A 115,343-nucleotide genomic window follows, 5' to 3' on the forward strand; every position below is an offset into this window, starting at 1 on the left:
GCTCTGGCGGGCGGCGCGCTTCTTGAACCAGATGACGATGCCGGTGATGGACAGCAGCGCCACAACTAGCCCCATGAACGACAGGAACACACGCCCCGGAATCCCGGCGATGCGGCCCGAGTGTAATGGGAACTGCAGCTGCATGAAGATGTCGGCGGCTGTACCCTCCCACGGGATGCGGCCGCCCTTGAAGGATCCGTCTGAGGCGTCGACAAACAGCATCTTCATCGCCATCGTGTTGTGGTCGTCTTCTGGGCGGTAAAAGCTCACCGCGTAAAGCCCGTGCTGGGTGCCGTAGAACACGCTGCCGGGGGGCTCGTTCCAGCCTTGGCGTTGCATTTCGCGCCCAGCTGCTTTGATGGCTTCTGCGAAGTTCAGCTTAGGCTCGATCGGCTTGTTCAACGGAGTTCCCGCCACGTCGTCGAAGGCATCGGGCGTGAGTGTCGAAACGGTGCTGAGGATCGGCCGTACGACTTCATCGTTGAGATTCATTGAGATCGACGTGAAGGCGAGGATGAATAGCATCAGCCACAACCACAGCCCGAAGGCGCGGTGCAGGTCGAGGTTGAGCCGGTAGGTGCTGGCTCCCCGCTTGATTTTCCACGCTGGTTTCCAGCGTTGCCACCAAGATTGGCTAGTACCGGCCTGAGGACCTTCGGCATGCTTGGCTCCGGTCGCTACGGCTGCGGCGGCACTGCCGCGACGCCGACGTGGCAGCGTGAGATAGAAGCCGACGAAACAATCAAACAGCCAGACGATGCCGACCAGTCCCATGAACCACATGCCGATCTCGATGTTCCACATATCCGGGATGTGCATCGAGTAATGCAGCTTGTAGAGGAACGGCAGGATGTTCTCTGAGTCGAGCGAGATTGCGCCCCAGAAGCGTTTGCCCGCGACCTCGCCGGTTACGGGATCCAGGAATACCTGGTTGTAGTCTACTGAATAAAGCTCACCCGTTTTGGGATCGACGCGCGGCTGCACAAAGGCCTCGAAGTTGTGACCTTCCTCGATCGCAAGGGGGAAGAAGGTGGCTCTTACCCTCGGATCGGCTTCTTCGATTTTTTTGGCGAGGGCTAGCGGATCAATTGATGGGCCACCGGTGCTCTTGGCGTGGAAGAGATGCGGGTTGAGCGCCTCGTCAAGCTCATGGTCCCATGAAATCAGCGCGCCGGTGAGCCCCGCGATCAACAGGAACACCGCGATAAAGAGCCCTGCCCACCGGTGAATGATGACGAATGCGTTGCGCATATTTTTCTTTTAAAAAACCTTAGTGATCAGAACTTGTAGGTTAGTCCGGTGGTGATGGTGCGCGCGTTGCCGTACCAGCAATCACCGCGATTAAGGCACGTCGAAACGTATTCCTTATCCTCGAGGTTCTTGGCATTGATGGACCAGCGCCAGTGGTCTTCTTCGTAGGCGATCATCGCGTCGAACAGCGCAACGTCAGGGACCTCTATCGTGGCGTGATCATCCCAGGACTTGCCGATGTACCGGACGCCAGCGCCGACCGACCAGCCTTTGAGGTAGGGTTGATCGAACTCCCAAATGCCCCACAGCGAAGCCAGATGCTTGGGGATGGACTCGATCTGGTTGCCATCGACCTCAGTACCGTCGTCGTACTGCGCGTCCGTGTAGGAGTAGCCGGTGACGATTTTCAAGTTATCGGTGACTTTGCCGGTAAACTCGATTTCAAAGCCTTTGATCGCAACGGCGCCAATCTGCCTGCCGTAGAGAGCCGGATTAGTGGAGTGGTAAACGACGCGGTTGCTCTCGGCGATGTCGTAAATCGCGCTGTTGATCATCCACTGTGCGCCGAGTGGCTGATATTTGAAGCCGAGCTCGTACATGCGGCCTTCCTGGGGGGCGAATGGATTACTGGGGGGACCACCCGCGACAGGAAGGAACGATTCTCCGTAGCTGAAGTAAGGCGTGAAGCCTGACGCAAACTCGTACATGAGCCCGGCGCGGTAGGTAACGGCGTCGTCTTTCTTTACGGTCGTCCCGGATTCGTTCTCGGCCCAATCCTTACGCATGCCAACTATACCGATCCAGTTGCCCAGACGCATCTGATCCTGAATGTAAAGACCGGTCTGGGTGATTTTCTGATCGCCATAGGAGCAGACCTCCAGGTTGGGCGTAGTAGCGCCGCTATAGGCGCCACTGCAATCCGTTCCTGCCCAGCTCCCCTGACCATAGACCGGGTTGTAGACGTTGAACCCGCCAGTATCATAAGCGCTAGCAGTGCCTTGGCTCGCCCTGAAGTTCGTGTAGTCGATGCCACCCAAGACTTTGTGCGTTAGAAAGCCGGTCGCGAACTTGGCTTCGAGATTGGTATCCTGATTGAAGACCTGCGTGTCGGTGATCGCTCTCCATCCGTAGCGATTGACCGTTTCTTGGTCCGCGTCCGTATAGCCAGTGTAAAAATCGGAGTAGGTGCTGGTGTAGTCGTTATGGATGTCGGCATAGCGCGACGCATGGCTTAGTTTGAACACCGAGTTGAACTTGTGCTCAAAGAGAAGCGTCCCTGAAGCGACGTCCGTGTCGTAGTGGTCTCCCAGTTCGCCCGCGAAGTTTTCGCGCGGGATGGTGCGGCCATTGACGTTGGGAAATAGAGTGCCGGCGAATGGGTAAAACTGCGAGCTGGAGCCGGTCTCGTCCTTCTGGAAATGGCCGAGGAGCGTAATGCTGGTGTCGGTTGTTGGACGATAGGTGATCGAGGGTGCGATGGCGTAACGATCGTCCTCGACGTAGTTCACCTGCGTATCGGCATCACGCGCAAGACCGGTCAGGCGGTAGGACCATTTGCCGTCCGAGGTCACGGGCCCCGTCATATCGAACTTCACTTGCTTGAAGTCGAATGTACCGTACTCGGCTGTGATCTCACCGCCTTGCTCGTTCTGCGGGCGCTTGGTGACGCCGTTTATGATACCGCCAACCGGGGCTTGACCATAAAGCACCGACGCGGGTCCGCGCAGGACTTCGACGCGTTCCATGAAGTATGGATCGATGCGGTAGTTAAAGGTGTAGTAGCTAAATGTCCGGCGAAGGCCATCAAGGTATTCCGCAGCCTCCGTTCCACGAATTAACGCACTGTCTGTGCGGCTGTCGAAACCGTAGGCGTCGGCTACGACGCCTGGAACATAGCGCAGCGTGTCTTGGATTGACTGTGCGCCCTGGTCGCGGATCTGCTCGGCACCGACCACGGAGATTGACTGAGGGACTTCACGTAGCGGCGTGTCCGTTTTGGTGCCCGTAGCTGTCTGCGTGGCGACATAGCCCTGGACCGGGCTCGTGGCCGTTTCAGCCTGAATTGTCCCTTCCGCAGGACCCGTTGGTGCCGTTGCCGCGACGGGCTGTGGGGGCGCTTGCGCCGGGGCCGTTGATTTCTGTGCTGTCTTCTTTGTCTGTTTAGGCGTCGGTTCCGGCGAGGTGATGACCTCCACTTCGGGCAACGTCATTGCTGGCGAAGTTGGCTGCTCATCGCTATTTTGTTCAGTCGTCGATAAAGGGGGATCGGCTTGTTGGGCCAGGACCGGTGCTTGTTGGGCCAGAACGACTACGACCATTGCGCCTGCTATTGATGTCGCCTCTAAAATTCTCGCCATTGCTTGTGCTAACCGCCCTGGTTTTCAAAACTCTGAAAATCGCGTACGACTTCTACTGCGCACGTGATTGGCGGAGGCAGAGTTCCTGGGCCGCGCGCAGAGTTCGCATTGGTGGGCGTGATTCTTAACTCAATAAGTATAGAATCGGCAATGCAAAGCTGCTAATTTTTTTGTTATTGAGTTCTCCGTGATCATGTTGTCAAACGGGCACATGGTATTTTTCAATCGATGCTCGTGCCTTTGAAAATTCCGCTCGCTCAGCTGTCGGCGGATACTCTGTAGGCGGACAATTACCCCTCCTAACGGTGACTGAGTTTTTATCCGCTTGCTGCTGCGGCGCGGGAGGTGCAATGTCCGCTGCCTTGCTGCGAGGGGAAGATGACACAAGAGTTGATCGCTGCCGTTGGGATTGCTGTGGCGGCAGGTTTATTGCGTGGGTTTGCTGGCGTCGGTTCCGGCATGTTTATGGCGCCGTTCTTTGTCCATCTGTTTGGACCGGTCCAAACAGTTGGCATCATCATCCTCATCGAGATTGTTGCGACAGCTCAGTTGTTGCCCTCGGTACGCAACGACATTCAGTGGCGTATGATCTCGCCGATGGGATTAGCAGCCGCGGCGCTCATGCCGTTGGGAGGATGGTTTCTCGTTAGTCTCGACCGAGCTAGTATCCAGTTTGGCGTTGCGCTTCTGGTCTCGTTGTCGGCGCTGCTCTTAATGAGTGGTTGGCGCTATGAAGGGCGCCGTCCCACGATGCTGAGTGTTGCCGTGGGGGGGCTCTCTGGATTTTTGATGGCGGTGACGAGCCTCGGAAATCCTCCGGTCATGGTCTATCTTCTGTCGAGTGACGCGCCAGCTCGGGTCAATCGTGCGAACTTCACTGGATACTTTGCGCTTACGCTTGTGGCTCTTATAGCCCTGATGAGTTTGCGCGGGTTGATTACGCGAGATGTTCTCTTCACGGCCGTGGCGTTGATGCCCGGCTTTTTGCTTGCCACCTGGCTCGGCAGTCGCATGTTCCGGTCTTCCAACGAACTCACCTATCGGCGCGTGGCGCTGGGTATTCTGCTGCTCGCGGGACTCTATGGGATATATCTGTCGATGTGACAGGTGTAGCTGACCCGTCAGCTAGACGTCATCCTTGTCCGCGTCGTCGGTGGGCAGCGTGTCTTCCAAATCTGCAGCGGCGTTTCTCAACGACGGGAGGAATGAGAGGATTTGGTCGAGCGTCAGCCGCGCTGTCGGGCCGTGACACGCTATGCCGGCGACAACGCGTCCCTGCTTGTTGCGCACCGGGACAGCCAGCGCGACGAGCCCTTCAAGAAACTCCTCGTCGTCGATGCTGTAGCCGCGTTTGCGGATCAATTCGATCTCTCGCTCCATCGCGTCCAGGTCCGTTATGGTGCGCGGTGTGTGCGTGGGCAGCTGTGTAACCGAGAGCAATTTCTGCCGTCGGGCCCGGTTCATATCGGAGAGGAAAAGTTTGCCGCTGGCTGTGCAATGGAGCGGCACCATCGAACCTGGCTCTAGATGCATGCGAAGCGGCCAGCGTGATTCGACACGGTCAATGTAGATGGATTGATCGTGGATGCGCATGGAGAGATTGCAGGTTTCGCCGATCTCGTTGACGAGCTTCTGAAGGATGGCGCGGCGTTCCGGTTTCATGCCGGCGTTTACGACTTCAAGGCCGAGGTGCCAAAGGCGATGGCCCACACCGTAGTGCCGGCTGTCGATATCTCTCAGCAAATAGCCCGCTGCTTCGAGCTGCTGGCACATGCGGTGTACAGTTGGCTTGGGTAAGCCGATCTTGGCTGCGATCTCTGCGACCGAGAGAGTTCCTTCGTTTTCTGCGACAGCCGATATGACGCTCATGGCGCGCAGCATTACCGAGCTCGTTTCCCGTTCCTCAGCCTTTGGCCGTGTGCGCGAGGGTCCAAGTTTTGCTTTTGCTAGGGGCATTTCCGCTGATTTTCTTTCAAAGTTTTTTTGATGCTCGCGCCTAGGAGCGCACGTCCATTGATTTGCTTTTCTCTGCCTACATCAAGGTCTGGATGTCTACATCACTTGTTTCCTAGTCCGTTTAATTCCTGCGCCCTTAGTCGTAGGCCGTTCCATTTTCCGCGAATTTGAATGTGGGATGCTGCGATGCAGCACGGAATTTGTATTGCGTCGACACTATAAAGCAGCTCAAATGATATGTATCGTCTCAAATGACGATAATTGGTTCTGGTGAAGATGATGTCTACGGCTGTGGCTGAGTCCACCTGCCGGAACATAAAAAACGGTATTTTGGGAGAACGCACATGGAGCTTAAGGCAAAGGGATTGAGCCGACGGGACCTCGGCCGCATAGCGTTCCAATACGGATGGACCTCAACGCTCTTTGCTCTGGCAGGGATGTCGGGTGTCGTCACTGCCAGCAGCTTGGCGCGGGCAGCGGAAGAAACTGCTAAGAAGCGGAAACCGGCGAAGCACACGCTGAAATTCGGTGCGTCGGGCTTTAACGAGAACAACCTGAATATTCAAAAATCGGGGCAGTTATTTTTTGCAAAGGATCTCGAGGATCGCACCGACGGTGAAATTCGTGTCGAGTTCCTGGGTTCCAACCAGATCTGCGGTCAGCTCGATTGCGTGCAGAAGACGCAGCAGGACATTGTACAGATCTTTTCGGCGTCGACTCAGAACTCCGCAGGCAACGCGCCGTACTACAACGTTCTCGACTTTGCCTACATGTTCCCTACACGGGCTTCGCAGTATCACTTCTTTTACAGCCCGAAGAGCAACAAGGTCTTTCGTGAGCCGCTAGAAGCTCGCCACAAGATCAAGTTCCTTTTTACGCACTGCGAACTTCGTGGCCTGATGCTCGGCAAGAAGTGGGCTGATAAGCCTGTCGTTACCAAGATTGAAGATCTCGCTGGCACGAAGAACCGCGTTACCGGCACACAGCTTGGCCGTATCGCGATGCAGCTTTTGAACCTCAATCCCGTTCCGATCGCTTGGGAAGAAACGCTCGATGGTTTGCGCCAGGGGCTGATCGACGGCGCGGAAACTTGGATGGGTGCTGCGGCCTATGCCAACATGACGCCAGTTCTCGGGCAGGCGGTTGATCTCCGCTTCTTCTGCGGGACGGAACACACGGCCATGAGCGCTCCCGTCTTCAACAAGCTCGAGCCGCATCTGCAGGATGCCATCATGGAATCGTCTTACACCGCGCAGGTGCACGTCCAAGGCTGTCACGAAGCGGCCCTGGTCGACATCGTGGGTGCAACGAACCCGCCGCGTCCGGGAACGTTGTTCAATGAGTACGGCGTCAAGGTCGCCGTGCTTTCGAAGGAAGAGCTGAAGAGGGCCGAGCAGATGTGCTCGCCTGAGTTCAAGCCGGAGCCTTGGGAGCAATGGCGTGAACGGTTGAACGGCTGGTCCGGCGGACAGGACGTCTACAAGACGATCTACGACATCGCTCGCGAAATCCCAGAGGATACGAGCCCGGTGAACGTGCCTCCGCAGCGCTGGTGGAAGGCATAAGCCCTCAAAGTCGCAATGGCACAGCACATTGGTAGCCACTGTTGTGCTGTGCCGACTTTATCCTACCTAACCCAGCGGAATAAGACGCCATGTCCGTGATTGTGAAGCCGTTCAAGTGGCTTGACGCCAATCTTGAGCGATATCTCATCATTCTCGCCTACGGCACCATGACTTCGATCATTTTCGTCGAAGTAATTCAGCGCTTTGCCTTCAATCAGCAGGCGCCATGGTCGACAACGATTCCCGTTTATCTGTTCGTTTGGATCACGTGGATCGGGGCGGCTTATAACGTTCGGCGGCGCAGCCATCTCGCTTTTACCGAGCTGCGGGCTTCAATGCCTTACGTGCTTCAATTTCTATGCACGTTGCTCGATCACATTCTCTGGATCGGCTTTGGCACGATGGTGATCTACTATTCGATCGATCTTGTTCAGCTGCTTCGCGACAACTACGCGATCGTTCCGGGCACCGACGATGTGATGCAGTGGTGGTTCTATCTCGCCATTCCGGTGGGTTGGGGGATGCTCGTTCTGAGATCACTCCAAAATATCATCGAGGATATCGGACGTTTTTGGCGTAGTGAGCCGTTCACGTTTACCGCCTCCATTGGCAGCAACTAAGGGCGGGGAAACGATGGATACGACAACACTTGTAATCCTTGCCTCGATCGGGGGAACTGTACTGTTCCTGATCGGCGTTCCGGTCTTTCTGGTGCTTGGGCTGTGGATCGTGATGGCAAGCAATGCCATTGGTTTCACACTTTCAAATATCCCGACGACACTGTTCGAAGGCATCAACTTCTTCGGCTTGTTGGCTTTGCCGCTGTTTATCCTGACGGGTGACATGATCAGTGCTGCGGGTATCGCCCGTCGGCTAACGGATTTTTCGCGCGCAGCACTAAGCTGGCTGTCAGGCGGTATGGCTATTTCTACGCTTGGCGCTTGCGGCCTCTTTGCTGCTATCTCCGGCTCCAACGCTGCGACGACCGCGACGATCGGCAAGATCATGTATCCGCAGCTGGTTGATGAGAACTACGACAAGCGTTTTGCAGCCGCGACGATCGCGGCAGGAGGCGTGGTCGGCATCATCATTCCACCAAGTGTTATCTTCATCGTTTACGGGTTCATTATGAACCTGCCCATCGGCACGTTGTTTATCGCGGGCCTGTTGCCGGGCATCCTGATGGTCATCGCGATGCAGCTGGTTGCGCTCTACATGGCGTGGCGAAACGGATGGGGAATGACATTTGCCTTTTCGCTGAAGAAAACGCTCATAGCGGGCGCTAAAGCCTATCTTGGCTTCTTGGCGATCTTCATCGTTCTGTTCGGAATTTACTCCGGCATTTTCTCGCCAACGGAAGCTGCTGCGATGACGGTGGGATACTGCTTCGTGGCCGGTACGTTCGTAACGCGGGAAATCAAGCTACGTCAGGTGCCTTCGATCCTGATGAGTTCAGGCCAGATTACCGGTCTGCTCGCTCCCTTAATCGCGATTTCAATCGTGATGCAGCAGATGTTCTCGCTTATGGGCGCAGAGCAGGCGATCCGTGATTTCGTCATGAGTTTCGGTGGTGGTTACGCAGTGACGCTGGCAGTCTGCATGGCCATCGTGTTGATTACCGGTACGATCCTAGAGAGCCTTCCGGTTACCGTCATTCTGGCACCAGTGCTCGCGCCGCTTGCGGCGCACGTCGGCGTGGATCCCGTGCATTTCGCGGTGATCTTCCTCGTCGGCGCGTCTATCGGTTTCATCACGCCACCGTACGGACTCAATCTCTATGTTGCGTCTAGCGTGACGTCTCTGCCGTACCTGCAACTTGTCCGGTTCGTGGTGCCCTACTTCGTCGCCCTGGTTCTTGTCTGGGCGCTCGTAGCGGCATTTCCTGTGCTCTCGCTGTGGCTTACGCAATTCATGTAAGGGCGGGCGCAGCGAGACGGCACTGACGAAGTATCAATTGAATATGGTCCGAACCCCGGCGAGAGCCGGGGCAGGGAGAGAGCATGCCTAAGTCTTGGGGTGAATTCGATTATGTGATCGTCGGCGCTGGGTCGGCGGGCTGCGTTATCGCCAATCGGCTCAGCAGCAATCCATCGGTAAGCGTTGCGATCCTCGAAGCGGGCGGTCGCGATTGGAACCCCTGGATCCACGTGCCGGTCGGCTATTTCAAGACAATGCATAACCCGAGTGTCGATTGGTGCTACCAGACCGAGCCGGACAAGGGACTGAACGGCCGTCGGCTGGAGTGGCCGCGCGGAAAAGTGCTCGGCGGTTCAAGCTCACTGAATGGCTTGCTCTATGTGCGTGGCCAGAAAGAAGACTACGACGGCTGGCGTCAGATGGGGAACGTCGGTTGGGGTTGGGATGACGTGTTGCCCTACTTCAAGCGCGCAGAGGATCAAGAACGTGGTGAGGACGATTTCCACGGTGTCGGTGGTCCGCTTGCTGTCTCGAATATGCGGTTGAGCCGTCCTATCTGTGATGCATGGGTGGCTGCTGCGCAGAGCGCGGGATATCCGTTCAATCCTGACTACAACGGAGCTTCGCAAGAGGGTGTTGGCTATTTTCAGCTAACAGCTCGGAAGGGACGTCGCTGCAGTACGGCTGTCGGCTATCTGCATCCGATCAAGCACCGTAAGAACCTGCAGATCTTTACGCACGCGCAGACAAAGCGCCTTCTGATCGAAGAGGGACGTGCAGCTGGGGTCGTGCTTTCTCATCATGGTTCTGAATGCTTGGTGCGCGCCAAGCGAGAGGTGATCCTTAGCGCAGGTGCGATCGGTTCTCCGCAGATTCTTATGTACTCCGGAATCGGGCCAGGAAAGGAACTTGCGGAGCATGGCATCTCACCAGTGGTCGATCAGCCTGAAGTGGGCAAGAATCTGCAAGATCACTTGCAGGCACGATTGGTTTACAAGTGCAACGAACCGACCTTGAATGATGAGGTGCGTAGTCTGTTCAACCAGGCGCGGATTGGGCTCAAGTACATCATGTTCCGGGCTGGTCCGATGACGATGGCGGCAAGCCTTGCGACCGGGTTCATGCGGACAAACGACGCTGTTGCAACGCCTGATATCCAGTTTCACATTCAGCCGTGGTCTGCAGATAGTCCCGGCGAAGGCGTGCATCCGTTTTCAGCATTTACGGCATCGGTTTGCCAACTGCGCCCCGAGAGCAAGGGCGAGATTCGGATCGGCGGTCCAGATCCGCTGCAATATCCGAAGATCTATCCGAACTACCTTGCCACAGGTACGGATCAGCGGACGATTGTCGACGGCATCCGTATTGCGATGCGGATTGCAGAGGAGCAACCGCTCGCCGGAAAGATTGCATCGCGGTTCCGTCCGGGGCCGGATGTGGCGAGCGACGAGGACATCCTTGAATGGGCGCGCAATACTGCAACGACGATTTATCACCCCACGGGAACCTGCCGCATGGGGCCTGATGATCGTGCGGTTGTTGATCCGCGGCTGCGGGTGCGTGGCGTACGCGGTCTCAGGATCGCAGATTGCTCGATCATGCCGCGGATCGTGTCCGGCAATACCAACGCTCCTGCGATCATGATCGGTGAAAAGGCAAGCGACATGATTGCCGAGGATGCCGCGGCCTAGGTTTTCCTTTGAGTGTTCGGGGATGCATGACGGTCGTGCGGCGAAAGCTGCGCGGCCGTTTATGTGTTTGCCTTTTGGGCCGACCCTAAGACCGTCATCTCGCCTATGCGAATTAATAGGCTTGGGCATCTTGATTTTAATGTGCAGCCCGTGACGCGCCCTAACAGGGCGTGCGGGTGTTGAAGTGTACGCGCTAAAGTTCTGAGAAGCCACATCCGTCGGTGTTGATAGCCGCGCTTTATTATTCTTCTTGCGTGTGAGAGTTTTCCGTTTCGACGATCCAGCGCCGACTTCCTCTTTAATCGACGTTTGTGCATCCTCTCCATCAATTGATGCGATCAATCGAACCTATGGTTTCGTCAAACACACGGCGAAATTATTTTCCATTTCTGTGGGTTGATTTTTTAATTGAAGACTTCCGCATTTTGCTCGTTGGAACTCTCAAACTCGACTTGTTGAATTTTTGTTGCAGATGAATCTGTGCATTTTTTTAGTGCGATTTTCGATCCTTTGTTTGATTTAGGTGCGGCAACATTTTTTTCAAAATCGGTCGCCGAGTAATAAATGATTTAATATTTTTTCGGCATTACTACTGAGTAATGACGTCACCATCGATGTAATTTTAGACAGCTTTCGATGTGGGGCGTTGCGCACAAAGTTTTTGGTTTGAAGCTTTGTGTATTAGCGGGCGTGGGGGCGTCCGGATATCGGTTCAGAATTTGTGGCCGGTGATAAATGGGGGGCAGGATATGGCTCGGAAACGGCGCGCCAAAATCGCGCTTGCTGGTGGTCTTGGCTTACAGGACGCCAAAGACACTTGTGCGAAACTCGTTCAGGCGCTTGAGAAGTTTGACACAGTGGAAGTCGACCTCAGCGAATTGACAAGTGTCGATGTCAGTATTGTCCAACTTCTGATTGCCGCTCGCAAAAGCGCGAGCGCTAGAGGCAAAGCGCTGACGATTTCATCGAATAGTTCTGAAAATTTTCGCGGAACGCTTGCTGAAATCGGGCTGAGTGGAACGCAGGGCGGGGGCTGCAATCTGGATGCGGCCTTTTGGTTTGGTGGCAAAGGCCTGGAGGGGCAGACGCTATGAGTAAGACGATACTTACAATCGACGATTCCGCTTCTGTAAGGCAGATGGTGGCTATGACTTTGACTGGTGCGGGTTACACCGTCATTGAAGCCGCCGATGGCGCAGAGGGTTTCGCCAAGGCGACCTCCAATAAGGTCAATGCGATTATTACCGATCTCAATATGCCGGTCATGACGGGTATTGAGTTTATTCGCAAGTATCGTGCGCATCCTTCCAGCGCCGGCGTTCCGATCGTTTTTCTGACGACGGAATCCGACGAAGAGCTCAAGAGTCAAGCTAAAGCGGCTGGCGCAACCGGGTGGATCGTAAAGCCCTTCAAACAGGACCAGTTGTTGGCCGTAGTCAAAAAGATTGCAGGGTCATGACAGCAACAGATCCAAACGAAACTTTTCGCCAGGAGGCGCGTGAACTTCTGGAAAGCCTTGAGCAGTCACTTCTTGATCTCGACCAAAATCCGGAGGATCGCGATCTCGTTGACACCGCATTTCGGGCGTTGCACACGCTCAAAGGCTCTGGGGCCATGTTCGGCTTCGATGAAGTTGCAGACTTCGTGCATGACTTTGAGACGGCCTTTGATCAGGTGCGCAAGGGCAAGGCCGATATTGGCCCGAAGCTCATTAGCATTGCGCTCGCTGCAAAGGACCATGTCACTAAGCTTATTGCAGAGCCAGGTGTTGGAAGAACGCCGCACCAAAGGATGTCGCTGCTGTAGCCGAACCGACGCCTTTAGCCGAGGGTATGCAAAGCTGGCGGATCAGATTCCGGTTGCCGGACGATGCGCTCATGCTCGGGACAAATCCCGCGTTGTTGCTTGCCGAGTTGAGAGAGCTGGGCGACTGCATCGTTACGGCGTTGAGTGATGACGTTCCCTTGCTTGAGGAGATTGACGTCGAAGTTTGTTATCTGCACTGGGACGTGGTGCTCAACACGACGCGCGGGCAGGACGCAATTGAAGACGTTTTCATCTTCCTTCGCGAGGGCATGGACCTCAATATCGAGTTGATAGAGGCTCCTCCTGTAGGCGTGAACGGTGATGCCGTCGCCCCGGCTTTGTCTGCCGACGCGCCATCTGGAGCATCGAAGATCAAGCAAGGCGGACGCAAGCCAGGTTCATCCGAGCAGGCGAGCTCATCTTTGCGTGTTCCAGCGGAACGCCTCGATGAGCTTATGGACCGCGTGGGTGAATTGGTCATTGCACAGGCGCGTCTCTTGCAAATCGCGTCGGTGAGCGATGACGGCAGCCTCAAGGCGGTTGCCGAGGAGATTGAGCGGCTTGCTTCGGGGTTGCGCGATACCACCATGGGTATTCGCATGGTGCCTATCGGTACGCTGTTTGGTCGTTTCCGTCGCTTGGTTCACGACCTATCTAGCGAGCTTGGCAAGGATATCGAATTCCTCACATCCGGCGAAGAGACCGAACTCGACAAGACCGTCATTGAACGGCTGGCCGATCCGCTGGTTCACGTGATCCGGAACTCCGTTGATCATGGTCTAGAGAATCCCGTGCGTCGTGCGGCGGCTGGGAAGCCTATTCGAGGCCGTGTCAAGCTTGCCGCGGTCCATAAGGGGGCCGAGGTTGCAATCTCAATCACCGACGATGGCGCAGGGCTTGATGTCGAACGCATTCGGGCCAAGGCGGAAGAGGTTGGGTTGGTCGCACCTGATGCGAAGGTCGCCGATCATGATCTCTTCCAACTCATTTTCCATCCAGGGTTTTCGACGGCGAAGGAAGTTACTTCCGTCTCGGGTCGCGGCGTCGGCATGGATGTGGTCAAGCGTACAATCGATGCGCTGCGTGGCAGCATTGACGTTGTCTCGACGCGTGGCGAAGGAACGACTGTCACCCTGCGGTTGCCCCTTACGCTGGCAATCATCGACGGCATGTTGGTGCGGGTTGGGAACAGTCGATACACCATCCCGCTTTCGGCGGTTGAAGAATGTGTAGAGCTGCCGAACGCCGTATCCTCAGGTGGCAAAGGCCGCAACTTCCTGAATATCCGAGGTTCCCTGATCCCGTTCCTGCGTTTGCGGGAGCTTTTCAAGACGCAGGCGCCGGCTGATCTCCACCAGAAGGTGGTCATTGTTTCGGCCGGTGAGCATCGGGTCGGACTCGTCGTCGATCAGATCCTTGGCAACAACCAGACTGTCATCAAGTCACTCTCGAAACTGCACTCAGATGTCGAGACCTTTTCCGGGGCGACCATCCTTGGGGATGGCACGGTCGCGCTCATTCTCGATGTCGTGCACCTCGTTCGCTTTGGGCAAAATTTCGAGGAGCGCCTGAGGAACATGCACAGCGGGAGGGCGGCATGAGCAACGCAGCTATAAAGACCGAAACCGACTTAGCGGCGACTGGCCCAATGATGCGGGCGCTGACCCTGGGACTTCAGGATGAAGTCTTCGCCATAGAAGCGGAAAGCGTGCGTGAGATTCTCGATGTCGTTCCAATTACCGAAGTTCCCAACGCACGTCCTTTCGTGGGCGGGCTCATCAATGTGCGGGGGCGGGTCGTTCCGCTGGCCGATCTTAGGGTGATGTTCGGCATGGATCGTCCTCCGCCAGGACGCGACACCCGCATTGTCGTGATCGAAATTGAACTGGATGGCGAACCGACAATCGCGGCGATTCTCGCTGACCGGGTTCATGACGTCACCGACATCGAGTTGGCGAACATCGAAGAGGCGCCGAAGGTCGGCATGCGCTGGCGGTCTGAATATGTGCGCGGGATCGGTAAGCACGCGGAGAATTTTATCATCATCCCCGATCTGGGGCGAATCTTTGGAGTGGACGGGGGCGGAGACGCCTTGGCATCGGAGGGAAGGGTAGACCAATGAGACTTACATTGAAATTCAAACTGGGGATGGCATTTGCTGCTGTCGTCCTCTTGTCTGCCGGGGGGATGTTCCTCGGAATTACCAGCATGGCGCAGCTCAATGAGAACTTCGACGCCGTATTGGACGGTCAGGTTGAGCGTATCCGCATGGCGAACCGGATCAATGCTCGTACACTGCGCGTGACACGCGATGAAAAGAATATGATCCTTGCAACCTCGGTCGAGGAGATGGATCAGTTCGCGAAGCAGATGGCGGATGAAGACAAGAAGATCCAAGAAGAATTGGCTAATCTGCGGGCTTCCTCCAGCGATGAAGGAAAACGTCGTGCTGACGCTTTCCTTTCAGCTTGGGAGAATTACATTTCTCTCAATGAAAAGATTCAGGATTTCGCGCGGCTTCAGTCGAGCCTCAGGGCACGCCGTCTGTCTCAGAACGAGGAACGGCAGGGCTTTGATGCCGCGAATGCAGAATTGTTGCGTCTAGCAGATCGAATGAGGGGTGAGGTTGAGGCTGGACAGGCTTCGCTCGCTGTCTTCCGAGATATCGAAAGAGTCATTCCCGAGATGATGAATCTTCAGCGCATCTCAAAGAATATCATTCTTTCGCTGGACAACCGTAGCACTGTGGAGCGCTATTCAAAGGCTATGGATGAAGCCCTGGCAGGGCTTCAGACAAGGCTCGAGGCGGTCCACTCGCGTCTCAGTGACGGCGATCGTGTCATCTTGGATTCTTTCAATGCACGCTATGCCGAATGGGTCAAAGTTCTGCATCAGGTCCGTGATGTTGCCGTGGAAAACGGTAATCAGAAAGCATTTGAACTCGCGAACGGCTCCGCTGCGGAGGCCCGCAGCAAAGCTGTCGCCACATTCCAATCCATCCTTGAGCTGAATGCCAGCCAGTTGGATGAAGCGAAGGTCGCGTCTGATGCAACCTATGAGTCCAGCCGGATGATGTTGCTTGCCTTTCTTGCCGCGGCCGCTCTGATCGGAACAGGTATGGCAGTATGGATCGTTCGTGATGTTATGCGTCAGCTCGGTGGTGAGCCGGCGTATGCTCAGGAAATGGTGCGCGAAGTTGCGTCTGGAAATCTGGGTGTTGAGATTGCCACGCGCAAAGGCGACACGACGAGCCTTTTGGCTTCCGTCAATGACATGACTCTCAAGCTTCGCGAGATTATTGGTGAAGTGACCTCGGCCACGCGTAACGTTGCCTCTGGTAGTCAGGAGATGTCTGCGGCTGCCGAGCAGCTCAGCCAGGGTGCTGTCGAGCAATCATCCTCCACCGAAGAAGCGTCGTCATCGGTTGAGCAGATGGCTGCCAATATCAAGCAGAACGCTGATAACGCCGGCCAGACCGAAACCATTGCCCGTAAGGCTGCGGTTGATGCAGAGGCTTCAGGGTTGGCTGTCGGTGACGCCGTCAAGGCCATGGAGGCGATCGCAGAGAAGATTATGATCGTCCAAGAGATTGCTCGTCAGACCGATCTCTTGGCGCTCAACGCTGCGGTAGAGGCCGCTCGCGCTGGTGAGCATGGTCGTGGTTTTGCCGTGGTGGCGTCGGAAGTGCGTAAGCTTGCGGAGCGCAGCCAGGCGGCGGCTCAGGAAATCTCCGGACTATCTGGTGACACTGTGAAATCGGCGCAGTCGGCTGGCGAAATGCTCTCCAAGCTGGTGCCGGACATCAAGAGAACGGCGGAACTTGTTTCCGAAATCTCTGCGGCGTCCAACGAGCAGAATGCTGGGGCAAGTCAGATCAACGCTGCCATACAGCAGCTTGATAAGGTCACCCAGCAGAATACCTCGGCCGCTGAGGAAATGTCTTCGACCGCGGAGGAACTCGCTACTCAGGCAGAGCAGCTGCAGAATTCAATCAGCTACTTCAAGCTGGATGAAACCTCGGTTGTGTCCGCGAAAGTTCGCACAGCCAGCAAGACGCAGGGCGCACGTCGTATGACACCTTCCGCTAAGTCGGGAGTCGCGGCTCTGCAGGATGCGGTTAAAGCTGCAGCTCCACAGATTGCAGCCAAACGTCCGGCGAAAGCAAATGGTGGCTTCTCGTTCGACATGGGTGAGGGTTCCGACGAACTCGACGCTGAGTTCAAACGCCAGGGTGCGGCGTAAAGGGGGACACTCATGGCTGACATGGCCCAATATGTCACCCTTGGCATCGCGAGCGAATTGCTCGCGGTGCCAGTCGAGCGGGTGCAAGAGATTTTGGAAGTACAACTCGTATCCCGTCTGCCGCATGCACCCGACTATCTTCTCGGAATGATCGATGTGAGAGGGCAGGGCGTACCGGTGGTTGATCTCTGCCGGAAGCTGGGCTTCGACGCGAGCGAGGACACTGAGAACACGCGTATCATCGTGCTCAATGTCACGGTCTCAGGGCGTGAGCTTACGTTTGGTCTCAAAACTGACCGCGTATTTGAGGTTACGGTGCTCGATGAGCCCGACCTCGAACCGCCGCCGGAGATTGGGGTCAAATGGCGGTCTGAGTTCATCGCGGGAATCGGCCGGCGGCACCGTGCGTTTGTTACAGTTCTCGATTTAAACCGGCTCTTTGAGGCTAGCGAAATCTCCGTCATCGCTCCGTCTAATCAGGCTGATGGACGGGCGGCCTAGAAATACTTCGCGGAGTGCATCGATGTGCTCCGCGATCCTTCCCTTTCTCATTCTCCATATGTGTCTCTGATGGAGCTCTTAGCGAGTTCCAGACTTTCGGGGGTTGTCGTGTCACAGGCTTTGCTTCTTGAAGACCCAGCGGAGGAAGCGCTGGGCTATGACCGCTTGAGCGAGGCGAATTTTCGTCGCATCGCGTCGCTTATCAGCGGCAAGGTGGGCATCAAGTTGCCGAATGCCAAGCGGCTTATGGTTGAGGGGCGCTTGCGTAAGCGCATGCGTACATTGGGTCACCCAAGCCTTACGGCCTATTGCCGATTTCTCTTTGACCAGAACGGGCTCGCCACGGAACTTGTCCACGTCATTGATGCCGTGACAACAAACAAGACGGATTTCTTCCGTGAGCCTGAGCATTTTAAAGTTCTGGAAAATAAACTCTTACCATCACTTCTTGCGCGGCGTCCGAGGGGTGGAAGGCCGAGGCTCAAGTTCTGGAGTGCCGCCAGTTCGAACGGCGCTGAAGCGTATACCATTGCGATGGTGATGGCGAACTTGGCCGAGCAAACGAAGGCGTTTGATTTTGCCGTTCTTGGGACGGATATCTCTACGCGCATTTTGGCTGCGGCTGATCTAGCTGTCTATCCCGCCGAGATGGTGGTGCCGGTGCCGCCGGAATTTCAGGAGCGCTATCTTATGCGTGGGCGCTCTCCTTCCCACACGAGGGACGTTCGAATGGTTCCGGAGCTACGCCGCCGGGTACAGTTCCGTAAACTCAACCTTATGGATGACCGCTATTCCATCGATCGGGATGTGGACGTCATCTTCCTGCGCAATGTGCTCATCTATTTTGAAAAGGCGACACAGGAAGCTGTGGTGCGCCGGCTCATGGGGCATTTACGTCCAGGCGGCTTCATTATTCTCGGTCATTCCGAATCAATGATTGGCACTAATATGTCCCTGCGTCAGTGGGCGCCAGGCGTATTCCAATATGATGCGTGAGCGGGGGAGGGGTTGATGCTCGACAGATTGGCCAAGTCGGCGTCATCGGAGAAAATTCGGGTTCTTATTGTCGATGACTCCGCCACCGTGCGGCGTGCTCTTTCCGACATCATATCGAGCGCACCGGATCTCGAAGTTATGGCAACGGCGTCGGATCCCTATAAGGCGGCCGAGCGCATGCGCGATGAGATTCCCGATGTCATGTTCCTGGACATTGAAATGCCGCGCATGGATGGCCTCACATTCCTGCGCCGAATTATGGCTCAGCGACCTATTCCGGTCGTGATCTGCTCAACGCTGACGGCTGAGGGTTCGACGGCGTTCATGCAGGCACTCGAAGCCGGTGCCGTCGATGTCATTACAAAGCCGCGCGTTGATACGGCGCAGGCGCTTTCTGATTCACGGATGCGTATCTGTGACGTGGCCCGCGCCGCCGCTCATGCCCGGATTGGTGTCCGGCGGCGTGTTGTTCAGCCGGTCAAGATCGAGAAGAAGCTTACAGCGGATGCGATCATTCCCCACGTTACCCTGCGCAAACGGCCCGGTTTGATCACCGATAGGATCATTGCTATCGGGGCTTCTACCGGCGGGACGGAAGCTTTGCGGGCGGTTCTGACGGCTCTGCCTCTGGATTGTCCTGGCATCGTCATCGTTCAGCACATGCCGGAGCGGTTTACGGCATCTTTCGCCGAGCGGCTTGATGGACTTTGCCGGATTGCGGTCAAAGAAGCCGAAACGGGGGATCCCGTCATTCCCGGTCGCGCTCTTATCGCACCTGGCAATCATCATATGTTGCTGGAGCGGCTTGGGAAGCAATACCGGGTCGTCATCAAAGATGGTCCGCACGTGTCACGGCATCGGCCATCTGTAGACGTCCTGTTCCGGTCTGCGGCCCAGGCCGCGGGGGCGAACGCGATGGGCATTTTGCTCACGGGGATGGGTGATGATGGTGCGCATGGACTTCTGGAAATGCGCTCTGCCGGTGCGCGCACAGTCGCGCAGGATGAGGCGACCTGCGTCGTATTCGGAATGCCGAAAGAAGCGATCGCGTTGGGCGCGGCCGAAAAGATTTTACCCCTAGATCGTATAGCCCGTCAGATTACAGAGGACGTCCGGCGTAGCCCGGAGGCGTGTGCATCGTGAGTAAGTCTGAGAATCTAGCTGTGTCAGCCTCGTCGTTCGACCCGCGAGCGGTCTCATTTGCTGGGAAGAGGAAACAGCTTGCGGAGCCGCGCGATACGATTGAGCAGACCTTTACCGAGATGGGTGGGAGGCTGATTGGCTGCACAAGTCAGCTGCGCCAAATCGCTGACGCCCATGAGAATATGCCTGCGGAACTGCAGAGCGCAGAGTTTGAGTCCGCCATCGAGATGCTGGAGGCAATTCGCGAGCAGTTGGCAGAGTTGGTGGTGGCGCACTCTGCCGAGCAGGACGATATTGTTCAGCTGACGAGCACTGCCGGACGCGTGAAAAAGCCTCTCACCGATTTGCGGGAGGCGGTGCGTGCCATCCGCTTTATTGCGGTCAACGCGCGTGTCGTCGCTGCGGGGATCAAGGGCGCACATGGGACGTTTGACGCTTCCACAACGGATATGGCCGAATTAGGCCGCAGCGTCGAAGGTGCCGTTTCCGCATTTTCCCGTTCATTCGAGGGACTAGGAGCTGGTCTTGCAGTCGCTCGTTCGGCGAATGCTGCTTTTGCTGTTCGGCACGAAGCGACGCTCAATCATGTCTCGGGCAAATTGAGCGAACATCTTTCTATCCTTACACAGCACCGTTCGAGAGCCGCGGATAAGGCCGGAGATCATGCCGCCTCTCTCAGCCGTCTCACGGCACGAGTAGGAGAGGCTGTCGCAGCTCTTCAGATCGGGGATATTACGCGCCAACGCGTGGAGCATATTGAAGAAGCGCTGGGTATGCTTGACGACTATTCCAACGACACGGAGAAGTCGGCTATCGATCCGACACTTGGTTCCAATACCATTTCCGTAGTTCTCGGTATTCAAGCTGAGCAACTGGATGAAGCTATTTCGGACTTTGATGAACAAGTCGCGGGACTCGCACAGATACTCGGCCAGCTTGCAGAAGATACGGCCGCGGTTTTGAGGGAGAACAGCGAAGAAGCAGAGCAGCTGTTTTCAAAGAGTGGTACGGCCTTGGCGGCGTTGATCGACGACCTTCGCGAAATCTGCGTTTTGTTCGACGATTTTGAGAAGACGCATGCTGGCTTACAGAAAATTACCGGAGAAGTTGCGAAATCGGTTGGTGCGATGGTGGCGGCAATGGCTGAACACGTCGAGACTATCCGCGATATCGAGCTGCGCATCCGTATGCTCAGCCTCAACACTGTTATTCAGTGCAGTCAGTTGGGGGATCAGGGTGATGCATTGATGGTTGTGGCACAGAACCTGCGTTCTCTGGCGGAAGCGACGGTGGAAGCGGCGGAGTCGATTATGACCGAGTTGGCTGAGGTTGATATGCTCGCGCAGCGACTCGTTGAACGACGTTCGGCAGCGGCGGCTGATAACGCCTCGGCTCTCGGCCAAGGCGCACGGGACGCTATCGCCTTGTTTGAAACGGCCGTTGGCCGCATGCGGGCATGCGTAGAGACGATGTCGTCCGCCGGGCCTCGGACGATTTCTCTTTTGGATGAAACAATTCGAAGCGTTTCCGGACGTCGTGAGTTTGCGGACACCTGGCCGGCGGTTCTGCGCGAATTCCAGGTGATTGCTCCGACAAATGTTCAGAAGACGGCAGCTTCCGGGTTCGATCAGGCCTTCATGGGTAAGTTGCGCGCCCGTTATACGATGGACAGTGAGCGTCGCTTGCATGATCTATTGTTGGGTGCGGCTCCGGATAGTCAGGCCGTCACCGCACCGTTGGAGCTGGAAACGAGCCTCGACGACATTTTCTTTTAACAGGCGGGAACACCCTCGCACCACGCTGACGGTGCCTGCTCAGATCGCCCGCATGTCGCTGGGGTGAGTAAATCGAGGCCCCGGGGTCCCTTCCGTATTTTCTGTTGTCCTAAGCGTGGATTTACACGCTCCGTATCCGTTGCACAATTCATCGTGATGATGCGTGCAACGGATTTTGCCGGGCTTTCTCGTTGTGCTGTTTGAATTGACGGTTGGTCGTGTCTCGGCGACTAGTACCGCGCAATAGGGCACACCTTGAGGGTCACCGGATGATTGGGATTTTTCCTGGTTCTACTCGTGGTTACGGGCAGAACGTGATTTATACGGCCGCCGTCTTCTTGTTGGCGGCCTCGTTTTTCGCTCCGCCTGCCGAAGCGCAACGCCGTCGCGGCGGGGATGAACCTCCGGCAATCACGTTTGTCGACGTGTCTATGCGGCCACGCAATGACCGTGTTGCCGCAGTCGGGTCAAGCCGCGCACGTCAGGAAGTGACGCTTACGGCTCGAGTGGCTGGTGTGGTGTCGGATGTACTTTTTGAAGGTGGGTCCAAGGTCTCAGAGGACGAGCCTCTATTAAAGCTCTTATCGGAGCCGGAGGCTATTGCCGTTGAAACCGCTGAGGCTCAGCGCGCCCAGGCATTTGATACCGTCGAAAGATACAATCAGCTCAGTTCCGGTTCCATTACCCGCGTGGCGAAGTCGGAGGCTGAAACCGCGCTCAAAGTCGCCGATGCTGCGCTACGCGCGGCGCGTTACCAGCTCGATCAGATGACCATCCGGGCTCCTTTTGCAGGTGTCATGGGACTGACGAATTTGCAACCTGGTGATTACGTTGCTGTTGGTGATGCGATCGCCACGATCGACGATCGATCTACCTTGATCATCGAATTCACGGTGCCGGAAGCGGTCGCGTCCTCGGTCAAGATTGGGCTGCCGGTTCGGGCCAACCCGATCGCGCGAACAGGTGATGTTTCCAATGGCAAAGTACAGGCTGTGGGTACGCGCATCGACCCAGTTTCACGGACATTGCGGGTCCGCGCCGAAATCCCGAATACAGATCTTTCCCTCATCCCGGGTTCAACCTTTTCTGTCAGCATTCGCCTCCCTGGCGAAGAAGCTCCAGAGCTTCCTGGTCTCGCGATTCAATGGGATCGCGCGGGTGCATTCGTCTGGCGCTTGACTGAGGAGAACACCGTCGAACGCGTCGATGCCGTAATCCTTGCCCGTAACGGCGACCGTGTGCTTGTCGAGGCCGATCTCGAGGCCGGCGATAAAGTTGTGCATGAAGGCGGTGGCTTTCTGCGCGCGGGACAAACCGTCAATCCGCAAAACTCCTAACGAGCGCCTTCCTGGTGTCGTGAACGTTTCCCTCGGAACAACTTTGGAATTCAGACGATGACCGCTGCGCCCGAAGGCTCGCAATCAAGCTCGAAACCGGATGATGGGGGATGGGTTGGCGTCTTTATTCGCCGGCCGATTCTCGCCTTGGTGGTCAATCTGTTGATCATCATTGCCGGTGTCGCGGCTCTGCAATCTATCGAAATTCGCGAGCTTCCTGACGTTGACCGTCCCGTCGTTACGGTGCGCGCGAGTTATCCCGGGGCAACACCGGAAAGTATGGATGCTCAAATCACGGCGATCATCGAAAGTGCTGTGTCTCGGGTGCAGGGGATTACCGGCATATCGTCAACGTCCTCGTACGGCTCGAGCCGCGTTTCCATCGAGTTCTCCAGTGAGACGAACATGGAAACTGCGGCGATGGACGTGCGTGATGCCGTTGCCGGGATCACCAATCAACTGCCCGACGATATGGATGAAGAACCCCGCGTGATTAAAGCTGACTCGGATGCTTCGCCGATCATTCGGATAGCCGTTTCTTCGACGACGCTTTCCGAAAGTGAGCTTACGGACTACGTCGAAAACATCATCGAGGATCGTCTCGCTGCCGTTGAGGGCGTCGCGGCTGCCAACTCCTACGGCTTACGTGCCAAGACCATCGAGGTGAGGGCGTCGCTCGTCGCTCTGGCGGGACGTGGCTTAAGCCTTCAGGATCTCATCGCCGCGATCAACAAAGCTTCTGTGGTCACGCCATCAGGTGCTCTTGAAAACGAGACGCAGCAGCTTCTCGTTCGTGCGGAAGCGCCCGTTATGTCTCCAACAGATGTGAGCGCCTTAGAGATCAATTCACACACGAAGGTTGGCGACGTTGCCTTTGTCCGGTGGGCGTTTCAAGAGGCGACCGCCGTGACCCGTCTCAATGGGGAAACCGCCATCGGAATGGAGATCATCCGTCAGGCGCAAGCGAACACGATCCGAATCTCCGATGGTGTGCGCGCCGCGGTCGAAGAGCTTCGCAAATCATTGCCCGAAGGCGTGACCATCGCGATCACGTCTGATGACGCGACGTTCATACGTGAGTCCATCTCGGAAGTTTTCATCAGCCTTTTGTTGGCGACGGCAATTGTGATCTTGATCATTTTTGCCTTTCTGCAGTCGGTGCGTGCGACGGTGGCGCCAGCGTTGGCGATCCCTGTATCGCTTATCGGAACGTTAGCCGCGATATGGATGGCAGGGTTTTCGATAAACCTACTGACGCTTTTGGCGCTCGTAGTCGCGACGGGCCTCGTTGTCGACGACGCTATTGTGGTTCTTGAAAACATAGCCAGACGGCGAGCGATGGGCGCAGGTCCTCGCGCGGCCGCGGTTCTTGGAACGAAGGAGATCGTCTTCGCCGTGCTTTCCACCACGGCGACGCTCGCGGCTGTGTTTGTGCCCATTTCGTTCATGCCGGGCATCGTGGGCAACCTGTTCTCCGAGTTCGGATTTGTGCTGGCCTTCGCGGTGACGATTTCGTCTGCGGTGGCGTTGATCCTTTGCCCGATGTTGGCATCGAAGCTTGGAACCGGGGTCTCGATCTCTGATGGAGAAACACGCAAAGGCCTGTTGGGAGGCGTGGGAGCGCTGGGGGCCGCCGCTTACGGTGCAATTCTCAATCTATGTTTGAAGTTGCGTTATCTCTTCATTGCACTTTGCCTCGGCTTTGCTGCGCTGGGCTGGCTTGCGTACGAGAACTTGCCTAAGGAGATCACGCCGACGGAGGATCGTGGCGTTGTGCTTATCCGTCTTGGGACGCAGCAAGGCAGCAATCTCCAGTATTCAGCGCAGAAGACAGAGCGCGTCGAGGCCGTTCTTCACGAACTCAAGGATCGTGGAGAAGTGACCGATGTGTTGGCGATGATCGGTCGCGGTGGGGTGAATCGGGCTTTTGTGATTGCCCCGCTCGCGCCTTGGTCGGAGAGATCACGTAGCCAGCAGGAGATACAAGCTGAGCTTCAACGCCGCTTCGCATCCATACCGGGTATAACGGTTTCACTGTTGTCACCAAACAGTCTTGGTATTCGTGGTGGCGGGCAAGGCCTGAGGTTTGCGGTTGCAGGGCCGAACTATGACCGGCTTGCCGACGTCGCTCTTAAGATTGCAAACAAACTTTCTGAGACGCCCGGCTTTCGTAACGCGCGGACTGATTACGACACCACGCAACCGCAGCTTTCCGTTCGCATCAACCGCGAGGCGGCGACGACGCTCGGCGTGTCGATCGACACCATCACAAGCCTGATCAACACGATGGTGGACTATGGCAAGGCGGCGGATCTCTTCATTGACGATGAGATCGTTGAAGTGCAGGTCAAGGCGGGTGGGCGCCCGATCAATGATCCTTCGGACCTTGAAAATCTTTTCGTCAAAGCATCGGATGGTAGCTTCATCACCTTGTCCTCCCTTGTAACAATGGAGGAGGTGGCTATTGCTCCAAGCTTAAGCCGTGAGGATCGACAACGGTCCGTGCCGATCACCGCGTCGTTGAATCAGGATGTCGTGCTCGGTGACGCGGTGACAACGATGCGAACGGTGGCTGCCCCGCTTATGGATCCGAACATGTCAATTATCCTGCTCGGTGAAGCACGGACACTATCGGAAACTAGCGAAAACACGGCACTGGTTTTCTCAATAGCGCTTATCATTGTCTTCCTAGTTCTGGCGGCTCAGTTTGAGAGCATTGTCAGCGCGCTCGTCATCCTCCTGACCGTTCCATTTGGCTTGGCGGCTGCGGTCTTCGCTATCCAGCTCACGGGTGGGACGCTCAATGTTTATAGCCAGATTGGGCTCGTTCTCCTCGTGGGTGTGATGGCGAAGAATGGTATTCTGATTGTTGAATTCGCAAACCAGCGCCGGGATGAAGGCGCGGACGTCGATACTGCGATCCGTGATGCGGCGACGACCCGGTTGCGTCCCGTGATGATGACGATGGCGTCGACCGTCTTGGGTGCGCTCCCCCTGATATTCGCGACGGGTGCCGGTGCGGAGTCGCGTTTGGCTTTGGGCTGGGTGATTATCGGCGGCTTGGGGTTTGCGACGATCTTCACGCTCTTCCTGACGCCGATTACATTTCGGATACTGGCGCCGTTTTCAAAACCGCGGGCTGATGAAACGCGCTTGCTGGTGGAGGAGTTGAAATCGGCGCCGCAGTAGCGTTAGAGGACGCATCAAGCATTTTCAAAACCATTGCGGCCTCTAACGATCTGTTCGCTAGAGGCCGCGATCTTATGGTTATGGTATCGGACGTCACGTGAAGACGGGGGAAAGGTCCTTCAGGTGTTTTAAGGCGCGTGCACGTTCGCTGTTTGCGGAAAGCGGTTCCGACAACCGGACACCCACCGTTTTATAGGCACGGCGGACGACGGTGGCTTCGCGAAGTGACAACTCAGCTCTTCTGAACAGAAAAAATTGGTCAGGAAGCTCCTCATTGCTTTCCATAAGAAGGCGCGCGCCGCCTTCTGACGTGTCGAGTATGATGCAATTCACGGGAGTGCGGCCGTCGTCAAAGACAATCTTGGCCAGCTTCTTAGTGTGGGTTCTACGGGATTTTCGGTGTTCGTTCATGGGGCGATACACCAGCCTTTTCGGGACAATTGCTCTAGATGACAGAAATCCCTCATACTTTAGCTGTCACTCATTTAAAATCGGATAATCGAATTGCAGATTTCTAGTTTTATTAATTTGTGCGCAGATGTCCCTTTTCTAGGCAGCGATTTATCTCTTTGCGCCGCGCTATCGGCATCTTCTTCCGTCAGCGCGGCGCATGATCATTGTGTTCTTTCTAGGTGTGCACGGGATCAGCAGAGATTGATCCTTGGCTTTGATTTGTTGCTTGTCTGCGGGTGAGCAGACGGCGCACCGTCACGTAGAAGACCGGCGTAAAGAACAGGCCGAATACGGTGACGCCGAGCATCCCAAAGAATACCGCTGTACCAATGGCGTGGCGTAGTTCTGCGCCGGCACCTTCAGCGATCATCAGTGGCACAACGCCGAGAATGAACGCCAGCGATGTCATCAAGATCGGACGCAACCGCAAGCGGCCAGCCTGCACGACGGCATCGTCAATGGATTGGCCATGAGCTTCGAGGTCACGTGCAAACTCGACGATCAGGATTGCGTTCTTTGCGGCCAAGCCAACGAGAACAACGAGGCCCACCTGCGTCAGAATGTTGTTGTCCTGGCCCATCCACATCACGCCGCCGATTGCTGAGAGTAAGCACATTGGAACGATCAGGATGACGGCAAGTGGCAACGACCAGCTTTCGTATTGTGAGGCCAGGACGAGGTAGACGAAGACCACGCTCAGGAGGAAGATCACAATACCGCCTCCGGCCAAACGCTGCTGATAGGACAGCTCGGTCCATTCGATGGCGTAATCGCTCGATAAGGTCTTTGCTGCGATTTCCTCCACCAGATCGAGTGCGGCGCCAGAACTTACATTCGGGACTGCGGACCCAATGACTTCAGCGGTTGGGAACAAGTTATAGCGTGGCACGCGATCGGGTGCGGCTTGGGTCTTGAAGGTCGCAATCGACCCCAGCGGAACCATCGCACCGGAGTCGCCCTTCGTTTTGAGCCTGCTAATTTGCTCGATATCGAGACGGTTCCGGCCCTCCGCCTGGGCGATTACCTGATACGTGCGTCCGGAGAGGTTAAAGTCATTGACGTAGCTGCTGCCGAGATAGGTTTCGAGGGTTTCGTGGACGCTTGCTACGGCGACGCCGAGCATCTCAGCTTGCGTGCGGTCGATGTCGAAGAAGTACTCCGGCGCCGACGCGTTGAACGGCGTGAACGTAAACGCAATTCGAGGATCCGCCCTGAGCGCAGCCAACAGTTTCTGGGTGGCATCTTCGAGCGCTACAGAGCCGTGGTTGTTGAGATCCTGCACCCGCAATGAGAAGCCGCCGGATGCGCCAATGCCACGGATCGTCGGAGGTGCGATGATTGTAATCTGGGCACCTGCGATATCGGCGAAACGCTTGTTCAGCTCGGCTTGGATTGCCGTTGCGGATTTTGATTTGTCATGGCGTTTTTTAAAATCCTCCAGCTGGACGAAGACCACGCCAGCGCTGCTGCTCTGTGTTCCGGTTGCCAGATTTTGGCCTGGGAACATGTGTGCCCACTCCACTCCTGGAATTTGGCGGGAGCGGGCTCCCACTTCGCGAACGATGTCGTCTGTCCGCTGCAAGGATGCGCCTGGCGGCAACTGAACCAAGGCAATGAGATAGCCCTGGTCCGCAGCGGGGACGAAGCCGCGCGGAACCTGGACGAACGCCCAGACAGCCGCCGCGATCAATCCCGCGTAGAGCACCAACATGAAACCCGTCCTGCGGATCGCTTGTCGCGTTAGTGCGGCGTATCCGGAAGCCAACTTGTCGAAGAAAGTATTGAAGCCGTTGATGAGGGGCTGAAGCAGTCTGGCCAAGATACTCGGACGGCGCGTATGGGTGTCGTGCTTTTTGAGAAGCAACCCAGCTAGGGCAGGACTCAAGGTCAGCGAGTTGAACGCCGAGATCAACGTCGCGACTGCGATCACTACGGCAAACTGCCGGAAGAACTCACCAGAGATGCCATCGAGGAACATGGTTGGAACGAACACCGACGTCAGCACGAGTGCGATTGAAATCAGTGCCCCGCCCACTTCGTCCATGGTCTTGCGCGCAGCTTCCTTGGGTGACAATCCCTCGCGTAGATAGCGTTCGACGTTTTCGACGACGACGATGGCGTCGTCGACAACGATGCCAACGGCCAGCACCAATGCGAACAGTGTCAGGGTATTGATGGTGTAACCGAGCGCCGCCATGACGGCGAACGTTCCAACAAGAGATACTGGAATAGCCAGAAGCGGAATGATCGTGGCTCTTCCGCTTTGCAAGAAGAGGATGACCACGAAGACGACGAGGGCGATGGCCTCGTAGATGGTGTGTTCCAACGCTTCGATGGATGTCCGGACGAAGAATTCGGTTGGATTATAGGTCATCCGATAATCGACACCGGATGGAAAACCTTCCGCCAATTTCGCCATCGTCGATTGAATAGACGTCGAGGCATCGAGCGCGTTGGTGCCGGGTCGCTGGAAGACGAGCAGCGCGACCACGGGAGTGTCGTTGATGTAGGCATTAGTGCCGTAGTTGCGGGCACCGAGTTCGGTCCGTGCGATATCGCGCAGACGCACGACACGGCCGTCGTCGGTGCGCTTGACAATGATTTGCTCGAACTCTTGGGGTTCGATGAAGCGGCCTTGGACAGTCAAAGACGGTTGAAAGGCGCGATCCGTCGGAACTGGCGGCTGGCCGAGAACGCCGCCTGCAACCTGTACGTTCTGGGCGCGCAAAGCTTCTACAACTTCCGATGCCGACAAGCCCATTTCAGCGACTTTGTCAGGGTCCAACCACACGCGCATTGCGTAGTCGCGTGCACCCAGTATCTGGACGCTGCCGATGCCGGACAACCGGCTGAGAACCGGGACAATTCGTTGGGTCGCGTAGTTGGATAGATAGAGCTGGTCGCGGCTATTGTCGGGAGAAATGAGCTGGGCAACAAGAAGGAAATCGGGTGAGTTTTTCTCTACCGTGACGCCGATGCGCCGAACGACCTCGGGAAGGCGAGGTTCGGCGAGTGCAACGCGGTTCTGAACCAGCATCTGCGCTTTGTCCAAATCGGTTCCGATGCGGAATGTCACAGTGAGACTGAGGCGACCGTCCTGAGTTGATTGAGACTGCATGTAGAGCATGTCGTCGACGCCGTTCACTTCTTGCTCAATTGGCGTCGCGACCGTGTCGGCAATCGTTTTAGCGTTGGCGCCGGGGTATTGAGCTGACACCGTCACTGTTGGCGGAATAACTTCTGGGTACTGGGAAATTGGGAGCCGGCTTGCGGCGACGGCTCCGATGATCAGGGTAGCGATCGACAAGGCGATCGCGAATACCGGCCGATCAATGAAGTAGCGACCGAGTGTCATCGGGCGATCTCCTCAGAGGTAATGCGAGCAGTTTTGATATCGGGCTCGGAGGGGGTAGAGCTGATGGCGACTTCCTGGCCGGCTCGAATGCGCTGCAGGCCGGAGGTCACCACAATATCGCTGGGCGTAATGCCGGTGCGAATGACGCGTAGGCCGTCGACGATGGGCCCTAGCGTGACATTGCGCAGTTCGGCCTTGCCATTTTTAACGACGTAGACGACGCGGGAAGCTTGGTCGGTGGCGATGGCTTCGTCTGGGATCAACACGGCATCGTAAGCACCGCTCGCGATAAGCTTAACGCGTGCGAACAGTCCAGGAGTGAAGACGAGATCCTGGTTACTCACGATGGCGCGCGCCCGAACCGTTGCGCTTGCCCGATCCACCTGATTGGACAGAAAGTCCATGGTTCCGGAATGGGGAAATCCCTTATCGTCTGGCAGTGCAATTTGAACTGGGTTGGGGGCTTCGCGTGAACTTGGCCGCGTGCCATTCCGCGCGGCGCGGACGTATTTCAGGTATGCGTTCTGATCGACGTCGAAAACCACGTGGATGGGGTCCAGAGACACGATGTCAGTGAGAACCGTGGCGTCAATTCCGCCGCCGCCGATCAAGTTGCCGACGTCGACCTTATGACTGTCGATGCGCCCAGAAACGGGTGCACGGATTTCCGTGAACTCCAGGTCGAGCAGCGCGCGGTCCAACGCAGCTTTCGCGGTGAGGACGCGTGCTTCGGCCTGCCGGACGCCTGACGCGCGCTCGTCATAAAGCCGCTCAGGTACGGTCTGCGACGGACGCAACGCTGCCGCGCGAGACAGTTCCTGGCGAGCGAATTCCAGTGCGGCTTCCGCAGCCCCGACATCGGCTTGCGTGGATGCGACTGCCAGTTTGAAGGGTCGCTGATCGATCGTGAACAGCAAGTCACCCTCTTTTACGAGCTGGCCATCCTTGAAGTGAATGGCGGTGAGGTAGCCGCTTACACGCGCTCGGACCTGGACGCTTTCAACGGCGGTGAACCGTCCTGTGTATTCGTCCCACTCGGTGATTTTTTTGACTGTCGGCGCTACAGCGACGACCTGCGGTGGCGCAGGGGATGCGGCGGCGGTTTTGGTCTCGTTGAGGTCGCAGCCAGCAAGCACCATCGCGATGGCCACGAGGAAGGCAAGCCCTAGGGCTATAAAGGCGGGGGATCGGATCATCTCTTATGGGCTCCGTTTGGGACCGTTTGTTGTTGTGGCAGCGAGCGTTCTGTTTCAGCTGCTGCCTAGGATGAGGACGCTGAACAAGACGATGAGAACGGCTTCGCCGGCGAAGACGCGGAGCAGGAATTGATTGCGGCTCATGACTGCCTCCTGTGACTTTTTGATTGGCTGCTGTCGGGCAACAGTTCCCCGTTCGGTGTGTCGAGCGTCAGCGGAGGTCGCTGTCGTTCGGCACGCCGGGACATGGGTGAAAGTGATGTGAGAGGCGGTAGATCAGGACACTTGGCTGAGTGCCGGATCCTCCAGAAGTGGTTGGGGGCGGCTTAGGGAATTAGGCTGTGTAACCCCCGTCGATTGTCAGGACGGTGCCGGTTACATACGAAGCCGCTGGGCTTGCGAGGAATGCTACGCCTGCTGCGATTTCTTCCGGGCGACCGTACCGACCGAGGGCCGTCACGGCATTAAGGTGACTGGCAAAATCACCGTCCGCCGGGTTCATGTCCGTATCAACAGCGCCGGGTTGCACCACGTTGACTGTGATGTTGCGCGATGCGAGGTCGCGCGCGATGCCCTTTGTGTAACCAACGATAGCGCCCTTCGTCGCCGCGTAGTCGGCGAGATTTGGAAAGCCGACGCGCGTTGCAATGGCGGACCCGATTGTGATGATCCGGCCGTTATCGCTTAGGACTTTGGATGCTTCGCGAATGGCCGCAACAACGCCGTTCACGTTGATGGCCTGCTGGCGATCAAGTGCGTTGTAGTCATTGTTCGCGTCGTCGCCGACCGCACCGGTCACGAACACACCGGCGTTGTTGACGAGGATGTCCAGGCGACCAAATTTGTCGACGACAGCCTTTACGAGACCAGCCGCCTCTGTGGGATTGGCTTGGTCAGCCTTGAAAGCTGCGGCCTTGACACCTTTCTTTTCAAGTTCGCGAACGACGGCCTCAGCCTTGTCTGCTGAGGCTGCGTAACTGATTGCGACGTGGGCGCCTTCGTTGGCGAGTGCGTATGCCGCTGCTGCGCCGATTCCGCGAGATGCTCCTGTGACAAGAGCAACCTTACCTTTGAGGGAATGTGACATTGTATGCCTCGTGCTCTATATTTGTACTGTACGGTACACATATAGGTCTGGCATCCGGGCTGTCAATCACTATTTGTATCGATGAGTATGTTAATGGTATAGGGGGTTCGTTCAAGAAAGGAGAAGAGCGGTGCAGAAAGGCCGTCCGAGAGAATTCGATACTGACAAAGCGCTAGATAAGGCCCTCCACGTTTTCTGGAGTCGGGGCTATGAAGGAACGTCTTTGTCCGATCTAACCGAGGCCATGGGCATCAATCGCCCGAGCCTCTATGCCGCGTTCGGCAACAAGGAGGAGTTATTCCGCCTCGCCTTGGACCGTTATGTCGAGACCGGGCCGGGTGCACTCCAACGTGCCGCATTGGAAGAGCCCACCGCCCGCGCCGTGGTTGAGCGACTCCTTACAAGCGCAGCCAAGAGCTTGACGGATCCCTGTAACCCACGTGGTTGTCTTGCCGTCCAGGGCGCTTTGTCGTGTGGTGAAGCCGCACAGTCCATCAAGGATGAGCTGTGCTCACGCCGGTCCGCCAGTGAAACAGCGCTTCGCGCACGACTTGAACGGGCCAAAGTGGAGGGTGACTTGTCGCCTGACAGCGATCCGGCTTCTCTTGCACGCTATGTGGAGACGGTTGTTCAGGGCATGTCGGTTCAAGCGTCAGGTGGCGCGTCGCACGCGGATCTCCTGAACGTGGTGGAGATGTCATTGAAGGCGTGGCCTGACTGATCGGCTAGCTGGTACAAGTCTGACAACTCCTCAATCTCAAGCCATCGCGAAATTCGCTTGCGACGCTTTTAAGCGGGCAACGTCTCGCACCGGCGGTGCGCCGATAGTCATCAGGCTTTGGAGGTCTCCGCGCCGCTCGCAGTAGACGGCGAGCGGATGTACTGAAACACAAGAGCTGTGAGCGACGGCAGGAACGTCAAGGTGACGATCGTGCTGCCGAGAATCCCGAACAGAACGATCGCTCCAACGCCGCGATAAAGCTCGGTTCCGGCGCCGGGGATGAAGACGAGTGGCGCCAAGGCGATGATCGTCGTCAGGGTTGTCATTGTGATGGGGCGTATACGGGATTGAACCGCTTCAGTGACGGCTTGCCGCGCGTCCATGCCCATCTCCCGAACGTTATATGACGTACGGTCCACGACAAGAATTGGGTTGTTTACCACTGTTCCCATCAGGATCAGGAAGCCCAGCATCGAGATCATGTCGAAGGGCTGATGGAAGCCCGTCAGTCCAATTGAAGGCAAGGCCGCGCCAGCCAAGTTCATGAGCGCCAGCCCGACAATGCCGCTTGCGATGCCGAGAGGTATCGTCGTCATAATCAGTATCGGATAGCCCCAGTGGCTGAAGACTGCGACCAGCAACAAATAGATGATGATGATGGCCACCACGTAGTTGCCGGAGAGCGCATCACGCGTGCGTTCCAGTTGGTCGCTTGCCCCTGAGATGTCGAGAGCAATGTTCTGCGGAATTTGGCCGGTCCGCCGTAAATGCTCGACGACTTCCCGCTCGACGATTTCAACGCCGGTTTCAAGCGCAATGGACGGCGGGGGGATGATGTTGAGTGTCACCGTTCGTCTTCCGTTTATGCGCCGGATGGTGCTCGTATCGACAGTTTCGCGTACGTCCGCGAGTGCGGACAGCGGCACCATCGTTCCTTGCGGTGTGTAAACGGGCAGCTTCTCGATATTTTCGACGGCGACGTTGGAGGGATCGTGCGCGTAGAAGTAGAGATCGATCTTCTCGTCGTCTTGATAGAAATATCCGGCAAAGGCGCCGTCCGTCAGTGCTGCGACGGTAAAGCCGAGATCATTGGCGTTCATGCCAAGCTCTGCAGCACGTTGCCAATTGGGCCGTATTTCCACGAGGGGCTGCGAGAGGGTTAGCGTAGGCGGATCGGCTTGAATCCGTGGGTTGTTGAAGACTTCCCCCGCTCGGCGGTATGCGGCTGCGGCGACCGCAAAAATGTCTTCAAGCCTCGGGCCGGAAATATCGAGGCTGACGCTCCGCGTCCCCCCATCATTGCTGGTAATGATTGAGCCTCGCGAGGCGAAGGCCTGCATACCGGCGTAGGTCTGATACTTGGCCGATATAGCCGTCATAAACGGTTCTATATCAGCGGGATCGACTGTTTCACCGATGATGCGAAGACCTTCGGCATTCACTCTCAAAAAAACGTATTTGAGAGCTGGGAAGGGGACTTCGCCGCGCTTGAAACGCTCAGGGTCGTCGTTGACGTACTGCAGGAGTTCAGTCTGCAATCCCAAGCCGAGTCGGTGCATCGTTTCGAGATTGTAGCCGGGCGGTGCGTTCATTCGGGCGAAGACCTTTGGCTCTTCGCCCTCGGGCAAATATTCTGCGGACGGAGTCAAATACGTGATGACGGCGGTGCCCAATCCAGTGATCACCGCAATACACATCACGGCGCGTACGCGGCTTTTCACGAGCCAGCCGACGAGCGTGGTTGAACCCGCTTCGAGCATGCTCCCGGTCTGCTTGTTCTTTCCTGCAATGTCGATGCGTGCGCAGGCTGTCGGGATCACCGTGATGGCTACGAGCATCGAAGCCAATACGGACGCAGCGACCGCAATCGCAATGTCAGAGTAAAGCTGCCCTGCTTCTTCCTCGATGAAGACGATGGGGACGAACACCAGCACGGTTGTCATCGTGGATGCGATCACAGCGGGCCAAACCTTGCGTACCCCCTCGATCGCGGCCTGCATTCGGTCAAGGCCCCGCCGCCGCTCGTATTCGATGCTTTCGAGCACGACAATGGAATTGTCGACTGTCATGCCGATGGCAAACGCAACGCCTGCGAGCGAGATGACGTTGATGGTGCGCCCGAATAGCAAAAGGCCGAGGAAGGCTGCGATCGTACAGATCGGAATGCCGATGACGCCGATTAGTGTTCCCGACAAGGTGCGCAGGAACAGAAACATTACGAGGGTTGCGAGAACCGCGCCGATGGCGAGGTTCGTCCAGACATTCGTGATTGAGGCTTCAACGTACACAACGTCGTCGGCGGTGAGTTCCAGGGCCATACCGGCGGGTTTCAGCACATTCCGGTTTATCGCTTCCATTTCTTCGAGCACCAGCTTTTTGATGTCGATGACGTTGGAGCCGGCTTCCCGTTGGATGGAAAGGAATATGATCGGTTTGCCGTTGACGTAAGCGTGCTGTCGTATCTCGAAGTGATCGAGTCTCACATCGGCCACATCACGGAGTCTGGTGACCGTGTCGCCGCGGCGAACGATGATCAGGTCTTTGAGTGACTCCAAGTCGTCGAAGCGACCTATGGTGCGTAACAAGTACCGGCGCTTGCCGCTTTCGATTTCGCCGCCGGATGTGTCGCGGTTTCTTGAGGCTAGCGCATTGCGAACATCGGAGAGGGTGAGCCCGCGTTCTGCCAGAGCTGGGGCGTTGACGAGAATCTGAACCTGTTTTTCTGCGCCACCACCAATATTGACGCGCGAAACGTTTGGCACCCCTTCGAGACGAACCCGCACGTGGTCGTCGACGAAGTCGCGCATCATGTCCATGTCGAGCTGGTTTGGATTCCCGTCCAGCGGCGAGACGCGCAAGTACATGAATGAGTTTGCGCTGAAGGAACTTGCGAAGATGCGCGGCTGGTCAACGTTCTCAGGGTAGGATGGGACTTGGCTTAGCGCGTTGTTGATACGTATCAGCGTTTCGTTGAGGTCGATGTCGTAGGGAAATTCAAGTTCAATTTCCGCACTGCCGCTCGATGAACGCGAGATGATCCGTTCGAGGCTTGGAATCGAGCGGAGGTATTCCTCTTGCTCGATGAGAATTTCCTTCTCGATATCTTGCGGTGTCGCGCCAGACCAAGTGGTTTCGACGGTGACGGTCCTTACGTCGAGGTCCGGAATCATCTGCACGGGAATGCGCATCGTTGCTACGATGCCTATAACGCAAACGATCAGTGTGATCACTGCCGTTAGCGTGCCTCTCTTGATCAAGGCCTCGAACACGATGGCAATCCTTTCGTGGCGCTGATCACGGTTCAGCTCGAGAGCCGAACGGCTTGTCCCTCATTTAATGATTCATTGCCGCGGACAACGACCTGATCATCGAGTTTGAGGCCGGAGCGAATCTCCGTCAGCCCATCAAATGAAATACCGATTTCGACACGCCGTTCGCGAACCAGATTTGCCTTGCCATTCGGTTCGACGACCCAAACCGTGATGCGGCCATCAGGTTGGCGTAGCAGAGCGTCGCGGCTGACAACGAGACCCTTCCTATTCGTTTGCAGGCTTATGCTTGCGCGCGCCGACATCCCCGGCGTGATGTCGCTGCGCTCGGTCTTAGGAATGACCCGCAGGGTAAATGTACGTGCGGTCGGATCGCTCACTGGGATGATTGCTTCGACGCGGGCTGGAACATTGGTATTTGGGACGGCGTCGAAGTTCAGATTGATGTCGATGTCATCGTCAATTTTCGCGAAATGCTGTTGGGGGACGGGCAGCTCGATCCGCAGGCCCGACATTTCGACCAGTTCGAAAACGGCTGTTCCAGGTACGACCCATTGACCTGCTTCAGCCAGTTTGCGTGAGATGGTTCCGGCGAATGGCGCCTTTACAACGTGTCGAACAAGGCGCTCATCGGATGCATTGCGCTGGGCGTGGAGCCGTTCCAACGTGGCTTTGCGAATTGCGATCTCTGTCTTGATCGTGTCGACAGCATTCTGCGGCCCATGCGACCTGGTAGCCAGGTCTTCCGCGATTTTTAGGCGTCTATGGGCATCCGCCAGCTGTGCTTCAGCCTCGGCGATATTAGCCAGCGTCTGTTCCTGCGTAATCTGTTCGAGTTTGGGATCCAGCTCCAGTAGGACTTCTCCGGCTTTAACCTGTGCGCCGGCGTCATAGTGAACCGTCGTGATCAAGCCTGGGACGGCGGTTGAAAGTTGCGAGACACGTCGTGAGGTCACGGTTCCGGAAAGCTCAAGCTTACTGATGAGTGGAACTTCTCGAACCCTTTCTACGATCACCGGGGCAGCATCTGCTGCATGCAGCCCTTTCGTGGGAAGTGTGAAGACCGCCGTGACAAACAGGCAAGCTAGAACTCTATAGCTCTGTCCAGCGACAATACCTGCAAGCGTCCTCAGCAACTGGTCTCTCCCAAGACTACTATGACTAAAATTTTATCATAGCATTTAGCTCAATACTCCGTAATTGAAGCCAACTTACGGAGTACATCGGGCGGGTCAACCCAGTAAATATCTTTGTTGGTCTGATATATTTTGCGCTTAGCTAAGATGTTCGCGAACTTGGAAGTTGAACGTGCAAAGCGTTCATCGCGCACATTCAGAGTATTTAACCTTTAAATGATTGCTCGAGAGAAAATGTCACCGCCGCGGAGGGGGTAAGGGGTCGGCTTTGTCTTTACTCCGCAGCCATCTGTCTGCCATGCGGTTGTTAAGGCGAAGGCTTGTTAAATCTGGTTTTGTTTGATCTGCAGTAGCTAGGGATGATGAGTGTTCAAGTAAGAATAATCCAATGAATTGCGAGAATGTCACTTTCGCTAGGTGTTTGCTTGGGTCGATGGGTTATCCCCTGCCCTCTCGCTTTCTTGAGCTCACTCGATCTGGTACCCGCACGGTCCTCGCTATACCCATGGGCATAGCGGGTTGATCCTGGTCCGAGCGCTTCTGCCTCGCCAGCGACCTTAGAAAATAATAGATATACAACCGAGCCTCAATGCGCAGGGGCTTTGTTGGGTTGGCGTGAGCAGGAGGGGGCGATGCGTCTCCAGCGCGGCATAACAATCGTTATAACAGCGCTTGCTGCGACGGTTATCGCCTTTCAGATCAACCTCACAACGGTGGTGGAAACCCTTGGTCGCGGGTTTGGGGTTCCGACTGCAGTTGCGTTTTCGTGCATCCTTGCCAATCTGCTTCTGTCGTTCCTGCGGTTCCACTACTCGTTCCGGATTCTCGGGCTTCAAGTGCCCATGTCCGACACGTTCAGGTCGTTTCTTGTCGGACACTTGGGCAGTCTTCTCATATTCAGTGTGGTCGGTCAGGCGGTCGGTCGCGCTGCGATCCTGACGAACGCCGGTGTGTCTGCTTCGGCTGTTACATTTCTTAGTCTCGTTGAGCGCATGATAGCGCTTGGATCGTTGCTAATCTTTGCGCTCATCGGCGGGGGCTACACTCTCGGATCTCTTGGCTTCGATATGGAGCATGGCGGTCTTTACCTGCTGAATCTCTTGGTCTCTCTCCCTCTGATCTTTTTGCTTTACGCGTTCTTCAATCGACGTCGTATCCGCATCCTGTTTGCTCAGCTGGCGGATCGCTTGTCGTGGCCTGCGATTGCGGGTTGCTTTCTCCTGTCAGTGGTTGCCCATTGCGCGATGCTCGGTGCGTTTTATGCGCAGTTTTCCGCGTATGATCAGCCTGTGCCGGTCGCTTCGGCGCTCGGTGCCCTGGCGGTCGTCATGTTTCTTGCTGCTTTGCCGATCAGCTTTGCCGGGTGGGGTATTCGAGAACTCAGCGCTGCGCACGTCTTGGGGCAATTGGGGGTACCGGCTGCCATCGGCGTTGCTGTCGGCGCTGCGATCGGGATTTTGTCGTTGCTGCTTGTCGCGGTTTGTTTTGTCGCGACCATTTTCCTTTCAGTACGCTCTCGCTCGCACCCCCGTTTCGCTGTTGACCGTCTAGGCGCAGAAGCCGCCAAGCATGACATCGATCGGTTGTTTGCGGCGATCATTTCTGTTCTGTTGCCTTTCGCGATTATGTTTCAGGTGCGTGTTCCAATGCCGGAGCATTCCCTGAACGTGAATCTGGCAGACATTCTTGCAATCTCGGCCTCTGCCGTTCTGGCACTTACGTGGGGTTCTACCCGGAGCACCGTACGGCGGGCCCAGTGGCTTTTTGCACCGCTGGGTGCGATCACCGCGGCGATCGTCATTTCCTTGATCGTAGGGGTCGTTTCTCACGGCTTTCTGTCGTGGGCTTTCGTTAACCGCACACTCGGTTGGTTTGTTATTCTTTCCTACGTGAGTGTTGGTCTTTTGCTGTGGGGACACGGTGGGCGTAGCCGCATTGTGCAAACGCTACGTCTCCTGGTTTCGGCCGTTGCGATCGTGGCTGCGTTACAAATTGTTTTGTTTGTGATCGACAGCATGATCGTCAAGTTGCCACGCGATATTCTTGGGAAGGAGCTTGAGGGGTTCCTCGCCGATAGGAATGCCTTTGCATTCCAGTGCGTCATTGCCTTCATTGGATACTTTTTCTTGCGGTCCTATGTGATCTGTCGCGATGCGTGGGGTTTCAGGTTGATCCCGGCGGTGCTTGCGCTTGCGGTTGTACTCGCGCAATCGCGTACCGGATGGATTATGCTTGGTGCTTCATCCCTTTTGATCTTCGTTTTGTATCCGTCCTGCCGACGCGAACTCAGCGCTGGTGTGGTGATTGGGCTGGTCTTGGCCGTCGCGATCTCAAATGTTCCGCTTCTGTGGCAAGGCGACGGTATACAGTTGGCGCAGATCAGCAAAACCGTCGTTCGCAAGGGGTCCGATCAGGAGCGTATGGAGTCAATCGTGCAGGGTCTTGAGCTCTGGCGTCAGGCTCCATTGTTGGGGCACGGGCTTGGCGGGTTTATTCATGACCGCATTGCACATGGGCAAAAGGCGCTGGTTATTCACAACGTACCTGTTTGGATCTTGGCTGAGATGGGGCTCGTCGGTTTTGCGCTCATCGCCACGGGGTTTGTGATGTTCGTTGGTGGCTTAATGAGCTATCGGCTGTTGCCCAACGCCAAAATTGTGGCGAATGCAGCCTTCATCTGTCTTGTCGCGTTTTGTCTTGGGGGGCTCACTCAGGATTTCTTTTACCAGCGTATTTTCTGGTTCATTGTGGGGCTGCTGGTTGCTCTTGCCAGTAGCGCGCCGCGCTATACGGGGCATGTCTCGTTTGTGAATGAAAGTGCGGACGCCGATCACGCTGTTGACGGACGCAGCGTGGAAAGATTGTATCCTAGCGGATAGAGGTCCTTGCGTTGTTCGGGAGATGCCGCCGTGAAAATGCCGATTGCCAGAGCAGTGCTATCGGCGTTGTTCTTCCTTTTCATTTTGCCGGTTCAAGCTGAGCCTATTCAGGTCACCTTAGCTACGGCGACACGAGGTGGTGGTTTTACACTGTTTGGGGACGTCGCCGCGGCTGCGATCAACGCCGCGGATGGCTCGATCTCTGTCAGCACCCACAACACCAAGGGCAGTGTTGAGAACATCGGTCTCCTCGAAGAGGGGAAATTCGATATCGGACTTGTTCAGGGCGTTGCGGCCTATGAAGCATTCACTGGTATCGGGCGCCAACCGGCGGACCTCAAAGTTATTGCGGCGATTTATTCAAGCCCAGGCATGTTCGCGGTGCGCGGCGACAGTTCCGCGAGGTCGGTGGGCGACTTGGTTGGAAAACCCATAGCATGGGGGACGCGTACGTCTGGTCTAACGCTCATGGCCAAGTACGTGATGGATGGGCTTGGTCTCAAGCGTGATGCCGACTTTGAGCCGCACTTTCTCGAGAAGGCCGGCGATGGGCCGGGCATGGTGCGGGAGGGGCGCGTCGCGGCACTTTGGGGCGCAGGGATCGGCTGGCCGGGGTTCACCAAGGTCATGGCGTCCGGCGGTCGGCTGATGGGCTTTTCTGCGGACGAGATCAAGGCAGTCACGGCGAAGTATTCTTTTCTTAAATCCATGACGGTCCCCGCCGGAGCCTATGAGGGGCAAAGGGAACCGGTCAACACCGTTGGGGTATGGAGCTACATCCTCGCGCGACCAGATCTTCCTGACGATACAGGCTACCGGTTGGCGAAGGCGCTGCATATGGGCCAAAGCGCAATGGTGTCTCGTCTAGATCAGGCGCGTGAGACCACGCCTGCGAACACACGGGGCGCCGCTGATGCGGACAAGATTCATCCAGGTGTCGAGAGATACTTGCGCGATCTAGGTTTGTAGTGGTGCGGCTTTTTATGGGAGCGGACGGCGCATGAAAATCGTGCCTGCAATCGGCGTGTCGTAGTAAGGCTCCGTCACCTCGAAACCGGCTTTGCCATATAGCGCAATCGCTTCTGATAATTTCGGAAGTGTGTCCAATCGTATCTCTCGATATCCGAGTTTGGTTGCTCCCTTCAGGATCCGGTTAACCAAGTGATGGCCCAATCCGCTACGGCGGGCGTCAGGCGCGACGTACAGGCGTTTCATCTCGCAGCAGGCGGGAAATTCTAACGGCCGCAAGGCGACGCATCCGATAGCGTTTCCGTTTAAAGATCGTGCGAGAAGTAGACACCCGGCGGGTGGGCCATATTCGCCAGGGAGGCTCGCCAGTTCAGCTTCGAAATTCTGATACGATAGGTCGATATTGAGGGCTGCGGCGTACGCTCGAAATAGTGTGGCCACGGCTTCAAGGTCCATCGCCGTTTGGGCCGTCTTGATATGAAAAGAGTTTTGTGTGTGCATGCGTGAAAATGTAGGGCGTGTCAGGTGGTGCTACGGATTACGTGGCCATCACCACCGTGCCGCGTCCGCTTCTCTTGCCTTCGTACATTGCGAGATCTGCGGCGTGGATCAAGTCTTCTGCGCGGCGTCCATTGGCGGGACCGATGGCGATGCCGATCGTGGCGCTGATGGCTATATTGTGCCCATTTATGCCAATCGGCTCTTCAAGTTCACGCAGGATGCCTTGCGCTAAACTCATTGCCGCCGTGCCGCCGAGAGGAGCTTCACAAAGTACGGCGAACTCGTCGCCACCCAACCGTGCGACCATGCCGCTTTTCGGAGAGCAAGACTTTAGGCGTTCCGCCACCTCGAGGAGGGCTGCGTCACCCGAGGCATGTCCCCATGTGTCGTTGATCGGTTTGAACCCATCCAAATCGATAAGGAGCACTGCGCAATCCGTGCCACGGTTCCATGAATTGCTAAGCGCCTCTCCAGCGCGTTCGGCAAAGAGTTTACGATTTGGCAGGCCTGTAAGCGTGTCATGACGCGCGGACTGGTGGGCATCTTGTTCTGCAGCCATTCTGCGCATGAGTTCGTCCGCGCGGTCGCGCATGCGCCGCCAGGCAAAAATGAGCAGTTCGGCTATCAGGATTGACGCAAGAACGAAGATTTCTTCAACTTGCAGCTTTTTTTGTTCGCTGGGCTTTAAATCCCAGTTGCGAATGAGGTCGTATTCCAGTGCCATCAAAAGGGCCGCGAAAAATATAGCAGTCGAGAAGAAGAGATAATGGACCGGCGGCGTATGCATGACACGTTTCCAAGCGGCACAGTCGTGGCTCGAAGAAGAACTATCGACCGTGGAACTCTCCGCCCGCTCGTCGACTATATTGACCGATTTATCAGCGAACATCGTATCATAATGCAGTTGACTAGCCGTTAACTTACGATACGAGGACGGCTTTCTGCGCGGGCCCCTACCCTTCTGAAAAGGATCGTGCCGTAGTAGTTGTGGGGACCGTAGCCTGTTTAAAACAACGAGAGATCTGTAACCCCAGTGCAGTTTAAGCCGCATAGATTTTGCATTGCGCCCATGATGGATTGGACTGATCGGCATTGCCGGTTTTTCCATCGGTTACTGACGCGCAAAGCACTGCTCTATACAGAGATGGTGACGGCGCCTGCGGTATTGCATGGTGCGCGCGAGCGGCTGTTGGGTTTTGCACCTGGCGAGCATCCGTTGGCACTTCAACTCGGTGGTAGTGATCCGGCGCAACTTGCTGACGCTGCGGAAATCGGAGAAGCCTTCGGATATGACGAGATCAACCTCAATGTTGGTTGTCCTTCAGATCGCGTGCAGGAGGGACGGTTTGGCGCCTGTCTGATGGCCGAGCCAGAGTTGGTCGCAAAATGCATAGCCGTTATGCGGGCACGAGTTCGCGTTCCCGTAACTGTGAAGTGTCGCATTGGAATCGACGATCAGGACAGCGAAGTGCATTTCCAGCGCTTTATCGACACGGTCGCGGATGCAGGTGCGGAGGTGTTCATTGTGCATGCGCGTAAGGCTTGGCTCAGGGGGCTGTCTCCCAAGGAAAACCGGGAGGTTCCACCGCTTGATTATGCGCGTGTCTATCGGCTTAAGTCGGCGCGGCCCGACCTCACCATCGTTATTAATGGCGGCATCGCAGACGTCGATGAAAGCGAGCGGCATCTGCAGCATGTTGATGGGGTGATGCTGGGGCGTGCTGCTTATCAGACGCCTTACCTACTTGCAGACGTGGATCAAAGGTTGTTCATATCCGACTCGGCTGTGCCGTCGCGGGGTGACGTCCTGAGACAACTCGTTCCTTACGTGGAACGGCATCTCGATGCTGGCGGCAGGCTCAATAACGTGACCCGTCATATTTTGGGGCTTTATCACGGTCGACCGCGTGCACGCGCTTTCCGGCGTCACCTGAGTGAGAACGCAGTTCGTGATGGAGCCCGCAGCGATGTCCTGTTACAGGCGATAGCTATCGCCGAGGGTGTTGCCGGCCAAGCAAGAACCGGCGCGGTCGTATAAAGGGGAGCTGCTCTTGTGCCTCAATGGGCCGGGAGAGCGTCGGAGACGTCGGGTTTATGGACATCGGTATGACTTGGGCCGGCTTCAGCATGCTGGCTTTCGCGCTTCTGGCCGCGGGCGTAATCGTAGGTTTTCTCTCTGGATTGCTTGGTATCGGTGGCGGCGGCATTTTGGTGCCGGTCCTTTACGAAACCTTCGCTGCGCTCGGCGTAGATCCGGCTATCCGGATGCACATGGCTATTGGGACATCTCTCGCTGTTATTATTCCGACGTCCCTGCGTGCGCTCATGGCTCACAGTGCTAAGGGCGTCGTGGATTGGGTTGCGGTTCGACGCATCGGCCCCTGGATCGTCATTGGCGTTGTTCTCGGCATTATGTTCGCGGATCAAGTGACCGGTACGACGCTGAAATGGGTCTGGGTGGTGTTTGGGACGCTATTTGCAGCCAAGATGGCGTTTGGACGGGATACGTGGCGCCTGGGGCATGATCTTCCTGCGTTGCCGAAGCTTGAGATCTTCAGTGTTTTAGTCGGAATCATTTCTGTTTTGATGAGCATTGGCGGTGCCGCGTTTATTGTGACCTTCCTCACGCTTTACGGACGACCAATCCTGACGGCGGTGGCAACATCGTCGGCAATCGGCCCCCTGATTGCGATACCTGGAGCTATCGGGATGATGTGGGCCGGCTGGGGGCACCCCGGCTTGCCGCCACTGTCGCTTGGATTTGTGAGTTTGCTCGGTGCGGCATTGATCGTTCCTTCGAGTGTTTTGGTGGCCCCAGTGGGGGTACGGCTCGCACACGGCGTCTCACGGCGTAAACTCGAACTGGCGTTTGCTGTGTTTCTGGTGGTCATTGTTTTGCGGTTCCTCAGCAGCCTTATCTTGGAATAGGATGATGGCGTTGCTTGCGGTTCCTGGCGAAGGCTACGGCATGCCGCTCTCGGCTCCTGGAGGAAAGGTCCATAAAATGCTTTTGCGACGGCTACGGATTGGCGTGACCTTGGGTGTTTTGGTGCTGGGTGCAGGCATCCCGGCAACGGCAAGCGATTTGCCGCCACCTATTGGTGTGGAAGAGCCGGCCGCAGCGCCGATCAAGGGCGAAGATGGGATCTATCATCAGCCTTGGTTCAACACCGCGTCGTTTCTCGATCTGCGCGAGGACTTTGAAGAGGCGCGAAAGGCAGGCAAGCGATTTGCCGTGATCTTCGAGCAGCGCGGTTGCGTGTATTGCGTGAAGATGCACACGGAAGTTCTCTCCAAGCGATATATCAATGATTATGTCCGGGAGAACTTCACCATCCTCCAATTTGATATGTGGGGCGCGCGTGAGGTTACCGACTTTGATGGCACGGCGATGCCTGAGAAGAAGCTTGCCGAGCGTTGGGGCGTGATGTTCACGCCGACCATCGTCTTCTTCAAAGACGATCTCTCCGGGCTCGATGGCAAATGGGGCCAGCCACTAGAAGTTACGCGCATGAACTTGGGTATTGGTGCGGGAACCTTCTACGATATGTTCGTTTGGATTGATCACAAGATCTACGAGCAGGACCGCAACTTCCAGCGGTTCCATCTCGCGCGGTATAATGAGCGTGAAGCATTGGCTGAAGCCAAGAAAAAGGATGCGGCCAGCAGGCCAAGCAACTGAGCTGCGGATCTGTTCGGGCTAGCTGGGTTAGCTGTTGTTGGCCTTGAGCCCAGCGGTCTCCAGGACGAACGCGCAGCGGTCTGCGACAGATGCTTTGGGAAGCTCGACGAGGACGTATCCAAGTCTCTGATAGGTGTCCGTCATCGCGTCGTATGTTCGTTGAGCTTCGTCGAAGTTCTGCTTGCGTTCGTTGTCCTGCTCGAAAATCTCTCGCCAGGGCGGAGCTATGAAGACGCGGCCATAGCGGAAGAGCTGCGCTGCGGTTTGTACGTGGGTTGGTGTCGGTACGTTTGATAGCGTCAGATAGCCGAGAACGTCGGGAATGCCGCGATCGAAGAAGACAGGGCCCTTGAGCTCGCGTGCCCGCTCGTAAGATCGCATATCCCAAGAGAGCATCAATTCGGCGAATGCCGTTGGGTCCGTCCAGGGTAGTGCTTTGCCGCCAATGGCGGCCTGTGCCTGGATGATCGCGCGACCCGCTTCTGGCGCATGCGCGTAGCCAGATTTTGCGAGCTCGGCGATGAGCGTGCTTTTGCCGGATCCGGGACCTCCGGTGAGGATGATGAAGCGGTCTATATCGTCCATATGTTCTCCATGATGCGTGGGCGTTCGAGAGGCACACATTGCCTTACGACGAACACGGGGGGCGAGGTGAGGGTGTGGGGCTTTGGGCCGGAAGTGACCGACTGTGCCAAGAGCCGTCAGCTCAGCAACGGCAGATTGTTTTGCGGAGCAGGCTCACGCGTCAGTTTTGTAATTTTTTCGAATATCGGCCAGCACTTCGTATCGATCAGGTTTGCTGGATGTCTTGGGACGGAGGATAGCTGATGCAAGCTATAGCAACGCCCAGCTCCTTAATCGATGTTTGGTGATCGTAGACTGAAATGTGGAGGTGGCGGCTGTTCCCGTCAGCCGTAGCCGCCACCTAAGTCTCGTACCGGTTTGATTTGCGGTTGGCCGTTGGCCAGAAAATCAAATCTTCTGATTGTACGCGCCGACTTCCGGTTCCTTCTGCAGTTCGGAGTCGATGTCCGCGAAGATGGCGCGCATATTCGCTTCTGACGTCGGGCTCTCCACGACGATGACGAGTTCGGGTTTGTTCGATGAGGCGCGCACCAGGCCCCATGTACCGTCTTCCAGGACGATACGCACGCCGTTGACGGTGATGAGTTCGCGAACGGACTGTCCGGCGATCTTTTCTCCCGCATCGGCTTTTGCCTGATAGTGCGCGACCATGCGGTCGACGACGCCGTACTTCACTTCGTCTCCGCATTTCGGAGACATCGTGGGTGATTGCCACGTTCGCGGGAGATCGTTCTTTAAGTCGGCCATGGACTTATCCGGATTGCGATCAAGCATGTCGCAAACGGCCAGGGCCGCGATAATGCCGTCATCATAGCCGCGGCCGAGTGGCGGATTGAAGAAGAAGTGGCCGGACTTTTCGAAGCCCACAAGCGCTTTGGTTTCATGGCTGAACCGCTTGATGTAGGAGTGCCCCGTCTTCCAATAGGTGGTCGTGGCGCCGTTCGCGTTCAGTACGGGATCAGTCATGAAAAGACCCGTCGACTTCACGTCGGCGACGAACTTGGCATCCTTGTGCAGGTTAGAGATGTCGCGTGCCAGCATGACGCCGACCTTATCGGCAAAGATTTCATGCCCCTCGTTATCGACGACCCCGCAGCGGTCGCCATCGCCGTCGAAGGCCAAACCAACGTCCGCGCCGGTTCGCTTCACCTCGTCGGCGATGGCGTGGAGCATGGCCAAATCTTCGGGATTGGGATTGTGGTTGGGGAATGCGTAATCAAGGTCGGCGTTCAGTGGAACGACCTCGCAGCCGACGGCCTCCAGGACTTGGGGGGCGAAGGCGCCTGCCGTGCCGTTCCCGCACGCGGCGACGACCTTGAGCGGGCGGGTTAGCTTCGGACGGTCGGTAAGCATGGTCAAATAGCGCCGGGCCATGTCCTCAACGAAAATATATTTGCCGCCGCCGGGAGCATCGTAGGTGCCGTCCAGTACGATGGCTTTAAGTTCGGACATTTCATCCGGGCCGAACGTCAGGGGGCGATCAAGGCCCATCTTGATGCCCGTCCAGCCGTTGTCGTTATGGCTTGCCGTGACCATGGCCACGCCTTCGACATCGAGCGCAAACTGCGCGTAATACGCCATGGGCGAGAGTGCCAGACCGATGTCATGGACCTCAAAGCCGCCAGCCAGCAGGCCCGTCATGAGCGCCTGTTTTACGGCTCCGGAGTAAGAGCGATAATCGTGTCCGACGACGATGCGCTTTTTGACGCCGCGGCGGTCGAACAGGGTTGCCATGCCGAGTCCTACGGCATTCAGCCCCATGAGGTTGATTTCCTCGGGGAATAGCCAGCGTGCGTCGTACTCGCGGAAGCCGGTGGGTTTGACGAGTGGAAAGCGCTCGAAGTCGGCGGTATTGGGCTTCAGATCTGCGCGCGGCTTGGGGAGCATTTGGTCGTCCTTATGAGAAGTCCGCCTGCAACGGCGGCAAGATCCAGCTTGTATTCAGCCTAGGAACTCCGTCTTGCGCTGGGAGCACAAGGTGAGATTCCGGCATTCCGCATATGTCTTTCGGAGAATTCGATGACAAACCGATGGCATGGCGTCAACGATGGATGATTAATCCTGAAGTACTAGAACGCCGTCGCGCATCTCAAGCCGGGAGATGCGGCCAAGAAACGACATTCCCAGGAGTGTGCCGTTTAGCCGCCCCCGTTCGGCGACGGCGGCGCGTACGTCGCGCACCTCTATGGATCCGAGACGTACGCGATCGAGCGTTACGGGAGCGACACGGGCGACGCCATTCGCAGTGTTGACGCGATGGGTGAAGTTGGACGGAGAAAGGAAAATACCGGCGTGTTCGGCATCTTCGTAGCTCATAGCTACCATCGTTGCGCCGGTGTCTACCATGGCATGGACGGTGCGTCCGTTGATCTCGATGTCGCTATTGTAGTGACCCTGGGTGTCGGCGCGAAGTTCGACGTACCCATACGGGCTGGAGCCGGGGACGGACCGGGCGTCTGTGATCTGCGTAACGTTATTCTGAGAGGAGCTGAGAGTTTGCAAAGCGAAATCGCGGATCTCAGTATAGTGCGCCGCTACAACGGCGATCATGGCTGTCGCTGCTGTCCAACTCAGGGCTTCGCTCAGAAGTGCGCGCGTTCCAGTTGATAGCGCCATATCACGAAACAACCGTGCGTTTTTGATCTGCAATTTGTGGCGACACGCCAGAGGCACCGATTGCAGGGAGCTGCGACGGTTAACTGCGGAGTGTCAAAAACTCACCCGAGAACTCATAGGACCGGAGACGTCTTAAAAAACTCATACCGAGCAGGCTTTCGTTGAGCGCTCCCGGCTTGGCAACCAAGGCCTCGACATTGTCCAGGGCAATGGGGCCGATCGAGACAGAACGCAGGCGCACGGGCGCTGCGAAGCCGGTGCCGTTTGCTGTCCGCACAGGAATTGTGAACGAGAGCGTACTTGTATCAATTCCAGCCCGTTCCGCGTCTGCGGGTTTCAGAACGACGGTTGATGCTCCGGTATCCACAAGCATGAATAGGTGAGCGCCATTGACCTTTGCGCGGGCGGTAAAGTGGCCATCATTGCGCTGACGGATGCGGACCGATGCCGGGCCGTCGCCGTTTCGGGTGACCGTCATGGTTTCGCCGGGGGGCAGCAATTCACCAGCCACGCGGTTGGCGACCATCGAAACGTCGTTGCGGTAGGTATATCCCACGATCAGCAGCAGCCCTATGACAAGCCAAATGCCGAGATGGCGAACGGCCTGCATGAAGCGGCCGCCATGGCCCATGAGCAGCACGCCTGCATAGAGGCAAATGAGGGCTGCAGAGATGACAAGAAGCCAACGTTCTAGGCCGCCCATTTCCGCAATCACAGCGGTGTTGCCGGACAGGAAATAGAATACACCGATCAAGACAGCGAGGATTGCGACGAGCCAGCCGAGCATTCGTTATACCCTCGCTTTCGCCTTGCGTTCGGGCAGAAGCGCCATGATTCGCTTGCGTTCTTCAGCGGTTAACCGGCTCCAGGATGCAATCTCGTCAATGGTTCGGTAGCAGCCTTCACACATCTCGGTTTCGTCGCTAATGGCGCAAATATTGATGCAGGGTGACTCCATAGGCGCGATCATTCCTTTGCCGGTTGCGCATCGCAATGCGGGCGACCTGCGTTTGCACGTGTGCCGTATGGATGTAAGCCGACATCCGTGTGAGTACAATCGTCAGACGGCTCAATGATGAACCACTGTGGCTGTCTTGTGCACGGTGAAGGTTGGCGTAGCGGCCTGATCGCGGACCAGCCGTGGTGGCCTGCTGGCGCGCTGTGTGACGCCGGCGTTTTGGCGGTGCCGTTCGCTTCCAAGGGGTTGCAACGGAGCGATGGCGCGCAGCACCCGTTGCCGTGGAAGGTAGACGATGGCTTCGGTACCTTTGCGCAGTTCGGACCTAAGTTCGAAGCGTCCGCCGTGGAGCTCGATCAGTTTCTTGACGATAGGCAAGCCGAGGCCGGTTCCGCCTTCCGCTGTGTGCAGGGCCAACGATCCTTGGCCAAATGCCTGCATTACTTTCGGAATTTCTTCACGCGGGATGCCTGGCCCTGTGTCCCGGACCGAAATGAAGTGTGCACCGTCAGCCGTATGGCCTACTGTCAGCTTCACGGTTCCGCCCTGCGGTGTGAATTTGAAGGCATTCGACATGAGGTTCAGCACGATCTGGCGCATAGCGCGCGGATCGGCCCAAACGGGCGGGAGTTCGGCGTCGAAATCCTCTAAGACCCGCAGATTTTTGTTATTTGCGCGCAGTTTTAACAGACGATGGCCATCTTCGACGACCTCCGTCAGGCGCAGAGGTTCTTCGTTGAGATCGTAGCGTCCCGCCTCAATGCGTGACAGGTCAAGGATCTCGTTGATCAGGTTCAGCAGATGGCTGCCGCTGTCGTGGATATTGGACGCGTACTCCCGGTATGTGGGATTGGACAGCGGTCCAAGAATTTCCGCTTTCATGACCTCCGAAAAGCCCATGATGGCGTTCAGCGGCGTGCGTAATTCATGGCTCATCGTTGCGAGGAACTGCGACTTTGCCTTGTTGGCGGCTTCGGCGCGACGGCGGGCTTCATCCGATCGAGCTTTTTCCTCTTCGAGCTCAGCGATTAACGCGTCCTTCTGGTCGCGGAACTCGAGCATTGCTTGAGCCGTCGATTTGAGGCCGATCGCTAGGAAGATGAAATAGAGGTGGACACCAACCGCCATTGTCGCGAGTGCGAAATAGAGCGGATCATTCATTTCCACGCCGAGATATGCGAGGCGCCCGACAACGGCTACCGTTACCGGAATTGTTCCGGCGTGCATGATCGGTAGAATGGAAGATGAAAACGTCATGCGGATCGCCAAAATGACAATCAGCATAGCGAAAATAAATACGTGAGCGGAAAACAGAGCTGCGGGACTCGACAGCGTATGCGCGCCGATGCCAACTAAAGCAAAGCCGGCCCATGTCATGCCGTTGATCAATTCGGCAATTACAAAACGCCGGCGCCAAACGCGCACGTCAACTTCGGCGCGGGGCAGGGCTAGGAAACGACGGCACAGCTCGAGGAGGAGCACCTTGGCGGAGATGACGAGGATCATCCACAGCGCTGCTTCCAAGGGAGTTGCCCATAACATGGAAGCGATCGAGATGATGATGGACAGCGCTGGCATGGTCGCGGCCGCTGCCATTTCGTTGCGCACGAACATCGTCAGAAGATCGTATTCGTTTTCGGGACGGAGCTCGCCGCCGTTGGTCAGGCGTTCGCGCACGGCCTTGACGTTGTCGAAGGCGCGATTGCGAGTTTCTCGACGGCCTTGGAGAGGCGCGAACTCATCTGATGTGGGAGACCAGGTCATATGTCCCGAACTTCTAATCAAGGTGAAGGAACCGCGTGGTTACGTCTGATTCCGATACAACTACATGGCCCTAGTAGGGCAGAGCTACAGTCTACACGATGTGTTAATATCTACTAAACTCATTAACTTAGTGTTTATCGGTGAGTTCAATTTGTTAAGGTCTGCGGCATGGTGAGCATGGTCTTCAGAGGCCGGACTTGGCGCAATCGATGGGTGTCAATCGCCCTGTTGGCGGGGCTTATCGCAGCTGCCTTCCTTGTGCGTCAGCTAGAACAGACCGACGTCGGCGATGTCGAAGGACATGCAACTGCGATCGACGGAGACAGCCTTTATGTGGCCGGCCGGGAGGTGCGCCTACAAGGCATTGATGCTCCGGAAGGTCAGCAGGTTTGCCGCCGCGGCGGTGCGAAATGGGAATGTGGCGAAGCTGCAACTCAAGAGCTTACTGCGCTGATCGGTGGGCAGACGGTGCGCTGCGAGGGGCTTGAGATCGACAAGCATGGGCGGCTTCTCGCTTTATGTTTTGTCGGAAATTTGAATGTCAATCAAGAAATGGTGATTCGCGGATTTGCAGTCGCCTATGGTCGATATGGCTCTGAAGAGCGAGAGGCGGCAAATTCCAATAGAGGTCTTTGGGCTGGAGAATTTGAAAGGCCACGCGATTGGCGCCGTGAGCGCGGCATCGGCAACTAATGAATTGACGTTGAGATTTGGCTTCGCGGGCCAAAACGGGGAGCACCATATGAAAATTCTAGATACGACTACGGCGCCAAATCCGAGACGTGTCCGTATTTTTTTGGCTGAAAAAGGATTGAGCGTTCCATTTGAGCCTTTCGAAATGAATATGACAAACCTGCGTTCTGAGGAATTCACAGCAATGAATCCGATGCAACGCGTTCCGATTCTCGTGCTCGATGATGGGACGTGTATCAGCGAGAGCGTCGCGATCTGCCGGTATTTTGAAGAGTCGCACCCGGAGCCCCCGCTCTTCGGCACAGGAGCGTTGGGCAAGGCGCTCGTCGAAATGTGGAACCGGCGTATGGAGCTCAATTTCTTTACGGCTGTCGGTCAAGCTTTCCGGCATCTACATCCCAACATGCGCGAGCGGGAAGTGCCTCAGGTCGCTGAGTGGGGTGAGGCGAACAAAGCAAAGTGCTTGGGCGCTCTGAAGATTCTTGATGATCAACTTGCGAACACCCAATACGTCGCGGGCGAAAACTATTCGATTGCGGACATCACAGGCCTCGTTGCTGTGGACTTTATGAAGGTTGCCCGCATCGACATGCCCGATACTCTTTCCAATGTTCAGCGCTGGTATAATGAGGTTAGTGCGAGACCGAGCGCGAAAGCCTAATTCCCATTATCATGTCCGTTTTCTGTTGCCGCGGGCATGTTCCCTAGGTAACAGCCCGTAATTTATCCCTATGGCAATCTGGGAGATCGCGGGATAGATGCGGGCAACATCGCCATGAAACTGACCATTGTGGGTTCAGGTGACGCGTTTGGTTCGGGCGGTCGATTGCAGACGAGTTTCCACGTCGCAATCGGCGAATGGAACTGTCTTATAGATTGCGGCGCGACAACCCTGATGGGGATGTCGCGTCTCGGACTCGACCCGAACGGTGTCTCCGCTATTTTTATTTCTCACCTGCACGGGGATCATTTTTCGGGGCTTGTCTGGTGGCTGCTTCACGCACGGCATGTTGCAAAGCGACAGACGCCGCTGACTATTGTCGGGCCGAGCACGATCGCGGAACGTTATCGCGCGGCAACGGAAGCTTTGTTTCCAGGCTCTTCAGATAAGAGCTTGGCCTTCGATCTGAATTTTATCGAGTTTGACGAAGCCGTGCCTTGTGAGGTCGGGCCTGTGGTGGTGACGGTCGTTCCTGTCAGCCATCCATCTGGTGCGCCTTCCTATGCGGTTCGTCTCGCCGCGGAAGGTAAGGTTGTTAGTTATTCTGGAGATACCGAATGGGTTGATGCCTTGCTTGATGTCGCTAGCGGGGCTGATGTCTACATCACGGAGTGCTTCAGTTTCGACCAAGACATTCCGCATCACATGAATTGGCAGAAGATTTCAAGCCATCTTGATGAGTTCAATGCGCGCCGTGTAGTTGTAACGCATATGGGCGATGATATGCTGTCGCGAGTGGCAGCTGGTCTTGATGTTGGTGACGTAATCCTTGCAAAAGATGGACTCAGTCTCGACGTTTGATGTTTGGTCATTTGAGTAAAGGTGAGTTCCATTCCTCCTGCCTCCGCACATCGCCAGGCAAAGAACGCGGCTAGCGGGCTGGGGCGTTTGTTGCGTGAGATCTCTGGGTGCCGTGTGTGCGTTGACACACCGACCGGCCAGCCTTTGCCGCATGAGCCTCGTCCCGTTCTGCGCGTACGATCGAGCGCGCGCGTTGGGGTTTTTGGGCAAGCACCGGGGCTGCGCGCCCATGATGCCGGGCTTCCATTCAAAGATCCCTCCGGCGTTCGTTTGCGTGAATGGATGGGCGTCGATGAACAAGAATTCTACGATGAGGACCGTATTGCCTTCGTTCCGATGGGCTTTTGCTTTCCTGGCTACAATGAGAAGGGTAGCGACCTGCCGCCGCGCCGGGAATGTGCGCGGACCTGGCGTGCCCGGCTCATCAAGGAGCTCCCCAACCTCGAACTCGTCTTGTTGGTTGGCTCTTATGCGCAGCGCTGGCATTTGCCGGAGGCTCGTAGGCAGTCCCTGACGGATGTCGTGCGCGCTTGGAGAGAGACTTACGAGCAGAGTGATTTTCCTCGTTTTATTCCCTTACCGCATCCGTCTTGGCGCAATTCAGCTTGGTTGAAAGCGAACCCATGGTTTGAGGTGGACGTTTTGCCGGTGGTACGATCTGAAGTGCGCAGACTTATTGCGACGGCGTCGGACCCTGTTGCGCACGACGGTGGACGTTAGAAACCGCCATCCGCGACCGGTGTCTGCTCAGTTCGCATGGAGGGCATTCCGGTGCATTCAAGCTTCTCGACGCACGAGATTACGAACCAAAGCCCGTCGTTTTGCGACATCAATCTTTTCTTGAGTGATGCGGCTCTTCAAAGCGCGATCGCAGCAGAAGGTGCGGCTCACGAGGCGGAAGAACTGGCAAGGTTTGGGCAAAAGGCGGGAAGTGCGCAAGCGTTCGAAGCCGGGCGCTTGGCGAATGAAAACCCACCGAAGCTCCGACGCTTTGACGAGAAGGGATTTCCGCTCGACACGGTCGAATTTCACCCCGCCTATCATGGCTGTATGGCGATGAGTTTTGCCGCGGGGCTGCATTGCAGCCCGTGGGACTATCTCGGCGCTGCCGAGTCCGGTCCACGTCCACGTCCGGGTGCGCACGTGGTGCGTGCCGCCACACTCTACATGATGACGCAAGTGGAGCCGGGCCATGTTTGTCCGGTGACTATGACGAACGCAGCCGTTCCTACACTGCTGCTACAGCCTGATCTGGCTACGTCACTTCTGCCGAAGATCCTTTCGCGAACTTATGACAAAGCCTTTCGGCCATGGCCTCAGAAAGAGAGCGTCAGCATCGGAATGGGGCTCACGGAAAAGCAAGGCGGAACAGATGTCCGTGCGAATGCCAGCACGGCCATTGCCGCCGTGAATGCCGGGGCCGGGCAGGAGTATATTCTCACTGGCCACAAGTGGTTTATGTCAGCGCCGATGAGCGACGCATTTCTGATGCTTGCGCAGGCCCCCGGCGGCCTTTCCTGCTTCTTGGTTCCGCGGTTTCTTCCTGACGGCTCGATCAACGCTTTGCGTCTGCAGCGGCTCAAGAACAAGCTCGGGAATCACTCCAATGCCTCATCGGAAGTTGAGCTCCAGGGCGCGTCCGGTTGGCTTATTGGGGAAGAAGGGCGCGGCATTGCCAACATCATCGAGATGGTGACGATGACGCGGCTCGATTGTGCCGTCGCGTCAGCAGGTCAGATGCGTCTTGCGCTGGCGGTGGCCCTTCATCATTGCCACTATCGCTACGTGTTTCAGAAGCGACTTGTGGATCAGCCAATGATGGCCGCTGTTCTTGCTGATATGGCGATCGACGTTGAGGCCGCGACGGTGCTTGCTGTGCGGTTGGCCGGTGCATTTGAGCGCGCTTGGATGGATCCGCATGAGGCTGCGTGGCGTCGGGTTATGACGCCGGTCACGAAGTATTGGGTGTGCAAGATGGCGCCAGCGCTGGGCTTTGAAGCGATGGAGTGCCTCGGCGGGAATGGATACGTCGAGGATGGGCTCGCCGCCCGGCTTTATCGTGAGTTGCCGCTCAACGCCATTTGGGAAGGGTCGGGCAACGTTATGTGCCTTGACCTCCTGCGGGTATTGCAACGCACTCCTGAGGCCGTATGGACGGTTATGGCTGTGTTGAAAGAGAGCAGCGCAGGGGATGCCGTACTTTCAGCTTCGGTCGCACGGCTTGAGACGTTGATGCGTGGCAGCGCGCAGGAGGGCGATGCACGCACACTTGTCGAAACGTTGGCGCGGACGGCGGCTGGATGTTTGCTGCGCCAATCTTCGCCCGATTTTATGGCCGATGCGTTTATCGCGAGCCGCTTAGGGGGAGAGTTTCGCCACACCTACGGCACGGGCGTTGGGAAGGCAGGCCATCGCGAAATTCTCGAGCGGGCGCGGCCTCTCCAATGATTGGTGTCATGTAAGTCTTAGGCCGTTTCCGTACCGGCGGCATGTGCGGCTTGCTGCTCCAGTTCATCGTGCAGGAAGCTCAGGTCGAAGGGGCCCTGACTGAGGATTTTCTCGACTTCCGCGACTGGTCGGGTTCTTGCGCTGGCTGCTGCCCAGACTATTGCCGAGCGCATCCCCGATTTGCAGTGTGCGAGTATCGGGCCGTCCAGCTTGGCAAGGGTATCTGCCATGGCGCCGACGACGCTGTCGCTGAAGATGTTCGCCTGATTTACAGGGATGTGGACGTACTGGAGGCCATGCTTTTCTGCAATTGCCTTTTGGGATGCCGCCGTTGGTTGGCCAGGTGCTTCGCCGTCGGGACGATTGTTGATGATGGCTTTGAAGCCGCTTGCGGCCGCTTCTTCAAAATCCGCGTCGCTCAATTCTCCGGCGACCGCGAAGTTTGGCGTCAGGTGGGTAACGGTTTGCATGGGCCTCGCTCGTTTCAATTCGTTTGCCGCGTCGCAGGTTTAGGTGTTGCGCGCGTGTTGGTCGACGCGACAATTCGATCTCAGTCACGGATTTTACGCGACGCGGTGTAGTCCCACTTGAAATCATATGCTAATAAATTTGCGTTTCGTCATGGATATTGAAATTTTTTTCTAGTGACGACATGTCCCAATTTTTAATAGCCGGTGGAGATGTGCTGTGCTCGATGAGATGGACGTCAAGATCCTCAAGGTGCTGCAGCAGGATACGACGCGTGCGGTCGCTGATATCGGCAAAGAGGTTGGATTGTCGACCACGCCCTGCTGGCGGCGCATTCAGAAGCTTGAGGAGGCTGGCGTGATTCAACGCCGTGTTGCCTTGCTTGAGCCAACCAAGGTGAATGCAGGCGTTACCGTGTTTGTGCAGATCAAGACGGATCAGCACAGCCTGGAATGGTTAGAGAAGTTTCATGCGGCTGTCGTCGATTTCGAGGAGGTCGTCGAGTTCTACCGCATGTCTGGTGATATTGACTATTTGCTGCGCGTGGTTGTGCCGGATATTGCCGCCTACGACGCATTTTACAAAAAGCTGATCGGCCGCATCGAAATCGCCAAGGTCTCTTCAACGTTTGCGATGGAGCAGATCAAGTACACCACGGCGTTGCCGTTAGATTTCGTTCTCGAAGATGCGCAGCACTCCAAACGAACCTAGGCAAAGCCAGCTTAGGAGTTGGCTTCCGGGTCCGTGATGACCGGTCCGCCAAGAATACGCATTCGTCCGCGCGCAATCGCCGTTGTCGTTCCATCCTCCAAATGCAGGCGCACATCGTAGTAGACATTTCGCCCTTTAATGGCAGCTTCGGTCACATCTGCATAAAGATAAGCGCCGAGGGGGATCGGTGCGAGATATTCGATGCTCGCTCCCGCCGTCATGGACCGTTCGCCCCTGGCGTTACACGTGAAACCAAAAGCCAAATCGGCCAGGGCGAAAGTGACACCGCCGTGGCAGACGCCGAACGTGTTGGTGTGTTGAGGCTTCACGCGCATCGCGAAGCGGCTGCGCTGGGCACCCGCTTCGATGATTTCGACACCGAGTTCTCTAAAAGCCGGATTATTGGCGGCCATTGCTTCCATGAGTTGCCGCGGATCAGGCTGGTCCACTGCAGAGGTGGTGTCCGTGCTCATAATTGTCCTTATTTTCGGTCGCTAGCGTTCAGGCGCGCAATCAAGCTCGACGTATCCCAGCGATTGCCGCCCATCTTCTGGACCTCGCTATAGAATTGGTCGACGACGGCTGCAACCGGAAGGCTGGCGCCATTACGCCGTGCCTCATCGATGCAGATGGAGAGGTCCTTGCGCATCCAATCCACGGCAAACCCGAAATCGAACTTGCCGGCGTTCATGGCTTCCCAGCGGTTTTCCATTTGCCAGGATTGGGCTGCACCCTTGGAAATTGTATCGATTACGGTCGGGATATCCAGGTCAGCCTTCTGAGCGAAATGGATAGCTTCTGCCAAGCCCTGGACCAATCCTGCAATCGCGATTTGGTTCACCATTTTGGTGAGCTGGCCTGCGCCTGGCGCGCCGATGTGTTTGATCATCCGGGCGTAGTGCGTGATCACCGGTTCTGCACGCGCGAAGACATCTGCGTCGCCACCGCACATGACGGTCAGCACACCGTTTTCTGCACCGGCCTGCCCGCCGGAGACCGGGGCGTCGATGAAACCGATGCCCTTTTCTTTGGCAGCAGCGTAAAGTTCGCGTGCGACGTTGGCGGAAGCCGTTGTGTTGTCGATCAGGATGGATCCGGGTTTCATCGCGGCGAGCGCGCCATCGGGCCCAATGATGACGGAGCGCAGGTCGTCGTCGTTGCCAACGCAGCAGAAGACAAAGTCGGCATCCCTGGCAGCTTCAGCGGGCGTCGCTGCCGTTTGTCCTGAGCCGTGCTGCTCAACCCACTCCTTGGCTTTGGCGGCGGTGCGATTATAGACAACGAGGTCGTGTCCGCCTTTCTTAAGGATGTGGCCCGCCATCGGGAAGCCCATAACGCCGAGCCCAATCCACGCAACTTTTGCCATGCCCCTGCTCCTTCCCAGAATTATCGATGGTTCGTATTTGTTGATCCGGCACTTTTAGCCAATGGGTGATGACGGAAGCAAAGAAAAAGGGGCTAGCTGGGACTATGGTTCAGTGACAACACTGAAGAAAGGACACCTCAGTGAATTCGAAGCAGCTTGATGACGGCGGTTCTCTGGCTTCGGGATCTGGTGCGCGTGCGTTGGCTGTGACGCTGGCGGATGTCAAACGCGCTGCTGAGACCATAGCGGGAGCGGTGGTCGATACGGATTGCGACCGCAGTCGTACGCTGTCGGAAATGTTCGGCGCGGACATCTGGCTCAAGTTTGAGAATCTACAGTTTACCGGGGCCTTTAAGGAGCGTGGCGCTCTTAATCGCCTGATGGCGCTGAGTGCTGAAGAACGCCGCAAAGGCGTTATCGCGATGTCGGCGGGCAATCACGCGCAAGGCGTAGCTTATCATGCGAACCGGCTTGGTGTTCCGACGGTTATTGTCATGCCTGAAGCGACGCCGACTGTAAAAGTCGAGAACACGCGGGGGCATGGCGCTCAGGTCATTCTCAAAGGCCCGACCTTGGAAGAGGCGTCTGCTTTCGCGCACGACTATGGGCGTGAGCACGGGCTCACGTTTGTGCATCCCTATGATGATCCGCTCGTAATTGCGGGGCAGGGGACGATCGCTTTGGAGATGCTGCGTGATGTGCCCGATCTCGATTTTCTCGTGGTGCCGATCGGTGGAGGCGGCTTGATTTCTGGCATTGCCGCCGCTGCGAAGGCTTTGAAGCCGGAAATTTGCGTCGTCGGCGTTCAGGCAAAGCTTTATCCATCCATGTACAACGCAACGCGTGGCATGAGCTTGCCGATGCGCGGGGATACATTGGCGGAAGGGATCGCGGTCAAAGCGCCGGGCAAGTTGACGAGCCCCATGGTGAAAGAGCTCGTCGACGACATTGTGCTTGTCTCCGAGCCGGAACTTGAGCGGGCCGTCAGTTTGTTGCTCGCAATCGAAAAGACGGTGGTCGAGGGTGCGGGCGCGGCGGGCTTGGCGGCTCTTATCGCGGAGCCGGGACGGTTTGCCGGACAGAAGGTCGGCTTGGTCTTGTGCGGAGGCAATATCGATACGCGTCTGTTGGCCAGTGTGTTGACGCGGGAACTCGCGCGCGAGGGCAGGCTGTCTCAGCTCACCATCGATATCCCCGATCGGCCAGGCCAGCTGGCTGCGGTGTCAGCCATTATCGCGGAGGCTGACGCCAATGTTGTTGAGGTTTATCACCAGCGCGTGTTTACGGACCTGCCGGCCAAAGGTACCGAGCTGCACATTGTCATCGAGACGCGCGATAGGGATCATCTCGGTAGAGTTTTGCGACAGCTTGAAGAGGCTGGCTTTGCCGTTGAGGTGAAGGGCGCCCGTTGAGCTTTCGGACTTTGCGGGCGCACTCACTCATGGAGCGTCACTGCTTAATCGGCGTTTCCGGATAGGCTAGCTGTTCCCGGGCACGCCATTCGTTTGTGACGTAATTGATGATCACTGACTTACGAACGCCTTCAATGGGGCGCGACTCGAAGCCGTGATAGGTGTTGTCGGACGGAACGAAGATCATGGCGGAGTTTGATTGGAATGGTGAACGTCCAAGATGCTTCTTGTCGTTGTCGTAGATGTCGGTGCCGAGGTTGGCGTGTGAGGGTTCACGCGACATGTAGAGCAACATCGTGAAGACCTTCACGCCGAGATCCGTGTGTGGCTCCAGCCAAAACCCGTCGATGTCTTGCGCATATTCTACGCGGAGATAGCTACCATTCAGGTTGGTGCCGAAATGGTCTGCGAGCGCGTGCGTGAGTTGGTCAGCCTGGAAGGCTTCATTGAACGCCTTGCAGACGGGGAACTTCGCCATGTTCTCAGCATCGAAGTAGGTGCGCGTTGCGTTGTGCAATTCACGCTTTCCGGAAACACCGTCCAGAGCCGGAGCCGGGAAGGGAAGATGGACAATGTCTTCAGCGGCGGCGGCGGGGAGGCAGTCCGTCAGATACCAGTGTCGATAAGGTTCGTCGGTCCGTTTCGACGACTCAATGCTCGCCAGCATGCTGTCGATGATCGCTTGCGAAGAGATGGTCATTTTGTGGACGTCCCCGATTGAGATCAACTGGCGGAATGTGGCCGCCTCGTGGGTTAGGCACGGTGCTAGGGCCGTCTGTCAAGGGGCAAGTGCGTGAGGAGTTTGGTGAGCGGGAGCTGTGACGGTTACGGACTTTTGCGGGTGGACAGCGACGAGCTTGAACGGTTTTGGCCGTAGCTGTCCATAACGCCTTGCCTGCAGGTTGGCTGGCATTTGTGGAAAAGTTGGGGAAAGAAAGGCTCGGATCGGCTGAGGCCGCGTGCCGTCGGCCTTATGGCAGTAAAGCCCTCAGGTAAGAGCTTGATCTGTAATTTAAAAAAGTTGACCCCGTTCGGTGAGGAACGGGGTCATAGAGTTGGAAGGAGCAGTATCGGGTTGGGTCGGAGGTAATCTCGATTTCGGCTTGTCTTAGTCTAAGCGTGTTTTCGCGAAAAATTGCGGGGACGGCTCGTTAAGGGCGACATCGTCTTTGAGCATAGGGTTCGACGACAGCGATACCCTAACGAGAATGAGGGCGGCCAGTAGAAGGCATCCGAGCGCGGCGATCATCGTGTAGCGACAGATGTTGCCGCTGAGTAACTTGGCTGCCTCGAGATCCATGGTTTCCTCACAGGCTATTCAGAGAAATGCCGTTAGGATTTTTATAACCGATAACTTCTTGTTAGTCGAAGAAGTAGAATGGACATGGATAACGACCATTTCTTGAAATTAACTTCACGCTAACCTAAGTTAATGAGTAATTACTTTTATTTTTATGTAATTCAATTTTGGTAGTCGCGCGCGGATGGTTGGCGATGCCCCAGAAGCAGTTTGTGGTATTTATTTGAAAGCTTGAGTCGAATTTGCGGGAAGGTGGCGGCTCGTTGGTTCCGGGAGCTCAACGGCGGAAATGGCTGGCGGTGGCCGTCCTCGTGGCGCTCGGCTGTCTTGTCGTTCCGTGTCAGGCACAAGATCAAGATCCCCCTGCAGTGCTTGCACCTTCCGCGGCCAGCGATGCGGTGCGCGCGTACAAGGTTCTGGATCAGCACTGCGCGCGATGCCACCAGACGGGTCGTCTCAAGCGGAGTGTCTCGGCGGGGGATCTGGGAAATGTCCTAGATCTTGATGCTCTTGCACGGCGCGCGGACTTAGTGCGCCCTGGCTATCCGGATGCTTCTCCACTTTTTACCGTAATGCAGACGCGGCATATGCCGAATGACGTTACGAACGGCTTTGGCGACCTCAAGGAGCCCAGCGTCGAGGAAATTGCGGCGGTTAGGACTTGGATTGCCGGTTTGCGTGCCGTTTCCCGTTGTGTATGGGGAGTCACGGACACCGAGGACGTGGATGCGCTGATCCGGGCCGATCAGCAAGGGGCCGACCCTGAGACCGCAAGGTTTCGCCGGTACGTGCAACTTTCGCATCTTGGCACATCATGTGGCGGAAAGAGCCAACTGGATGCTTACAGGCAGGCTCTCGTCAAACTCCTCAATAGTGTTTCGCGCGCGCCGAAGCCGTTGCGTCCGGATAACGTCGATATCCGAGGAAGTTTCATTGCTTTTGATGTGCGCAATCTGGGATGGTCTCCCGACGAATGGGAAGCCATTGCCAAGCAAACGCCTGAAGCAACACGGCCTGATTTAGGTTCGGATATTTTAGAGGGTTCCGGGAGCCGTCAGCCGCTTTTACGGGCTGACTGGTTGGCGTACGCCCTCTCTGAGCCTGGAAACTACTACGCGCGTTTGCGGATCCCTGTCCGAGAGAGGAATTTTGATGCGTGGTTAGGTTTCACGGGAAACATTGATCTTGCGCAGACACGTGTTGCTGGCGTTGCGCAAAGTGCCGTTACGGGTGCCGCGCGCACTTTTTTGCGCCGCGCGGATAAGGATGGGCGGGTACTTTGGGAGGCTTTTGATTTCGTGCCTGGGACTGGGGAGCAGTCGGACGCACTCACAAATTTGTCGAACCGACTAAGCCGCGGGGCGGGAGATGACGTGGCGGCGGGTGCTGAACAGTCTCGCTTGCTGTTTCAGCTTCCGAACGGCTTTTTTGGCTCGGCCGTGTTTTCTGCGGATGGTACCCGGCGGGACGAGGCAAAGGAGATAGGGACTGAAAGCCATGTCTCTGAATTGGCTGGGCGCGCGACAGGTGGAGGGCTTGGGTGTTTTGTCTGTCATCAGCCGGTCCTGTTGCCCTTTCAGGATGATTTGCGTGGCATTGCCATGGAAGAGGTCAGCCAGAGCGGAGGCGGTGCAAACCACCTGGTTTCTCAGGCGGAGCTTGATGCGCTCTTGGCGAACGATGCCAACGCACAGACGATCGTCCTCCGTTCGGCGGGCATTGGACCTGATCTGACAATCGATGGGTTGGAGCCGATTCACGCGTTGGTTCTGAACTATCTGCGCGCGCTTGATATTCGCCGCGTGGCCCGCGAAATGGGTCGAAGCGTCCAGCAGATTTCTCAAACGCTTGAGAAGCTTGACGGCGATTTGGCGCCTGCCGCCCGGCGCTTGCGTCAGGGGGTGATCACACGGGCGGAGTTTGACTGGCTCGCTTCTGAGCTTGTTGAGGATACGGATCAAAGGCAGTCAATTCGGCCCCATGCGGATGACTTGCGCCTTTCGTTATGGAGCGACAAGCCAAGCTACAAAGCGGGTGAAGCGGCCTACTTCTTTGCTTCTAGCACACAGGATTGTCATCTGACATTGATTTCGGTTGATGCCAAGGGGCTGGCTACCGTCTTGTTTCCCAACGACTTTAATCCCGATAACCTTCTCAAGGCCCGCCAACGTTTACGCGTGCCGGGACCGGCTGATGAGTTCAGGTTCCGATTGCGGACTGTTGGTGAGGAAATGATCGTTGGGATTTGCATGGCGGGCGGACGTACCTCGCCGCCCGGTGTTTTCCACGACTTCGAGCGTCAACGCTTTACCAGTCTGGGGGATTGGGAAGCCTTTCTCCGCGATGAGCTGGCAGCGGATAGCAAGGAGCGTGCCGGCGGAGGGACGGTGCAGCGGGCGAAATTAGTGTCCGGCCGCAAGCGCCGGGACACAGTGCCCGCCCGCAGCGACCCGACACCGCTGCCGCAAGCCCGCGACGCGATCGTCATCAAGATAGACTGAGCTTTATTGCGGATCAGGCCAAGCGCTCTAGGGCTTTCAAGCCGAGAATGCCACCGAGAACGATCGCGACAAATGTCAGGTATGAGCCCAAAGCCAGCGTCGAGATGCCTGTCAGGCCCTGGCCGATCGTGCACCCGAGCGCCATCACACCCCCGAAGCCCATGAGTGCGGCGCCTGATAAGGTCCGCACGGTGTCACCGGCATCGGAAAAGGACGCCACGCGGAAACGTCCCATAGACATGGCGGCAAGGAAGGCGCCGAATAATGCCCCGAAGACGCTTGCGGCTCCAAAGCCCGGATAGCCTAGTGCGGTGTAGCGCTGGATCCATTCTAGGCTGTCGCCCGCGGGGCGGACGTAGGTCAACGAGATTGGAGGAACGGGCGCTTCGGTGAACTCATCGAAGGCGAGGCCAGTGGCCGCCCAGCCTGCGATCACGCACAACCCGACTGCAATACCGGCGATGATATGGACGGGGCTTGCGCGCATTTCGCGGCTTGCGAAGCAATAGAGCATCATTAGACCCGCGATGATCGCACCGACGGCGAGGCCCGCGATGTCGCCCGGAACGATTTGGTGGGCTGAAGCCATGTCGGCAAGGCTTGTCGATGGCGCGCCGAGGCCGCTCATTGGGAGTGCTGTCGCGTCCGCAATTGCAGCTCGCAGAGGGCCTAGGACGCCGCCGATTGTGGCGTATGCAAAGATCCCGACGACGACGAGAGTGAGCAAAGCCCGCAAGTCGCCGCCACCGGCGCGCGCCAGGTTGCGGCTCGGGCAGCCGCCGGAAAAGACCATGCCGAAGCCGAAGATCAGTCCGCCGAGGATATGGCCTGACCAATTCAACGAGGGGCCGAGATACATCGACTTCTCGACCGACACGATGCCAGTGTAGGCGAGCGCCTGGGTGCCGAGGATTGCGACCGCGCCTGCCAGGATCCATGAGCGGAAGCGGCGGTAGTCGCCAAAGTTAAAAGCGTCGGAGATCCCGCCCATCGTGCAGAAGTTTGTGGCGTAGACGATGCAGCCAAACGCGAAGCCGACCACCAATCCTGAGATCATCAGGTAAAGTGGTGCGTTTTCGATAAAGGCTTGGCGTAGTTCTTCCATCGTCAGTGGTCTCCGAGACTGTCCGTTGTCGGCGGCAGCGTTATCATAGTCAAACTTGAGAATGTTAACTGAATTCCACTGTTCTAAACGCCCCTGGAACAAGATGGCGCGGTGACAGCGGGCCTGGAACAACAAATTTGCTTCACGCTAGTGTCCGGTTTCCAAAGTTCGCTGCAGGGGATGCTTGTTTGGGAGCAAACTTCGGAATCAAAAGGGACACTAGAATCATGGGGTTGCTCGTGTGTTTCAGAGCGAGTAATTCGCTGACGGCCATTCCGCGATAACCGGCGAATTTCTCGATCATCACACGAGGGGTTTACGTGGGGGGCAAATGACCATATATCCGCGCTTCTTTGCGATAAGGCGGTCTCTGCTGGTATGAGCAGCGCCCTCGGATTTTTAAACCCGACTGGTGGAGGTCCCATGAAATGGAAAAGCTCGCTTCCGCGGCAGCTCTGATCCAATCCCGACGCCCTGAAAAGCCCGTACTTGGACTTCGTCCGCAGGCGGCTGGCCGGGCGGCGCGTTGGTTTATAGACAACTTTGATGGCGATGTGGCCTATGCCTACAAGGCCAACAGCTCGGTCTTTCTGGTCGGGGCGCTGTATGGTGCCGGAATCCGACATTTCGACGTTGCCTCGCTCCCTGAGCTTGAGGACGCCGCCACGATTCCTGGGGCAGAGCTTCATTTCATGCATCCGGTCAAATCGCGCAGCGCAATTCGTCGCGCGTATGATTTGGGTGTCCGTAGTTTTTCCCTCGATGGGCTCGATGAGCTTACTAAAATTGTCGAGGAGACGACTGGGGCGGATGGCCGCCCGGCGCGGGATTTGAAGCTGTTTGTGCGCGTGGCGGTACCTGCGATCAACAGCCTCATCCCACTTGAGCACAAATTTGGGATCGCTGGTGCTGCAGCCGCGGATCTTCTCGTTAAGACGCGTCAGGTGGCGGCCGAATTGGGCATCACGTTCCATGTCGGTTCGCAAACAACGACACCAGACGCGTTCGTCGCCGCATTGCAGGCGGTGCGCGAATTGATCGGCGTTGCTGGCGTTGTCGTCGACCGTATCGATGTCGGCGGCGGCTATCCTTCGCGGTATCCGAACAGTGAGCCTTCACCGCTCGTCGATTTTATCGACGCGATTGATGCTGGCCTCGAAGAGATGCCCGTGCGTGAAGATGTCCGCGTGATGTGTGAGCCAGGCCGTGCGCTGGTCGCAGAGGCTGAAAGCCTAATCGTGCGGGTGGATGCGCGCCGCGGTAGCCATCTTTATATTAATGACGGCTCTTACGGGACGCTGTTCGACGCCGCGCATCTTGGCTTCGTATTTCCGGCACGCATGGTTTCGCGTGAGCCGGAAGCTGGTGAACCGCTCACGGGGTTTGAACTGTGGGGGCCGACCTGCGATTCAATTGATCACATGCCAGGCCCCTTCATGTTGCCGGCGTCCATTCGGCCAGGAGATTACATTGAGATTGGCAACATCGGCGCTTATGGCCGGGCGATGGCTGGCAAGTTCAATGGTTATGGCGATTACGAGGAGGTCATCCTGCTCGATGAGCCTCAGGTGACCATGTACTCGGAAGATGCCGCTGTGCCGGCGCGGTTTGCGCGCGGCTAAAATTTCGCTGCCGGCTTCGTCTGGCGGAACACAATTGATAAACAACGAGGCTCGGGGGTAGACGCTTTCGAGCCTCGTTTTGTGACTAGTGCCAGGGACCAAAAGATATGGGCCAACAACCGAGCGACCCCTTCACTTACCTACATGCGGACGAGGCCTTTCTCGATCCAGATCGGTCCGACGTGCTTTGTCCGCATTTGGCCCGTGCTCTCGTTATTCCGTTTGGGCTCGAGGCGACGGTGAGCTACGGCTCCGGTACGGCGCGGGGTCCTGCGGCCATCCTTGCGGCCAGTCATCAGCTTGAGTTGTACGACGACGAACTCATGCGTCAGCCTTGTGATGATTTCGGTATCGCGACGTTGAAACCGCCGGTGATTGATCTCGAAAAGGGTCCTGAACCTGCTTTGGATAAGCTCGCACGCATCGTCGAGCAAACATTGGAAGCTGGCCGATTTCCGTTCGTGCTTGGTGGCGAGCATTCGTTGACTGCAGGTGCCATCCGGCCTTTTGCGGCACACTATGACAACCTCGTTGTTTTGCAGTTCGATGCTCATGCCGATTTGCGGGATGGTTATCTGGGTGAGCGCTTTTCGCATGCGGCAGCGATGCGGCGTGTGCTTGACTATCAGCACGTCAGTTTAGTTTCGGTTGGTATCCGTGCGGTATCGGCTCCAGAGGTTGGTTTTGCCGAAGCGAACAAGCATCGTGTTCACATCCATTGGGGCAAAGACCAAGCACATTGGTCGATCGAAGATATCGTTGCGCCGCTGAAGGGGCGTCCGATCTACGTCACTTTCGATATCGACGGTCTGGACGGGTCAATCATGCCTGCGACGGGTACGCCTACGCCCGGCGGTATGAATTATCCGCAGGCGCTTGCGATCCTGCGCCGCGCGGCGCAGGTTGGCACGATCGTAGGTGCGGATCTCGTAGAGCTGGCGCCGATACCGGGCTTCCATGCGTATGATTTTCTTGCGGCGCAACTTGCCTACAAGATGATGGCGTATGCTTTGTCCGGGACGGGGCCTGGCGTGCGCCGTTCGCGCGTCTTGTCCTGATAATCTTAGGACTGGTGGGCGGTACTGGGATTGAACCAGTGACCCCACGCGTGTGAAGCGTGTGCTCTACCGCTGAGCTAACCGCCCGGTTCCAGGGAAGCCAGCTTATGCTGACATTCTTCACCTGCTGTCAAGGTCCGTGGTGACCGAACTTCGCACCCTTCACTTACCGTCGCGCATCAGTCAGCTCGAAGCTTTGGGCGATGCGTCGGAACTCCGGGATAAGCGTTTGTGATGTTGGTGTGATGCCAAGCAATCGATAGTATCCACCACCGGGTGCCGGAAGCAAAATCTGTAGCAGGTTGACCGGATTTTCGTCTGTTGCGTCTACGGCGGTTGCCTCTATCGATATGCCTTCCAGGCCGCCGATAGTCACTTCTGTGGGCGTGCTCAGCTTAAGCTGGCGATAGCCCGTGAGTGAGGTCAGCAGCTTTGTTGCAAACGCTTGGGGCTCCTTGACCGGTCGCTTGTCGAGGGAGGGGGCAATCATGAAAACGGGGCGACTTTGTCCTTTGCGCTCAGGTTCAAATCGGCCGTCCCGGGTATAGACCGTGCTTGTGCCGATAACGGTGCCCGCTCGTTTGAATTCTCCGAGATATCCAAGACGGTAAAGCTCCCGCACCGTGAGATGAGCGGCGGTTTTCGCCGAACTGAGAACGCGCTCAATATCCTCTGCCGTTATCGTGCGATTACGCATGATCTCGACCGGCACATTCGCGGAAACCAATACCGACTGATCGGCCGTACGGAACACAACGAAGAACTTTTCGTACGTACCGGTTGGCGAGGTTTGTTGGGCGCGAATGTAAATGTGATCATCCGTCCGGGGCAGTGTCCCACGTTCGACGGATGTAATTCCGCGCTTGGCAAGCCCTTCCGCCGTAAAACCTGAAATCAATTCGTCATAGGCTTCGTGAGGCGTTTCGAAGATCACGTAGCTCACACCGAGATTTTCGTTTGTAAAACCGGAGAATAGCGGGGACGGTTCGAAGCCTTCCGGGAGGTCGAGCACGACCCGACTGTTGAGAGCCTGTTGGGGCAGGGCGGAGGCTTGAAGTGCGCCGAACATGAAAGAGGCCGCGAGGACCACGAAAAGCGCCACCGTTCGAACGACGCTTGCTCTTCGATCAGCGCTCAGATCGATGGTGTGGCACTCAGCTGTCGGAAGGCGCATTGGTTATCTCGCTCGCCTGAAACGGTACCCAGTCGCCGTTCTGGCCCCAGAATTAGTTTCTTCATAGCGAGAGGAGAGGGGGTGGATGCGGCTGAATTGCGGCGCCTGAGCTGACTGCTACAGGGCGTCGCGAATGAGGCACTTTGCGCGAAAAAGGGGCGCCGCGTGGACCTACGGCGCTCCGGTATGAGTCAGGCGGAATGTTGGATCAGGAAGCGATATACGCCGCCGCTTTCTTCGTGTTCCAACAAGGTGTTTCCGGTTGTTTTGCAGAACGCTTGGAAGTCGGCGACAGATCCGGGATCGGTGGCCAGGACCTCAAGGGTGCCGCCGCGGGGAACGTCCTTGATGATTTTTTTGGTTTTCAAGATTGGCAGCGGACAATTCAAACCCTTTGTATCCAGTGTCATATCGGCCATGGTCGTCGCAGTCTCCGGACAGATTTTTGTTTTTATCGGCGCCTAATTCTCAGCCGCTCACGAGAGGTTGATAGCAGAGGTAGAAGGCGCGCGACGATATCAAAACGTGCAAATTGGCGATAGGTTTGGCGGCCTGACGCCCGAATCGCACGGTGTGAGTGGGTATATCGCGGCAATTAGGCATTGCCGGATTGGTTGTCATCAGGCATCAGCGGGTGTCACCATTATACGGTTTGCGTCGGGTTTGGCTTACCTAGGGGCTGTCGGCTTTTTTCGGCATGGGAACGCGAGGGGAATCATGAACGTGTCTGAACCCAAACCCAGGACGTTCCGGTTTTCATTCGGTCTGGAAAAACTTGGGCTGATTGCGCTTCGCGCCCCTCTTCTCTCGGCTTTGTTGATCGTCGTTCTTTCGGGCTTGGCGGCGCTTGGCGTTTCGCGGCTCAAGGTGGACGATTCGCTTTCGGAGCTCTTTCGCACCGATACACCAGAGTTTCATCAGTACGAAACTATCGATCGGTTGTTCCCATCAAGTGAATATGACGTTTTGATTGTTGCTTCGGGGCCTGATCTTCTGAGCCGCGAGGTTTTGACGGCGTTTCGCGAAACGACGATTGATCTGCAACTAGCAGATGGCGTCAACGGTCTCGTTTCCATGATGTCGGCGCGTGATAAACCGGACGAGACCGGCTATGCGCCCCCGATTGTTCCAGACGATCTCCCGGAGGATGACGCTGGCCTGTCGGCCATGGCTGAGCGGCTCAAGACAAATGACATTGTGAAAGGGAAATTCCTGTCAGATGACGGGAAGCTGGCTTTGATCGTTATTTCTCTGGATCGCGCTGCGGTTGCCAGAGACGGTTCCAAGGCTGTCATCGAGGGACTGAGAAAGACCGCAGAGGATGGCTTCGCGGGAACAGGCGTCACCATCAAGCTGACCGGTGCGCCAGTCATGCAGCTTGAGATCCGCAATGCGGTGGAGCAAGACCGTCTTGTCTATAACGGGTTGGGCTTCCTCGCAGGGCTCGTTGTTGCATTCATTTTCTTCAAGCGTCTATCCTTGACGATCATTGCGGTGGCGGGGCCGGGGATTGCCATTCTCTGGACGTTGGGCGTCCTGGGTGCGCTCGACTTTCGGCTCAATCTCTTCATCAACGTTATTACGCCCTTGATTCTGGTGCAGGGTTTTTCAGATTCCATGCACTTGGTCCTTGCGGTTCGTCGCGGCATCATGGCTGGCGTGGACCGGGTCGCTGCAGCGCGCGCGGCTGTTATAGACGTGGCGCCTGCGTGTCTTCTGACGGCTATGAACGCGGGGATTGCGATCTTGTCGTTGTCGCTGGCTGAATCCGCTCTTATTCGAACATTCGGTGTCGCGGCTTTGTTGGCTGTCGGGATTTCTTATCTTGCGGTGGCCGTGGTCGTGCCGACGCTTGCTGCAATTTTCGTAAAGCGCGAAACCCACGTGCTTGCCGATCCTGATGAAGAAAGCGGTGGCGTCGGACTGCTGCAGCGGGTGACCGACCGCGTGATGGGGACGGCAGCCCGAAATCCGGCGTTGTTCACTACGCTTGGCGTCGTTGCTGTGGTGCTGACCGGCATCGCCTACGCCCAGCTTGAACCGAAGTATCGGCTCGCCGATCAAGTGCCGGATCAGGAGCAGGCCTTGGCGGGTTCAGCGCAATTGGATCAGAAACTAACGGGCGCCAACCCGATCCATGTCATGATCCTTTTACCTGACGATAAAGACGCGTCAGGCGCCCCTAAAAATACTCTTTTCGATGAAGAAACGCTGGATACGATCCGGACGGCTCATGACGTTCTCGAAAAGCGCGCTGGGCTCGGCAACGTTTGGTCGCTCGACAGTTTGAGGCGCTGGCTGGCAGAAGCCGGGGAAGACAATGTCGAGACCGTTCAACGCTACGTATCAATTTTGCCGGAACATCTAGTGCGACGGTTCATTTCAGGCGATGAGCGGGCTGTCTTGGTGACGGCTCGCATGCCGGACCTTGACGCCAGTGAAATCCTGCCTGTTGTCGAGCAGATTGACGCTGCGTTGGCGCCAGTGCGCGCGGCGCATCCCGGGTATGAAATCAACGTTACGGGCCTGCCGGCCATCGCGGCGCGCAACTCGGCGACGTTGATCACAGAGCTCAATTGGGGCCTCGTCGGCGATATTTTCGTGATCTTTATCTTCCTAGGGTTGGCATTACGATCGGTTCTGGTGGGTGTAGCAAGTATTCTGCCATCCCTGTTCCCGATCTTTGCGACAGGTGCTCTTCTCTGGGCTTCTGGTGAAGGGCTGCAGTTTGCGTCGATCATCGCGATTACCGTGGCATTTTCGTTAGCTATCGACTCTACAATTCACTTCCTGAACAGGTTCCGGCTGGAGGAAGACCGTCTCGGTGGCGGCTCGGGCATGCACTTCGAGGCGTTAAGGCGCACCGCCCATCACATTGGTCCCGCGGTCGTTTTAACGACGATCGTTCTGGCGATGGGGCTTGGCGTTACGGTGCTTTCGGACCTGCCGTCGCTGAGGCTCTTTGGGCAGCTTTCGGCAGTGTGTCTGTTTGCTTCTCTGATCGCGCAACTTGTTATCCTGCCGGCGACAATTTCCCTTTATCGCGGATGGATACCGCGCAATCCGTAACCCTAACGATTTGCGACGGGGCGGGGGGCGACAGGGAGGCTTGCGCTCTTGTTGCTCAGATGCTTATGGACTGGGGTTCATACGTGGCGTTCGGCGGGGCCGACAATGAGAACACGCGAATTCTTGTGTGCGACCGGTACTTTGCGGTTTGGAGGAGACCCCTTATGGCTCGTATTTTGACGTTTGTTCGGTCTTTCGGTGTGCTTGTGGCTTTGGTGGGGTTCGGCGCCTCCGTCACGTTGGCCGATGATAAGCCAGAGTTCAGTGAACAAGGCTTTCTCAGCGCGGCGTATGATAACTGCGCCACCGTCGAAAATCGTAATCCCAAGTCTTGCGAATGCGAGCAGAAGCTTATGAGCGATCCGGATCGGATGAGCCTCGAAGACAAGCAAATGGCATTTTACTATTGGCGCGATAAGGAACGCTATATCAAAGAGTTCGAGGCAAAGCGCACGGCGGATCCTAAGTGGCAGGAGGCGTTTGCGCTGCGGATGGCGCAGGTTCAGGCGCTTATAATCGCTGCCTGCGGGGTTTGAGGGAAAAATACTCGGTTTCTACTATTGGGGCTTCTCTAAGGTCGGTCGTTGCCTGTAACATGACTGACATGAAGTGAGAGTGGAGACGTTGGGGATGGGACCGTTCTGTATCTTCCCGATTTCCGTCTCTAGTGAACCCTAATTGTGCCGAGGCCGCGTGACCGACGCATCCTCACCTAAGAGCACCAAATCAGCCACCCGCCACCATCGTGGCTGGAGGGAATGGCTTCGTAATGTATTCCTTGGGCCTCTCGCGTTTCTGATCGTTATCAACGATACGATTTATCGGCGTATTTTAGGCGCTCGCTTTAGCCGGGAACGATCTGAAGTCATCGGACTTAAGGCTCGTCCTCGTTCGATGCTTCGCGGCAATGCCGTGAGTGTGGTCCCGTCGTCGGGCGGCACGGAGAGGCAGGCTCATCGGGTTGGCGGACGGCTTGTTCTCGTTGGTACTAAAGATGTGCGCCGGCGTGCGCCTGCTACGCGCATTATACGGGCGACATCCATTGAGGTTTCACAGGAAGCGCACGACGCGTTGATTAGTAACCTCAGGCGGTGTCTCAGCCCTGCCGCCGTTGGTGCTGTGATCGAGGAGATCAGCGAAAGGGGCTTATGCGGATATCAGCAGTTTGTGGCCATTCTTGATCGGCTGGTTGATCTTGAGGCCACCGAAGAGGAAGTGAAGGCCGCACTAGCCTGTGCGGGACTGATGGGCACTTGCGAAGTCGATATGATCCGCCGCGTCATCAAGCTGAAATTCGATCCCATCAGCGGGCACATGGATTGGCACCACCGCGCTGTGCGAAGCATTGGCTTCAGCCGAAAGGGCCGGGCGTTGTTGCCTGCAGCCCGACGCGACATGTCGCGGTTAAGAGCCGTGGTTCATCTCGACGCGATGGACCGCATGGTCGGCTGGGATCTGCCGCCAGAGGATACTCTTCTCGGGAACGGATAAGGGCGGCCAAAGACATTGGCGATTGCAGGCCAGCACGGGATGCTGCGGCCGTTGTTCCGTTGGGTTATCGCCACATTGCGCCAAACGGCTACGGCGTTTCAATTTCGGTCTTGATTTGGCCGGCGACAGTGGCGGCTTCGTCAAATTTGTTAGAGTCGCAGTGCCCCTCCATGGTGGTCAAGAGCTCTTCAAGCTTATCGAGCTTGGCATCAGGGAGGTTCTTTTCCTCGGCCGATTGAGCCAGGTCAAAGGCCTGTTTCAGACAATCGTCAACGTTAGCGGCCACATCCTGTGCGAAAGCGGGACTGGAGACGAGGAGGCCTGCAGCGACGGCGAGGACGATACGTTTGATCATGTCTTAGGTTTCCTCTTTTGAGAGCCGTTACGGCCGAGCGTATCTTGCGGTTGAATATGGCTCTTCAAGGACAGGTGCAATGGTGCTTTGGAGTGTGGCTTGAGGCCTACACATTGTGTCAGTCGGAGCCCAACAATTCCTGTAGAGCCTGTTCCAGCTGACCGTAGTGGTGGATCAGGATATCAGCTCCCAGATCTTCCGGAGGCACTTCAGTATAACCAAAAGAAACGGCGATGACTTTAATTCCGGCGGCGCGGGCGGTGGCCACATCGGTTGGGCTGTCACCAACCATTATCGCGCGCGTGAGTTCTCCGCCCGCAAGTTTAACGGCGCCGAACAAGTGATCGGGGTGGGGTTTGCAGACTGGAAAAGTATCGCGTCCAGCCAATGCATCAAAGCTGTCGAGCCAAGCCAGTTCGGTAAGGAGTTGTCGCGATAATGTTTCGCGTTTGTTGGTACAAATGGCCAATCGGCTGCCCGCGATGCGGAGACGGCCTATAACGTCGCGGGCTCCTTCGAAAGGACGGCTGGTTGCGGCGATGTTTTCGCTGTAGTGGCTCAAGAAGCTGGCAAGGAGTTGATCGACGTCTTCGTCGGTTTTTTCCATACCAGACTGCCGCAGGCCTTCGATAATCATCCGCCGCGCGCCAAAGCTGATCCAGGGTCGCAGATCTGCTGGCGCGACTGCGGGAATGCCGCACAGTTCAAGAACGTGGTTGGCAGCGTGGATGAGATCGGGTGCCGTGTCGACCAGAGTGCCATCGAGATCAAAGACGACCGTCGCATCGCGCATGCTGGCGTTCCTTAGGTTTGGTTGGTTGTGATGGGGTGGTGAAATTGCGACTACCAGTCGGGTGTAGGTTGAATGACGACTATTGCGCGCTTACACAAAACCTACAGGCGGGTCCAGGCGCTAGGGCCGATTTTAAATAGTGCGCGCATAAATCAGCGGGCCAGAAAGGCTAGGTTATGGATAAAAAGGTCATGACGCTTCTTAAGACGCAAGCTCTCATCGATGGGGCTTGGGTTGGCACTCCTGCGATGCCTGTTACCGACAAAGCGACCGGTGAAGAGATTGCGCGCGTCCCCGATCTCGGCGTGGCTGAAGCGAAAGCAGCGATTGAGGCTGCTCACAACGCATTTCCGGCCTGGTCGAAGCTTCTTGCCAAGGAGCGCACCGCCATCCTACGCCGTTGGTACGAGCTGATCATCGAACATGCGGATGAGCTGGCGCTTCTTCTTTCCAAAGAGCAAGGAAAGCCACTGAGTGAGGCGCGCGGTGAGATAATGTACGGTGCGGGCTTTGTCGAATTCTTCGCCGAGCAGGCCAAGCGCGTTTACGGCGAGACGCTGCCGACCTTCAAGGCAGGGGCGCGTACGGTTATTTTGAAACAGCCAGTCGGTGTCGTTACGGCGATCACGCCGTGGAATTTTCCCAATGCGATGATTACACGGAAAGTCAGTCCCGCGCTCGCGGTGGGATGCACTGCTGTTGTGAAGCCTGCGGAGGATACGCCTCTCTCTGCGCTCGCTCTTGCAGAACTTGCCGTTCGTGCTGGTGTTCCCAAAGGTGTTTTGAATGTCATCACCACTGCGGATGCGGCGACGGTCGGCAAAGAACTGTCGACGAATCCGCTGGTACGTGTCGTCACATTCACGGGCTCGACGGAAGTGGGCCGCATTCTCATGGGGCAAGCGGCTAGTACGATCAAGAAAGTGTCGCTGGAGTTGGGCGGGAATGCGCCGTTCATCGTGTTCGACGATGCGGATATCGATCAGGCCGTTGCAGGGGCGTTGGCTTCGAAGTTCCGGAATGCGGGTCAAACGTGCGTCTGTGCCAATCGGATCTATGTACAAGACAAGGTCTATGATGCTTTCGCGGAGAAGCTGTCAGCAGGGGCGGCGAAGCTCAAGGTTGGGGCAGGTACGGAATCTGGCGTTGAGATTGGCCCACTGATCAACGAAGCAGGCATTGCCAAGGTGGAAGATCATGTCGCCGATGCTGTGAACAAGGGCGCACGTGTTCTCATCGGCGGAAGCCGGCATGATCGCGGCGGCACGTTTTTCCAGCCTACGGTTCTAGCGAATGTCGATTCCAGCATGAAGGTGACGCGGGAAGAGACATTCGGTCCTGTTGCGCCTCTGTTCCGGTTCACTGACGAAGCCGACGTTGTCGCACAAGCCAACGATACGCAGTTTGGGCTTGCGGCTTACTTCTATGCGCGCGATATCGGTCGCGTTTGGCGTGTCGCCGAGGCTCTCGAATACGGAATGGTTGGTGTCAACGAAGGTGTGATGTCGACCGAACTGGCCCCCTTCGGTGGTGTTAAGCAATCGGGCCTGGGGCGTGAAGGCTCTCATCACGGTATCGAGGAATTTCTCGATACGAAGTATGTGCTGATGGGTGGTCTTTAGTCCTCGCCATAATTTTCGGGCGCGCAGCCCTCGAGTGGTTGCGCGCATTATCGAACTCTTCTGGCCGAATTAGCTGAGCGGCCGCAAGCCAAGGATGGTCAGAATGTCGGATGAGCTGAAGCGTCAAGCGGCGGCGAAAGCTGTCGAATTCGTTGAGGCGGGGATGCGGGTTGGTCTCGGGACGGGATCGACAGCCGCGCATTTTGTGGATCTTTTGGCGGCGCGTGTGCGCGAAGGCCTTTCCGACATCGTTGGAGTCCCGACGTCTGAGGCGACACGGGCGCAGGCGGAGAAGCTCGGCATTAAGCTCGCGACACTCGATGAATTCCCAGTGCTTGATTTGACCGTCGATGGGGCCGATGAAATCGACGCTGAATTGCGCATGATCAAGGGCGGTGGCGGCGCGCTTTTGCGCGAGAAGATCGTCGCCACTGCTTCGGAGCAGGTCGTGATCATTGCGGATAAGAGCAAGCTTGTCGAAACCCTGGGTGCATTTCCTCTGCCGTTAGAGATCGTGCCGTTTGGGCTCGGCGCGACGCGCAATCTCGTTGAGCTTCTCGCCGCGGACGCGGGATGTGAGGGGGAGATCTCTCTCAGAATGGGAGCCGACGGCAAGCCGTTCATGACGGACAGCGGCAACGTGATCCTCGATTGCGCCTTTGGCCGCATCGAAGATCCGGAAGGGCTTGATGACGCATTGAAGTTGGTGCCGGGCGTGGTTGAAACGGGGCTGTTTCTCGGGATCGCGGATGTCGCAATCCTGTCTGCTGCCGACGGGATCGAGGTTCTGGAAACAGATTACAGCGGCGAGATCTAAATTAAGCGTCGTTAGTGAGAAACTTCTGTCTCGGTTCTGAGTCTTTCTACTTCCGGTGAAGTTATGAGCAATTACGATTACGACCTGTTTGTCATCGGTGGTGGTTCGGGTGGCGTTCGCGCTGCGCGCATTGCAGCCGGATATGGCGCACGAGTGGGCCTAGCTGAGGAATATCGGCTTGGCGGCACGTGTGTGATCCGGGGCTGCGTGCCGAAGAAGCTTTTCGTCTACGCGTCGCGCTATGCCGATGAGTTTGAAGATGCCGCGGGTTACGGCTGGTCTGTTGGTTCGACTAAGTTTGATTGGCCGAGCCTTGTCGCCGCAAAGGACAAAGAGATCAGCCGCCTCGAGGGTCTGTATGGTGGTACGCTTGAAAGAGCGGGTGTCACCGTGTTCGGTGAGCGGGCAGAGTTTGTCGATGCGCACACCTTGCGGCTTAAGCCTTCCGGCCGGACGGTGACTGCGGACAAAGTGCTCATTGCGACGGGCGGCACGCCATTTGTCGACTCAAAGCTTGAAGGCTATGAATTGGGGATCACGTCGAATGAGGCGTTTCACCTAAAGCGCTTACCGGAGCGTATTGTCATTTATGGCGGTGGTTACATAGCCATCGAGTTCGCGGGCATCTTCGCCGGGCTCGGTGTCGACACGACGATCGTTTATCGCGGTGACAAAATATTACGTGGCTTTGACGATGATTTACGCGATGGGCTAACAACTGCTTACACCAAGCGCGGAATCAAGCTCGTCTTAGGGCGGGTGTTCACCAAGCTTGAAAAGGTCAACGGTCGGCTCGTTGGTCATCTTGACGACGGCTCCACCTTGGAAGCGGACGAGATCATGTTGGCGATCGGCCGCAATCCGAACGTTGTGGGGCTCGGGCTCGATGCCATTAGCGTTGAGCGCGGATGGAACGGAAGCATCGTTGTTGATGACGAGCAACGGACGAATGTTGAGAACATCTTCGCGGTTGGTGATGTCTGTGACCGGTTTAATCTTACGCCGGTCGCCATTGCTGAGGGGCATGCATTTGCGGATGCCCAGTTTGGGAACAACGCGCGATTGGTTTCTTACGAGATGATCCCGACGGCGGTGTTCTCGACACCGGAGATTGGGACGGTGGGGCTTGGCGAGTGCGATGCCCGTGAACGGTGCGCGAAGCTCGACGTCTACAAATCCGAATTCCGTCCGATGAAGGCCACGTTATCCGGCCGCGATGAGAAAATGCTCATGAAGCTGCTGGTTGACGGGGAATCCGGGCGCGTTGTTGGGTGTCACGTCATCGGAGAGGGTGCCGCTGAAATCGTTCAGATGGCGGCCATTGCTTTGCGCATCGGCGTGACGAAAGCACAGTTCGATCAAACGATGGCGCTGCATCCGAGTGCTGCGGAAGAATTCGTGACCATGCGGCAAAAGTGGCAACCCGTAGCAGCCGCTGCCGAATGAGTCCCTCGGAGACATGTCTGTTAGGGACGTTACGGCTTGGCTGATTGCACGTGGCATCGCGCGCGGCTATGAGTGCCGTCAAATCCATTTTGTGAGGGATCATGCGACGGCTCGATGGCAAAATCATCGTGGTGACCGGTGCGGCTTCCGGCATTGGCCGGGGTATCGCGCATGTCTTTGCCGCTGAAGGTGGACATGTGCATGTCACAGACGTTGACGGCGACGGCGCGGAGCGGGTCGCTGGCGAAATCACGTCCAATTGGGGACAGGCGACGCCTTTCACCGTTGATGTGTCGCGGGGACAGGATGTCCAGGCTCTTTTTCGCGCGGTCGAAAGTGCCCATGGCCGTGCGGACGTCATCGTTAACAACGCCGGCTTAAATGTCCGTGCCGATTTCCGGCATTTGGCGGACGCGGAGTGGGAGCGCATTCGCGAAGTCAACCTGGACGGCGTCGTCCGCATCGCGCGCGATGGCTTTGGGCTCTTGAAGGCAGCCGGGAGCGGCTCGCTGATCAATATTGCCTCGATCATGGGGCATCGCGGGATGCGGCAGCTCGCGGCTTATTCAGCCTCGAAGGGTGCCGTTGCGGCGCTGACGCGCGCACTCGCTGTCGAATACGCGCCGTTTGGCATCCGCGTAAACGCTTTGGCACCGGGCTTTATTGAGACGGCGCTGACGGAGCGTGTGCTTCGCAACCCTATGGTAAACAGGGCTCTTCTCGACCGAACACCCATGCGGCGGTTTGGAACCAGCGAGGAGGTGGCCAAGGCGGCATTGTTTTTTGCCAGCGACGATTCCGCCTTCGTTACGGGGGCCGAATTGGCCGTTGATGGCGGGATGTCGGCCTCGCTTTGAGGCTTGGATCTGCTTTATGGGAGGCCGGGTGAAGCAAATTCGCGCGTCAATGTGCCGAAACCATTGAAAAGCTCTGGCCTTGGGTAGTAGGTTCGCGCGTTCTTAAGCGGCTGGTTGCCTTATGTGCCCTCGCCGCCCAATCTCTCGCAAGTCTAATCGACGAACAACAACAACCGAAAGGGGCAACCCATGCGCGTGTTCTATGATCGCGACGCCGACCTCAATCTCATTAAATCCAAGAAGGTAGCGGTCATTGGCTACGGTTCGCAGGGCCGTGCGCATGCACTGAACCTGCGCGACTCTGGCGTCAAAGATATTGTTATTGCACTGCGCCTCAGTTCGTCGACGGTCAAAAAGGCGGAAGCCGACGGCTTCAAGGTGATGTCGGTGGAAGAAGCCGCTGGCTGGGCCGATATGATGATGATGGCGACGCCTGACGAATTGCAGGCCGACATCTATCGGGACAATATCGCCGACAACATTAGGGACGGTGCAGCGATCGCATTCGCGCATGGTCTCAACGTTCACTTCAATCTCATTGAGCCGAAGAATACGGTCGACGTCGTCATGATCGCGCCGAAGGGTCCGGGACACACGGTGCGTGGCGAATATGAGAAGGGCGGCGGTGTGCCCTGCCTCATTGCAATCCATCAGGATGCGTCCGGCAATGCGCATGAACTGGCGCTGTCCTATGCGTGCGGCGTCGGTGGTGGCCGATCCGGCGTAATCGAGACGACCTTCAAGGAAGAATGCGAAACCGACCTGTTCGGTGAGCAGGTCGTGCTTTGCGGTGGCCTCGTTGAGTTGATCCGCGCTGGTTTCGAGACGCTGGTTGAAGCCGGTTACGCTCCGGAAATGGCGTACTTCGAGTGCTTGCACGAAGTGAAGCTGATCGTCGACCTGATCTACGAAGGCGGCATTGCAAACATGAACTACTCCATCTCCAACACCGCGGAGTGGGGCGAGTATGTTTCTGGACCGCGCATCATCACACCTGAGACGAAGGAAGAGATGCGCCGCGTTCTGCGCGAAATCCAGACGGGTCAGTTTACGTCGCAGTGGATGCAGGAATGCAAGGCTGGCCAGGCCCGCTTCAAGGGCATTCGTCGTCTCAACGACGCGCATCAGATCGAGGAAGTCGGCGGCAAGCTGCGCGGCATGATGCCCTGGATCAAAGACAAGGCTTTGGTGGATAAGTCTCGCAACTGATGCCTTGGCGCTCTAGCGCCGCGACGAAAGCAGACGCAAACTGCGCGCGCGAAAGCTATCCTTGAAGGAGTGTGATTTCATGCGCGTGGTGTCTGCTGTTGTTGCTGCCGCCGTGTTTATGGCTCTTATGCCGACTTCGGCGGTAATGGGTGCTGAAGGCGAGGCTCGGTCGATGAAGTCGTGGCCAAGCCCGACGCGCTCTGCCGGCAAAGACGAAAAAGTCTGTAAATATAAGTTCCCGAACGGCGAAAAGACCGTTTGGGTCTGCGATAAGTCGGTTCCGTGCTGTGCTTGGGATGAAATTCAATACGTGAAGTGCGGCACGACCTTCACCGGATGCCTCTAACCATCCTGCGATATCTCTAGAGTCTTACATGGCGCGTTTTCCCTATATAGTGGGAAACGCGCCAGCGGACTTTGTTGGCTGCCTTCGCTGCTGTGATGTAACGGTCGTCTGCTTATGTGCTGATGAGAATTGGCACAAAGTCTGAGTGGGACGCATTCTGATTTTTAGGGTGCTACCGGAAGACTCGCGCCACCGCGTCGGGGAGGGAGGTGTGTGGCGGTGCAGCAGCACGAGCCTTCCAGCAGCTACTCGTCCGCCCGTTGTCGCAGTCGCGACTTGGGCGGACGAGCATCCTAACAGGCGACGAAGAAGCGGGGACCTTCATCTCCTGTCATACGAGCGGTTCCCCGGTAAGGTCTCCACTCGAGCCCGGCGTGATCGGGCCTTGATGCGGCGCGCGCTCGCGCGCCGTCTATCTCGACAGCACAAACATCGGAAACTGCGGTCCGGCTCGGGCACAGGTGTGCCAAGGGGCCGAACGGCTATCTTGCAAATTCAGTGATGTTGGGTGTGATTGTCCCAAAAACCCCCTGAAAAGAATCCCGGAAGCGCAGCATTGCTTCAGGCCTTCTCTAGCGGCGCGTCAAGAACCCCCTGTCAGCGTCCGCTTGGTTAAGGATTTCAAGCTTCACCGGCGGCGGAAAATTGTTTCAATCGTGATAAAAAAGTGACGTGCAGTAAGATCTTTGAAATGTGCTGAAACAATGTTCACAAAAACACTTTTGCCGAATTTTTATACTCGAAATTGACGAATTCACTGGGCCAATTTCGGGTGCGAGGGCCGACCGGTCAATGTGGTGTGCTGTGTTTTTGTGATTCTGATGTGAGTGTGTTGCCCATCGGCCAATTCAGGCATCAGAGGGCACGGCTTATCGTGTCTTGTATTCTTTTCGAGGGGCGCAGTTTGATTGGCAAAGTGCCGTTTGGCGCGACGCGTGAGGTTCTGCGCGTTCGCAATTGTTGCTTATGTCTTGAGAGGTGTTCGTGGGACTTTGCGACGAACAGAGAGGCGGAAATTTCCGCGCACTGGGGGCGCCGAAAAGCTGAAAATCCCGACTTCTTCAATGGCGGTATTCTCGTAATGCAATCGCCGCGCATCGAGAGCGGCACGTTTTTCGCTGAGCTCATCCAGACGGATTTCAAGTCTTATCTGTTCTGGCGCGAGAGCGGATTTCCCGAGGCGGGTGTCTTTGACGGTTTTGGCGCTGCGCTCATCAGGTCGGCTGATGGGGCTGTTCTGCTGGGCCGGCAAGGGGCGGGCAACATCAATTCTGGATTGGCTTATCTTCCTGGCGGGTTCATCGATCCGCGTGATGTTCGGGAGGATGGTTCTGTCAGTATTGATGAGAGCATAGCTCGCGAGCTGGTGGAGGAAACCGGTCTTAATGCCGAGGAACTTCGACGTCGCCCGGGGTATTATGTGACGGTCTTCGGCGCCAAGATTTCGATTGCGGTTGAATACTGTTCCGCGCTTCCAGCGGATGCGTTGCGGCGCACGATGTTAAACAGGATCGCGACGCAGGACGATCCCGAGCTTGAGGATATTGTTGCGGTGAGCGAGAGGGATCTCATGTCGTCGAGCGCTATGGCAGACTATGTGCAGATGCTGCTACCGGCAGTCTTTTCCGCGCCCGGTGACTAATGCCGCTATAGGTCGGCCTATTCGTCGTATATGCCTTTAAAATCGCGACCGAATAAGGCAAAGTCCGCGCGATTTCCGGACCAGGGGCCGGAACTAAGCCAACGTTAGTAGCTACCCGGAGCCCTCGATACGGATGTCGCTGGAATTTCACACGATCGATGTTTTCACTGATAAGCGCTTCGGTGGAAATCCCTTAGGCGTTGTGCTTGGCGCGGATAGGCTCGATGCGCCGACGATGCACGCCATCGCGCGTGAAATCAATCTGTCGGAAACCGTCTTTGTAACGGCGGCTCAGAACCCAGCTCATACGGCACGTGTGCGCATCTTCACACCGGGGCAGGAGTTGCAATTCGCAGGGCATCCGACCATTGGCACGGCGATCTTGCTTGCGGATCTCAAGGAGCTCGCCGGTGCAAACGGCTGTGGCGATGCTATTGTGACTCTCGAATTGCCGATCGGGACAGTTCGCGTTGGCGTTCGGCATAAGGCGGGCGAAGCGACGTTCGCTGAATTTGAAGCTCCTAAGCTTCCGCAAGATGCGGGGGTGTTGCCGCCCCTCGAAAAGTTGGCGGCGGGGCTTGGTCTCATTCCCAGTGAGATCGGATTTGAAAATCATCGCCCCCGCTGCTTTGCGGCGGGAAACGCGTTTGCCTGCATTCCGGTCGCGTCGCTTGAGGCGATGGAAAAGGCTTACGTGAATACCTTGCATTGGTCCGCGGCGTTCGAAGAGCAGGGGCTTGCTGGTGCATACCTCTATACGCGCCAATGCGTGCATACGACGGCTGCGTTCCATACGCGTATGTTTGCCCCTGCGGCAGGTGTGCCAGAAGACCCAGCAACAGGATCCGCGGCGATCTGCCTAGCGGGGGTTATTACGGCGTTTGATGGTTTGCCTGACGGAACTCACAAACGCGTATTGGAGCAGGGCTTCGAAATGAACCGGCCCAGTCGGATCGTGATGAACCTCGTGGTGAAAGGCGGAAAGCTCAGCGTCGTCCGGATTGGGGGGCACGCTGTTCGTGTTATCTCTGGCCAGATTGAAGTTTGAATTGATCCCGCTTTGTCGGCCTTAGGCCTATGTCAAACGTAAAACCATTGCTCCGCAGGCGACGGCACTCACTGCGGCGACCCGACCGAGGGTGATGCGCTCGCTGAGGGTTATCCCGGCGATGGCTGTTCCAAACAGGATTGAGGTTTCCCGTAGCGCGGCGATGATGGCGACGGGGGCAAGGGTCATGGCCCAGAGCACCAATCCATATGATGCGAGTGTCCCAAAGCCGCCAATGAGGCCCAGGTGCCAATGGCGCGCAACATAGCGGGTGAATTTTTTGCGTTTTGCCACAAGCGCCCAGAGTGCGAAAAGGAAGCCGGTGAGCAGAAACATCCACATGTTGTAGGCTAAGGGCGCGCCGGATAGGCGCGCGCCGATCCCATCCAACAGTGTGTAGCCCGCTATGACTAGGGCATTGAGCATCGCGAGCGCTATACCACGGGTATTTGTTCCTCGGCTTCCGAAGGCCAGACTTAAGATCCCCAGGCAGATCGTTGAAACGCCGATCCAACCGGCGAGCGAGAGGTGTTCTCCGATCCAGTAGCCACTCGTCAGGGCAACAAGCAGCGGCGCGGTGCCTCTCATCAAGGGATAGGCCTGGCTCATGTCGGCGAAGTGGTAGGCCCAAGCGACCAGAGCGAAATAAGCGATATGTACAGCGACGGAGACGGCGATAAATGACCAGCTTTCCGGGGCGGGTTGGGTCACAAAAGGGAGCGCGAGAGCAGCTAAAAAGGCCGCCGAGCCGGTTACCATAGCCGTTGTTAGAAGTGTGTCCTCGGTGCCTTTAACGATGGCGTTCCAGGTGGCATGGAGTGCTGCTGCGAACAGGACGACTACAAAAACCGTTGCTGACATCACCCTGTTCCATTGGATTCCCGCGTACTATCTATCATGTGCTGATGGAAGAAATCTCGTTTACTATGAGACTTCCTCTTGCATTTTGTTAATTGCTTTGCCTTATTGCGGGGAGAGTTGGAATCCTTCCCGAAATCGGGACGCGGGAGCGCTGATCTCAATGCCGATGCATTGGACAATCGCTGAATGTGACCGTTCGCACGCCATTTTGGCGTGGCGGGATCCGCGGACGTGTGCGCTCGCTCTAGACCTGCTGCTTAGCAGCCCCTGAGCCTTAACGGGTCCCGGCCAATGGCTAATGTGGGATCAGTGCTCAGGGGTGATCGAATTGATCGAAGCCAGGCAACAATCTTGTGCAGGCTGACGCAGAATGTCGGGCCGGCCAGAGACGAGAGACATGAAATCAGATGACCAACGATAGCCAATCAGCTCAAAGCGATGCCGATCGCGTCGTAATTTTTGATACAACTTTGCGTGACGGCGAGCAGTGCCCCGGCGCTACGATGACCTTCGAAGAAAAGCTCGAGGTTGCCGAATTGCTCGACACCATGGGCGTCGACATCATCGAAGCTGGGTTTCCGATAGCTTCAGAAGGTGATTTCGAGGCTGTCGCCACGGTTGCAAACCGCGCCAAAAACGCAGTGATCGCTGGTTTGGCGCGCGCTATTCCGGCGGATATCGATCGCTGCGGGCAAGCGGTGAAGGGTGCGCGCCGCGGTCGTATCCATACTTTTGTTTCGACGTCCCCCATCCACTTGGCGCACCAGATGCGCAAGTCACAGGACGAAGTGCTCGAAATCATCACTGCGACCGTTACTCAGGCGCGCAACCTCGTCGAGGACGTTGAATGGTCGGCGATGGATGCGACCCGCACGCCGATCGAGTATTTGTGCCGATGTGTCGATGCCGCGATCGTTGCGGGTGCTACAACGATCAATCTGCCCGACACGGTCGGTTATGCGACGCCGCAGGAATATCGTGACATGTTCCTCGCGGTCCGCGAGCGCGTACCTAATTCCGATAAGGCTGTGTTTTCCGTGCACTGCCATAACGACTTGGGCTTGGCGGTCGCGAACTCTTTGGCTGGCGTGGCGGGCGGTGCGCGGCAAGTCGAATGCACGATCAACGGCATCGGTGAACGTGCGGGTAACGCGGCGCTTGAAGAGGTCGTTATGGCCATTCAGACGCGCGCCGACGTTCTCCCCTATCACACGAATATCGATACGACGTGGTTGTCGCGTGCGTCGCGGCTTGTGTCAGCGGTCACCAATTTCCCGGTGCAGTACAACAAGGCGATCGTTGGCCGTAATGCGTTTGCGCATGAAAGCGGTATCCATCAGGACGGCATGCTGAAGCATACGCAAACGTATGAGATCATGACGCCTGAATCGGTTGGGGTGTCCAAGACATCTCTTGTCATGGGCAAGCACTCCGGCCGTAACGCTTTCCGCTCGAAATTGAAGGAATTGGGATACGAACTGGGTGACAACCAGTTCGAGGATGCGTTCACCCGGTTCAAGGCGTTGGCCGACCGTAAGAAGCATGTGTACGACGAAGACATCGAAGCGTTGGTCGATGAAGAAATCGCGCACATGCACGATCGGACGAAGGTGGTGGCTTTGACTGTGATTGCGGGCACGATGGGCCCACAGACGGCGACTTTGACGCTGGACGTGGAAGGCGAGCATCGCACCGTTCAATCAATCGGCAATGGTCCTGTTGATGCAACTTTCAATGCCATTAAGGAGATCATGCCGCATCAGGGTTCGCTGCAGCTCTACCAGGTGCATGCCGTCACGCAGGGTACGGACGCTCAGGCGGAAGTATCTGTGCGATTGGAAGAAGATGGCCGCACCGTCACGGGACGTGGTGCGGACACCGATACATTGGTTGCGTCGGCCCGCGCCTATGTTGCGGCTGTGAACAAGCTGAAATTGACGCGAGAAAAAACGGCGCGTGCGCAAGCGCTCGGCTAAGCCGCAGCCTGTTCGTTAGGCTGCAATCAGTGTAAATTGCTGCATTGAGATTCGCGAGTAGTGGTTCGGGTTACGGCGCGTCGTATCCCGAACCGTTCGCTGTTCAGCTATGTGTCCTATTGGGTGCACTCTTGCTCGCATGTGCCGGCATTCGCGGTGATGTGCGTTTTTATAGATTTTAGATCAACGAGGCGGAACGCGTGGCGAGTGTCTTTTCCGATGACATCGCAATCGATCTCGGCACAGTGAACACGCTCGTGCACGTGATCGGGCGCGGCATCATCCTGGATGAACCCTCGGCGGTTGCGGTCAGCAATAGTGGTGGGCGGCGCGAGGTTTTGGCCGTCGGGCTCAAGGCCAAGGGCACGCCTGGGCGGGCGCCAGAGAATATTGAGGTAATCCGGCCGTTGCGCGATGGCGTCATCGCCGACTTCGTCGCGACTGAAGAAATGCTACGTCAGTTCATCAAGCGCACGAAGACGATGCTCGGGTTTCGCCGGCCGCGCATTCTCGTGTGCGTTCCTGCCGGTGCCACGCCTGTCGAACGGCGCGCCGTTTATGAATCAGCGTTGTCGGCAGGGTCGCGCAGAGTCTATCTCTTGGATGAGCCTGTGGCGGCCGCCATCGGTGCAGGGATGCCCGTTGACGAGCCTATCGGTTCAATGGTGATCGACATCGGCGGCGGGACGACAGACATCGGTGTGCTTTCGCTTGGAGGCGTGTTGCAGGCGCGGTCTCTCAGATGTGCTGGTAATGCCATGGATGAGGCGATTATCCGCTACGTTCGCCGACAGCATCAGCTGCTGATCGGAGAGTTGAATGCCGAGCGGATCAAGATTGAAGCTGGGTCGGCCCTTGTGAGCAGCGACGGCCGTGATCTCGACATCCACATTCGTGGCCGCGATCTGAGGCAGGGGCGCGCGAAGAGTATCGTGTTGGGCCCGGCGGACATTGCGGAAGCGCTCGATGGACCTATAGAGCTGATTGCAGAGTTTATTCAGAGGTCCCTCGAGGACCTCCCCCCGGAAGTTTCAGCAGATATCTGTAGCCGTGGCATATGCCTTACAGGCGGTGGCTCGCTACTCGATGGGCTTGATCAAGAGCTTGAGGCGCGCGTGGGCGTTGAATTCTTCCGGCCCGATAACCCGATGCACTGCGTTATTCGTGGTGCTGCAAAGGTCATGGAGCACTTGGGTGACCGTAGCCATTTACTGCTAACACCCTAGTGTATTTATACTTGCCGAAGGGCTGCGGGTCGCCTATATCCAGCACTTCGCATGGACATTCAAAGCGTCTGGACAGCGATTTCTCTCGGTGCTAACAAGCGCCGACGGGGGCCTGAAGGCCCCGCTTTCATTTGGTGTGGACCGGTAGCTCAGTTGGTAGAGCATCCGACTCTTAATCGGATTGTCGGGAGTTCGAACCTCCCCCGGTCTACCAAAGCGCTTTTTTCAAAACCTCGGAAAAGTTTGGGCCTTTAGCTTTGCGGGAGACGCGAAGGCATGTTGTTGGAGAACTGGCTGGCTTTTTCGGCGGCTTCAGCGCTTATGCTTGCGATTCCAGGACCGACAGTGCTGCTCGTCGTTACCTACGCTCTCACGCATGGGCGAAAGCCGGCGGCTGCGATTGTGGCAGGTGTTGCTCTTGGCGATCTCACGGCCATGACGGCTTCGATGCTGGGCCTTGGTGTGATGCTGGCCACGTCCGCCACGCTCTTCACCATTTTACGCTGGGTCGGTGGGCTGTACCTCATTTATCTCGGCATCAAGCTGTGGCGTTCTCCGGTTTATGTGTCAGAGGAGGTTGAGGCGCCGAAGATCAGTCTTGGCCGGATGTTCATCCACTCCTATACGGTGACAGCGCTCAATCCGAAGAGCATTGTTTTCTTTGTGGCGTTTGTCCCGCAGTTCATCGTTGCGAGCGATCCTTTCCTCCCGCAGTTGCTGATTATGGAGGCTACGTTTGTCACGTTGGCTGCGCTGAACGCTGCTTTGTTTGCGCTGTTGGCAGCGTCTGCCCGTACAACCTTACGAAGCCCTACAGTAAAGCGGACAGTCAATCGCATGGGGGGTGGGCTCTTGGTGGGTGCCGGGATTATGGCCGCGGGTTACCGCAAGGCCGCTTAGGATCCACCGCCCCGGGAACGGTTTGCGAAAATAATTGATTTGGGTGGCCCCGCTACCTCAAAGGGAAACGAAAGCGATAGCGGGGCCGAGGCGCACGACTAGGATGCGCTGGGAGCGTCAATCGGCTGGCTGCAGCCGATCGACTCGCCGTAGCTTAGGAAATTGGCTGGGGCTGGGTCCAATTCATCAGTTCTAATACTATGTAGCCAATATCCATTGCGCTGCGTTGTCCGACCCGAATGTCCCGACTTTGTGGTTTTTCGCGTAAGGGAGTTGAAACATGGTGTCCGCAGCTGACCGCGCAAAAATCATTCGTCCTGGCCAAACATATGTCGGTCAGCAAGGTTTTACCTATCAGGCTGGCGTGTCGCGGGGCACGGTGGGTGAGACGAGTGTTTGTATGAATGTGCTTCCCATGCCGCCAGGTGCGAAGGCCAAGGCGCATTATCACAAAGACATAGATACGATCGCGTATCTGTTGGAAGGGCGCTGTTCCGTCTTTTACGGCGATCAATTTGAACATCGCGTGGAGATGGTGCAGGGCGAGCAAATGTTTATGCCGCGGGATGTTCCGCACGCTCCCGTTAACGACAGTGGCGCGCCGTGCACTTGGATCGTTGTCCACTCTTCCGGAGATGATCAGGACGACATCATCATGACACCGCATCTTGATGCGCTGTTGCCAAAATTTTGAGATGCGCATCATTTGCCGATGTTCACTCGGAGCTGTCTGACTTCGGTGTGTTGTTCAAAGTGTCTTTCACGTAAAGCTCTGTGACTAAGAAATACGCGATGAGACCGAGGGGGCCGGCGACGAGAACGCCGACGGGGCCAAATAGCAGGCCGAGGGCAAGTATGCCAAAGAGGACCACAAAAGGCGGGATGTTCGCGACCTGCTGTTGAACCAGCGGTGTGATGATGAAGGACTCGAGTTGCTGAACGGCAAGAAACAGAACCGCAGTCCAAACCGCCATTTCCCAACTGACGCTTAAGGCGATGAGAAGTGCCGGGACGGCGCCAATCCAGGGACCAATGATTGGGATGAATTCCGTCAGTCCGGCAAAAAAGCCAACAGCTAGCGGGGCGGGGAGTCCGATTGCCCAGGCCCCCACCCCTGACAATAGCCCGACGAGCCCCATCGAAATAAGCTGTGCGCGCAGCCAAAGCTGCAGGACGCGTCCGCATTCACGCAACGCCGAATCTGCCTGACTTTGGCGATCCTTGGGGACTAGCAGCACGATACCGCGCCGATATGTTGTGGGATCGAAAGCTAAAAACATTCCTCCGACAATTACCAAAGCCAAGCTGACCAATCCGTTGAGGAGAAGGCTTCCGGCGGACATTATCTTGTCGGTTACGGAACGGACCGCCCCCATCACATCAGGGATTCCGTTTCTTAGCCCACTTGGGCGGGAGGCGGCGTTCGTCGATCCGCCCTCATTGGGAAGAAGTTGTTCGGCCTTTACGCCGAGCCGCTCTTCGACTTGTTCTAATGCGGCGGGCAGCTTCTGTCGTAATTCCCCGAATTGATTGTACAGTTGCGTACCGATCAAGACGGAGAAAAGTCCGATAAATGTGAGAAGCACCAAGCCGCTTATCGGTACCGACCATCGGCGGCTAAGAGATGTGAATTTTTCAATCGGGTGAGCTATCGCCAACAGTACGACTGCAAATACGACCGATGCGAAAGCAAGAAGGAGAGCTGCACGGATCTGCCAAAGAGCGAGAGCTGCCGCTACGACCAGTGCGCCAACAGAAAACACGATCAGAGCCCAGCGGGCGGTGCCCATGGCTGAGTCGTGATTATTTCGTGTCATGTGGTATCGGACTTTCGAGAATGTCTTTCATTGCTATGACGATGTGCGGCGAGGTTCTTACGTAACAGCTCAATCGGGTTTTAGGTGAGAACGTGTCTGCCGAACACGAACTAAGCGCGTCAGAAGCGAGTGACTTGGTGCGTTGGCTTGACCGGCTCGAACAGCCGTTCCGTAGGGGAACCGATTTAATCGGCCAAGGTTCCATGCTTGTTTAGGGCCTTGCTCGATTTGCTTGTTTCAACCCAGGCTGATGTCAATTTTTTTGTACTGGCCCTTTTTCCGTCGTGTTCAGCTGGCAGCGGTTTTCCAGCCGGACACGGATGGCCGGTGATGGGTGCTGGGGCACCAGTTTTTGTTGGGGGATTTTTGAAGTGGTATGGAAGGGTGGTAGGCGTACGGCGCACCGCGCGCAGGAGGATTCACTCGAGCAGGCGACACGGGGACGTTTGAGTGATGGAGGGTTATGGGCAACGCTGATTTCAGCGTTCGCGTTGGCCTTTTCCGGTTATAGTTTTTATGAATCCGTGCTGCGTTCGCCCGAACTGAGCGTGTATGTCCCGCCCCGGATCGAATATACGGATCCAGATTCTCCCGACAGTCCGTTTGAAGTTTTTGTGCTGCCGTTGACGGTCCTAAACGACGGGGCGCGAACCGGAACCGTCCTTTCAATAGATCTCGAAGTGACGAACCCTCGGCGGAATGAGGTTAAGCGTTTTTATGCCGCGCGAACGGGAACCTGGGGAACTCAACCGTTTCAGCCTTTTGCACCCGTGTCCCTGGAAGGCAAGGGTTCGTCTTCGCAAGCGCTGCAGTTTTTTCCGCGCTCGGGCGAACGGGTGGCGCGCATTCTGGATCTAGAGGCTGGCACCTATTCTTTTCGGTTGGTTCTCAATACGGCGACAACGTCGTCGTATCGTTTTCTTGAGCCAAAGACCAACCCGCTCGAGTTCGAGATGCAGATTGATCAACTCGACTACCGGAATTTTTCCGGTGCCGGGACAATGGCAATGTGGGCTGCAGATTACCGTCCTATCTCGTCGGGGAATTAGACTTCGCAACGATTTGCGATCAGTTATTTAAAAGTTTAAACCGCTCGGGTTCATACAATATGCGAAAGTGTTGCGTGTTTCCGCGCGCTTTACTGTTTTCGTCGCCGTCTCGTTTTTTGATGGGATTCGTCGCGCGTTCATAATGATCTTTACTGCCCGTTAAAGGCTCTCGTTTAACCAAAGCATCATGGTGGATTGGGGAGCTGATTAAATGTCCTCAAAGGTATGATGCCGCTCCACTATGCCGTGAAAGCCGGTATGTCCCAGTCGTTTTTTCCTCTCGAGTTTTAGGGGCAGTAAGTAAATGAACAGCATCAATACCAACTTCGCGGCAATGACCGCTCTGCAATCCCTCAATCAGACCAACAAGAGCATGATCGAGACGCAGTCGCGCATCTCGACAGGCTTTCGCGTTGGCCAAGCTTCTGACAACGCTGCATACTGGTCCATGGCCACCACCATGCGTTCCGACAACAAGTCGCTGTCAGCTGTCTCCGACGCGCTCGGTCTTGGCGCAGCGACGGTCGACGTCGCTTATGTCGCCATGGAAAAATCCATCGACGTCATGACGGACCTGCAGAAGAAGCTGGTTCTTGCCCGTCAGCCAGGTGCTGATCGCGCGAAGATCCAGACGGAAATCGATGAGCTGCAGAACCAGCTCCGGTCGATTGCAAGCTCAGCTTCATTCACGGGTGAGAATTGGCTGGACGTTGATACCACGGCAGGCTCCGGCTACACGGCAAGTGAGGAGGTCGTTGCGTCCTTCTCGCGGAGCGGCGGTAGTGTCTCGGTCAGCACGATCTCTATCGACGTTTCATCGACTTTCCTGTTCAACCAGAACGGAGCTGCAACCGCCGACGCACGTGGCATCCTCGCTTCGAACCGCGTTGCTGCGACGGGGGCGATTGGTGCTGCCGGCACGATCGTTATCGCCAGCACAGACGGCACGGCCGAGATGGATATCTCGGGTGCTGCAGTCACGGATGCAAACATCGACGAGTTCATCACGGCCGTCGATCAGGCCATGCAGGAAATGACGGATGCTGCAACGAACCTTGGTGCCGCCAAGAGTCGTATCGATCTGCAGTCTGAGTTCGTCTCGGCTCTGAGCGATGCCATCGATCGTGGTATCTCGACGCTTGTTGACGCTGACATGAACGAAGAGTCCACGCGTATGCAGGCACTGCAGGTTCAGCAGCAGCTTGGCATCCAGGCTCTGTCGCTGGCCAACCAGAACAGCCAGAACATTCTGTCGCTGTTCCGCTAAGCCTAGTTAGCGTACTCTCTTCCTGTACGCGCATGACGGCCGTGCTCATCCGAGCGCGGCCGTTATTGTTTTGTTGAAGGGGATCATTTGCTCCGCACGCTATATTGAAGATGTGAGTCCTGTAACGTCCGCGCTGGTGAGAAACGCAAAGAGCATGGTGCCTAGGTTCATATTGCACGCCGACGATATCGGCCTCAGCCGGGGGATTACCCGGTCTATCGTTGCGGCGATCGACGAGGGAGGTGTGCGTTCCGTCAGTCTCATTTGCAATGGGCTCGCGTTTGATGAGGCGATTGACGCTTTGGCCGTCCGGCCGCACGTTCGGGTGAGCCTGCATCTTAATCTTCTCGAAGGTCAGCCTTTAAGTGCGGCCGGGGAGGTTCCATTGCTCGTCGACGGCGAAGGTGCGTTATCGACAACGTTTCAGGATCTCGTTCGTCAGTGGATTGCGGGGGATCTGGTCAAGAAGCAGGCGCTCAGCGAACAGATAAAACGAGAATTTACGGCTCAGCTTGTTCGAGGGGGCGCGGCTTTAGCGGCTCTCCACCGGCCGGTGGATCAACTTCGCATCGACAGCCATACCCACATCCATGCTTTGGGGTTTGTTCTCGATGCCGTTCTCGCCTCTCGCTCGGCGGTGGACGTTGGTTATGTGCGCGTTCCGCGGGAGCCGTGGCATCTGTCCCCTGGTGTCGACAATCTGAAGACGGCGCTGGGTCTCAATACCGTCAAGTGGGGCGTGCTCAATCGCTTGGCGGGTTCTATGACTGGAAAATTGCAGGCTGCGGATATCCGATTTAACCCAGCCTTCCTTGGAGTGTTGCATACTGGAGCGATGACGGTTCCCGCAATTGAAGCGGGTGTTGCTGCAAGCCTCAGGTCATTGCAGCGGGCTGCTGGCGATCACGGTGAAGAGGCGGTGGAAGTTTTGCTTCATCCCGGTAAGGCTACCGCCGCAGAAGAGGATAAGTGGCGTCGGCGTCCCGAGTTGCGGGCCTATTACCGGTCTCCGCACCGAGATCTGGAGGCGCAAACGGCACGCGAACTCGTACGCTCCGAGGTGTTTGCAGCTTACTTCGAGGGCTCCTGAGTGAGGGGTAACGCCCTTACCAGTAATTTTTTCCAACACGATTTGCGGGTTTCCTGAGGAACAGCGCCTGCCTCACGCGCTGCCTAGGTTTGAGCCATCGGGTTCAAACAGGGCGGAAGGCGTCATGATCGTTCAGCAGGATACCTACAAAATAAAAGGTGGCCGGATCGGTGTGCTCCTCGTCCATGGTCTGTGTGGCAGCCCGACCGAGATGCGGTATGTCGCCAATGGAATGGCACGTCAGGGTTACACGGTCCATTGCCCGCGACTGGCGGGGCATGGCGGCAGTGTTGAGGATCTGAAGGCAACCAGCTGGCAGGATTGGTACAAGAGCGTAGAAGACGCGCTTTTCGAACTTTCCCAGAATTGCGACAGAGTATTTGTCGGAGGCCTTTCGACGGGTGCTGTTCTCGGTCTTCTGCTGGCAGCCCGCCACCCTGATAAGGTTCACGGATTGACGCTGTTTTCACCGACGCTCTGGGTGAATGGCTGGCTCATCCCTTGGTATATGCGCTTGTTTAAGCTTGTCCGATCCAAGCGCATCGCAAACCTCATCAAGTTTCCAGACCTTCACCCGCACGGGATCAAAGACGACCGTATCCGGCAGTTCGTAGTTCGTGCGCTGGTAGACGGCGAAACGGGGACATCAGGCTTGCGCAACACACCTGGCTGCGCGGTTCTGGAGCATCGCCGCCTTGTTTCGGCAGTGAAACGCGAAGTCCGCAAAATTCAACAACCCGCTCTTATTCTTCATCCGCGTGAAGACGACTACGCGCATCTAAACAATGCCTGGTATCTCCAGAGCAAGCTTGCGGGACCGGTCGAAGTGACCGTGCTGGAGGATAGCTACCACATCGTTACGGTCGATCGGCAGCGCGACGTTGTTGTTGAAAGATCTACGGTATTCATCGCTCGTCTCGTGGGAGACGCCGCTGAGGAGCGGGAGAGTACGGTGACACGCTTCAAGGTTTCTGTCGCAGCGTGAAGTCTTTGTCAGCTTTCAAGAAATAATTCGATTTCTGTATCTGTCGGAACAGCGGGTTCGACTGGTCAAGGGCACATTGCTTGGCAGGACATGAAGTTTTGCAGCGTTGGAACGCAGTGAAAAATTGATAGGGCGCTGGGCCGTCAGAAGGAGCTCGTCATGAATAAAGTTTTGACCGGGATTATAGGGGGCGCGTTTGCCGTCTTGGCCATCACTTCGAGTATTTCGCCGGTGCACGCCGGAGGTGGTGTGCGTCTCAATTTTAGTGGTCCGCTTGGTGTATTCAACGCGCATTCAAATGGTGCTCATTACAAATCAAGCTCTTCTCATCACACGCGCAACTTCAGTCACAAGCGCAAGAATGACATTGCGGCGCGTAAGGCGGCTGCGCGGCATGCGCAGATTACCGAGGCTAAAGAACGTGAGGCGAAACGCCGGAGGGCGGCACGGCTAAAGGCTGAAGAGCGTGCACGGAAGCTCGTCGCCGCACAGCGGGAAGACCAGAAGGTTGAGGTCGTTAGAGCTGAAGTTGCAACTGTGAAGGCGGCAGAGGTGCAAAAGGCCGTTCCCGTCAAAGCTTCAGCTGTTACCGGGGCTACTGCGCTTATTCCTGTCGTTGCGATCGACAACAATAGCCAAAGCGACACCGTACACCTGAAGACTATTGATGTTCGAACGGAGTCCCCAAAAGCGGAGATTGCGGACACACAGGTCGCGCATGTTCCTCCTCCTGAGCAAAGCATCAATAAAGAGCTGACGTGCAAGAAATTTGTGCCGAGTGCTGGCCTAACAATCAATGTGCCTTGCGGAAATCCATAAAACTTGTGGTGGTTGGCGCTGCGTTATCGGAACAACGGACGAAGCTGCCATTTTCATTAATCAAGATAGTGCGCGCGGAAATAAAAGCCCGTATTGATTAGGCGCGGCTGGTCTGCGGAGACGGGGAAGGACCGACTAACATGACAGCGAGCAAGGATATAAGTGAGACGGGTGGTGGGATGATTGCCCCGGCCGGAAATAGCAAACGTCTCCGGATGGCCCCGAAGCTGGCTTACCGAAACCTTTTCCATGATCGTTTGAGCTTGTTTGTTACGCTTGTCGGCATCGTCTTTTCTGTCGTCCTGCTCGCATTCCAATCAGGGATTTATCTCGGGATCGAACGTACGATTGCTGCTGTTATCGATCAGACGGAAGGAGAGCTCTGGGTCGTACCGATTGGGACGAAGAGCGTCGATGATCCATCGCTGCTGCCGGGCCGTGAAAGTTATGCGGTACTCTCAGTTCCGGGCGTAGCAAGTGTTGAAACATTGGTTATGGGTTTCTCCCGCTGGCGAAAGCGTAACGGCGGAGCGACGACGGTTTTGCTTGTCGGGTCGGATTGGACGCAGGGGGGATTTCGGCCCTGGAATGTCATTGAGGGGAGCGTGGAAGAACTAGCCGCTCCGAAGGCTGTTGCGGTCGACAAGACCTATTTTAAAGACCTCGATGTCACAGGGCTCGGCGATCCGGCAGAAATAAATGGTCAGACCGTCACCGTCGGCGCTGTGACAAAAGGCATCCGCTCCTTCACGACCATGCCTTATGTGTTTACAACCCTGGGCCGGGCCCAATCGATGCTGCGGGCCAATCAAGAACAGGGCGCCTACACGTTGGTGAAAGTTGAGCCGGATGCTGACATCGCGACGGTGCAGGCCCGGATACAGGAGCGTCTTCCTGATGTTGAGGTTCTCACGCGTGGAGAGTTTCGTTCGCGGAGTATCAATTATTGGCTGTTTCACACGGCCGCGGGGTCTGGGCTTATTGCAGGTACGGCGCTGGCATTGATCGTGGGCATCGTTATTGTCGCACAAACGCTTTATTCCAGCACCAAGGATCACATCAACGAATTTGCTACGTTGCGGGCACTTGGAGCTTCATCGCGTTATATCATTCAGGTCATTCTCCTGCAGGCCTTGTTCAGCGCTGTTGTGGGGTATGCCTTGGGCATGAGCCTGACGCTTGCAATATTTGCTGCGGCAAAGGGGACGACCCTCAATGTGGTAATGACACCGGGCCTCGCGCTGTTGTTGTTCCTCGTCACAATCGGCATGTGCACGATTGCTGCTGTTTCAGCGATCTTCAAGGTCACACGCATTGATCCGGCGGGGGTTTTCAGCCGCTAGGCTTCTTTTCCCCAGTGCGGCATCGTCGTCGCTTTGGTGTTGCGCTGGGAACTGCAGAAATTGCGGCATATCGAGATACTGACGTCGATTGCTACGAAATAAAAAGTATCCATCAGGAAGGACGATATGAACGATTTCAGTACGAGCGCTTCGGTTGCCGAACCGCTGCTCGTTGCCCGTCAAATTAAAAAGGTTTTTGGTACCGGTGCGGGTGAAGTGCAGGTTCTCAAAGGGATCGATCTCGACTTGAAGCCTGGAGAGCTGACATTGCTCATGGGGCCTTCGGGTAGTGGTAAAACGACATTGCTGTCGATCCTCGGATGTATTCTGACGCAAAACTCTGGAGAGTTAGAGATTGCCGGGCGTAACACGACCGGCATGTCTCCCGAGGAGATGGCTGACTTGCGGCGTCACCACATCGGCTTTGTATTTCAATCCTATAATCTTTTTCCGACGCTTACGGCATTGGAAAACGTGATGCTGGCCCTCGACGTGCGCGATCAGCTTCCGGCCGACGCACCACACAGAGCTGCGTCAGCGCTTAATGCCGTCGGGTTATCACATCGCATCAATACTTATCCGAGCAAACTGTCGGGTGGTGAGAAGCAACGCGTCGCGATAGCCCGTGCGCTTGCCGGTTCGCCCTCCGTGATTTTAGCCGATGAGCCCACCGCCGCGTTGGATTCTGAGAACGGACAAGCGGTTATGGCGTTACTCGCGGAAGTTTCCCGGGATACGAGCCGCGCTGTACTTGCCGTTACGCACGACCACCGGACGCTGAAATATGCCGATCGCATTATTCGTATCGAGGATGGTTTCATCGTTGGCGATGAACGGCCTTCGCAGGGTGAAATTGTAAATCATAACTCTGTAGGGGAGCACGCTGCTGCTGCGGCGAATGGGAGCCATGACCATGTTTAAGATCATAGGTGGAATCGCGGCGTTGGGCCTGGCAGCTTTCGCCGGCTATTGGGCGAGCAATCAGTATGGCGGTGTGAAGGCTTCTCCCGCTCCTGTCGCGGCTTCGGCAAAAGTTGCGTGGGTCGCAGCTGCTCCCGGACGCGTCGAACCTAAAGGTGGCGAGGTTGGAGTTGGCACGGCCATCATCGGCCGGGTTACAGAAGTGTCCATCAAGGTCAACGACGATGTGGAAGAAGGCCAGCTTCTCATCAAATTGGATGATGCGGAGGCCCGGGCACGCCTTGCTGCTGCGGAAACACAGGCGGATGTCCGCGAAAAAGCACGTGACGACCAGCAACTCAATTCCAACCGCAGAGATGTGCGGGATGCCGAGGATGAGGTCTACCGTGCGGAACGGGCTGTAACGGGTGCCAGGATCGAACTCGATTATGCGTTGAACGGGAAGCGTGACGGCAGCGTGAATGATCAGACGCTGGAGAATGCGCGGCGCCGTCTGCGTGAGGCGGAAGATCGCGTCCAGCGTGCTCGCGTTAAGGTCGCTCAGGCGCAGGCGGATTCGAAACTCCCTGCACCCAGCCAAGCGGAAGCTGCCGTCAGTGAGGCTCGTGCGCAAGTCGCTATCGCGGAAGCTTTACTCGATAAAACTCGTATTCGTGCCCCTCAATCTGGACGCGTACTTCAGTTGAAGGCGAAAACCGGTGAGATGGTGGCGCCCTCGCCAAGTGTGCCTCTAATTGTGATTGGCGACATGTCGGTCCTTCAGGTCACCGCTGAAGTTGACGAAGCGGATGTCTCTAAGATCTCGGTCGGTCAGGATGCCTACGTGAAGAGTGTCAGCTATCCCGGTCAGGAGTTTTCCGGAAAGGTCGTGAAGCTTGCCCCGGCGCTGTCCAACCCAGGTATTACGCAGCGTGGCCCACGGCGTCCGACGGATGTTGAGGTGTTGGAAGTTACGCTCGAATTCGCAGGGGACGTGCCGTTGTTGCCTGGCATGCGGGTAGATGCCTTTTTTCGTGAAAAATAAAACGGAAGGAACACCGGTCAGGGTGTTTCGTACGCGGATTGCATCTTTGGAATAATGCGTTTCTAGATAAAACGAAGTTACACTATGCCCACCAAACCCGCCCTTCGTGGCGGGTTTTTTGTTTATTTGTTTTTCGTTGTCGAGCAAGGAACAGCGCACCTCCACAAAAACCCGCACCTTTACAGACATACCGAGCGATGTCGCGACGGTGCGCGGCGCACGGACGTTTTCTTAAGTAGGAAGTTGCAGACATGTACGGTCACATCACGAAGTTTGATGAAAGATTGCAGGTCGGGGTTATCGCGACCAACGACGGACGGAAATTCCGTTTCAACAAGGATCAGGTCGTCAATCAAAACGGTCGCCTCGTCGGTCATGAAGTTGATTTCCTGGTTTATGGCGTGTGCCCTCTCGACATCATTCTGCTGACGGGGTCTCCGTGGCAGGTCTTTCAGCACGCATAGTCACATTCCAACTGGCTCTTTATTGGACAATCAGGAGAGGCATTCATGACGGCCGCGCCCACGTCGAACATGGATTTGAGTGATGTGCCACGGGCCGCGTCTGCCGATCTTTGGCTGCTGATCCAGATCATGGTTGAGTGTGAACATGGATTACTGTTCCTGCGCGGCGTGACCGACGTGGATCGCGCGAAAATTGAAGATCGCTTCTGGAATGATTTTGAGGGCGGCACTGAGCGTGGTGTTGTGGCGCTGATGCGTTTTTGGTGTCTCGTAGATATCTTTCAATCGCGTCGGTTGCGAGCGCTTCTAATGGCGCGCGGCTATGACATTTTTTATCCTGCAGTGGTGGCCGCAGCTCGGCTGCGGCTCAACCTTCATTGGGGCTTTAATCCGCAGCGCTTGATTTGGGCGCTAGCAACGGAGCGTCCCGCTTATTCAAGTGCCCTGCGTTTAGGAATTGAAGCTTCGCAGATGGGAATGGCGGCTTGAGTCATTCATTGCTCTGTTGTTTTTAGTGCTTGTTAAAACTGTGATTTTTCCGCTGTCGAAATAGATGGTAGATTAGGGCTCCCCCCTTTTTGTGGGGACGTTGTGTGGCGGTTGGGAAAGTCCCCAAATTGGATTTGATGATCAGCGGTTGATTGGAGAAAATCTTGCCCGCGTTACGGCGGGAACAGCGCGCAAGAGGTTGGGAGTATAATTTGGAAATCATCAAGGGCTCGACGGGCAAACCCCGTTGGATGACTAGGAGAGCAGGACGATGACGATTTCCAGATCAACTTCGATGGGTCTTTTTGCGGTCGCGACGATGATTGCTGTTGCTTCGTTGATTTCTGCAACGCCTGCGGATGCGCGCGGCCGTACCTTCTATTCGCAGGATTATAAGTTCAATAAGCCGATGCATGGCTTCGATGGTCGAGCGGCTGGTGGGTACTACTGTTCCTATCAACGGTTGCCGAACCGTGTTTGCTCCATCGTGAACGGCGAAGAGAAATGCAAGGTCAAAGGCTGGACGTTGCGCCAGTATTGTTACTGAGGTCCGTTTATTGAATAAGGCGCGGGAGTGGTCAGTTATATTGGGCCAAATTTACTTCGCGTACGCGGACCAAAGTAGGACCCCGAGGTAATGCCTCGGGGTCTTTATTTTGGCGGCTAGGACGGTGTTAGTCCGAACTCAATGTGTTTAGAAATGCGATAAGCGCCCGGCGTTCGGTCGCGGTCAGGTTCAGGTCCTGAACGATGTTTCGCGAGAGAGAAGGCCTTTCGGTGAAGCCCCCGTTGTAATGCTTGATGACGTCTTCCAGTGTGGTCTTTGATCCGTCGTGCATGTAAGGCGCGGAGTAACGCAATTCGCGAAGGCTTGGCGTCTTAAAGGATGTCTGGCTCGCGGTGTCGTCGGACTGATGGTCGGTGCTGCCAGCGGATGCGGGTAGTCCTATATCGTGGAGCCGGTCGTCGGTGAATCTCCAGCTGCCATGGCAGGCTACGCATCCTGCACGTCCGACAAATAGCGCAAAGCCTTGCTGTTCGTAGGTGCTCAGGGCGTTGGCTTCACCTGCGATAAATCGGTCAAAGCGAGTCACAGGCGAGATTAACGTGCGCTCATAGGCTGCGAGCGCTTCGACAATATGGTCCGGCGTTACTGGATCGGTTGTGGTCGTTTGAGGAAAAGCCCTTTCAAACAGCTCAGTGATTGCTGAATCAGCTTTGAGCCGCGCGGTGATCTCCGGCCAGTTGCCCGCCATTTCAAGCGCATTGAGGATAGGGCCGGAGGCCTGCTCTTCAAGGGATTGCGCACGGCCGTCCCAGAAAAACCGCTTGGCCCAAGCCAGGTTTTGCAGACTGGGGACGTTGCGCGTGAGGTCCTTGCCATCGCGTCCAGGGCCGCGCGCTTTTCCGTTGCTGTAGCCGAGGTCGGCTTGGTGGCACGTGGCACAATTGCGATCTTGGGGGCCGGAGAGGCGGGTGTCATGGAAGAGCAATTTTCCCAATTCCACCTTCGCCGAGGTTGAGGGGGTATTCGGCGGCGTGGGAATTGTTTTGGGTCTTGTGAAGATATTTCGCCAAGCGTCCATCAGAACCGGCTTGTCTGCCGGAGCGGCCTGAATTGGGGCGAGACTGTATGACGCCGACCCGACGACGAGCAGGGCCAGGATGCAGCGGACTTTTGCAGAGTGTATGGACATGCCGGTGCGTATCAAGCGCGCTCGCATTGCGTTCAGTCGTCCTCCGGTGCGGCGCAGCAGTCGCGATACTGATGTGTCCTGCCCTTGCGGTCGGTGATTTCGTAGCTTTGGTCTTGTCCGTTCCCGCGAATGTAACCGGGACCGATCGGGACTTTGCCGTATCCGCCTGGGATGTCGAGAATGTAGGTCGGCATCGCGAGGCCCGACAAACGCTGACGCAGTTCCCCGACGATCTCTTGTCCTCGCGCGATAGGCAGGCGGAAGTGTGTGGTGCCAGGGGCCAAATCCGGATGATGCAGATAGTAGGGCTTGATCCGCATTTCGACAAAGGTCCGCATCAATGTCTCGAGCGTATCTGCGTCGTCGTTGACGCCTTTCAGCAAGACGCTCTGGCTAATCATGACGACGCCGGCGTCGATGAGACTCGCACATGCAGCGCGTGCGGTATTGGTTAGTTCTCTGGGATGATTGGCATGGAGTGCGATGTAGACGGATTTCTCCGGCGAACGTAGTGCCTGAACCATTGCGGTATCTATGCGGTCCGGATCGACGACGGGCACGCGTGAGTGCCAGCGGATGACGCGTACGTGGGGAATGCCAGTGAGTCGTTGCGTGATTTCCCGGACGCGTCGTGGCGGCAGAACTAACGGGTCGCCGCCTGTCAGGATGACTTCCCAGATCTCGGGATGCTGCGCGATGTACCCGATTGCCTTTTCGAGTTCGCTGCTCGTGAGTTGGCCGTTATGACCGGGGCCGATGGTTTCGCGTCGAAAGCAAAAGCGGCAATAGACTGGGCAGACGCTTACCGGTTTCAGTAGGCAGCGGTCGGCGTAGCGATGCACGATGCCCTTGATTGGGGCATAGGTGTCGTCGCCAATGGGGTCGTCTTGCTCCTCGGGATGCCGATCGAGTTCCGCCATGCTCGGTACGAATTGTGCGGCGATCGGGTCCTTATGCCCGGCAGTAGGATCGATCAACGTTGCGATCGTTGGAGTAATGGCGAGCGCATAGTGTTGCGTCAGCCGTTCAAGGTCATCGTGCTGATCTGGAGGTGTAAGACCGGCAACGATCAACTGGCCCACTGTCTTGATCGGTTGGTCGGTCGTGCTCATTGTGGGAGGGGTGTCCAGATAACCTGATCGATGCGTTGTGCACCGGTTGCCAGCATCACTACACGGTCGAAGCCCAGCGCGCAGCCGGATGCTGGTGGCATGGTTTCGAGGGCTGCCAGAAAATCTTCGTCGATTGGGTAGCGTTCATTGTAGATGCGCTCTTTGTCATCCATAGCCGCACGGAAACGCGCGTGTTGTTCAGCAGGGTTGGTGAGTTCGCCAAAGCCATTCGCAAGTTCGACGCCGCAAACATAGAGCTCGAAACGCTCCGCTAGCCTCTCGTCGTCGGGTTTGCGTTGTGCCAGTGCGGCTTCGCACGCGGGATAGTCCGTCAGCAGTACGGGGTGGTCCATTCCCAATTGCGGTTCCACCTTAGCCGTCAGCACGCGGGAAAATATATCGGACCAAGTGTCGTCCTCCGCGCAAGCGATCCCAATGGCGGTTGCGGCGCGATAGAGCGCGTCACGGTCGGTCGTCGTGGCATCAAATGTCGTTTGCAGGTTGATGCCAGCGTGTCGCAAGAAAGCCTCGCAGACGCTGAGGTTCTCTGGTTCGGCTAACGGATTACATGTGCGTCCGCGCCATTGAATCGTCTCTAGACCGGTTGTTTTGGCCGCGATTCGGAGGATTTCGATGCAATCGGCCATAACGCGTTTGAAGGGTTCGTCCGCCCGATACCATTCCAACATCGTGAATTCAGGGTGGTGCAGGGAGCCCCGCTCGCGATTTCGGAACACGGGTGCGAAGGTAAATATGTTGCGTTCTCCCGCAGCGAGCAGTTTTTTGCAGGCAAACTCGGGGCTTGTGTGTAGATAGTAGTCGCCAATACCGAGATCGGTACCAATAAGCTCGGTCCGGAATGCGTGCAGATGGGTCTCGTTGCCGGGGGAAATCTGCAGGCAGGCGGTGTCCACCTCAACGAAATCCTGCTCGTGGAACCAGTTGCGTACTAAGCGCTTGATCTTGTTGCGCGCGAGAAGGATTGGGCGTCGATCGGTGTGGTAGGCGGGACGCCACCAGGGTGTTGAGGGGGACATGGGCAGGTTCTTTGAGGTGCGAAGATCGCGCTTAGGGTCGGCGCACTTGGCCTGGGGCGTGTGAACAGGTAGAAACCGGCGATCCGGTATCAATTCAAGCGGCCTGACCGCTGCGGAGCCCGTAAGCCCGCGCGTCCAGGGGCGAACAACAATGGAGACTGATGTGCCTAAGATTATCGCAAGCTCGGTGCGCAAAGGCAACGTGCTCGATCTCGACGGGAAGCTTGCTGTCGTGATGAACGCGGAAAATATTCATCCGGGCAAGGGAACTCCCGTTACGCATCTCGAAATGCGCCGCATCGCGGATGGCGTCAAAATTGTTGAGCGGTACCGGACGACGGACCAGGTTGAGCGCGCTTTTGTTGAGGAGATCGACTACAACTACCTCTTCGAAGACGAGAGTGGGTATACGTTCATGCACCCTGAAACCTACGATCAAATCGTAGTGCCGAAGGATGTCATCGGAGATCAGGCCGTCTGGCTTGACGAGAACATGACCTGCACGATCTCGCTGCATGAAGGTAATCCGATTGCCATCGAACTGCCGCAGCGCGTCACGTTTGAAATTGTTGAGGCCGATCCTGTCGTAAAAGGTCAGACAGCATCTTCGTCATATAAGCCGGCCGTACTTTCTAACGGTGCCCGCATTATGGTTCCGCCACACATTGGAAGCGGTACGCGCGTCGTTGTCATGACGGCGGACGGCTCCTACGTCGAGCGTGCCAAGGACTGATCTCAAGATAATAGCGATGAAGCGCGGAGTTTTCGATCTTGCGCTTAAGTAACTTCTAGCGGCGCACAGATTCGCCGCTGGACTTACCTGCCTTCATTTGTGGTTACCCACGGTTTGAGTAGGTGCATCGCTGGGTCAGGCGGGCCGCCGGCACCTTTAGCCAAACGCTTTTCGACGTCGATCACGCGAGAGCATGTCCAAACCGCCATCCAAAGGGTGATCAAGACGATCGGCGCGGCGAGGACTTCGGTCACGACCAATGGAAGCCCGAAGGATGCGGAAAATCCGATCAGAAGGCCCATCGTGAGCATGATGAAGGTGGTGACCACGAGGAGGCTTACCGATAACCCTGTGACCCAGAGACCAAGAGTTGACACTGAGCCGCGTTGGGTGACGGTTCCAGACTGGCGAACGGCGGAATCGGTGCTCATGGGGCGAAATTGTCCAGTTCAGGGGCTCGGGTGGTGGCACAGTGGCCGACGGGCGGCAAGATGGTCTGCCGTTAGGATTGCGTCAAGTGGCCTGTCTGGCGACTTGCGCGCAGCCCTGGGAGGGGTTCGAGCATATTCCAGCTTTATAAATTCTACGTTCTTATGTGGCTCCCGATGGATGGTGCGTAGGGGCCGTTCGGGCTGCTTTAGAACGTTTTAGAGCTTTGCGTTGGTTCTAGAAACTCGTTGCATGCTTGATCTGATAGATCTCCATGATACGGCTGCCCCGATGGGGGCCGTCGCAAACGAATTTCCATTGCCCGTCTGTGAATGTATCGCAGATCTTGACCCCCTTGATCAAAATCCAGTGACCCTCTTTGCCGCGATTTATGGCGAGAAGGTAATGCACCCAGGCGTTCCGTGGCTTTTGCATCCATTGCCACAGAGTTGGCCGCTCCTTCCGCGGCAAGTGCTCGAACGAATGGCCCAACTTCATCTCGTAGCCGAGCGCTGAAGCAGCTGCTGCAACCTCAGCCGCGTCTGTGCCTTTTATAGGGGCATCAGGCGGCAGCCCCCTGAACCGATTGACCTCTTCTTCCACGCGGCTAATCGGGAAGCCTGTGAGCGCGGAAAGAACGAAGGGACCGCAATATGCCGTGCGACCTGTGTCGTTCTTGACGTTGTTGAGGCTGGAGGTCATACGAGCACTGAGCGCGTCTCCTGCCATTTGCGGGGCCTCCTCGGGCCGATTGGATAGTTAAGCTGATCGAATGGTTAAGCAAATCTTGACGCGCGATGGTTGATGATTGGTTAATGTTCAGAGATCTGGCTGAGATAAGCCGTTGCAGTTAGCCTTGTGACAACGGATCGAGACTGACGATAGGAGAGGTCAGCCCATGAATGTTTCGTTTTTGCAGGAACTGCTCAACACGGTCGCCGAGCAAGGCCGCTCTCTCTTGCCTAAATCTCTCTTCCGGGAGGATCCCGACCGTGGCCTGCAAGCGCTCGTGCAAGCGTTGGTGTCCGAACGTGGTGAAGCTTCAGGCGTCGCCATCGCACGCCAGCTTCTGCACCATTATAAACTTCTGAAAGCAGAGGAGCGCGAAGCGTTTTTCCGCTATATCGCGCATACGTTGACCCCAGAAAGTTCGCGCGTTGCCGACGCTGCCCGCGCTTACCTGGATAAACCGTCCCCAGGTTCTCTTCTGAATCTGCAGAAAGCGGTCGAGAGTCCACGACAGGAATTCTTCCGGCGGCTCAATCTGGCGCCCGGAGCTACCGCTGACCTTGTCGCCATGCGGCGCGACCTGTTGGGTTTTCTGAAAAAGTATCCCGAACTGACGGTCGTCGATTCCGATCTGCGCCATCTTCTCTATTCCTGGTTTAATCGCGGATTTTTGGTGCTCCGCCGTATCGATTGGCAGACGTCGGCTTCAATCCTTGAGAAGATTATCGCTTACGAAGCGGTGCATGAGATCAAGGGCTGGGAGGATTTGCGACGTCGGCTTGATCCGGCGGATCGGCGTTGTTTTGCGTTCTTCCATCCATCGCTGATCGATGATCCGTTGATCTTTGTGGAAGTGGCGCTGATGCAGGACATCCCAGGCGCCATTGCTCCTGTCTTGCATGAGCCGGCAAAGTCCGAACCGATCGAAAATCCCACGACCGCAGTCTTCTATTCGATTTCGAACTGCCAAGAAGGCCTCAAGGGCGTTTCGTTTGGTAACTTCCTGATCAAGCAGGTGGTTGAAGAGCTGGTGCGGGAAGTGCCCAGTTTGAAAACGTTCGTGACGTTGTCACCGGTGCCGACTTTCGCGCGCTGGCTCGAGAAAGAGAGCCTGGATGCGGCTAGCGAAGTCGTCACGGAGGAGGATCGCGAGGTGCTTACCTCTCTCAAGCCTGCTTCCTGGGCTTCCTCCGAGCAGGAAAATGCAGAGCTGAAGGCTTCAGTCCTGGCGTTGGCCGCGGACTATTTTCTGCGGGCGAAGTCCGCTGACAACAAGCCGGTCGACCCGGTGGCGCGTTTCCATCTCGGTAACGGTGCCCGCCTGGAACGCATCAATTGGCTGGGCGATACCTCCGAAAAGGGTCTACGAGAGGCGCATGGGCTGATGGTCAATTACCGTTATGAACTCAAGGAAATTGAAAAGAATCATGAGGCTTATGCGAACGACGGCCCGGTAGCTTGTTCTCGTGCGGTAAAGGCTCTTCTGCGTTCGCCCTCAAAGACGAAGTCGTTTGTTAAAACCGTGGTTCAGCCTGAGCCTCCAAAGGCTTTGGCTCCACCTAAAAAGTCCCCTGAGGAAGACAAGATCGAAGCGCCTGCGATGCCGAAGGCCGAGTGACAGTCTTTTCGTTGCGAATATGAATATTGAGTCGACCTCGGCGCCATGCACTATGGGCTCAGCCAGCGTCGATAGAAAGGTCGGAGAAACAGATGCGCTACGATGAGCAGGACCGTCAGAGTTCCAACGTCGAAGACAGGCGCGGACGCGGTGGCGGCGGATTTCGTATGCCTGGTGGTAGACGTGGGATCCGCATCCCGATCGGTGGCCGTGGTGGTTTCAGCATCACGACGCTTTTGATCATCGGCGCGATCATGCTGCTCTTCGGTATCAATCCGCTGGAGCTGCTCACAGGGGGTGGCGGCAACGGGCGCATTAATTTCCCGGATATTCCGCAAATGCCGCAGACGCAGGACGTCAACCGACGGACCGCGGACCGCTCACCGTTAGATATTCCGGGACTGCCGGGCACTGAGCCCAAATCCGAAAGCAACGATGAAATGAAGGTTTTCATTTCACGGGTGCTGGCTGATACCGAAGATGTTTGGGCGCGGGTGTTCAAGTCTTTCGGCCGTCAATATCAAGATCCGCAGCTCGTCCTATTCAGTGGGGGCACGCAGACGGCTTGCGGAATGGGTATGTCCGCTATGGGGCCATTTTATTGCCCGTTGGATCAGAAGATCTACGTGGATCTGGCGTTTTATGACCAGCTCAAGCGCCGCTTCAATGCGCCGGGCGATTTTGCTCAGGCTTATGTGATCGCTCACGAAGTTGGACACCATGTGCAAACGCTCCTGGGGATCGCCGAAAAGGTTCAGCAGGCCAAGCGCGGCATGGGCGAGCGTGAATCCAATGCCCTACAAGTGCGGATGGAGCTTCAGGCGGACTGTCTCGCTGGCGTCTGGGCCAATCTCAACGATCAGTTGAAGAACCGTCTTGAGGCCGGCGATATCGAGGAAGGCTTGAATGCTGCGAGTCAGATCGGCGATGACATGATTCAGCGTCGGCAGCAGGGCTATGTTGTGCCCGATGCGTTTACGCATGGTTCCGCAGCGCAGCGCGTCCGCTGGTTCAAGACCGGCTTTAGCTCGGGCAAGATGCAAGCTTGCGATACGTTTGGCGCCTCTTCCGACAGTCTTTAATAAAGCTATCGGAAGCAGATGGGCGTGTAAGGATTAAAGGATGGATCTCTTTTTTGAGGTCCATCTCATCCCTTTAAAGCGACCTGCCTTCGAACGTGGCGAGGGCGCATTCGCGAACCTCGCCGCCTAGCCCGGCGCAGATTTCGAGCACGTCCGTGGATTTGGCTACGGGGCCGGCCACCAAGGCATAAGGCCCAGTGCTCGAAACGCTTTCTTTTACGTAGCGCGGAGATAACCCTTTTAACGCGTCGCCGTGACGTTCCCGCATAGCGTTCCATGTCAAACGCAGGGCATCAAGCGTCGGCGCCGTAGCCAAGCGAACACCGATTTTGGGTGTCTCCACCGTTTTTGGGGCCCGTGTGACCGTTGCGGGGCCAAAGGCGACGACCTGTGATGTCGGTCCTGTTGGTGGGGCCGCAGCCTTTGTTGGCGCAGCCTGCGGCTGTGCTGCGGGTTTAGGTTTGGAGATTGCTACGACGGCAACCGGCTTTGGCTTCGGGCGCACACCTGGAGCCGGGGGCGGTACGACTGGGAGCGCGCCGGTTTCGATCGGCGAACCTGCGTTGGAGCCATTTACAATCGTCGTGTTGACGATGGCGACTTCGCTGACCGAGCTCGGAGGCGAGGGTTGTTCAGGGGCAGCCGTTGTCATCGGCATGTTGGGGTGTGGCATACCGGGATGCTGTGTCGCTGAATCAACGATGCTCAGTCCCGGGATCACGACACCGGGCACGACCGGCACAGGGGCGGTTTCATTTGCAGCAGTCATTTGAGGTTCGGCCGGGACGCGATCGTCGTCAGCGGATGTTGTCGGCACTGCCTCGGAAGGCGCGACTTCCTGGGGCTCTCCCTCCGCATAAGCCTGCTTATGTTCATTCAATTCTGTGCGGAGCTTGGAGAGTTCCACTTTTGCGTTGGACAGGCGGTCGCTGAGCGCGCGCGCTGCCGGGCTCGCAACCTGCTCATCGGTAAACAGACTTGAGGGTGAATCAGTGGAGGCTGGCGTGGAAAGTGCGTTGACCAAGTCAGGATCGGTGAAAATGACCCCGAGATATGCGACTGAGGCGGCGCCCGCGAAGCTCCAAAAGAGAACGTAAAGGAATGGCAATGCCCTTCCCTTCGTCTTACGACGTCCACCTGCTTCCCGTGCCGTCTTGACTTTTTGCATTGCGCAAATCCGCTGACCTGTTGAGAGCCGGCAAAATGGTGATCGAGTTTCCTGTGCCGTAGGCCCCAAATTTTATTGTTCATTGAGAGAACATTGCTTCGCGCTGGGCTGGTATTCCGCCTGCGCTCGTCGACGCCAGGCCGCGGCAAGTCTCTTGTCGTGACGCTGGCTGAGTCGCGATGGGGAAGCAAACGGTCGGCGGCGATGCGCCTCAACACGCTGTGGACGGATTGTGGACGAGTTGGATCAATGCAGTGCGCCGCCGAACCCAGCCTCCTCCGCTGCCGGTTGCGCGGCAGGGCCCTTGGGCGCTATGCACTTGGCAAATTGCGCTGCCCGACCTTTAGGCCAAGCCCCGCCGGTTGGGCTGGCATATCAGCAAATGTGGAGCCCCGATGACCGACCGCTCGCTTTCGATCGTGATATTGGCCGCCGGCAAGGGCACACGCATGTACTCGCGGCAGCCGAAGGTGCTGCATCAAATCGCCGGCCGGTCGATGTTGGGGCACGTGCTAGCGCTGGCGTCGGGCATTTCGCACGCGAAGATCAGCGTCGTCATTGGACCAGGTATGGATGATGTGCGCAAGGAGGTGGTGCGTTGGTCTCCGGATGCTTCCATTTTTGTCCAGGAGAATCAGGCAGGAACAGCGGATGCGGTTCTCGCTGCGCGTGATCAGCTTGTTGCCGAGCGCGGTGATGTGATCGTGCTTTATGCTGATTCTCCGCTGATGAGACCGCAGACCCTCGCCAAGCTTGTTTCCAGCCTGGAGTCCGGAGCAGGTGTGTCGGTAGTTGGCTTCGAGGCGGACGATCCCACAGGATATGGGCGCTTGCTCACGGATAAGTCCGGTGACCTGATTGCGATCCGCGAGGACAAGGATGCCAGTGCCGACGAATTAAATGTGAAGCTGTGCAACTCTGGTGTGATGGCATTCCGGTTGCCTGACGTGGTGGCGGTGCTAGACCGGATCGGCAACGATAACGCCAAGGGTGAATTTTATCTCACAGACGCCGTTGAAATCGCTCGCCGGGATGGGCTGAAGGCTGCGGTCGTGACGTGTGAAATGGATGAGGTGTTGGGCGTCAACTCGCGCGATCAACTCGCCGTAGCGGAGAGCATCTGGCAAGCGCGAGCACGCTTGGCAGCTATGCGGGCGGGCGTGACGATGATTGCGCCGGACACTGTGTGGCTGTCGTTTGATACCGTGCTTGGGCAGGACGTGACTATCGAGCCTAACGTGTTTATTGGGCCGGGTGTCACCGTCGGGGAGGGTGTCCGGATCAAGGCCAACTCCTACCTTGAAGGCGCTGATCGCAAGAGCGCTGCAGGATTGCGGATCGATACCGGTGCGGAGGTTGGTCCCTTCGCGCGCTTACGGCCCGGGACAGAACTGGGCGCGGATGTGCATATCGGCAACTTTGTTGAAGTGAAGAACGCAGTTCTTGCCCCGGGCGCCAAGGCCAATCACCTGACCTACATTGGCGATGGCACAGTGGGCGCAGGGGCCAATATCGGCGCTGGGACGATCTTTTGTAATTACGACGGCTTCAACAAAAACCGCTGCGAGGTGGGCGCGGGTGTGTTCATTGGCTCCAACTCTGCGCTTGTTGCGCCGGTCCGGATCGGAGATGGCGCCTATGTCGCGGCTGGCAGCGTGATCACGACAAACGTGGAACCCGACAGTCTTGCGATTGTCAGGGCCAAGCGCGAGGACCGTCCCGAGTGGGCGGCAAAATATCGCGCGATGATGCAGCGCCGTAAAGGTTAACGCGAAAGTCGCCAACATCGCTCTTTCCCGGTGAAATCGCCGGAAATACTTTGTGAGTTGGCCTTAGATGTGCATGCCATTAGCTCGTCCATTGGGATAGGGCAGGCGAAGGGGGCTACCGAGGTATGTGCGGAATTGTCGGCATCTTAGGATCGAAACCTGTCGCGGAAGATCTCATCGAGGCTTTGCGGCGGCTCGAATACCGCGGGTACGACTCCGCCGGGATTGCGACGGTGGAGAATGGTCACCTTGGACGGCGGCGTGCCGAGGGCAAGTTGCGCAATCTTGAGGACCGGGTTCGTGCGGAGCCGTTGAGCGGGCGCAGCGGTATCGGTCATACGCGCTGGGCAACCCACGGCAAGGCGAGCGAGACCAACGCTCATCCCCATATGTCGGACAAGGTCTCGGTTGTTCACAATGGAATTATCGAGAACTTCCGCGAGCTGCGCGCAAAGTTGCAGGCCGCTGGCCATACTTTTGACAGTGAGACCGACACCGAAGCCGTCGTCCACCTCGTTACCGAGGAGCTCAAATGCTGTGGCGATGATCCGGTTGCCGCTGTGCGTTCCGCGCTTGCTCAGCTGAAGGGCGCTTTTGCGTTGGCCATTCTGTTTGCTGGGCACGACGATCTCATGATCGCGGCGCGGCAGGGCAGCCCGCTGGCTATCGGCCACGGTGATGGTGAAATGTATCTGGGTTCGGATGCTATTGCGCTGGCCCCCTTCACCAACGCGATTACGTACCTCGAAGAGGGCGACTGGGCGGTCATGCATCGTTCAGGGATGGAGATCTTCGACGCGAACGGTGAGCGGGTGGAACGTCCGATCATGCGTTCGTCTGCAGGGCTTCAGATCGCGGACAAGGGCAATCATCGTCACTTCATGGCCAAGGAGATACACGAGCAGCCCGAGGTCATCAGTCATACGCTGGCTAATCTGATCGATATGGCGGCGGGTCGCGTGAACTTTCCAGATCTGGGTGTCGATCTGTCGAAGCTCTCGCGTGTGACGATTTCAGCTTGCGGTACGGCGTACTATGCCGGGCTTATCGGTAAGTACTGGATCGAGCGCTACGCGCGGGTGCCGGTTGAGATCGATGTTGCGTCGGAGTTCCGTTATCGCGAACCACCGCTGCCTGAGGGCGGGTTGGCCGTCTTCGTTTCGCAATCAGGAGAAACAGCCGATACGCTGGCAACTTTGCGATACTGCAAATCTCAGGGGCAGAGGATTGCATCTATCGTCAACGTGCGGACTTCGACAATCGCGCGGGAATCCGATGCCGTGTTGCCAACGCTTGCCGGGCCCGAGGTTGGCGTTGCGTCGACCAAGGCGTTCACCTGTCAGCTTGCTGTGCTGGCAGCTCTGGCTATTGCGCTGGGACGTGCGCGGGGGGCGATCAGTGCCGAGTTGGAGCAGGAGCTCGTCGGTGCTTTGATGGAAGTGCCACGTCACATTTCATCGATGTTGAGTGACGAGAGCGTCTACGAGGCGCTTGCGCACGACCTGTCACGGGCGCGGGATGTCCTTTATCTCGGCAGGGGCGTCAATTTTCCACTGGCTCTTGAGGGCGCCTTAAAGTTGAAAGAAATCTCGTATATTCACGCAGAAGGCTACGCGGCTGGTGAGCTGAAACATGGGCCAATCGCGTTGATTGACGAGAGTGTGCCGGTCATCGTGGTCGCGCCAAAAGACGAACTTTTCGACAAGACAGTATCGAATGTGCAGGAGGTGGCTGCGCGAGGTGGCCAAATCGTGTTCGTTTCGAATGGCGAATCAGATGAAGTTGGTTGTGACGTCGTTGCGCATATCACTATTCCTGATGTGCATCCGTTCACCAATCCTTTGATCTATGCCGTGCCGGCACAGCTGATTGCCTACCACACAGCTGTATTTATGGGGACGGATGTAGATCAGCCGCGGAACTTGGCGAAATCGGTCACTGTGGAATAGGGTGTAGGCGGCGGAATTCTAAGTCGATCCTTTGGGCCAAGAATTTGCCTGGATAGCCTGTTTCACTTAGCCTTCTCAAAATGAAGTTTGGGGGTAGTGGCGTCCGTGTCGAGACGAGGGGACCTGTCTATGAGCGTACGACAATCAAGGACATGGCAAAGGCTTGCGGTGGCGTCGTTCGCCGCCGGGCTGTCGGTCCTCGGTGGTGCGAGCCTGCAGCCGACATACGTTCTGGCGCAGACTGTTTCCGAGGATGCCTCGAAGAAAGATCCCGCTGAAGCCCGCAAGGATGTGATCGCCGGCGTGAAAGCGTTCGAAAAGGGCAAGATGGATCAAGCCATCGCCGAATTGACCAAAGGTCTCAAAAGCGGTGGACTGGCACCTAAGGATACGGCGAAAGCGCTTTATTATCGGGGGCTCGCCAATCGGCGCTCGGGGCGCCCAGCGCAAGCGATCTCGGATCTGACCAGCGCGGTCTGGTTGAAGGAGGGATTGACGGAGACGGAACGTAAGACAGCGCTGGAAAATCGTAGTGCAGCTTACGGTGAGGCGGGGCTGAAAGACCCCGGAATGGTCGAGGCGAAAGGTGCAGCTGACTCGGGCACGACGGTGTCGAGCCAATCCTCCAGTGGTTCAGGTTCTTCGACGACAGTATCGTCGTCGTCAGGTTCATCGTCCAATCCGTTGTCAGGCGTCGGCGATTTCTTTTCAGGTCTCTTTGGTGGCGGGTCCTCTTCATCGGCGAACGCCAGTCCAAGCGCCTCCGATACGCCGCCGGCGAGCGGGTTAGAAACTGCGTCAACGGGGCCTTCAGTTTCCGCCTGGGATAGTACGACGCAAAAATCGACGGGCGCAACGCCAACGCCGCCGCCGACGCAGCAATGGCAGACCGCGGCGCGTCCCATCAAGCAGGCCGCTGTTGCTCCTCCGTCTAAGGCTGCCGCGCCCACTAAAAAGCTAAAAGGGCGCTATGAGGTTCAGGTCGCGGCTGTGCGTTCACGCGATGAAGCGGAACGTTTGGCGCTGGAACTCTCCAAAAAGCACGCGAGTATTTTAGGGGCGCGTGTGCCTGAGATCGAAGAGACGGTGTTCGGCAACATGGGCACCTTCTACCGGATCAGCATCGGGCCTTTTGCCAAGGCTGACGACACGGCGAGCGTCTGCAAGGCGCTCAAGGCCGGCGGGTATGATTGCATGGTCGCTAAGAACTAACTCAGCGGGTATCTGCTGATACGCGTGCGGTGGTTTACTGGCGAAAAGACGAAAGCATGTGTTCAGCTTCGGCCCTTCCCGTGACAACATGTGCGGTGGTTTTAGGGGCAACTTTCCGGCGGACAGAGTTACCGCGAGGGGGGGGGAGCGTTCATTCGCGTAGCGCCAAGTGAGTTAGCGGGTCATGACGAAGCCGAGTGACAAGGAAGAGACGGAAGCACCTGAGCTGGAGGCCGCTGAAGGCCCAAAACTCGGGCCTATTACGGCTTTTCCTAATGGGCCGGGGGTGACGTTTGGTGCACGACTGCGCAACTATTTTCTTACCGGACTGATTATCGTCGGACCGGTTACCATTACGCTCTACATCGTCTGGTCGCTGATCAATATCGCGGACGCGTGGATCAAGCCACTTTTGCCAGAACGGTATCTGCCGGAAGCATATTTGCCGTTTGCCGTGCCCGGGATTGGCCTTCTGGTTGGTATCGTTGGGCTAATGGTTATCGGTGCGCTGGCCGCGAATCTCCTTGGCCGTACGCTCATCAGTTTCGGTGTGCAGATGCTGGATGGCATGCCGATTGTTCGCAACGTGCATCGCGGGCTTCGGCAGGTGTTTGAGGGTGTGCTGGTTGCGGCAGGGCCGAACCAGAGCTTTCAAAAGGTCGGCCTGATCCAATTTCCGTCGAAGGGATTGTGGTCGCTTGTTTTTGTGACCAGTGAAAAAACGGGTGAGATCAACATCAAGGTCAACGACGCTGGCGAGGATCTGATTGCGGTCTTCATGCCGACGGGTGTTGTTCCGCCGACAGGCTTCATCTGCTTCGTGCCGCGGAAGAATGTGACTATTCTGGATATGACTGCCGAAGACGCCGCCAAGATTATTTTGTCGGCGGGCATGGTCGTGCCAGACTATCAGGCCAGATTGGCGGCACTCGGCGCGGGTGCCGTGCCTCCGAAAAAGCCAAAGGCTTAGCGTTTGTCTGTGGGGCGTTAAGCGGCCCGGAACAAGCGTACCGCTTCATCGCATTCGAACAGATAGAGCAGGAGGCGAACGGCTTTTCCGCGCTCGCTTGTCAGCTTAGGGTCTTCAGCGAGAAACATACGGGCGTCATCGTGGGCTGCTGCCAGTAATTCGGATTGGTTTGGCACATTGGCAATACGGAAGGCCGGGAGCCCACTCTGGCGTGCGCCGAGAACCTCGCCGCCGCCACGTAGCTCCAAATCCTTTTCTGCGATCAAGAAGCCATCTTCCGTTTCGCGCATCATGTCGAGACGTGCTTCCGCGGTTTCTCCCAGCGGTGGTTTGAACAGCAGTACGCAATACGACTGGCGGCTGCCGCGGCCCACGCGTCCGCGCAGCTGATGAAGCTGAGCCAAGCCAAAACGCTCGGCGTGTTCAATCACCATGATTGAGGCGTTCGGGACGTTGACACCGACCTCGATCACAGTCGTCGAGACTAGGATACGAAGATCACCTGCCGAAAATGCCGCCATGGTCTGATCTTTTGTTGTCCCGTTCATCGCGCCATGAAGGAGACCAACGACACCCTCGCCGAAGATCTGGCTCAGGTGAGCGTGGCGCTCTTCAGCGGCAGCGAGTTCGCTGGT

Annotated in this window: 102 protein-coding genes and 2 tRNA genes (2 of these 104 cut by a window edge); 67 read left to right on the forward strand and 37 right to left on the reverse strand. The window is 56.7% G+C overall.

Going from position 1 to position 115,343, the window contains the following annotated elements; genetic code table 11:
- A protein-coding gene (locus BLS30_RS15270) for a PepSY-associated TM helix domain-containing protein (RefSeq protein WP_090230036.1) crosses the window boundary here: on the reverse strand, positions 1-1,251 show its 5' portion. The gene continues 69 nt to the left of window position 1, outside the view; only the first 1,251 of its 1,320 coding nucleotides appear in the window; it begins with the start codon at positions 1,249-1,251; its stop codon lies off the left edge, out of view.
- A gap of 26 nt (positions 1,252-1,277) precedes the next feature.
- Positions 1,278-3,608: a TonB-dependent siderophore receptor gene (locus tag BLS30_RS15275; RefSeq protein WP_090230038.1), complete on the reverse strand. Its 2,331-nt coding sequence runs from the start codon at positions 3,606-3,608 to the stop codon at positions 1,278-1,280.
- A 378-nt stretch (positions 3,609-3,986) separates the two neighbouring features.
- Between BLS30_RS15275 and BLS30_RS15280 the strand changes: the two genes are divergently transcribed.
- Complete coding sequence (locus BLS30_RS15280; protein WP_090230040.1) at positions 3,987-4,712, forward strand: sulfite exporter TauE/SafE family protein; 726 nt, start codon at positions 3,987-3,989, stop codon at positions 4,710-4,712.
- Positions 4,713-4,733: 21 nt separating this feature from the next.
- Here the strand turns inward: BLS30_RS15280 and BLS30_RS15285 are convergent, their stop codons facing one another.
- Entirely contained in the window at positions 4,734-5,489 is a 756-nt protein-coding gene (locus tag BLS30_RS15285) for an IclR family transcriptional regulator (protein ID WP_160298722.1), read from the reverse strand.
- 419 nt (positions 5,490-5,908) lie between these two features.
- Here BLS30_RS15285 and BLS30_RS15290 point away from each other — a divergent pair, with 419 nt between their 5' ends.
- The 16 genes from BLS30_RS15290 (at position 5,909) to BLS30_RS15360 (ending at position 25,726) form a co-directional block, all read left to right on the forward strand.
- Complete coding sequence (locus tag BLS30_RS15290; protein ID WP_090230043.1) at positions 5,909-7,129, forward strand: TRAP transporter substrate-binding protein; 1,221 nt, start codon at positions 5,909-5,911, stop codon at positions 7,127-7,129.
- 89 nt (positions 7,130-7,218) lie between these two features.
- On the forward strand, positions 7,219-7,749 hold the full coding sequence (locus BLS30_RS15295; protein ID WP_090230046.1) for a TRAP transporter small permease: 531 nt from the start codon (positions 7,219-7,221) through the stop codon (positions 7,747-7,749).
- 13 nt (positions 7,750-7,762) lie between these two features.
- Positions 7,763-9,046 carry a TRAP transporter large permease gene (locus BLS30_RS15300; RefSeq protein WP_046478411.1) on the forward strand — a complete coding sequence of 428 codons (1,284 nt, stop codon included), beginning with the start codon at positions 7,763-7,765 and terminating at the stop codon, positions 9,044-9,046.
- A gap of 83 nt (positions 9,047-9,129) precedes the next feature.
- Positions 9,130-10,737 (forward strand): GMC family oxidoreductase, encoded by a 1,608-nt coding sequence (locus BLS30_RS15305; protein ID WP_090230049.1) that lies wholly within the window; start codon positions 9,130-9,132, stop codon positions 10,735-10,737.
- Between the two features lie 749 nt (positions 10,738-11,486).
- The gene (locus BLS30_RS15310; protein ID WP_046478413.1) at positions 11,487-11,831 is read left to right on the forward strand and encodes an STAS domain-containing protein; all 345 of its coding nucleotides are present in this window, start codon (positions 11,487-11,489) and stop codon (positions 11,829-11,831) included.
- On the forward strand, positions 11,828-12,196 hold the full coding sequence (locus BLS30_RS15315; protein WP_046478414.1) for a response regulator: 369 nt from the start codon (positions 11,828-11,830) through the stop codon (positions 12,194-12,196). The genes BLS30_RS15310 and BLS30_RS15315 overlap by 4 nt, the downstream gene beginning before the upstream one ends.
- Positions 12,193-12,543 (forward strand): Hpt domain-containing protein, encoded by a 351-nt coding sequence (locus BLS30_RS18540; RefSeq protein ID WP_425284169.1) that lies wholly within the window; start codon positions 12,193-12,195, stop codon positions 12,541-12,543. The genes BLS30_RS15315 and BLS30_RS18540 overlap by 4 nt, the downstream gene beginning before the upstream one ends.
- 71 nt (positions 12,544-12,614) lie before the next feature.
- Positions 12,615-14,144: a chemotaxis protein CheA gene (locus BLS30_RS15320; protein ID WP_425284170.1), complete on the forward strand. Its 1,530-nt coding sequence runs from the start codon at positions 12,615-12,617 to the stop codon at positions 14,142-14,144.
- Positions 14,141-14,665: a chemotaxis protein CheW gene (locus BLS30_RS15325; RefSeq protein ID WP_244464912.1), complete on the forward strand. Its 525-nt coding sequence runs from the start codon at positions 14,141-14,143 to the stop codon at positions 14,663-14,665. Before BLS30_RS15320 ends, BLS30_RS15325 begins: the two co-directional genes overlap by 4 nt.
- A complete protein-coding gene (locus BLS30_RS15330) occupies positions 14,662-16,785 on the forward strand; it encodes a HAMP domain-containing methyl-accepting chemotaxis protein (protein WP_090230051.1) in 2,124 nt (707 codons plus the stop codon). Before BLS30_RS15325 ends, BLS30_RS15330 begins: the two co-directional genes overlap by 4 nt.
- 12 nt (positions 16,786-16,797) lie before the next feature.
- On the forward strand, positions 16,798-17,286 hold the full coding sequence (locus BLS30_RS15335) for a chemotaxis protein CheW (protein ID WP_046478417.1): 489 nt from the start codon (positions 16,798-16,800) through the stop codon (positions 17,284-17,286).
- 108 nt (positions 17,287-17,394) lie between these two features.
- Positions 17,395-18,282: a CheR family methyltransferase gene (locus BLS30_RS15340; RefSeq protein WP_244464913.1), complete on the forward strand. Its 888-nt coding sequence runs from the start codon at positions 17,395-17,397 to the stop codon at positions 18,280-18,282.
- A 15-nt stretch (positions 18,283-18,297) separates the two neighbouring features.
- Entirely contained in the window at positions 18,298-19,425 is a 1,128-nt protein-coding gene (locus tag BLS30_RS15345; RefSeq protein WP_090230054.1) for a protein-glutamate methylesterase/protein-glutamine glutaminase, read from the forward strand.
- Positions 19,422-21,200, forward strand: coding sequence for a methyl-accepting chemotaxis protein (locus tag BLS30_RS15350; RefSeq protein ID WP_139165373.1), 1,779 nt, complete (start codon positions 19,422-19,424; stop codon positions 21,198-21,200). Before BLS30_RS15345 ends, BLS30_RS15350 begins: the two co-directional genes overlap by 4 nt.
- Positions 21,201-21,469: 269 nt before the next feature.
- Positions 21,470-22,537, forward strand: coding sequence for an efflux RND transporter periplasmic adaptor subunit (locus tag BLS30_RS15355; RefSeq protein ID WP_090230059.1), 1,068 nt, complete (start codon positions 21,470-21,472; stop codon positions 22,535-22,537).
- A 57-nt stretch (positions 22,538-22,594) separates the two neighbouring features.
- Positions 22,595-25,726: an efflux RND transporter permease subunit gene (locus BLS30_RS15360; protein WP_090230062.1), complete on the forward strand. Its 3,132-nt coding sequence runs from the start codon at positions 22,595-22,597 to the stop codon at positions 25,724-25,726.
- 93 nt (positions 25,727-25,819) lie between these two features.
- On the opposite strand, the gene BLS30_RS15365 is transcribed toward BLS30_RS15360, so the two are convergent.
- The 4 genes from BLS30_RS15365 to BLS30_RS15380 all read right to left on the reverse strand — a co-directional run bounded on the left by BLS30_RS15365 (position 25,820) and on the right by BLS30_RS15380 (position 31,817).
- The gene (locus BLS30_RS15365) at positions 25,820-26,137 is read right to left on the reverse strand and encodes a PilZ domain-containing protein (RefSeq protein ID WP_046478421.1); all 318 of its coding nucleotides are present in this window, start codon (positions 26,135-26,137) and stop codon (positions 25,820-25,822) included.
- Between the two features lie 217 nt (positions 26,138-26,354).
- Entirely contained in the window at positions 26,355-29,534 is a 3,180-nt protein-coding gene (locus BLS30_RS15370; protein ID WP_090230064.1) for an efflux RND transporter permease subunit, read from the reverse strand.
- Positions 29,531-30,730, reverse strand: coding sequence for an efflux RND transporter periplasmic adaptor subunit (locus tag BLS30_RS15375; protein WP_090230067.1), 1,200 nt, complete (start codon positions 30,728-30,730; stop codon positions 29,531-29,533). Before BLS30_RS15375 ends, BLS30_RS15370 begins: the two co-directional genes overlap by 4 nt.
- Before the next feature lie 334 nt (positions 30,731-31,064).
- Entirely contained in the window at positions 31,065-31,817 is a 753-nt protein-coding gene (locus BLS30_RS15380; protein WP_090230070.1) for an SDR family NAD(P)-dependent oxidoreductase, read from the reverse strand.
- A 130-nt stretch (positions 31,818-31,947) separates the two neighbouring features.
- Here BLS30_RS15380 and BLS30_RS15385 point away from each other — a divergent pair, with 130 nt between their 5' ends.
- Complete coding sequence (locus BLS30_RS15385; RefSeq protein WP_090230072.1) at positions 31,948-32,538, forward strand: TetR/AcrR family transcriptional regulator; 591 nt, start codon at positions 31,948-31,950, stop codon at positions 32,536-32,538.
- Positions 32,539-32,648: 110 nt separating this feature from the next.
- Here the strand turns inward: BLS30_RS15385 and BLS30_RS15390 are convergent, their stop codons facing one another.
- Together BLS30_RS15390 and BLS30_RS15395 are read right to left on the reverse strand one after the other, a co-directional pair.
- Positions 32,649-35,807 carry an efflux RND transporter permease subunit gene (locus BLS30_RS15390; protein WP_090230074.1) on the reverse strand — a complete coding sequence of 1,053 codons (3,159 nt, stop codon included), beginning with the start codon at positions 35,805-35,807 and terminating at the stop codon, positions 32,649-32,651.
- 32 nt (positions 35,808-35,839) lie between these two features.
- Complete coding sequence (locus BLS30_RS15395) at positions 35,840-36,943, reverse strand: efflux RND transporter periplasmic adaptor subunit (RefSeq protein WP_046478427.1); 1,104 nt, start codon at positions 36,941-36,943, stop codon at positions 35,840-35,842.
- 632 nt (positions 36,944-37,575) lie between these two features.
- On the opposite strand from BLS30_RS15395, the gene BLS30_RS15400 reads away from it, so the two are divergent.
- Together BLS30_RS15400 and BLS30_RS15405 are read left to right on the forward strand one after the other, a co-directional pair.
- Complete coding sequence (locus tag BLS30_RS15400; RefSeq protein WP_090230077.1) at positions 37,576-39,822, forward strand: lysylphosphatidylglycerol synthase domain-containing protein; 2,247 nt, start codon at positions 37,576-37,578, stop codon at positions 39,820-39,822.
- A gap of 36 nt (positions 39,823-39,858) precedes the next feature.
- The gene (locus BLS30_RS15405) at positions 39,859-40,791 is read left to right on the forward strand and encodes a TAXI family TRAP transporter solute-binding subunit (RefSeq protein ID WP_090230080.1); all 933 of its coding nucleotides are present in this window, start codon (positions 39,859-39,861) and stop codon (positions 40,789-40,791) included.
- Between the two features lie 12 nt (positions 40,792-40,803).
- On the opposite strand, the gene BLS30_RS15410 is transcribed toward BLS30_RS15405, so the two are convergent.
- The gene (locus BLS30_RS15410; protein WP_244512472.1) at positions 40,804-41,232 is read right to left on the reverse strand and encodes a GNAT family N-acetyltransferase; all 429 of its coding nucleotides are present in this window, start codon (positions 41,230-41,232) and stop codon (positions 40,804-40,806) included.
- A gap of 97 nt (positions 41,233-41,329) precedes the next feature.
- A complete protein-coding gene (locus BLS30_RS15415) occupies positions 41,330-42,079 on the reverse strand; it encodes a GGDEF domain-containing protein (protein WP_170832492.1) in 750 nt (249 codons plus the stop codon).
- A 246-nt stretch (positions 42,080-42,325) separates the two neighbouring features.
- Here BLS30_RS15415 and dusA point away from each other — a divergent pair, with 246 nt between their 5' ends.
- The 3 genes from dusA to BLS30_RS15430 are packed head-to-tail and all read left to right on the forward strand — an operon-like array spanning position 42,326 to position 44,974.
- Positions 42,326-43,330 carry a tRNA dihydrouridine(20/20a) synthase DusA gene (gene dusA / locus BLS30_RS15420; protein ID WP_090230086.1) on the forward strand — a complete coding sequence of 335 codons (1,005 nt, stop codon included), beginning with the start codon at positions 42,326-42,328 and terminating at the stop codon, positions 43,328-43,330.
- 56 nt (positions 43,331-43,386) lie between these two features.
- Positions 43,387-44,220 (forward strand): sulfite exporter TauE/SafE family protein, encoded by an 834-nt coding sequence (locus tag BLS30_RS15425; protein ID WP_090230088.1) that lies wholly within the window; start codon positions 43,387-43,389, stop codon positions 44,218-44,220.
- A 4-nt stretch (positions 44,221-44,224) separates the two neighbouring features.
- Positions 44,225-44,974: a thioredoxin family protein gene (locus BLS30_RS15430; protein WP_170832493.1), complete on the forward strand. Its 750-nt coding sequence runs from the start codon at positions 44,225-44,227 to the stop codon at positions 44,972-44,974.
- Positions 44,975-45,001: 27 nt separating this feature from the next.
- Here BLS30_RS15430 and BLS30_RS15435 read toward each other — a convergent pair whose 3' ends face one another.
- From BLS30_RS15435 to BLS30_RS15460, 6 genes are all read right to left on the reverse strand, one after another.
- Positions 45,002-45,559, reverse strand: coding sequence for an AAA family ATPase (locus BLS30_RS15435; protein ID WP_090230093.1), 558 nt, complete (start codon positions 45,557-45,559; stop codon positions 45,002-45,004).
- Positions 45,560-45,946: 387 nt separating this feature from the next.
- Positions 45,947-47,446: a phosphomannomutase/phosphoglucomutase gene (locus tag BLS30_RS15440; protein WP_046478433.1), complete on the reverse strand. Its 1,500-nt coding sequence runs from the start codon at positions 47,444-47,446 to the stop codon at positions 45,947-45,949.
- 168 nt (positions 47,447-47,614) lie between these two features.
- Positions 47,615-48,175, reverse strand: coding sequence for a retropepsin-like aspartic protease family protein (locus BLS30_RS15445; RefSeq protein ID WP_090230324.1), 561 nt, complete (start codon positions 48,173-48,175; stop codon positions 47,615-47,617).
- Positions 48,176-48,254: 79 nt separating this feature from the next.
- A complete protein-coding gene (locus BLS30_RS15450) occupies positions 48,255-48,962 on the reverse strand; it encodes a retropepsin-like aspartic protease family protein (protein ID WP_244512475.1) in 708 nt (235 codons plus the stop codon).
- 3 nt (positions 48,963-48,965) lie between these two features.
- Positions 48,966-49,145 carry a DUF1289 domain-containing protein gene (locus BLS30_RS15455; RefSeq protein WP_342027550.1) on the reverse strand — a complete coding sequence of 60 codons (180 nt, stop codon included), beginning with the start codon at positions 49,143-49,145 and terminating at the stop codon, positions 48,966-48,968.
- 99 nt (positions 49,146-49,244) lie between these two features.
- Positions 49,245-50,897, reverse strand: a complete 1,653-nt coding sequence (locus BLS30_RS15460) for a sensor histidine kinase (RefSeq protein ID WP_090230096.1) — start codon at positions 50,895-50,897, stop codon at positions 49,245-49,247.
- Between the two features lie 213 nt (positions 50,898-51,110).
- On the opposite strand from BLS30_RS15460, the gene BLS30_RS15465 reads away from it, so the two are divergent.
- The 5 genes from BLS30_RS15465 to BLS30_RS15485 all read left to right on the forward strand — a co-directional run bounded on the left by BLS30_RS15465 (position 51,111) and on the right by BLS30_RS15485 (position 55,560).
- A complete protein-coding gene (locus tag BLS30_RS15465; RefSeq protein WP_244512477.1) occupies positions 51,111-51,590 on the forward strand; it encodes a thermonuclease family protein in 480 nt (159 codons plus the stop codon).
- Positions 51,591-51,639: 49 nt separating this feature from the next.
- Positions 51,640-52,251: a glutathione S-transferase family protein gene (locus tag BLS30_RS15470; protein ID WP_090230101.1), complete on the forward strand. Its 612-nt coding sequence runs from the start codon at positions 51,640-51,642 to the stop codon at positions 52,249-52,251.
- 114 nt (positions 52,252-52,365) lie between these two features.
- On the forward strand, positions 52,366-53,112 hold the full coding sequence (locus tag BLS30_RS15475) for an MBL fold metallo-hydrolase (protein ID WP_090230104.1): 747 nt from the start codon (positions 52,366-52,368) through the stop codon (positions 53,110-53,112).
- A 78-nt stretch (positions 53,113-53,190) separates the two neighbouring features.
- Positions 53,191-53,832, forward strand: coding sequence for a uracil-DNA glycosylase family protein (locus tag BLS30_RS15480; protein WP_046480380.1), 642 nt, complete (start codon positions 53,191-53,193; stop codon positions 53,830-53,832).
- A gap of 36 nt (positions 53,833-53,868) precedes the next feature.
- Complete coding sequence (locus tag BLS30_RS15485; protein WP_090230106.1) at positions 53,869-55,560, forward strand: acyl-CoA dehydrogenase family protein; 1,692 nt, start codon at positions 53,869-53,871, stop codon at positions 55,558-55,560.
- A gap of 17 nt (positions 55,561-55,577) precedes the next feature.
- Here BLS30_RS15485 and BLS30_RS15490 read toward each other — a convergent pair whose 3' ends face one another.
- Positions 55,578-56,030: a protein tyrosine phosphatase family protein gene (locus tag BLS30_RS15490; RefSeq protein ID WP_090230108.1), complete on the reverse strand. Its 453-nt coding sequence runs from the start codon at positions 56,028-56,030 to the stop codon at positions 55,578-55,580.
- Positions 56,031-56,259: 229 nt separating this feature from the next.
- Between BLS30_RS15490 and BLS30_RS15495 the strand changes: the two genes are divergently transcribed.
- Positions 56,260-56,739, forward strand: coding sequence for an Lrp/AsnC family transcriptional regulator (locus BLS30_RS15495; protein ID WP_046480381.1), 480 nt, complete (start codon positions 56,260-56,262; stop codon positions 56,737-56,739).
- Positions 56,740-56,750: 11 nt separating this feature from the next.
- Here BLS30_RS15495 and BLS30_RS15500 read toward each other — a convergent pair whose 3' ends face one another.
- Positions 56,751-57,212: a PaaI family thioesterase gene (locus BLS30_RS15500; protein WP_046478442.1), complete on the reverse strand. Its 462-nt coding sequence runs from the start codon at positions 57,210-57,212 to the stop codon at positions 56,751-56,753.
- A gap of 8 nt (positions 57,213-57,220) precedes the next feature.
- The gene (locus BLS30_RS15505; protein ID WP_280136734.1) at positions 57,221-58,123 is read right to left on the reverse strand and encodes an NAD(P)-dependent oxidoreductase; all 903 of its coding nucleotides are present in this window, start codon (positions 58,121-58,123) and stop codon (positions 57,221-57,223) included.
- Positions 58,124-58,245: 122 nt separating this feature from the next.
- Here BLS30_RS15505 and BLS30_RS15510 point away from each other — a divergent pair, with 122 nt between their 5' ends.
- Positions 58,246-59,517, forward strand: a complete 1,272-nt coding sequence (locus BLS30_RS15510) for a threonine ammonia-lyase (protein ID WP_425284171.1) — start codon at positions 58,246-58,248, stop codon at positions 59,515-59,517.
- A gap of 37 nt (positions 59,518-59,554) precedes the next feature.
- Here the strand turns inward: BLS30_RS15510 and BLS30_RS15515 are convergent, their stop codons facing one another.
- Complete coding sequence (locus tag BLS30_RS15515; protein ID WP_210184050.1) at positions 59,555-60,217, reverse strand: 2OG-Fe(II) oxygenase; 663 nt, start codon at positions 60,215-60,217, stop codon at positions 59,555-59,557.
- A gap of 408 nt (positions 60,218-60,625) precedes the next feature.
- Complete coding sequence (locus tag BLS30_RS15520; RefSeq protein WP_090230111.1) at positions 60,626-60,817, reverse strand: hypothetical protein; 192 nt, start codon at positions 60,815-60,817, stop codon at positions 60,626-60,628.
- A gap of 299 nt (positions 60,818-61,116) precedes the next feature.
- On the opposite strand from BLS30_RS15520, the gene BLS30_RS15525 reads away from it, so the two are divergent.
- Positions 61,117-63,318, forward strand: a complete 2,202-nt coding sequence (locus tag BLS30_RS15525; RefSeq protein WP_139165375.1) for a DUF4384 domain-containing protein — start codon at positions 61,117-61,119, stop codon at positions 63,316-63,318.
- Between the two features lie 13 nt (positions 63,319-63,331).
- On the opposite strand, the gene BLS30_RS15530 is transcribed toward BLS30_RS15525, so the two are convergent.
- On the reverse strand, positions 63,332-64,423 hold the full coding sequence (locus BLS30_RS15530; protein ID WP_090230116.1) for a YeeE/YedE family protein: 1,092 nt from the start codon (positions 64,421-64,423) through the stop codon (positions 63,332-63,334).
- A 428-nt stretch (positions 64,424-64,851) separates the two neighbouring features.
- On the opposite strand from BLS30_RS15530, the gene BLS30_RS15535 reads away from it, so the two are divergent.
- Positions 64,852-66,045, forward strand: coding sequence for a type III PLP-dependent enzyme domain-containing protein (locus BLS30_RS15535; RefSeq protein WP_090230119.1), 1,194 nt, complete (start codon positions 64,852-64,854; stop codon positions 66,043-66,045).
- A 107-nt stretch (positions 66,046-66,152) separates the two neighbouring features.
- A complete protein-coding gene (gene speB, locus BLS30_RS15540) occupies positions 66,153-67,103 on the forward strand; it encodes an agmatinase (RefSeq protein WP_090230121.1) in 951 nt (316 codons plus the stop codon).
- A gap of 12 nt (positions 67,104-67,115) precedes the next feature.
- Here the strand turns inward: speB and BLS30_RS15545 are convergent.
- The 3 genes from BLS30_RS15545 to BLS30_RS15555 form a co-directional block, all read right to left on the reverse strand.
- Positions 67,116-67,190 (reverse strand) — tRNA-Val (locus BLS30_RS15545).
- Positions 67,191-67,269: 79 nt separating this feature from the next.
- A complete protein-coding gene (locus BLS30_RS15550; RefSeq protein ID WP_090230124.1) occupies positions 67,270-68,277 on the reverse strand; it encodes a hypothetical protein in 1,008 nt (335 codons plus the stop codon).
- 191 nt (positions 68,278-68,468) lie between these two features.
- A complete protein-coding gene (locus tag BLS30_RS15555) occupies positions 68,469-68,696 on the reverse strand; it encodes a sulfurtransferase TusA family protein (protein WP_046478450.1) in 228 nt (75 codons plus the stop codon).
- Between the two features lie 298 nt (positions 68,697-68,994).
- Here BLS30_RS15555 and BLS30_RS15560 point away from each other — a divergent pair, with 298 nt between their 5' ends.
- The 3 genes from BLS30_RS15560 (at position 68,995) to BLS30_RS15570 (ending at position 72,837) form a co-directional block, all read left to right on the forward strand.
- Complete coding sequence (locus BLS30_RS15560) at positions 68,995-71,346, forward strand: efflux RND transporter permease subunit (RefSeq protein WP_090230126.1); 2,352 nt, start codon at positions 68,995-68,997, stop codon at positions 71,344-71,346.
- 164 nt (positions 71,347-71,510) lie between these two features.
- Positions 71,511-71,882, forward strand: a complete 372-nt coding sequence (locus BLS30_RS15565) for a hypothetical protein (protein ID WP_046478452.1) — start codon at positions 71,511-71,513, stop codon at positions 71,880-71,882.
- 157 nt (positions 71,883-72,039) lie between these two features.
- On the forward strand, positions 72,040-72,837 hold the full coding sequence (locus BLS30_RS15570) for a hypothetical protein (protein ID WP_139165376.1): 798 nt from the start codon (positions 72,040-72,042) through the stop codon (positions 72,835-72,837).
- A gap of 88 nt (positions 72,838-72,925) precedes the next feature.
- Here the strand turns inward: BLS30_RS15570 and BLS30_RS15575 are convergent, their stop codons facing one another.
- Complete coding sequence (locus tag BLS30_RS15575; protein WP_046478454.1) at positions 72,926-73,192, reverse strand: hypothetical protein; 267 nt, start codon at positions 73,190-73,192, stop codon at positions 72,926-72,928.
- A gap of 118 nt (positions 73,193-73,310) precedes the next feature.
- The gene (locus BLS30_RS15580) at positions 73,311-73,985 is read right to left on the reverse strand and encodes an HAD-IA family hydrolase (protein ID WP_090230132.1); all 675 of its coding nucleotides are present in this window, start codon (positions 73,983-73,985) and stop codon (positions 73,311-73,313) included.
- Between the two features lie 191 nt (positions 73,986-74,176).
- On the opposite strand from BLS30_RS15580, the gene BLS30_RS15585 reads away from it, so the two are divergent.
- From BLS30_RS15585 to BLS30_RS15620, 8 genes are all read left to right on the forward strand, one after another.
- Complete coding sequence (locus BLS30_RS15585; RefSeq protein WP_280136713.1) at positions 74,177-75,607, forward strand: NAD-dependent succinate-semialdehyde dehydrogenase; 1,431 nt, start codon at positions 74,177-74,179, stop codon at positions 75,605-75,607.
- Between the two features lie 103 nt (positions 75,608-75,710).
- On the forward strand, positions 75,711-76,424 hold the full coding sequence (gene rpiA, locus BLS30_RS15590) for a ribose-5-phosphate isomerase RpiA (protein WP_090230135.1): 714 nt from the start codon (positions 75,711-75,713) through the stop codon (positions 76,422-76,424).
- A 63-nt stretch (positions 76,425-76,487) separates the two neighbouring features.
- Positions 76,488-77,870: a glutathione-disulfide reductase gene (gene gor, locus BLS30_RS15595; protein ID WP_090230137.1), complete on the forward strand. Its 1,383-nt coding sequence runs from the start codon at positions 76,488-76,490 to the stop codon at positions 77,868-77,870.
- Positions 77,871-77,971: 101 nt separating this feature from the next.
- Positions 77,972-78,727: an SDR family NAD(P)-dependent oxidoreductase gene (locus BLS30_RS15600; protein WP_090230140.1), complete on the forward strand. Its 756-nt coding sequence runs from the start codon at positions 77,972-77,974 to the stop codon at positions 78,725-78,727.
- Between the two features lie 189 nt (positions 78,728-78,916).
- Positions 78,917-79,936, forward strand: coding sequence for a ketol-acid reductoisomerase (gene ilvC / locus BLS30_RS15605; protein WP_046478460.1), 1,020 nt, complete (start codon positions 78,917-78,919; stop codon positions 79,934-79,936).
- A gap of 79 nt (positions 79,937-80,015) precedes the next feature.
- The gene (locus BLS30_RS15610; RefSeq protein ID WP_046478461.1) at positions 80,016-80,282 is read left to right on the forward strand and encodes a hypothetical protein; all 267 of its coding nucleotides are present in this window, start codon (positions 80,016-80,018) and stop codon (positions 80,280-80,282) included.
- Between the two features lie 874 nt (positions 80,283-81,156).
- Positions 81,157-81,924: an NUDIX hydrolase gene (locus tag BLS30_RS15615; protein ID WP_139165377.1), complete on the forward strand. Its 768-nt coding sequence runs from the start codon at positions 81,157-81,159 to the stop codon at positions 81,922-81,924.
- Positions 81,925-82,057: 133 nt separating this feature from the next.
- On the forward strand, positions 82,058-82,972 hold the full coding sequence (locus BLS30_RS15620; RefSeq protein WP_046478462.1) for a PhzF family phenazine biosynthesis protein: 915 nt from the start codon (positions 82,058-82,060) through the stop codon (positions 82,970-82,972).
- A gap of 27 nt (positions 82,973-82,999) precedes the next feature.
- Here the strand turns inward: BLS30_RS15620 and BLS30_RS15625 are convergent, their stop codons facing one another.
- Entirely contained in the window at positions 83,000-83,833 is an 834-nt protein-coding gene (locus BLS30_RS15625; RefSeq protein WP_090230145.1) for an EamA family transporter, read from the reverse strand.
- 407 nt (positions 83,834-84,240) lie between these two features.
- On the opposite strand from BLS30_RS15625, the gene BLS30_RS15630 reads away from it, so the two are divergent.
- The 5 genes from BLS30_RS15630 to BLS30_RS15650 all read left to right on the forward strand — a co-directional run bounded on the left by BLS30_RS15630 (position 84,241) and on the right by BLS30_RS15650 (position 88,629).
- Positions 84,241-85,809, forward strand: coding sequence for a 2-isopropylmalate synthase (locus BLS30_RS15630; protein WP_090230149.1), 1,569 nt, complete (start codon positions 84,241-84,243; stop codon positions 85,807-85,809).
- Between the two features lie 200 nt (positions 85,810-86,009).
- Positions 86,010-87,035 (forward strand): rod shape-determining protein, encoded by a 1,026-nt coding sequence (mreB, locus tag BLS30_RS15635; protein ID WP_090230152.1) that lies wholly within the window; start codon positions 86,010-86,012, stop codon positions 87,033-87,035.
- Between the two features lie 138 nt (positions 87,036-87,173).
- A tRNA-Lys gene (locus BLS30_RS15640) sits at positions 87,174-87,249 on the forward strand.
- 62 nt (positions 87,250-87,311) lie between these two features.
- On the forward strand, positions 87,312-87,935 hold the full coding sequence (locus tag BLS30_RS15645) for a LysE family translocator (RefSeq protein WP_090230155.1): 624 nt from the start codon (positions 87,312-87,314) through the stop codon (positions 87,933-87,935).
- A 280-nt stretch (positions 87,936-88,215) separates the two neighbouring features.
- Complete coding sequence (locus BLS30_RS15650) at positions 88,216-88,629, forward strand: cupin domain-containing protein (RefSeq protein ID WP_090230158.1); 414 nt, start codon at positions 88,216-88,218, stop codon at positions 88,627-88,629.
- A gap of 22 nt (positions 88,630-88,651) precedes the next feature.
- On the opposite strand, the gene BLS30_RS15655 is transcribed toward BLS30_RS15650, so the two are convergent.
- Positions 88,652-89,752 carry an AI-2E family transporter gene (locus BLS30_RS15655; protein WP_082101161.1) on the reverse strand — a complete coding sequence of 367 codons (1,101 nt, stop codon included), beginning with the start codon at positions 89,750-89,752 and terminating at the stop codon, positions 88,652-88,654.
- 371 nt (positions 89,753-90,123) lie between these two features.
- Here BLS30_RS15655 and BLS30_RS15660 point away from each other — a divergent pair, with 371 nt between their 5' ends.
- From BLS30_RS15660 to BLS30_RS15710, 11 genes are all read left to right on the forward strand, one after another.
- Positions 90,124-90,801, forward strand: coding sequence for a hypothetical protein (locus BLS30_RS15660; RefSeq protein WP_139165378.1), 678 nt, complete (start codon positions 90,124-90,126; stop codon positions 90,799-90,801).
- A gap of 304 nt (positions 90,802-91,105) precedes the next feature.
- Positions 91,106-92,068, forward strand: a complete 963-nt coding sequence (locus BLS30_RS15665; protein ID WP_046478483.1) for a flagellin N-terminal helical domain-containing protein — start codon at positions 91,106-91,108, stop codon at positions 92,066-92,068.
- A 154-nt stretch (positions 92,069-92,222) separates the two neighbouring features.
- The gene (locus BLS30_RS15670; RefSeq protein WP_090230160.1) at positions 92,223-93,158 is read left to right on the forward strand and encodes a carbohydrate deacetylase; all 936 of its coding nucleotides are present in this window, start codon (positions 92,223-92,225) and stop codon (positions 93,156-93,158) included.
- Between the two features lie 124 nt (positions 93,159-93,282).
- Positions 93,283-94,143, forward strand: coding sequence for an alpha/beta hydrolase (locus BLS30_RS15675; RefSeq protein WP_090230163.1), 861 nt, complete (start codon positions 93,283-93,285; stop codon positions 94,141-94,143).
- A 159-nt stretch (positions 94,144-94,302) separates the two neighbouring features.
- The gene (locus tag BLS30_RS15680; RefSeq protein WP_090230166.1) at positions 94,303-94,962 is read left to right on the forward strand and encodes a hypothetical protein; all 660 of its coding nucleotides are present in this window, start codon (positions 94,303-94,305) and stop codon (positions 94,960-94,962) included.
- Between the two features lie 140 nt (positions 94,963-95,102).
- Positions 95,103-96,305 carry an ABC transporter permease gene (locus tag BLS30_RS15685; protein ID WP_342027552.1) on the forward strand — a complete coding sequence of 401 codons (1,203 nt, stop codon included), beginning with the start codon at positions 95,103-95,105 and terminating at the stop codon, positions 96,303-96,305.
- Positions 96,306-96,431: 126 nt separating this feature from the next.
- Entirely contained in the window at positions 96,432-97,226 is a 795-nt protein-coding gene (locus tag BLS30_RS15690; protein ID WP_090230168.1) for an ABC transporter ATP-binding protein, read from the forward strand.
- Positions 97,219-98,250, forward strand: coding sequence for an HlyD family secretion protein (locus BLS30_RS15695; protein WP_170832494.1), 1,032 nt, complete (start codon positions 97,219-97,221; stop codon positions 98,248-98,250). Before BLS30_RS15690 ends, BLS30_RS15695 begins: the two co-directional genes overlap by 8 nt.
- A gap of 251 nt (positions 98,251-98,501) precedes the next feature.
- Positions 98,502-98,714: a hypothetical protein gene (locus BLS30_RS15700; RefSeq protein WP_046478488.1), complete on the forward strand. Its 213-nt coding sequence runs from the start codon at positions 98,502-98,504 to the stop codon at positions 98,712-98,714.
- A gap of 45 nt (positions 98,715-98,759) precedes the next feature.
- Positions 98,760-99,203 (forward strand): hypothetical protein, encoded by a 444-nt coding sequence (locus BLS30_RS15705; protein ID WP_090230174.1) that lies wholly within the window; start codon positions 98,760-98,762, stop codon positions 99,201-99,203.
- A 271-nt stretch (positions 99,204-99,474) separates the two neighbouring features.
- Complete coding sequence (locus BLS30_RS15710) at positions 99,475-99,750, forward strand: hypothetical protein (protein ID WP_244464916.1); 276 nt, start codon at positions 99,475-99,477, stop codon at positions 99,748-99,750.
- Positions 99,751-99,877: 127 nt separating this feature from the next.
- Here the strand turns inward: BLS30_RS15710 and BLS30_RS15715 are convergent, their stop codons facing one another.
- Genes BLS30_RS15715 through epmA form a run of 3 tightly spaced genes read right to left on the reverse strand, consistent with a single transcriptional unit; the run spans position 99,878 to position 103,049 of the window.
- The gene (locus BLS30_RS15715) at positions 99,878-100,900 is read right to left on the reverse strand and encodes a cytochrome-c peroxidase (protein WP_170832495.1); all 1,023 of its coding nucleotides are present in this window, start codon (positions 100,898-100,900) and stop codon (positions 99,878-99,880) included.
- A 32-nt stretch (positions 100,901-100,932) separates the two neighbouring features.
- Complete coding sequence (locus tag BLS30_RS15720) at positions 100,933-102,012, reverse strand: lysine-2,3-aminomutase-like protein (protein WP_046478491.1); 1,080 nt, start codon at positions 102,010-102,012, stop codon at positions 100,933-100,935.
- On the reverse strand, positions 102,009-103,049 hold the full coding sequence (gene epmA / locus BLS30_RS15725) for an EF-P lysine aminoacylase EpmA (protein ID WP_090230179.1): 1,041 nt from the start codon (positions 103,047-103,049) through the stop codon (positions 102,009-102,011). The genes BLS30_RS15720 and epmA overlap by 4 nt, the downstream gene beginning before the upstream one ends.
- Before the next feature lie 163 nt (positions 103,050-103,212).
- Between epmA and efp the strand changes: the two genes are divergently transcribed.
- Complete coding sequence (gene efp, locus BLS30_RS15730; RefSeq protein WP_046501069.1) at positions 103,213-103,782, forward strand: elongation factor P; 570 nt, start codon at positions 103,213-103,215, stop codon at positions 103,780-103,782.
- An 83-nt stretch (positions 103,783-103,865) separates the two neighbouring features.
- Here efp and BLS30_RS15735 read toward each other — a convergent pair whose 3' ends face one another.
- Both BLS30_RS15735 and BLS30_RS15740 read right to left on the reverse strand, forming a co-directional pair.
- Entirely contained in the window at positions 103,866-104,213 is a 348-nt protein-coding gene (locus BLS30_RS15735; protein WP_090230182.1) for a hypothetical protein, read from the reverse strand.
- A 235-nt stretch (positions 104,214-104,448) separates the two neighbouring features.
- On the reverse strand, positions 104,449-104,940 hold the full coding sequence (locus BLS30_RS15740; protein ID WP_046478495.1) for a hypothetical protein: 492 nt from the start codon (positions 104,938-104,940) through the stop codon (positions 104,449-104,451).
- 169 nt (positions 104,941-105,109) lie between these two features.
- Between BLS30_RS15740 and BLS30_RS15745 the strand changes: the two genes are divergently transcribed.
- Together BLS30_RS15745 and ypfJ are read left to right on the forward strand one after the other, a co-directional pair.
- Positions 105,110-106,558 (forward strand): malonyl-CoA decarboxylase, encoded by a 1,449-nt coding sequence (locus BLS30_RS15745; RefSeq protein WP_090230185.1) that lies wholly within the window; start codon positions 105,110-105,112, stop codon positions 106,556-106,558.
- A gap of 92 nt (positions 106,559-106,650) precedes the next feature.
- On the forward strand, positions 106,651-107,640 hold the full coding sequence (gene ypfJ, locus BLS30_RS15750; RefSeq protein WP_046478496.1) for a KPN_02809 family neutral zinc metallopeptidase: 990 nt from the start codon (positions 106,651-106,653) through the stop codon (positions 107,638-107,640).
- A 73-nt stretch (positions 107,641-107,713) separates the two neighbouring features.
- Here the strand turns inward: ypfJ and BLS30_RS15755 are convergent, their stop codons facing one another.
- A complete protein-coding gene (locus BLS30_RS15755) occupies positions 107,714-108,808 on the reverse strand; it encodes a hypothetical protein (protein WP_090230188.1) in 1,095 nt (364 codons plus the stop codon).
- Between the two features lie 395 nt (positions 108,809-109,203).
- On the opposite strand from BLS30_RS15755, the gene glmU reads away from it, so the two are divergent.
- From glmU to BLS30_RS15775, 4 genes are all read left to right on the forward strand, one after another.
- On the forward strand, positions 109,204-110,577 hold the full coding sequence (glmU, locus tag BLS30_RS15760) for a bifunctional UDP-N-acetylglucosamine diphosphorylase/glucosamine-1-phosphate N-acetyltransferase GlmU (protein ID WP_090230192.1): 1,374 nt from the start codon (positions 109,204-109,206) through the stop codon (positions 110,575-110,577).
- Between the two features lie 125 nt (positions 110,578-110,702).
- Positions 110,703-112,526 (forward strand): glutamine--fructose-6-phosphate transaminase (isomerizing), encoded by a 1,824-nt coding sequence (gene glmS / locus BLS30_RS15765; RefSeq protein WP_046478499.1) that lies wholly within the window; start codon positions 110,703-110,705, stop codon positions 112,524-112,526.
- 129 nt (positions 112,527-112,655) lie between these two features.
- Positions 112,656-113,738, forward strand: coding sequence for an SPOR domain-containing protein (locus BLS30_RS15770; RefSeq protein WP_090230194.1), 1,083 nt, complete (start codon positions 112,656-112,658; stop codon positions 113,736-113,738).
- A gap of 184 nt (positions 113,739-113,922) precedes the next feature.
- On the forward strand, positions 113,923-114,708 hold the full coding sequence (locus tag BLS30_RS15775; RefSeq protein WP_052743978.1) for a DUF502 domain-containing protein: 786 nt from the start codon (positions 113,923-113,925) through the stop codon (positions 114,706-114,708).
- Positions 114,709-114,725: 17 nt separating this feature from the next.
- On the opposite strand, the gene recG is transcribed toward BLS30_RS15775, so the two are convergent.
- Positions 114,726-115,343 carry the 3' portion of an ATP-dependent DNA helicase RecG gene (gene recG, locus BLS30_RS15780; protein ID WP_090230197.1) on the reverse strand. The gene runs 1,500 nt beyond the window's last position, so 618 of the gene's 2,118 nt are visible here — the last part of the coding sequence; the start codon falls outside the window, past its right edge; the stop codon is at positions 114,726-114,728.

Origin of the sequence: Filomicrobium insigne, from assembly GCF_900104305.1 — a bacterium.
GTDB classification, from domain to species: Bacteria; Pseudomonadota; Alphaproteobacteria; order Rhizobiales; family Hyphomicrobiaceae; genus Filomicrobium; species Filomicrobium insigne.

Coding starts and splice junctions, on each gene's coding strand:
- glmU (WP_090230192.1), top strand. CDS start 109,204: ATGACCGACCGCTCGCTTTCGATCGTGATATTGGCCGCCGGCAAGGGC.
- BLS30_RS15645 (WP_090230155.1), top strand. CDS start 87,312: ATGTTGTTGGAGAACTGGCTGGCTTTTTCGGCGGCTTCAGCGCTTATG.
- BLS30_RS15705 (WP_090230174.1), top strand. CDS start 98,760: ATGACGGCCGCGCCCACGTCGAACATGGATTTGAGTGATGTGCCACGG.
- BLS30_RS15330 (WP_090230051.1), top strand. CDS start 14,662: ATGAGACTTACATTGAAATTCAAACTGGGGATGGCATTTGCTGCTGTC.
- BLS30_RS15675 (WP_090230163.1), top strand. CDS start 93,283: ATGATCGTTCAGCAGGATACCTACAAAATAAAAGGTGGCCGGATCGGT.
- BLS30_RS15695 (WP_170832494.1), top strand. CDS start 97,219: ATGTTTAAGATCATAGGTGGAATCGCGGCGTTGGGCCTGGCAGCTTTC.
- glmS (WP_046478499.1), top strand. CDS start 110,703: ATGTGCGGAATTGTCGGCATCTTAGGATCGAAACCTGTCGCGGAAGAT.
- BLS30_RS15290 (WP_090230043.1), top strand. CDS start 5,909: ATGGAGCTTAAGGCAAAGGGATTGAGCCGACGGGACCTCGGCCGCATA.
- BLS30_RS15435 (WP_090230093.1), bottom strand. CDS start 45,559: ATGGACGATATAGACCGCTTCATCATCCTCACCGGAGGTCCCGGATCC.
- BLS30_RS15360 (WP_090230062.1), top strand. CDS start 22,595: ATGACCGCTGCGCCCGAAGGCTCGCAATCAAGCTCGAAACCGGATGAT.
- BLS30_RS15475 (WP_090230104.1), top strand. CDS start 52,366: ATGAAACTGACCATTGTGGGTTCAGGTGACGCGTTTGGTTCGGGCGGT.
- BLS30_RS15650 (WP_090230158.1), top strand. CDS start 88,216: ATGGTGTCCGCAGCTGACCGCGCAAAAATCATTCGTCCTGGCCAAACA.
- BLS30_RS15315 (WP_046478414.1), top strand. CDS start 11,828: ATGAGTAAGACGATACTTACAATCGACGATTCCGCTTCTGTAAGGCAG.
- BLS30_RS15580 (WP_090230132.1), bottom strand. CDS start 73,985: ATGCGCGATGCGACGGTCGTCTTTGATCTCGATGGCACTCTGGTCGAC.
- BLS30_RS15655 (WP_082101161.1), bottom strand. CDS start 89,752: ATGACACGAAATAATCACGACTCAGCCATGGGCACCGCCCGCTGGGCT.
- BLS30_RS18540 (WP_425284169.1), top strand. CDS start 12,193: ATGACAGCAACAGATCCAAACGAAACTTTTCGCCAGGAGGCGCGTGAA.
- BLS30_RS15770 (WP_090230194.1), top strand. CDS start 112,656: ATGAGCGTACGACAATCAAGGACATGGCAAAGGCTTGCGGTGGCGTCG.
- BLS30_RS15600 (WP_090230140.1), top strand. CDS start 77,972: ATGCGACGGCTCGATGGCAAAATCATCGTGGTGACCGGTGCGGCTTCC.
- BLS30_RS15405 (WP_090230080.1), top strand. CDS start 39,859: ATGCCGATTGCCAGAGCAGTGCTATCGGCGTTGTTCTTCCTTTTCATT.
- BLS30_RS15715 (WP_170832495.1), bottom strand. CDS start 100,900: ATGTCCATACACTCTGCAAAAGTCCGCTGCATCCTGGCCCTGCTCGTC.
- BLS30_RS15310 (WP_046478413.1), top strand. CDS start 11,487: ATGGCTCGGAAACGGCGCGCCAAAATCGCGCTTGCTGGTGGTCTTGGC.
- BLS30_RS15535 (WP_090230119.1), top strand. CDS start 64,852: ATGGAAAAGCTCGCTTCCGCGGCAGCTCTGATCCAATCCCGACGCCCT.
- BLS30_RS15520 (WP_090230111.1), bottom strand. CDS start 60,817: ATGGATCTCGAGGCAGCCAAGTTACTCAGCGGCAACATCTGTCGCTAC.
- ypfJ (WP_046478496.1), top strand. CDS start 106,651: ATGCGCTACGATGAGCAGGACCGTCAGAGTTCCAACGTCGAAGACAGG.
- BLS30_RS15325 (WP_244464912.1), top strand. CDS start 14,141: ATGAGCAACGCAGCTATAAAGACCGAAACCGACTTAGCGGCGACTGGC.
- BLS30_RS15775 (WP_052743978.1), top strand. CDS start 113,923: ATGACGAAGCCGAGTGACAAGGAAGAGACGGAAGCACCTGAGCTGGAG.
- BLS30_RS15440 (WP_046478433.1), bottom strand. CDS start 47,446: ATGCTCCCCAAGCCGCGCGCAGATCTGAAGCCCAATACCGCCGACTTC.
- BLS30_RS15295 (WP_090230046.1), top strand. CDS start 7,219: ATGTCCGTGATTGTGAAGCCGTTCAAGTGGCTTGACGCCAATCTTGAG.
- BLS30_RS15565 (WP_046478452.1), top strand. CDS start 71,511: ATGGCTCGTATTTTGACGTTTGTTCGGTCTTTCGGTGTGCTTGTGGCT.
- BLS30_RS15460 (WP_090230096.1), bottom strand. CDS start 50,897: ATGACCTGGTCTCCCACATCAGATGAGTTCGCGCCTCTCCAAGGCCGT.
- BLS30_RS15740 (WP_046478495.1), bottom strand. CDS start 104,940: ATGGCAGGAGACGCGCTCAGTGCTCGTATGACCTCCAGCCTCAACAAC.
- BLS30_RS15415 (WP_170832492.1), bottom strand. CDS start 42,079: ATGCATACGCCGCCGGTCCATTATCTCTTCTTCTCGACTGCTATATTT.
- BLS30_RS15495 (WP_046480381.1), top strand. CDS start 56,260: ATGGACGTCAAGATCCTCAAGGTGCTGCAGCAGGATACGACGCGTGCG.
- BLS30_RS15365 (WP_046478421.1), bottom strand. CDS start 26,137: ATGAACGAACACCGAAAATCCCGTAGAACCCACACTAAGAAGCTGGCC.
- BLS30_RS15500 (WP_046478442.1), bottom strand. CDS start 57,212: ATGAGCACGGACACCACCTCTGCAGTGGACCAGCCTGATCCGCGGCAA.
- BLS30_RS15305 (WP_090230049.1), top strand. CDS start 9,130: ATGCCTAAGTCTTGGGGTGAATTCGATTATGTGATCGTCGGCGCTGGG.
- BLS30_RS15700 (WP_046478488.1), top strand. CDS start 98,502: ATGTACGGTCACATCACGAAGTTTGATGAAAGATTGCAGGTCGGGGTT.
- BLS30_RS15375 (WP_090230067.1), bottom strand. CDS start 30,730: ATGATCCGATCCCCCGCCTTTATAGCCCTAGGGCTTGCCTTCCTCGTG.
- rpiA (WP_090230135.1), top strand. CDS start 75,711: ATGTCGGATGAGCTGAAGCGTCAAGCGGCGGCGAAAGCTGTCGAATTC.
- BLS30_RS15445 (WP_090230324.1), bottom strand. CDS start 48,175: ATGGCGCTATCAACTGGAACGCGCGCACTTCTGAGCGAAGCCCTGAGT.
- BLS30_RS15625 (WP_090230145.1), bottom strand. CDS start 83,833: ATGTCAGCAACGGTTTTTGTAGTCGTCCTGTTCGCAGCAGCACTCCAT.
- BLS30_RS15530 (WP_090230116.1), bottom strand. CDS start 64,423: ATGGAAGAACTACGCCAAGCCTTTATCGAAAACGCACCACTTTACCTG.
- BLS30_RS15555 (WP_046478450.1), bottom strand. CDS start 68,696: ATGGCCGATATGACACTGGATACAAAGGGTTTGAATTGTCCGCTGCCA.
- BLS30_RS15735 (WP_090230182.1), bottom strand. CDS start 104,213: ATGAGCACCGATTCCGCCGTTCGCCAGTCTGGAACCGTCACCCAACGC.
- BLS30_RS15300 (WP_046478411.1), top strand. CDS start 7,763: ATGGATACGACAACACTTGTAATCCTTGCCTCGATCGGGGGAACTGTA.
- BLS30_RS15275 (WP_090230038.1), bottom strand. CDS start 3,608: ATGGCGAGAATTTTAGAGGCGACATCAATAGCAGGCGCAATGGTCGTA.
- BLS30_RS15665 (WP_046478483.1), top strand. CDS start 91,106: ATGAACAGCATCAATACCAACTTCGCGGCAATGACCGCTCTGCAATCC.
- BLS30_RS15685 (WP_342027552.1), top strand. CDS start 95,103: ATGACAGCGAGCAAGGATATAAGTGAGACGGGTGGTGGGATGATTGCC.
- BLS30_RS15670 (WP_090230160.1), top strand. CDS start 92,223: ATGGTGCCTAGGTTCATATTGCACGCCGACGATATCGGCCTCAGCCGG.
- epmA (WP_090230179.1), bottom strand. CDS start 103,049: ATGTCCCCCTCAACACCCTGGTGGCGTCCCGCCTACCACACCGATCGA.
- ilvC (WP_046478460.1), top strand. CDS start 78,917: ATGCGCGTGTTCTATGATCGCGACGCCGACCTCAATCTCATTAAATCC.
- BLS30_RS15610 (WP_046478461.1), top strand. CDS start 80,016: ATGCGCGTGGTGTCTGCTGTTGTTGCTGCCGCCGTGTTTATGGCTCTT.
- BLS30_RS15490 (WP_090230108.1), bottom strand. CDS start 56,030: ATGCAAACCGTTACCCACCTGACGCCAAACTTCGCGGTCGCCGGAGAA.
- BLS30_RS15680 (WP_090230166.1), top strand. CDS start 94,303: ATGAATAAAGTTTTGACCGGGATTATAGGGGGCGCGTTTGCCGTCTTG.
- BLS30_RS15550 (WP_090230124.1), bottom strand. CDS start 68,277: ATGCGCCTTCCGACAGCTGAGTGCCACACCATCGATCTGAGCGCTGAT.
- BLS30_RS15470 (WP_090230101.1), top strand. CDS start 51,640: ATGAAAATTCTAGATACGACTACGGCGCCAAATCCGAGACGTGTCCGT.
- BLS30_RS15620 (WP_046478462.1), top strand. CDS start 82,058: ATGTCGCTGGAATTTCACACGATCGATGTTTTCACTGATAAGCGCTTC.
- BLS30_RS15280 (WP_090230040.1), top strand. CDS start 3,987: ATGACACAAGAGTTGATCGCTGCCGTTGGGATTGCTGTGGCGGCAGGT.
- BLS30_RS15585 (WP_280136713.1), top strand. CDS start 74,177: ATGACGCTTCTTAAGACGCAAGCTCTCATCGATGGGGCTTGGGTTGGC.
- BLS30_RS15745 (WP_090230185.1), top strand. CDS start 105,110: ATGAATGTTTCGTTTTTGCAGGAACTGCTCAACACGGTCGCCGAGCAA.
- BLS30_RS15630 (WP_090230149.1), top strand. CDS start 84,241: ATGACCAACGATAGCCAATCAGCTCAAAGCGATGCCGATCGCGTCGTA.
- BLS30_RS15380 (WP_090230070.1), bottom strand. CDS start 31,817: ATGTCACATTCCCTCAAAGGTAAGGTTGCTCTTGTCACAGGAGCATCT.
- BLS30_RS15690 (WP_090230168.1), top strand. CDS start 96,432: ATGAACGATTTCAGTACGAGCGCTTCGGTTGCCGAACCGCTGCTCGTT.
- BLS30_RS15485 (WP_090230106.1), top strand. CDS start 53,869: ATGGAGGGCATTCCGGTGCATTCAAGCTTCTCGACGCACGAGATTACG.
- BLS30_RS15320 (WP_425284170.1), top strand. CDS start 12,615: ATGCTCGGGACAAATCCCGCGTTGTTGCTTGCCGAGTTGAGAGAGCTG.
- BLS30_RS15400 (WP_090230077.1), top strand. CDS start 37,576: ATGCGTCTCCAGCGCGGCATAACAATCGTTATAACAGCGCTTGCTGCG.
- BLS30_RS15755 (WP_090230188.1), bottom strand. CDS start 108,808: ATGCAAAAAGTCAAGACGGCACGGGAAGCAGGTGGACGTCGTAAGACG.
- BLS30_RS15450 (WP_244512475.1), bottom strand. CDS start 48,962: ATGCTCGGCTGGCTCGTCGCAATCCTCGCTGTCTTGATCGGTGTATTC.
- BLS30_RS15455 (WP_342027550.1), bottom strand. CDS start 49,145: ATGATCGCGCCTATGGAGTCACCCTGCATCAATATTTGCGCCATTAGC.
- BLS30_RS15720 (WP_046478491.1), bottom strand. CDS start 102,012: ATGAGCACGACCGACCAACCGATCAAGACAGTGGGCCAGTTGATCGTT.
- gor (WP_090230137.1), top strand. CDS start 76,488: ATGAGCAATTACGATTACGACCTGTTTGTCATCGGTGGTGGTTCGGGT.
- BLS30_RS15370 (WP_090230064.1), bottom strand. CDS start 29,534: ATGACACTCGGTCGCTACTTCATTGATCGGCCGGTATTCGCGATCGCC.
- BLS30_RS15355 (WP_090230059.1), top strand. CDS start 21,470: ATGATTGGGATTTTTCCTGGTTCTACTCGTGGTTACGGGCAGAACGTG.
- BLS30_RS15335 (WP_046478417.1), top strand. CDS start 16,798: ATGGCTGACATGGCCCAATATGTCACCCTTGGCATCGCGAGCGAATTG.
- BLS30_RS15430 (WP_170832493.1), top strand. CDS start 44,225: ATGGCGTTGCTTGCGGTTCCTGGCGAAGGCTACGGCATGCCGCTCTCG.
- BLS30_RS15575 (WP_046478454.1), bottom strand. CDS start 73,192: ATGATCAAACGTATCGTCCTCGCCGTCGCTGCAGGCCTCCTCGTCTCC.
- BLS30_RS15285 (WP_160298722.1), bottom strand. CDS start 5,489: ATGCTGCGCGCCATGAGCGTCATATCGGCTGTCGCAGAAAACGAAGGA.
- BLS30_RS15425 (WP_090230088.1), top strand. CDS start 43,387: ATGGACATCGGTATGACTTGGGCCGGCTTCAGCATGCTGGCTTTCGCG.
- BLS30_RS15710 (WP_244464916.1), top strand. CDS start 99,475: ATGACGATTTCCAGATCAACTTCGATGGGTCTTTTTGCGGTCGCGACG.
- BLS30_RS15560 (WP_090230126.1), top strand. CDS start 68,995: ATGAACGTGTCTGAACCCAAACCCAGGACGTTCCGGTTTTCATTCGGT.
- BLS30_RS15345 (WP_090230054.1), top strand. CDS start 18,298: ATGCTCGACAGATTGGCCAAGTCGGCGTCATCGGAGAAAATTCGGGTT.
- BLS30_RS15515 (WP_210184050.1), bottom strand. CDS start 60,217: ATGACCATCTCTTCGCAAGCGATCATCGACAGCATGCTGGCGAGCATT.
- speB (WP_090230121.1), top strand. CDS start 66,153: ATGGGCCAACAACCGAGCGACCCCTTCACTTACCTACATGCGGACGAG.